We start from the raw sequence: 110,597 nt of genomic DNA on the forward strand, positions 1-110,597 counted from the left end.
GCGCGATTTCCATCAGCGGACCGGCAAGAATATTGGCGACGATCAGGTCGAACGGTCCGCGCTGGGTGAAGATCGGATGTTCGAAGCCCGGAGCCGTTACGGTTTCGACCAGTTCCGACGTATCGTTGAGCTTGGCGTTACCCGCCGCGACTTCGACCGCCACCGGATCGATGTCGGTGGCCAGCACCGGGATATGGGCAAGCTTGGCTAGCGCGATAGCGAGGACGGCACTGCCGGTGCCAAGATCGAGCGCATTTTTTGGATGCTCGGCCTCCACCACGCTTTCCAGCATTTCGAGACAGCCGGCGGTGGTGCCGTGATGGCCGGTGCCGAAGGCAAGGCCCGCCTCGATCTCGATGGCGATATCGCCTTGGCGGCGCTGGTCGCGGTCATGCGCGCCATGCACGAAGAAGCGACCGGCGCGCACCGGCTTCAACCCTTCGAGCGAGCGCGTCACCCAATCGATATCGGGCAGCACTTCGCGCTGGATCGGCGTGGCGATGGAAAGTTCGGCGAGGATGGCCCGCATCCGTGCCTCGACCGTCTCCACGCTCTCATCGAAGGCATAGAGCGAGATTTCGTGGATATCGCGATCCTCGTCGATTTCCGTGATCGCCAGCGGCAGGCCCTCTTCCTCGAAGGCTGGTTCGAGTGCGGCGAAGGCTCGCTCCGCCACGGTTTTTCCGGCGGTGAAGTGGAGTCTGGTCTGCGTCATCGGGGTGGCGCGCTTTCCTAGCCTTCCGCAGCCAGGCGTTTGAGCTTGGCGAGGGCGTTTTTCGGATCTTCGCCATAGGCGATGGTGCCGGCAAAGTCACCCTTGGCGTTGAGCAGCAGCACGGAGGCCGTATGGTCCATGGTGTAGTCGCCGTCGCTCGTTTCGACTTTCTTCGAGAAGATGCCGAAGGCCTTGGCCATGGCGTGGACCTTTTCGGGGTCGCCGGAAATGCCGACGATGCGGTCGGAGAAGTTTGAGACGTAGGCGTTCATCACCTCGGGCGTATCGCGCTCCGGATCGATGGAAACGAAATAGGCGTGCAGGTTCTTACCTTCGTCGCCGAGCGTCTTCAGCCAGCCCGAAAGTTCGAAAAGCGTGGTCGGGCACACTTCCGGGCAATGGGTGAAGCCGAAGAACACGACGCTGGGGTGGCCGTGAAACGCCGCCTCGGTGATGGGCTCGCCGCGCTGGTCGGTCAGGGTGAAGGCAGCGCCATATGCCTCGCCGCCATAGTGGCCGCGATACCAGTCGAAGGAGAGCCAGCCTATGCCGGCCAGCATCAGGACCAGAATGCCGATCAGGATCGAGCGCATCATGTGAAAATTTCCGTCTTTTTTCGAGCCTGCCCTTGGAGCGGGAAGCGCGACCATACCGCCTTGCCGCAGGTCGGGCAAAGCGCCGCAATGCCGCAATGTCGTAATCATCACGCCAAGCGAGGCCTAATGCGTAAGGCGGCGGCTTGCAATGCGGGGCGGACTTTCCCACCTGAGGCTGACGAATTTGTGATCTGGAGGCATCCTTGCTGAAAAAGACCGGAAAGAGATGGATCGGCGGCCTTGTCGCGGCGTGCGTGCTGGCTGCGGCCGGCACCGCCAGGGCCGAGCAGGTCGGCAAGGTCGGCGTCGACTGGCTGGGCAACGATATCGTCGTCGAGGCGATCAAGGACCCCAAGGTCGAGGGCGTGACTTGCCATGTCTCCTATTTCGACCGCGGCATCGTCGACCGGCTGCAAAAGGGAAACTGGTTCGAGGACCCGTCCGATTCTGCGATTTCGTGCCACCAGACAGGCCCCATCGTCATCGGCGATATCGATATGAGCAAGGGTGGCGAAGAAGTCTTCAAACAGGGCATCACGCTGATCTGGAAGAAGCAGGTGGTGAACCGCATCTATGACAAGGCGAGCGATACGCTGATTTATCTGTCGCATTCGCGCCAGGTACAGGACGGCTCCGCCAAGATGGCGCTGACTTCCGTGCCGCTCTACGGCCAGAGCGTGGTGTGGAGCAAGGGCCAGCCGAAATAGCACCGGCTTGCGGTGGTGCGCGTGAAACACTTTGCTTTGAGCATCGGAATAATCCGAAAACCGGATTCCACTTTTCGGTCCGATGCTCTAAAGCCGCTCCATGGACCGACCTGAACACCTCCTAGTCAAGGATTCCGAGCCGCGCGCGCACCCGACTGCGGAACTGAAGGGGTGCCGGCTCGGGCGCTTCGTCTCCATCGGTGAGCGCGTTATCCTGCGCGAAGTGAGCGTCGGCGACTTTTCCTATTTCGAGCGCCATGCCGAGGCGATCTATACGAGTATCGGCAAGTTCTGCTCCATCGCCGCCAACAGCCGCATCAATGCGCTGGAGCATCCGATGGAGCGGCTGACCACGCACAAGGTCAGCTACCGGCCCAACGAGTATTTCCGCTTCCTCGGCGTCGATTCCGCTTTTCGCGAGCGGCGGCAGGCCAAGCAGGTCGCCATCGGCCATGATGTGTGGATCGGCCATGGCGCGGTGATAATGCCGGGCATAACCATCGGCAACGGCGCCATCGTCGGCGCCAACGCGGTGGTGACGCGGGATGTGCCTGCCTACACGATCGTCGCGGGGGTGCCGGCAAAGAAGCTGCGCCGCCGGTTCCCCGAAACCGTGGCGGCACGGATCGGCGCCTTGGCGTGGTGGGACTGGCCGGCGGAAAAGCTGGCGAAAGCCATCCCCGACATGCAGACGCTGCCGATCGAGGCGTTCCTCGACCGTTGGGAAGCCGCCGCGTAACGCGCCTTTTGGCCCGCACCGGTAACCATTTCGCTTAACGGTAAAGATTAGCGTTAACAAATGGAAAACGGGGTGTATTGGCGAATATAAGCAATCCTTAGTTGCAATTCATTTCTCCAGATGTCCTAATGGTTGTGGAGGTACACCAAAGGAAGTCGAGGGAAACACTGTCAGCAACAAGGAGAGAAGTCATGAATAAGTTCGCATTTGTAGTCGCTGTTGCAGCCGTTTCTTTCTATTCTGTAGGCGCCCAGGCCGGTGGATTTGGCGGCAAGACCAAGATCATCGGAGGCAATAGCGGCGTTTCCAGCGGGCTGATCAATATCTCGCCGTCGATCGGGCTCGGCAATGTTACCGCGCTGAACAATATCCTCAGCGGGAATGCGATCCTGAGCGGCAATGTCGTTTCGGGCATCCTCAGCGGCAACAGGACCAATGTCGGGAACGGCATCCTCGGCACGGTCGGCCTTAGCGGGATCGGCAGCGCGCTGGTCGGCAATCGGACCAGCTACAAGCTGCACAGCCGGCGCCACCGCTAAAGGTCAAGGTGTGGGCATTCGGTTGCCCACATCAACGGGCAGGAGGGTTTTTCGCCCTCCTGCCTAAATTTTTGCGCGCAGGCCTATGAAAGCGTCGACCGTGCTTTGACGTTCGTCGATCACGGTCTTGAACGTCTTCGAATAGTCCAGCCTCAGAACGATCGCGGTGAATGGGTTGACGTCGCAGGTCAACTCCGCATAGAGGCCCCGCTTTCGCTCCACGTTTTCGAACAGCAGGTTCTCCTTGGCTTCCTTGAAGACGCCCGCCGCCAGGGCCAGGTTCTCGCGAATTTGCGCGCCGATTTCCAACTGGCCGCGCCGGAGCCAGGAGGCGAGCGGGTCGTCGCTGTCAATCGTCTCGTAGCGGCCGAAATAGGTGCCTCGCAACTCCAGCCCATGCCGCAGCTTCTTGGTGAAGCCGGCTTGCCATGTCGGGCGCAGCCGGCTGTAGATGCCGTCGGCGCCGCGCAGTAATTCGCCCCCCGCCGAAAAGCCGAAGGTCGAGCCGTCTTCAGCGGAAAAGGTCAGTTCGCCGCGCAACGCATAAGTCGATAGCGATAGCGCCACCGGCGGGGAGCCCAGCTCTTCGACCGAGACGACAAGGGCGTCGCCGGAAGCCCCGATGGAAAGCCGGCCGAGGCTCCGCGTGAGCCGTATGCCGAGTCGGGCGCGGTTGAGGTCGGGGTCGAGCTTTGCCGGTAGCAGCCAATCGTCTTCGAAGCGAGTAGAGCCAATCTTTTCGAAGCTGTCGGCGGCTTCGATGACGAGCGTCGTGGCATTGCCGAGATCGACGCCGATCTGGCCCGTCGCCTCGACGATGTGCTTCAGCGTGTTCGTTCCCAGGACCAGAGGCCCGATCGCCAAATCGTCGCCTTCGTCGAAAACGCGATAGGAGAGGGAGCCGCGCAGTTCGAGGCCGGGGCGCAACTGGCGGAACGCCTGCACCGATAGCGCCAGCGCGCGGTCGTCCTCGATGGAAACCGTGTCGTGGCGCGTTGCCTGGAATTCCGCGCCGAGCGTCACATTGGCTGCGTTGCCGCCCCATTGCCGCTCCAGGGAACCGCGCATCAGCGTGTACCAGTCGGCAATGGCGAGGTCGCTGTCCAGCGCGTTGCTGGTCCAATGGCGCTCGACGCTGGATGTCGCGTGAAAGCCGTCTTCGGACCCGGCATGTGCGGCGGCGGCCCAGCACAGGGCGATCAGCCCGGCTACGATCCGATGCGTATTTCTTCGTGCCGGTCTCGGGGTCATCTTTCACGCCACGGGCTGGGAAGCATGGCCAGAACCTCCGCAGGTCAAGCCCCTTCCGCCTGCGGGGTGTCGAGACGGAAGGGGCCGGGGTACACCGCCGTGAAGCGGAAGGAACAGGCTTCTTGCCTGCATGGCTACCATCTCATCAATCGCATAAAGTGTAATGGTAATATAATAAACTTTTAAGTTGTATGAAGTTGTGGCGGTGGCTTGGACCGCTTGCCGTAACGGAACCCGATGGGCCGCCGAATGTTTTGTTCTGCGCCAGGAGAGGTCGGATCATGCTCGAACAGAAGTTCACGAAAATTGCCAACAAGGTTGCCCATATCACGGGCCTGCCGCTGACCTTTGCCGTCTGTGTGTCGGTGGTTGTCGTCTGGGCGGTCAGCGGTCCCGTGTTCCATTTTTCCGACACCTGGCAACTGATCATCAACACCGGCACGACCATCGTGACCTTCCTGATGGTGTTCCTGATCCAGAATACGCAGAACCGCGACGGTGCGGCCATCCAGGCCAAGCTTGACGAACTGGTTCGCGTCAGCACCGGCCACAATCATTTCATCGGCATCGAGCACCTGACCGAGAGCGAGGTCGAGGAGATCCGTACCAAATGCGAGCAGGCCGCGACGCGCCACGACAAGGAACTTGCCAAAATTGCCGCCACGAAAGCCATTGCGCGCAAGCGCGTGTCGAAAAAGAAGACTGCTTGAAGACCGCCTCCGATTGGCTAGCCCTGCACCGGCCGCAAGGGTTGACCGTCAGCGCCTTGCTTGCGCATGGTGCCGCAGCATGGAGAGACGATATTGACCGACTGGCTGGATATTCTGAAGCAGCAAACTGCGACCGGCGACCAGATGAGCCGCGCCGTGGCCGAGATGCTGGCCGATCCCGCCATCACCGAAGATCAGGTCAGGACGCTGTTTGCGGCCGTTGAGCAGCAGGCCGATTTCGTCGAGAAATTGACGATGGCCCTGGAAAAGTTCGGGCATGATTTTCCCGTCATCCAGGCGGCCGAGCGGCTGGAGGAGCGTTATGGCGACCTCGCGGCCAGCGTCGCCGAAAAGCTGAAGACGCTGCGGGGATAGGTCCGCGCCGCCGGTATTATCTCAACTGACGCTCGAACCGCCGGTCAGGGATAAACCACATGGTGGCGACCATCACATAGATCGTGAGGCCGAGCCACTGGCTTATCGGGGTAAGCAGGATGCCTATAATGTAAAGGAGCAGCGAGAGCTTGCCCTTGCTGTCGCGCCCAAGCCCCTTGACGAAGGCGGAATCGGCGTCGTGCAGACGTCGCAATTCGGCGGCGAGGATCCAGTAGGCGAAGCGGCCGCAAGGGGTGGGGAAAGATTTTTTGAGGACGCGCTGTGGGTAAAAGGGGAGCTATACGCCCTGGCCGTTCTTGGCGATGCGGGTGGACGAGCGCGAGCGCCCCGGCACCACGACGATCTGCTTGATCTTGCCCTGCTTGAAAGCCTTCAGGAAGCGGTCGTAGTCGGCGAAAGCGACACAGCCATGCGATTGGCCAGGGCGTCCGCGTAGCAGGTAGCTATGGGCAAGAATGCCGTCGCGCCCGTATTTGTTCTTGCCGTCGACCGGCAGCATCCGGATGGCTTCCACCCCGTGGAATCGGGACTCCCGCATCACCAGCCGGTAGGTGTTGGGCGGGGTCGGGCCATTCATCTTCTGGTTGGCATAGCGAGGATTGTCTGCCATGTGGCCGACGCCCGAATGCGCCTCCAGTACTTGCCCGTTGGGAAGCGTCACGGTCTGGGCGGAAATGTCGTACACGGCCACGCCGTTGCCGGCACTTGGCGAGCCGGATGAGGAGAACAGGTTCTTGAACGCCTGGCCGATGCTCGGAGCGTCGTCGTCCGGCGGTGCATAAGCCAATGTCTGCTGCCGTTCGCTTCCGCTTCGCCCAGGCTTTTGCACGTCAGGCTTGGGCGCCCGGCGCTCCGCCGTCTGGGTCCGGCGCGGCTGAGCCGCTTCCAGCGTAGGGCGGCTATCGGGTAGAGGCACGCGTTCCGGCGCGATTTCGAATAGCTCGACCTCGGCGGTTTCGACCGGCGCGGTGGCTTCCAGGGCCGCCAGCAAAGGCATGGCCGGGCCGGTCGGCATGGCGGCCTGGGGCGCATAGGCGAGCCGGATTTCAGCCGCCCCGGAAAGCGCCAGGGCCAGACGTGACGACCGTTCGACTTCCGCCACCTGAGGCCCAAACCGCGCCGTGTCCGGACCGGAAGGATCGGCGAGCGAAACATTCCTTGCCGCCGGGTAGAAGCGGTCGTTGAGGGAAGCACGTCGCTTCAGGTCAAGCTCGGCTAGTTGAGCTTTTGCATGGGCCAGCACTGCCGCAAGCTGGTCATGGCTGAGCGAGGCGTGCGTGCGGTCGAGACGTTGCTGTGCGGCGGCATCGAAAAGTGAGATCGTTTTCAAGGTAGCATCGACGGCTTTTGCCGAGCGCGGCGCCTTCGCCTGTTGAACGATATACGGCTCGCGCTGCCGGCATTCGGGCATGCAGCCGGGCTGTGATGGCGCGGCGTAAAGGGTTGCGGCCAGTGCGAGCCGCGCCGGCGTTGCGGCATTGCGCGAGTAGCCGGGGGACGAGGTCAGCGAGGTCGCGATCAGGACGAGGCCCGCAATGCCGGCCAGCGACAGCAAGGCCACGCCGAGGCCCGCGCCCGAGATCGCGACGCAGCGGACAACCATGCCGGGTCCGGTCAACGACCTGGACGAGGCAGCGTCATTCTCGCTACGGATTTCACTACGCACAAACGCCATACCAGCAACTCTTCTTCAACCGGAAAACACAGATCGCGTGAGCGCGCAGGAAGACGTTCCTCGCAAGCGCATATCTGTTACCGATTGATGCAAAGGATGGACAAGGATGGTTAACCAATCCCTTGCCTATCGCGAATTTTAGGGTTCGCACCCGCTTTTTTTGAACGTTCCCTCTCGCAAACAAGAAGCCGACAAAGCCCATCCCAGACTTTCAACTGCCGGTTCTGGCTCGAAAAGTCAAGGAAACAGGGATGTCCGGCCTATATGGGAGGCAAGACGGACAGTGCGGGTGTCGGGAAAGGCCGGTGCAAAACCGGCCTGAGGCCGCTCAGGCCGGCGCGACGAAACCGTCCAGAACCTTCTTCTGGCCGGCCTTGTCGAAGTCGATCGTCAGTTTGTTGCCTTCGACGGCGGCGACGTTACCGTTGCCGAATTTCTGGTGGAAGACGCGGTCGCCGACGCTGAAGGCGGACGGCGTGTCGGCAACCGACTTGGCCACCAGTTCGCCGTCGATGGTGCGGCCCTTGACGGAGCCACGGCCCGCGCCATAGCCCGAATCCGTCTCGCCATAGCCGATGCGCTCGACCTGATGGCCGGAACGCGTGCCCCAGTTGCGGCTCGTCGCCTCGGTGCGGTTGGCTTGCGCGCGCTGCCAGCCGGGCGTCGCGTAGGTGTTGGAAAAGGCACCGGATTTTTCTGCGCCGCCTTCGCCGAGCTTGTCAAAGCGCGAGGCGCCGTAGGGATTTTGCCGGCCGCGCTCGCCAAAACCGCCGCGTCCGCCCGCGAAGGACGAGCCGCCATAGGGGTTGCCGTAGCCGCCGTAGGAATTGCCCGCCTCCTGCACTTCGACATGGGCTTCGGGCAGTTCGTCGAGGAAGCGCGAGGGAATGGTCGATTGCCATAGGCCGTGGATGCGGCGGTTGGAAACGAACCACAGATGCAGGTTCTTCTTGGCGCGAGTCAGGCCGACATAGGCGAGGCGGCGTTCCTCCTCCAGCCCGGAGCGGCCGCCTTCGTCCAGCGCGCGCTGATGCGGGAACAGGCCTTCTTCCCAGCCGGGCAGGAAGACGGTTTCGAATTCGAGGCCCTTGGCCGAATGCAGCGTCATGATGGAAACGGCGTCGAGGCTCTCGTTCTGCTCGGCGTCCATGACCAGGGCTACGTGTTCGAGGAAGGAGCGCAGCGATTCATACTCCTCCATGCCCCGGATCAACTCCTTCAGGTTTTCCAGCCGACCGGGCGCTTCCACTGAACGGTCGTTCTTCCACATATCGGTGTAGCCGCTTTCCTCGAGGATCGTCTCGGCCAGTTCATTGTGCGGCGTGGTGTCGAGCGCGCCCTGCCAACGGGCGAAATTCGCGGTGATTTCGCGAAGTGCCGCGCGCGGCTTCGGCTTCAACTCGTCGGATTCGGCCAGCTTGCCCGCCGCTTCCAGCATGGGCACGCGCAGCGCGCGGGCGGTGTCGTGAATCTGGCGGATGGCGGCTTCGCCAAGCCCGCGCTTGGGCACGTTGACGATGCGCTCGAAGGCGAGGTCGTCGGCTCCTTGCGCGACAACCCGCAGATAGGCCATCGCGTCGCGGATTTCCTGCCGCTCATAAAAGCGCGGACCGCCGATGACGCGGTAGTTCAGGCCGATCTCGATGAAGCGGTCCTCGAAGGAGCGCATCTGGAACGAAGCGCGCACCAGGATCGCCATGTCGTTGAGCTTGTGCTTGCCGCGCTGGTAGGCCTCGATCGTCTCGCCGATGGCGCGTGCTTCCTCGTCGGAATCCCAGGCGGCGTGGACATTGACCTTGGCGTCTTCCGGGTCGGGCCGGTCGGTAAACAGCGTCTTGCCCAGCCGTCCCTCATTATGGGCGATGAGGTGGGAGGCGGCACCCAATATATGCGCGGTCGAGCGATAGTTGCGCTCCAGCCGGATGACGGTCGCGCCGGGAAAATCCTTGTCGAAGCGCAGGATGTTATCGACCTCCGCCCCGCGCCAGCCATAGATCGACTGGTCGTCGTCGCCGACGCAGCAGATATTGACTCTGGTTTCGCTCACGGGCTGTTCCGCGCCAGTAGGCGCGGGCCCTCCGCGGGGGCCTCGCATAAGCTCGGGCGACCCGTCGGTCGCTCGGCCTTCGGCCGTATGCTCGTTAACCTCGCCCGAGGACGGATCTGGTACGCGAGCCATCGTATTTGTGCCCGGGCCCGTTTCACCCGATTGCTTAGGCCGCTGCGCCAGGAGCCGCAGCCACATATATTGCGCGGTGTTTGTATCCTGGTACTCGTCGACGAGGATGTATTTGAAGCGGCGATGGTATTCGGCCAGCACGTCGTGATGGGCGCGGAAAATGCGGATCGGGTGGCACAGCAGATCGCCGAAATCGCAGGCGTTCAACGTCAGGAGCCTGTCCTGATAGGCCTTGTAGAGTTCGCGGCCCTTGCCGTTGGCGAAGCCGCGGGCGTCGCCTTCGGGAATGTCGGCGGAACCGAGGCCCCTGTTCTTCCAGCCATCGATCATCTGCGCGAACTGTTTTGGCGGCCAGCGCTTGTCGTCGATGCCGTCGGCCTGGATCAACTGCTTGATCAGCCGCACCACGTCGTCGGTGTCGAGGATGGTGAAATCGGAGCGCAGGCCGGCTAGTTCGGCGTGTCTGCGAAGCAGCTTGACGCCAATCGAATGGAAGGTGCCAAGCCACGGCATGCCCTCGACCGCTTCGCCGACGAGCAGGCCGATGCGGTTCTTCATCTCGCGCGCCGCCTTGTTGGTGAAGGTGACGGCAAGTATCTGGCTTGGCCATGCTTTTCCGGTCGCAAGGATATGGGCGATGCGGGTGGTCAAGACGCGCGTCTTGCCGGTGCCGGCGCCGGCAAGCACCAGAACCGGGCCTTCGGTGGTTTCCACCGCCAGCCGCTGTTCGGGGTTCAGCCCTTTCAGGTAATCGGGCGCGGCATTGTGGCTCTGCCGTGCGGCCATCGCACGCGCGGCAATACCCGACGGGGCCGGGGGCCGCGCATCGGGTTCGTCGAAAAAGGGCATATCGTCTGCAACGCTAGACATCTTGCTGGAATGTAGTGATTCGCAACGGAAAGGCCAGAAGCGTCTCCGTTTTGTTCCGGTTTGAAGGCTTTTGCGCGGCGCATGGCGAGGGTTTCGCTTGTTTTTTTTGACAGAACGGTTTCGCGCCACAGATCAATTGGCGGATACCGGCCTGGCGGTGTCCAGTCGGCATCTGAGGGATCATCATCTTGGCTATTCTCATCACCACGATCATCCTCGCCCTTATCGGCCTGTTCCTGGGCATAGGCGGCGCGTGGCTCGCGGCCCTTGGCGGCAGTTGGTATTACCTGCTTGTCGGGCTGGGTTTCCTCGTCACCGCACGGCTGCTCTATCGGCGCAGGAGCGGCGCCTTGTGGCTTTACGCGGCAATCGTGCTTGGAACGCTGATCTGGGCGGTGTGGGAAATCGGCTTCGACTGGTGGTCGCTTGCGCCGCGCGGCGGCGTGGTGGTGTTGGTGGCGCTGTGGCTTTTGACGCCATGGGTGCGCAGGAAGCTGGCCGGACCGGATGGCCGCGCCGTGCTGATCTTTTCGATCCTGGCGGCGCTTGGCGTCGCTATTTACTCCATGTCTATCGATGCGCGCGACATGGCTGGAAGCCTGCCGAACGAGCCGATCACGCCGACCGCCAATCTCGGCGGCGATGCGCCGGCGGGCGAATGGCCCTATTATGGTCGCACGCAGTTCGGCCAGCGCTATTCGCCGCTCGACAAGATCACCACCGCCAATGTCGCCGACCTCAAGCCTGCCTGGACCTACCGGACCGGTGATATTCGCGGTCCCGACGATGTGACCGAGACGACCTATCAGGTAACGCCGCTGAAAATCGGCGACACGCTCTACATCTGCACGCCGCATAACTTCGCCATCGCCATTGATGCCGCGACCGGCAAGGAAAAATGGCGCTTCGATCCGAAGATCGGGCCGGAAAGCCAGCGCCAGCACCAGACCTGCCGGGGCGTATCCTATTATCATGATGCCAAGGTCGCGGCCGGCCAATCCTGTGCCGAGCGCGTCTATCTGCCGACGTCGGATGCACGCCTGATCGCGCTGGATGCCGCGAACGGTCAGGTCTGCCCGGCCTTCGGCAAGCAAGGCACCGTCGATCTCGATGCCGGAATGCCCTATCCGAAGGCCGGCTATTATTATTCCACTTCGGCGCCGCTGATCGCCGGCGGCAAGATAATCGTCGGCGGGGCGGTCAACGACAATTATTCGACGCAGGAGCCATCCGGCGTCATTCGCGCCTTCGATGCCGATACCGGCCAGCTCGTGTGGAACTGGGATTCCGGCAATCCCGAACAGACCGCGCCGCTGGCCGCGGGCCAGACCTATACCGCCAACTCGCCCAATATGTGGTCGACGGCGAGCGCTGACGAAAAGCTGGGCCTCGTCTACGTGCCGCTCGGCAACCAGACGCCGGACCAGCTTGGCATGAACCGCAGCGCGAACGTCGAAAAATACTCGTCATCCATCACAGCGCTCGACCTGAATACCGGCAAGGTGCGCTGGGTGCGCCAGACCGTGCATCACGACCTCTGGGACATGGACGTGCCGGCGCAGCCGTCGCTGATCGACATCACCACGGCCAATGGCGTGGTGCCGGCGCTGGTCGGACCGACCAAGCAGGGCGACATCTATGTGCTGAACCGCGAAACCGGCGAGCCGATCGTTCCGGTGACGGAAGTTCCAGCGCCGGGCGGTGCGATCGATGGCGACCGTACCGCGCCGACGCAGCCTAGCTCCGGCTTGAGCTTCAATCCGCCGCCGCTGACCGGGGCCGACATGTGGGGCATTTCCATGTTCGATCAGTTGGCCTGCCGGATCGAGTTCAAGCGGCTTCGCTATGAGGGGCGCTATACGCCGCCTTCGGTGCAGGGCTCGCTGATCTATCCCGGCAATTTCGGTACGTTCAACTGGGGCGGCGTCGCGGTCGATCCGGTGCGGCAGGTCATGTTCGGCATGCCGACCTATCTGGCGTTCAAGTCGCAGCTTATTCCCCGCGACCAGGTGCCGCCGCCGGATAATGGGCGCGGCAGCGAGCAGGGTCTGAACCGCAATGAGGGCGCGCCCTATGCCGTGGTCATGGGGCCGTTCCTGTCGCCGCTCGGCATTCCCTGCCAGTCGCCGCCATGGGGCTATGTGGCGGGAGTGGACCTGCGCACAGGCCAGATCGCCTACAAGCACCGCAACGGCACCGTTTACGACATGACGCCGCTGCCGCTGCCGTTCAAGGTGGGCGTACCGGGCATTGGCGGGCCGATGATCACGGCGGGTGGGGTCGCATTCCTGGGGGCTGCGGTGGACGATTATCTGCGCGCCTACGATCTGACCACCGGCAAACAACTCTGGCGGGCGCGCTTGCCGGCCGGCGGGCAATCCACGCCCATGACCTACACGGTAGCCGACGGCCGCCAGTTCGTCGTCATCGTCGCCGGCGGGCACGGCTCGATCGGCACCAAGGCCGGGGATTATGTGATGGCGTATGCGTTGGGGCAGTAGCGAGTAGCGAATAGCGAATAGTTTTTTCAACTACTCGCTATTCGCTATTTCGCTATTCGCTCCCCTCACAACCCCAGATGGCTTTTCAGGCCCGGCACATCGGCAAGCACCTGGTTGACGGTGTTGGGGCCTGCCACGACCTTGGCCTGCTGGACCAGCGTGGTGCCGGCCTGCTGGATTTCCTCGAGGGAAAGCCCCGATGCCTGCAATGCCGAAAGACCGTTGACGAGGGCGCCGGTCTTTTCGCCGAGCACGCCGCCCAGCGCCGACGTAATCGAACTGAGCAACCCGCCGCCAGAGGCAGCGCCTGCGGCCATCACGTCGTATTTCTGCGCCAGTTCCAGCGAACCCGGCAGCTTGTCGAACAGGGTTTCGGCGCTGGTGCCCTGCGCCTCGTGTTCCAGCACCGAGAGGATGGTGCCTACGACTTTTTCCGTGGTCAGCGGATCGATATTGACCTTGTTGGCGATGGTGTTGACGATGTCCTGCACGTCCATGGCTTCGTTCCTCTCACGCCCCAAGCCAAGGTATCAGCGAATATATCCCTCTTGCAATTATCTCTTATGCCGTGCCGCAATATCGGGACTCGCCCATCAAATGGGCCGACTGCCATTCTTTGGCCTTGTCCGTTGTAACTGATGCGGTAAACCTGTTGCGATTGGTACGCGCGACGGTGATCGCGCGCCTACCTATTGGCAATTGCGCGGCGCAAAGGACCTGGCATGGAAGACAATTTCGAGAAATACGCGGTTGCCGTCATCATTACCTTCGGCGCACTCATCGTCGCGGGCCTGATGGCAGCCGCAATCGGTTTTCATGACCGCGACGCGTTCCTGTTCGCGCTCGGCGCGACGACGATTGCCTGGATTGCCGGCCATGCCATGATCTTCGACATGCCGCGCGTCTATGCGGCGCTCATCGGTTTTGCGACGCTGATGGCCATCGCCTCGACGCTCGCCCTGGTTTTTTGAACCGGCTTTCAGGAAAGGGGCGCGGCGTGGCCGCGTCTCATGCGCGCCTGCCTGATGATGGCGCGCCAGCGAATCATGGTGAAGGGGATCGGCTCGTTGCTGTTGGCGATGTGAAATATCTCGTTGTTGAGGTTTTTCAGCGAGCGCCAGAAGTCATAGTCGGTGATGGCGGGATCGGCGGCCAGCCTTGCCGCTTCAACCTTGATATCGGTGCTCATGCCTGTCCCTTATACGGTGTCGCCCCACCGCTCGTTGCCATGGGGACGAATCTCCGACGGTCCGCTGATTCGATCAACGCATAAGGTCTGCTCGTTCGCGTTTAACAGTTGGTAAGGTTAACGCGCGCTCAGGCGGTCTTGCGGCGGATGCCGATGGAGCGGCCGGCGCGTTCCGGTATCGGCAGGCCGGCATGGGCCGCGCGCATCGCCTCGACCTTGGCCAGTACGTCTTCGGGGAAGGGCGCGACTTTTGGGCCTTCCATGTCGACATGCAGCGACAGCGTCTCGGACGTGGCGGCAAGCCAGCCGTCCACATGGCGGATTTCCTGGTAGGCGCGCAGCCGCTTGGCGTCATGGTCGATGAGTTGGAAACTGACGACGACCTTGTGGTCGAGATGCAGTTCCTGCACGTAGCAGACATGCACTTCCGCCGTGTAGATCGTCAGCCGCCGCTCTTTCACATAGTCCAGCCCCATGCCCATGGCGTCGAGCGCCTGGTCGGCGCAGCGGTCGAACAGCACGTTGTAATAGGCCATGTTGAGATGGCCATTATAGTCGATCCAGTCTTTCTCGATGTCCATCGGGCGGGATACGAACAGGGCGGGCACGGGCATCAAAAAAGGTTCCTTCTGGCAATTCGCTGGACACAATAGAGCGCGAGAGACTACCTCTCTATGGTGAAAATCAGGGGCGCACCGGCCCATTCGCGGAGGAAAGCATGGCGCTGAGCGACCTGTCGAGCGTGGAACGCAACGAGGAAGGCATTTCGGCGGTGCTCGGCATCCTCAAGCAGCGCTTCGGCGAGCGGTTCCAGACCGGTCAGGCGATCCGCGCCCAGCATGCCCACACCACCACCTATATCCCGACGCAAGCGCCCGACGGGGTGGCGTTTCCGGAAACGACGCAGGAGGTGCAGGAGATCGTGCGGGCTTGTGCCGCGCACCGTGTTCCGGTCATCGCCTTCGGCGTTGGTTCTTCGCTGGAGGGCCACACCAATGCGCCGGGCGGCGGCATCTCGCTCGACATGGCGCGGATGAACCGCGTGCTTGCCGTCCACGCGCAGGATCTCGACTGCACCGTCGAGCCCGGCGTGACGCGTGAGGACCTCAACCAATATCTGCGCGATACCGGGCTGTTCTTCCCGATCGATCCCGGTGCGAATGCCTCTCTCGGCGGCATGGCGGCGACGCGGGCGTCGGGCACCAACGCCGTGCGCTACGGCACGATGCGTGAGAACGTCTTGTCGCTGACGGCAGTGATGGCGGACGGCGAGGCGGTGACGACGGGAAAACGCGCCCGGAAAAGTGCGGCCGGCTACGATCTGACGCGGCTTCTCGTCGGTTCGGAAGGCACGCTCGGCATCATCACGGAACTGACGCTCAGGCTGCACGGCATCCCGCAGGCGATTTCCGGTGGCGTATGCCCGTTTCCGAGCCTCGATGCGGCGTGCAACGCCGTCATCGCGACCATCCAGATGGGCATTCCGGTGGCGCGGATCGAATTGGTCAATGCGCTGCAGATGCGGGCGATGAAGAATTATTCCCATCTCGATTATCCCGAAAGCCCGTGCCTGTTCGTGGAATTTCATGGCAGCGATGCGGGGGTCGCCGAACAGGCCGAACTGTTTGGCGAGATTGCGGAAGACAGTGGCGGCGGGCCGTTCCTGTGGACACGTGTGGCCGAGGAGCGCAACCTTCTGTGGAAGGCGCGGCACGATGCCTATTGGGCCTCGATGACGTTGCGGCCGGGCTCGAAGGGCCTATCGACCGATGTCTGCGTGCCGATCTCGCGACTGGCGGAATGCGTGGCCGAGACGGAAGCGGACATCGCCGAAATGGGGCTGATCGCACCGATCGTCGGCCATGCCGGCGACGGCAATTTCCATACGCTGGTGCTGATGGACGCGGACGATCCGGCCGAGATCGCGCTGGTCGAGAAATTCGTGGCGCGGCTCAATCTGCGCGCCATTGCGATGGACGGCACCTGCACCGGCGAACACGGCATCGGGCAGGGTAAGGCGGGCTTCATGCGCGCCGAGCATGGCCATGGTGTTGACGTCATGCGCACCATCAAGCAGGCGCTCGACCCGCTGAATATCCTCAATCCAGGCAAGGTTTTGCCGGCGTAAGTTTTTGGCGAGTCAGGCCGCCGAAGTGAGAGAAGTCAGCACCCACCCGCCCCAGCCGATAAGAAACAGGCCGGCGGCCTTGCCGATCCAGTGGCCGGCGGGGGCCAGCTTTTCGACCAGCACGAACAGGGCGATGCCGGCGATCCACGCGAAATTCATCACTCCTCCGACGAACAGCAGCAGCATCAACATCCAACAGCAGCCGAGGCAGAATGCGCCGTGGCGCAACCCCATCGACAGCGCGCCGCGATTGCCGGCGCGCCACTGCGTCATGACGAAATCCAGCGGCGAGCGGCAGCGGCGCAGGCATGCCTGTTTCAGCGGGGTCCACTGATAGAGCCCGGCGGCGACCAGGATAGCACCGCCAAGCACGGTACTGGTCGTCTGCATCAGCGGTGACAGCAAATTGGTCCTGTCGAGCGCATATTGAAGGCCTACGGCGCCGATGCTGAAGCCAAGCCAGACCACGAGATAGCCGAGCGCGAACAGGATGGTCAGGCCGATGGCGGGGCCGCTGCGCTTTTGCGCGATGGAATCGTAGAACAGCAGCATCGGGACGGCGCTCGGCAGCATCATCACCGCCATCATCGCCGACCACATGATGAGCATCAGGAGGAAGCGCCCGGCGGTCCAGTCCGGTGCGGCCATCGGCATCGCCATGCCGGCCATTTCCGGCATGGGCATTTCAACGCCTACCAGAAGATAAAGCCACGAGATCAGCATCACGCCGAGCAGAAGCGCCACGACGATTGCCCGGTCATGCCGGTGCAGGCTGGCGAGTAGACTCATGCTTGCGGGCCGTCAGGCCGCCACGCCTTGCGGCGTCTGCACGACATGGGCCAGCGAGCTATGCGTTGCCGTCGTCTGGAATTTGATAGCGCCAAGGCTGCGAATGTTGGAGGAGGCGACCTCCGCGCCCTTGTGCTCAAAGCCTTCGGGCATGACTACCTGGATACGGTGAGGCGCGCCGGTCACCGGGTTCTTGATTGGTTCGACGTCGGTTTCCAGCACACCGGGAACGACGAGGCGCGCCATGCGCCCCTTCTGGTCGAACTGGAATTCGAATGGCGCGACGATTGCGTCGTGATGAGTGGTGACGATGAGGCTGAAGATGTGGAAAAGCGTTCCTTCGTCGGAATGCTCGCCGGACAGGATCGCGCCCAATGCCTCGATCTGCTCAGGGCTTGCGCGCTGGTCGAGGATCGGCTGCGCCTGCCCATTGCCCTCGTGCAGAGCGCCGGGGAAATGAACGGTCACGGCAAAGCACAATCCGTCCAGCTTGGTCTCGTTATAGTGGCCTTTGGTGATATGCATCGCCACGAGGCCTTCGCAGTGGCCATTGGTCGGCCTTGCGTTGAAGTCGCAAGGGCAACCGAAAGCGCAATTACAGTTCTTGATCCACTCGCCTTCCAGTCTCCAGTTCTCGGATGCCATTTTCAGCCTCCCTGGGGGGTTCTCCGGGATAACCGCAAACAATACTCCTATTCCATCTGCCGGTGGAGTCAGCCAAACGAGGTAGCCCCAACGTGCTGGCGGCCAATTTGCCTCTTTATCGACATGGCGATGCGGGTAGAGTGCGCCAGAATCGAAATGCCGGAATTCAAATCGACAGATTGACTGGAGTTGATGCTCGCTCGCCTGTTCGTGATTGTCGGAGGTCTGTTCGTGCTGGCGCTTTGTGCGGCGCTGGTGGGGCCATATTTTGTCGACTGGACCAGCTACCGGGCCGATTTCGAGCGTGAGGCGAGCGCGATTCTTGGTCGCAAGGTTATCGTGCGGGGCGACGCGACCGCCAGGTTGCTGCCGTTTCCCTCGGTGACGTTCTCCGATGTGTCGGTTGCCGGCGGGCCGGATGGGCAGCCCGCTATGACGGTCGATACGTTTTCCATGGATGCCGAACTCGCGCCGTTCCTGCGCGGGGAGGTGCTGATCTTCGACATGCGGCTGGTGCGGCCGAGCGCCACCATCGACATTGCCGCCGATGGCACTGTCGACTGGGCGATGCGGCCATCGTCGCCGTTCGACCTGAACCAGATCTCGATCGAGAAGCTGACGGTTACGGACGGGCAGATCGCGTTGCGCCACGAAGCGGGCGGGCGCAGCCATTTGCTTTCGCAGGTCGACGCGACCATTTCGGCCAAATCGCTGGCCGGGCCGTGGCGTATGGACGGAACGCTCAAGCTGGACGGTTTGCGCGCCAGGCTAACGGCCTCGACCGGCAGGGTTGAGGCGGCAGGGCAGATGCGGCTGCGCCTCAAGCTCGACCCAGACGCCTATCCCCTGGTGATCGAGAGCGACGGCAATGTCGGCATGAACCACGGCGCCGTTGTCTATGCCGGGCAGTTCAGGATTGCAGGGGACGACCGCAACGAGGCGCAGTTGCGGGGTTCGAACGGCGAGGCGGTGAAGGTCCGCGCCGACAAGGCCGCGCAGAAGGCGGAGCCGGGCTATCGGCTGAACGGCAAATTCTCGCTCGACCACCAGAAGCTTGGCATCGATGAGTTCCGGTTTGAAACGGGTCCGCTGGACAATCCCTATTCCGCCGATGGAACCGCCTCCATCGACCTTGGCCTCAAGCCACGCTTTTCCGTCGAGGCGAGCGGCGCGCAGGTGCAGTTCGACGAGGCGGTTGGCGGTGAGGTCGGCACGGGGCTGACGCTGGCGCAGCGGATAGACGCGCTGGAGCGCACGCTGCTGGCTCTGCCGAAGCCGACCATTCCGGGCACCGTCGAGGTGAAACTGCCAGCCGTGGTTGCGGGCGACACCACCATTCGCGACGTGCATCTTTCGGCAGAACCGGCCCCATCCGGCTGGACCGTGAAATCGCTGTCGGCGACGCTGCCCGGCCGCACGACGCTGGAAGCCAGCGGGCTGCTTGGCCTCACCGACAAATTCGGCTTTACCGGTTCGCTGCTTTTGGCGGTGGCGCAGCCGTCGGGCTTCGCCGCCTGGTTGTCCAGGGATGTCGACGAGGCGATCCGGCGGCTACCGGCAGCCGGCTTCAAGGCGAATGTCGACGTGACCGATGAGCGCCAGACGTTCAGCGATCTGGAAATCGTCCTCGGCAAAGCCAGGTTTTCCGGCCGGATCGATTCGAACCGCCCGGTTGACGCCCGGCCTTCGGTGCGGATGAAGCTGGATGGCGGCGAACTCGACGTGGACGGTCTTGCTGCCTTCGCCTCGCTGTTCGTCAGCGACAAAGGTTCCAACCGCTTTTCCGACCGCGACCTCGATTTCCAGATCAAGGCCGGGCCGGTAACGGTTGGCGGATTGACCGCCGATACGCTCGACACGGCACTTCGCCTGCGCGACGGGCTGCTGGAGGTGGACAGGTTTGCGGTGGGCGGACTGGAGGGTGCCTCGATCAGCGCCACCGGCCGCATCAAGGATTTTCCCGCAAACCCGACCGGCAACCTTGACGCTTCCGTGGTCGCCGTCGATTTGCGGCCGCTGGTCGATGCCGCGGTGCAGCGCTATCCCGGCAATGCGTGGCTCAAAGGGCTGGCCGACCGGATTGCCGCCTATCCCGAGCTTTTGCAGGATGCGCGGATCGATCTGGTGGCGAGTGCGGCGCATAACGGCAACGGCACGACCGGCGTGGCGCTGAGCGCGCAAGGAAAGGCCGGTGGGACCGGGTTTTCAGCCTCCCTGTCGGGGCAGGGCACGCTGGAGAATATCCCCACAGCTCCGCTGGCCTTGACGTTCAGTGCCAGGAATAGCGACGCCACGGCGCTTCTGGCGCTCTACGGCCTGCCGGTGCTGCCGTTGGGCATGGTCGGCGAGGCGAGCACGGACATTTCGGCCAAGGGCTCGCTGGCCGGCGGCATGGCAACCATTTTCAGCCTGTCCGGGCTGGATTTCAAGGCCGGGTTCGACGGCACCATTGCCGACACGCAACAGGGGGCGGCAATCAAGGGCAAGGTCGACCTCGATGCTGCCGATGCGGAACCGTGGCTGATGACGACCGGCATGGGCCTGCCCGGCATGGGAACGGGCATGGCGGCGAATTTCACCGCCGATGCGGATTATGCCAGCGGGCTGCTGGTGTTGAGCGGGCTTTCCGGCGCGGTCAACGAGGCCGCGGTTTCCGGCGACGTCAATGTGGACGTGAAGGACGGGCTGCCGCATCTTGCCGGCTCCCTGGCGCTCGACGAACTCGATCTCGACCCGATGGCCGCGACGCTGTTCGGCGATGAGGCATTCGTCGGTGCGGACGGAAACTGGCCGTCGGCCCCCTTCAGCGAGAAGTCGGTGACCCCTTTCAGCGCCGATCTCGATCTCACGACCGCCACGCTATCAGTCGGGCCTTTTGCCACCGCCTATGACGCGTCGCTGGCGCTGAAGGTGGACCGGGGCGGAATTCGCGTCTCGGGCCTGAACGCCAAGCTGTATGGCGGGGCGCTGTCGGGCGCATTCGACCTCAAGAATAATGACGGGACCGGACTGCTTTCGGGCCAGTTGAAACTTGCCGATGCGGATCTTGCGTTAGCGTTGGCAGGCAACGCCTTGAGCGGCCGGGCCGACTTTTCGACGGAGTTTTCGGCCGGGGGCAAATCGGTCGACGGGATGATTGCGGCGCTGTCCGGTTCCGGCTCGGCCTCGCTGAAAGGATTGACGGTTGCGGGCGTCAATCCGGACGCGTTTGCGCCGCTGATCGCCAGGGCGGATGCGGTTGGCCGCGACATCGATGCGGCCAAGACGGCGCAGTTCGCACCGCAGATCGCAGCCGACGGAGTATTCGCGGCGCAGGATACGCAGGCCGCCTTCACCATCGCCAACGGCGTGCTTCGCGCTCCCCCCGTCAATCTCGAAAACCCGGCTGCGACGCTTTCGGTCGATCTTTCCGCAGACCTTGGCGCTGCGACGATTTCGGGCAGGGGAAGCGTGACCTACAAGCCCGGCGACGAGGCGCTGGTGGGTTCGGAGCCGGCGATGAATTTCACGCTCGAAGGCCCGCTCGGCGCGGCGCAGCGCGTGTTCGACAGCGAGCCGCTTGGGCAGTTCCTGACCCAGCGTGCGCTGGAAAAGGAACAGCGGCGGGTCGAGGCGATGCAGGCGGAGCTTCTGGAAAAGCAGCGGCTGCGGCGGGAGGTTCGCTACTATGCCTCGCTACAGGTGGCGCGCGACAAGGCGGCCGAGGAGCGCAGGTTGCTGGAGGAACTGCGGGTGAAGGCCGAAACCGAGGCGCGCGCCAAGGCCGCCGCCGACTATCAAGCGAAGATCGAGGCTGAAGCCAAGGCGAAACTGGCGGCTGAAGCCAAGGCGAAGGCCGACGAGGAAGCGCGCCTTGCCGTTGAGGCAAAGGCCAAGGCTGACGAAGAGCGGCGCAAGGCGGATCAGGCCGCGAAAGCTGCGGCACAGGATCAGGCCGCGAAAGCCGCCGCGCAGGCACTGGCGGCCCGCAAGGCCGCAGAAGCGGAAGCCCAGATCGAGCGCGCGCCACTTCCGCCGGCCAACGACAATTGGTCAGCCGATCAGCCTGCGCCGAAAGCCAAGCCGGAGCCGTTTTCCATCGAAAACCTGCTGAAATCGCTGAGCGGCGGTTGATTTTGTGCTTCGAAAAGTGAATCAAAATGGCGCTCTAACATTTTGATAAAGCTTCAGAATAGCCCGAGAGCCGATGCCGCCTTCCGGTCCGGTTCTAAGGCCTATGGACCTGATTGACCGAAGCTGCCTGCTTGGCCCAGGCCAGTACATAAAGCCGGAGCGCTGACGAAAGGTTGGCCCCGTCCGGGCGTGTTTCGTCGATGGCGGCCACAAGCGCGGCCAATGTCATGCTCCGGAAAGCGGCAATCGCGACGAGATCGTCATAGAACGGTTTTTCGAGCGAATAGCTGGTGCGGTGGCCGCGAATGGTCACCGACCGCTTCAGAACGAGGCTCATTGTTCGTCCGTATCGCGCGAGAGGCGGTGGCCGTCGATGAATTTTTCGGCCTGTTCGGCGGCCTTGCGGTCGCTATCGCGCTGAGCCCTGGAGCGGCCATGCAGGGCGCGGTTCTGTTCGGCCTGGCGCTCCTTGTCCGTGCGCACCTTGTGCTTGCGCGCCATGCGGAGATTGACGATCTCAGCCATCGGCGCGGCAGCCTGCTTACTTCTTGCGGAAAGCGTCGAGCGAAACCACATCGGCGCCCTTGGCCGGGGGCGCGTCCTTTTCGGCTTTCTTGTCGGTCTTCTTCTTCGCTTCCTTGGCCTCGGCCTTCTTTTCCGAGACGATGGCGATGGCTGGCGCGCCGGCGTCGAGTTCTTCCGCTGCGGGCTGCTCGTCGGTCTTTACGTCGAACTCAAGCTCGAAATTGACCGACGGATCGTAAAAACCGCGAACGGCCGAGAAGGGGATTTCCAGCTTCTCCGGCACGTCCGAGAAGGAGAGGCCGATTTCAAAACCGGTGTCCGACACTTTCAGATCCCAATACTGGAACTGGACGACAATGGTCATCTGCTCGGGATAGCGTTCGCGCAGGCGGCTGGAAACGCGCACGCCGGGCGCGCCGGTCAGGAAGGTGATGAAAAAGTGGTGGTTGCCGGGAAGGCCGGTGCGTGCGACTTCGGCCAGAACCTTGCGCATGACACCGCGCAATGCCTCCTGGGCCAGTATGTCGTAGCGGATGTGGTCGTCGGCCATGTGGCGGTGCGGTCCCTTGAATCGTCTTGCTAGCTGTAATCAAGCTTGCGGGCGACGTAAACCGGATATAGCTCGCCCTGCCGTCTCGGGGAGGGGCTTGGAACGATTTATTGTTCGATCAGGCGTCTGCCAGGGCCGGTTGGCCGGCTACGCGATGTGTTTTGCCGAAGGCGCGCAGAAAAGTGCGCACCGCGTTGGTGGCCGCAATGAGCACCTGGCTGTCGGTCGGCGTGAGACCGAGCATCATGCTCATATGCAGGTCGGCATTGATGAGGGCAAGAAACTGGCGTGCGGCGACGTCGGGGTCGTCGATGTCGAGGTGTCCCGCATGCGCAAGGCGGGCAAAGCGGGCCGCAAGCGCCGACGCGGTCTTGCCCGGCCCTTCCTCGCGCCATGGGGCGAAAAGCTCGGGGTAGCGGTCGCTTTCCGCCTGGATCAGCTTGCGCAGGAATTTTCCCTCGCGGTTGCAGATGCAGTTGCGGTTGAGCCGCGTGGCAAAGGCAATCAGTTCTGCCTCGATATCGTCGGGCTGGTCGGGGAAGGTCGAAAGCGTGGCGAACACACCGGCATTGGAGCGTTCGGTCAGATCGCGAACCACGGCGACGAACAGCTTTTCCTTGTCGCGGTGATGGTTATAGACGGTCTGCCGCGATACGCCGGCTTCGGTCGCGATCAGGTCGATATTGGCCCCGGCATAGCCCTCGCGGCAGAACACGTTGCCGGCGGCCTCGATGATCGAGATGCGCTTGGCCTCGTGGCCGCGTGGCGGGAGCATGTCAGCAGCGTTTTGCGGTCTCATGGAAAACTATATACGCCCGATTGACAATTTGGACAAGTATGTCTAGTTTTTTGGATAGAAAAAATGGAATTTCGAGTCCCTCGCGCTGTCGAGACGGCGAGGATCGAAACGTCCTTGGGTTGACCGTGGCATGGCTGCGGAAACCAGATCTGAAAGAACCATCGTCATGACACCGAAATTCCTCCGCATCGCGGTCGTGCTCGGCCTTTTGTCGGCTATTGGCCCGTTTGCCATCGACATGTATCTGCCGGCGCTGCCTTCCATCGGTGCCGATCTGCAGGCCAGCAGCGCTGCCGTGCAGATGAGCCTGCTGATCTTCTTCCTGTCCATGGGCCTCGGCCAGATCGTGGTCGGGCCGATCTCGGACATGGTCGGGCGCAAGACACCGCTTTATGCCGGCCTGGTGCTGTTCATTGCGGGCAGCATCGGCGCCGCGCTCGCGCCCTCGATCGGATGGCTGGTCGCCTTTCGCTTTGTGCAGGGTCTGGGTGCATGCGCCGGCATGGCCGTTCCGCGCGCCGTGGTGCGCGACCTGCACACCGGCCCCGAAGCCGCAAAGCTGATGTCGCTCTTGATGCTGGTGTTTTCCATTTCGCCGATCTTGGCGCCGCTTACCGGCAGCTTCATTATCGAAGCCTTCGGCTGGCGGGGCGTATTCTGGGCAGTGACGATCGCGGCAATTATCGCGACGGTGCTGCTGGCGACGTCGCTGGCGGAGACGCGTCCGGCAGAGGCCCGTGTCGGCAGTTCGTTCAGGACTGCGCTGTCGGCCTATCGCTTCCTGCTTGGCGACCGTAATTTCCTCGGCCTGACCGCCATCGGCGGCTTCGCCATCTCCAGTTTCTTCGTCTATCTCGCGAGTTCGTCGTTCATCCTGATCGATCACTACGGCCTGACGCCGCAAATTTATAGCGTGTTCTTCTCGATCAACGCGGTGTCGTTCTTCGCCATGTCGCAACTGACGGGAATGCTGTCGGAGCGGTTCGGCCTGCGCCGTGTCGTGCGCGTCGCCGTTACCGGCTTCGCCACGACCATGGTGGTGCTGTTTGCGGTCATGGCCGGAGTGGACAGCCTGGCGGTGCTGGCGGCGCTGCTGTTCGTCGGCTACGGCTTTGTCGGCCTCGTCATCCCGACTACCTCGGTGCTGGCGATGGACGATCACGGCGAGATCGCCGGCACAGCCTCGGCGCTGATGGGCACGCTGCAATTTGCCATCGGCGCGGTCGCCATGGCGGTCAGCGGCCTGTTCTTCGACGGGACGCCGGTGCCAATGGTTGCCGGCATCGCGCTGTGCGCGGTCATTTCGTTCGGGCTGGCGCAGGCTACGCTGGGGCGCGTGCGCGATGCGGCGGAAGTGCCGGCCGAATAAGCGGAGGTGGGGTCGAGGCTGTGGGGTACCGCGGCCTCGGACTGTTCAACGGGCAAGCCCGAGCGTTTCGAGTAGGAATCGGACCCGTTCCGGGATCGAGACGGGGGGCAATTCGATGAGCGTGTAGCCGAGCGCCGTATAGGTGCGGGCCATAATTTCGTATGTCCGCACGGCAATTAGCCAGCTTTGTTGTCGCTCTTCGTCGGGGCCGAATATCTCCTTCCAGGTTGGCGCGATGAAAACACGTTTGTTGTAGCGCAGCCGCCATACCTGCTCTTCCATCCACGACGGGACGTCCAGCCCTTCGAGATGTAGATAGCCGATCGTGTCCGGCGGCCCGCGATCGAAAAACACAGTGCCTGTTTCCCTCTCCGCTTGACGATAGGAACCGAGTTCCCACCCGAACATGCGTTCGGCGAACCGTTCCGGGTCGAGCCATGGCAAGGCCCGCCCGTCGCCTTGCGGTTCCTCGCGAATGACGCCGCGCCCGGCCTCTTGCGTCGTGGCAAAGCCTTTTTCGCGCAGGGCCTCGATCAGCGTCGTCTTGCCGGAGCCGGGGCCGCCGGTGAGGACGAAGAAGCGATCCGAATCGGCTGGCATCGTTGAAGTTCCCGGGCTGAAGTTCCTGGATTTGACCGAGCGTAAGGGGTGCCGCGCGGGCAGGCGAAGCCGACGCGTGTCGGCTGCGTGCAAGCGCTGCATTCTGGTAGGGAAAAAAGGGGAGAGAAGTGGAGGTTTCTGTTGCCAGGTACCTCCGAACCCCGCCTAGAAGTGCGAACCGCTAGGACTTAATTTGAAGCTATCGCACAGCTTACGCTGCGAGACGTGCTTCCGCATAGTTGTCATTTGCAACTACAGGTTTAGCCCGATAACGGTGGTACCATGCCGGGCAAAAGTACGATCTTTACACCTTCGTCGATCCTATTTCGCCCCCAGCAAGAACCGCTCCCAAGGAGCAAGCGGCTTTTGGTGGAGGCGCCGGGTACCGCCCCCGGGTCCGAACGGCTTATTACATCGCCCATTTATCACCATAGTCGGTCAAGCCGACAGGACGAATATAGGGGGCAATCGTGGAAAATGAAAGGCCGCCGGCGCGCTTAATCCGATCCCCAAAATTGCGCCGAGGCTTGACTCGGAGATTGCGTCAAATCAAGCTTTGCAATGGTGAGGCGAATCTTTCAGCGCAAGGGTTGCGATGGCGCGCCGCAGGCCTCATCGTTTGTGCCATGGCGCCGACGAGGGAAACTTTTATGGCTGACTATCTTGCAGACGTGAAGAAATACGACGCGGGCGCCGATGCCGCCGTGGTCGACAAGATCGTGAAGCATCTGGGCATCGCGCTTCGCAATCGCGATTCCTCGATGGTCGCCGCCAGCGACCAGAAGGAACTCGACCGCGTGCGCGACAGCTGGGGCATCAAGAAGCTCGGCGTCGAAGCTTCCGCAGCCGAAGCCGCAATCGCCAAGGCAGCCAAGGCGATGGCCGGCGACAATTCGAAAGGCCGCGTGACCTTCTACTATCTGGTCGCCAAGGAACTGGGCAAGCTCGGCTCGCTCTGAGCGGTGGGAAAACCGTGAGGCCGGGCTGCAAACCGGCGATCGGCTGCGCTCCGGTGCTCACGTACTTTATGTACGCTCCGCTCCGGTGCTCGCCGAGCGCTGTTTTCGCCTCGGCCTGACGGTTTTCAAAAAGCCTCTGGGCGCGAAAGCTTGCATCGCCCACAATTTTAGGCGGCGTTCGCCGGCACCGGCGTGGTTCGGGTGCGGCTTGTCCTATATGAATGGCTGAACTTTCCGAATCGAATCGAAGCCGATGCGCCAATATCTCGACCTCTTGCAGCATGTGCTTGACAACGGCACTGATCGTGGCGACCGTACCGGCACAGGCACGCGCTCGGTGTTCGGCTACCAGATGCGATTCGACCTGCGTCAGGGCTTTCCCGTCACCACGACCAAGAAACTGCATCTGAAGTCGATCATCCACGAATTGCTGTGGTTTCTGGCCGGCGACACCAACATCAAATATCTCAACGATCACGGCGTCAGCATCTGGGACGAATGGGCCGACGAGAATGGCGATCTTGGTCCGGTCTATGGCAAGCAATGGCGCTCATGGCCAACCATTGGGCCCGACGCCCGTGGCGGCACCATCGACCAAATCGCGAATCTTCTGAACGAGATAGAGAAGAATCCTAATTCGCGCCGGCTGATCGTTTCGGCCTGGAATCCGGCCGAAGTCGAGGCGATGGCGCTGCCGCCATGCCATTGCCTGTTCCAGTTCTACGTTTCGCAGGGGCGGCTGTCGTGCCAGCTCTACCAGCGCTCGGCCGACATTTTCCTCGGGGTGCCCTTCAACGTCGCGTCTTATGCGCTGCTGACGATGATGGTGGCGCAGGTGACGGGCTACGAGCCCGGCGATTTCATCCATACGCTGGGCGACGCGCATCTCTACGCCAATCATTTCGAGCAAGCGCGCGAGCAGCTTTCGCGCACGCCAAAGTCGTTGCCGACGCTGTGGATGAACCCGGATGTGAAGGACCTTTTTGCCTTCCGCTTCGAGGATTTCCGGCTGGAAAATTACGTCGCTGACGCCAGCATCAAAGCCCCCATCGCGGTTTAGGGTCTACCCATTCCGATTGCATCGGAATGGGCTCTAAAATGCGTGTTTGCCTTAGTCGATCCCCACCATCACGTCCGACGCCTTGATGACCGCGTAAGCCTGCTTGCCGGCCTCGAGCTTGAGTTCGGACACAGCCTCGTTGGTGATCGAGGCGGTGACCGCCGCGCCACCGCCAATGTCGATCTGGACATGCGAGGTGGTCGCGCCCTTGATGATCTCGATGATCTTTCCTTTGAGCGTGTTGCGCGCGCTGATCTTCATGCTGTGTCTCCCTGGGTGGATTCCGCTTCGCTATGTTCAGAGGGGTTCATCGTATGACGCCTTTATGTCCATAGACAACGCTTTCGTACGAAAAGGACTTTCCTTGTTATATTCATCTGGATATATCGATTGGTGAATTCGGGATCGACAATCGAGAATGCAGGGAGAATTCGATGCCGGCGAGCAAGAGTTTCGGATTGAAGGTTTTGGCAGCTGTAGGCGGGCTGGCCACGGTCATGTTGATGACGGCGCCCGCCGCGCAGGCTGACGACAAGCTGGTGGTATTCGCGGCCTCCAGCATGAAGGGCGCGCTTGACAAGGTGAACGAGGCCTGCGCCGCCGATGTCGGCGAGACGGCGACGATTTCCTACGCGGCAAGTTCGGCGCTGGCCAAGCAGATCGAAAGCGGCGCGCCGGCCGACGTGTTCATTTCGGCCGATCTCGACTGGATGAAATATCTTTCCGACAAGAAGCTGACCAAGGCGGACACCGAAGTGAAGCTGCTCGGCAACGAGATCGTGCTGGTTGCGCCGAAGGATTCCACTGCCGAAGCCAAGATCGACAAGAATTTTGATTTGTCCGGCCTGCTCGCCGGCGGCAAGCTTGCCATGGGCGACGTCAAGGCGGTGCCGGTCGGCAAATACGGCAAGGCAGCACTCGAAAAGCTGGGCATATGGGGCTCGGTCGAGGGCAGCGTGGCGCAGGCCGAAAACGTGCGCGCGGCGCTGAAGCTCGTCGCGACCGGCGAAGCGCCGCTGGGCATCGTCTACCAGACCGATGCGGCGGTGGAGCCGGACGTGAAGATCGTCGGCACCTTCCCGGAGGATTCGCATCCGCCGATCGTCTATCCGATCGCGCAGACGGTGGACTCCACGGACAAGGATGCGCCGGCGTTCCTGAAGTGCCTGCAGTCTGCTAAGGCTGGCGAACTCTTCAAGGCGCAGGGCTTTACGGTTCTGACGCCGACCAACTGATCGGGCGACTGCGCGACGCATGAACTGGCTCACGGACCTTACGCCCGACGAATGGAACGCGGTCCGGCTGTCGATCAAGGTGTCGGTGGTGGCGATGGTCTTCAGCCTGCCGCCGGGCATCGCCATCGCCTTCGTGCTTGCCCGCAAGAATTTTTGGGGCAAGACGCTGGTTAACGGGCTGGTGCATCTGCCGCTGATCCTCCCGCCGGTGGTAACGGGTTATCTGCTGCTGCTGGCGTTCGGCCGGCGTGGGCCGGCCGGCGCGTTCCTGGCCGAGCATTTTGGCATTGTCTTTTCATTCCGCTGGACGGGGGCAGCACTTGCCTGCGGGGTGATGGGCTTTCCGCTGATGGTGCGGGCGATCCGCCTGTCCATCGAGGCGGTCGACGGCAAGCTTGAGGCGGCGGCCGGCACGCTTGGCGCGCATCCGCTGTGGGTGTTCACGACGATCACGCTGCCGCTGATCCTGCCCGGCATGATCGCAGGCGCGATCCTGTCCTTCGCCAAGGCGATGGGCGAGTTCGGCGCGACCATCACCTTCGTTTCCAACATTCCGGGCGAAACGCAGACGCTGCCCTCGGCCATCTACACCTTTACGCAGATGCCGGGCGGCGACGAGGGCGCGCTGCGGCTGACGATCATCAGCATCATCATTTCCATGGGCGCGCTGGTCGTGTCTGAGGCGCTGGCGCGGCGCGTCGGCCGGCGGATGGACATAGAATGACGGTTCTGGTCGATATCGAGCACCGGCTTGGGGACCATCGGCTGGGCGAATTCGGGCTGGATGCGCGCTTTGCCAGTTCGGGGCGGCTGACGGCGCTGTTCGGGCCGTCGGGATCGGGAAAATCGTCGCTGATCAGCGTGATCGCCGGGCTGACGCGACCGCGCAGGGGCCGGGTCGAGGTCGAAGGCCGCGTCCTGGTGGATACGAAGGCCGGCATCTTCGTGCCAAAACACAAGCGGCGCATCGGCATGGTTTTCCAGGATGCGCTGCTGTTCCCGCATATGAGCGTGGCGCATAATCTGCGTTTCGGGCGCTGGTTCACGCCGCCGGCGGAACGCTACGCCGACTTCGATTCGGTGGTGAACCTGCTTGGCATAGACACGCTTCTGGAACGGCGGCCCGGAAAATTGTCCGGCGGCGAAAAGCAGCGCGTGGCGATCGGCCGGGCGCTGCTGGCCAGCCCGAAACTGCTGTTGATGGACGAGCCGCTGGCCTCGCTGGACGATGCGCGCAAGGCCGAAATCCTGCCCTATATCGAGCGGCTGCGCGACGAGACCAAAATCCCCATCGTCTATGTCAGCCATTCGGTTGCCGAGGTGGCGCGGTTGGCCAGCGATGTGGTGGTGCTGGCAAACGGCAAGGTTGTTGCCTCCGGCCCGACCGGCGAAATCATGCAGCGGCTGGACCTGCTGCCGGCGGAAGAGCGCGGCGAAGGCGGCGCGGTGCTCGAAACGACGGTGCTGCGCCACGACGAAGTTTTCGGCATGACGGTGCTGGCCTCCAGGGCCGGCGAGATTCGCGTGTCGCATCTTGAACTTCCGGTCGGTGCAGCGGTGCGGCTGCGCATCCGCGCCCGCGATGTGATGATCGCGACCGTGGAGCCGAAGGGGTTGAGCGCGCTCAACGTGCTGGCGGGCAAGATTGCGGCGATCGAAGCGGGCGAGGGGGCTGCGGTCGAGGTGCGGATCGATTGCAACGGCGTCGTCGTGATGGCGCGCATCACGCGGCAGTCGCGGCAGGTGCTGGAACTGGAGGTCGGCCTCGCCGTTTTCGCGGTGGTCAAGACGGTGAGTTTCGACACGGCAAACACCGCCATCGGCCCACGTGTCGAGGTGGACGGCTGACAGGGTCGTCATTTGGCGCTATGTCGTTTTGGAATAGCGCTGCTATGTGTTGCTGGCCGTGATTGCGGAAAGTGGAAAAAAGATGCCGTCGCTGAGCTTGCGGATAAATCTCGACCCGGACGGCCGCATCGGGCCGGGCAAGATCGAACTGCTGGAGCAGATCGCCGCCTTCGGCTCGATCTCGGCCGCCGCGCGCGGCATGGAAATGTCCTACAAGCACGCCTGGGATCTGGTCGAGGACATGAACCGCGTGTTCGGCAAGCCGCTGGTGGCGGCGCAGACCGGTGGCCGCAAGGGCGGTGGCGCGCAACTGACGGCGGTCGGCCTCGCCGTAGTCAGCCGCTTCCGCGCTATCGAACGCGCGGCAACTGCGGCGGCAGCGGCGCATATGGACGCGCTGCAAGCGGAGATCGACGCGGGGTGAGGGAGTGCGTCCTTCGAGGCTCGCTGCGCTCGCACCTCAGGATGAGGACGGTTGGTGCTGCCGTTACGTTCCTTGTTATGGGGTTGCGGTGGGCGTGTGAGACTTATGGGGGTGCGAGGTGTCCGTATGGGGCGATTTCAACCCGCCCGTCTTTGCTTTGCTTTCGCATTCCTTTCTAACAATGGGAACGTTGAGCGCCGACATCCCTCATCCTGAGGTGCGAGCGTAGCGAGCCTCGAAGGACGCACAGTTCCGCCTTCCGCAACAGATGTATCCACGTCGCGCGGCAAATTTCCAACGGATTTGCTGTTTTTAGTCCGAGCCATGGATTCCCGACACTCTCCAGTCGCTTCGCTCCTTCACGAGGCCGGGAATGACGGATGGGTGGAGGGGCGCCAAATCTTCGACGCTGGTGATTTTGCGCTGAAGCCAAGAGAAATCCGTCATTCCCGACCTCGTGAGCGAGGAACGAGCGGAGAGTGTCGGGAATCCATGGCTCGAGGGTGACGAAACCGCGAGGGTGACGAAAGCCGGGCGGTCTGGAGCAAGGCAGCCGCTACTCCTCCGGCTCGCCGGCCTTTCGCAGCAGATACGTATCCATGATCCAGCCCTTTTTCCGGCGGGCGGCTTCGCGGGTTTTCACGATTTCCTCGCCGACATCGCCAACGTGGCCATGCACCAAAATCTCGTCCGGCGTGCCGAGATAGGCGCCCCAGTAGATAAAAAGATCCTTGTCGGTCAGCGTCTGGAACGCGCATTTGCCGTCGAGCATGACGACGACGCTGCCGGCATTTTGCGGCATGCCTTCCTCGGTCAAGCGGCGGCCGGTGGTGACGAGGATCGGATCGCCGATGCGGTTCAGCGCTATTTTGTGGCTGGCGGCGAGCGACTGGATGGCGGTGATGCCGGGCACTACTTCCAATTCGAAGGCGACATTGCCGCGCAGGCGGACACGCTCCAGAATGCGCAGCGCGCTGTCGTAGAGCGAGGGATCGCCCCATATCAGGAAAGCGCCGCAGCCGTTTTCTGGAAGTTCGTCGCGGATCAGGTTTTCATAGATGCCGGCGATGGCATCGTGCCAGTCGTCGACCGTCGCCCGGTAGGACGTCGATGGTTCGTCGCGCACCGGAACGTCGAACTCGACGCGGCGCGAATTCGGATTGGTGACGAAGCGGTCGCAGATATCGCGGCGCAGGCCGGCAAGGTCGTTCTTCTTCGCGCCCTTGTCGGGAATGAACAGCACATCGGCGCGGTTCAGGCCGTTGATTGCCTGGATCGTCATGTGTTCGGGATTGCCGGCCCCGATGCCGATGACGAGAAGCGTGCGCATGGCCGGTTTCCTGCCTGACCCGACAGGCGGTGTCCAGAGCGCTGTTGAACACAAGCGCCGGCAGGGCCAAGAGCCTTGAACGCCGCCTTGAAACCAGTACGGTCGCGCCGGGCATGTGCCCAGGATGATCAGCGCGCGAAAAGAGGCGGCAAGAGATGGATATCGCGATCTATGTCGCCATCGCCGAAAACGGCGTGATCGGGCGTGACGGCGGGCTGCCTTGGCGGCTTTCCAGCGACCTGAAGCGCTTCAAGGCCGATACGATGGGCAAACCCATCGTCATGGGTCGCAAGACGTGGGAGAGCTTTCCCAAAAAGCCGCTGCCGGGGCGGCAGAACATCGTCATCACCCGCGACAGTTCCTATTCAGCTGAAGGTGCCGCTATCGTGCATTCGCTGGCGGAGGCGTTGACGCTGGCCAAACGCCGTGAGGACGAAATGGCCGGTGCGGAAGAAATCTGCGTTATCGGCGGCAGCGAAATTTTTGCGCTGACGCTGCCTTTGGCGGATCGGCTGCACGTCACCCATGTTCTGGCTTCGATCGATGGTGATGTGTATTTTCCGCCCATCGACCCGGTCAATTGGCGATTGGTGAGCGAGCGGGAGATTCCGGCCGGCGAAAAAGACAGCTTTGCCACGCGCTATGCCGTTTACGAGCGCCGGCAAGCGGGAAACTGACGCAAAGACAAAGGGTCGCGGCCTGTCCCGAGGGTTATCTTGCATCAAAAGCCGAATGCGGGCAGGCAATGCGTTGAAAGCACGCAATGGCGTGCCTATAGAGGGATGACAAGGATTTGCGCCGGCCCCGGCGCATGAGGGAATCCCAACGAGAGGACATTCATGCCCTGGAACGACAAGAGCGGTGGCGGCGGCCCATGGGGCAGCGGCAATAATGGCGGGCCATGGGGGCAGGGACCAAAGGGACCGACTGGCCCGCAAGGGTCGCCTCCTGACCTGGAAGATATCATCCGGCGCGGGCAGGATCGGCTCAAGGGCATGATACCCGGCGGCGGTGGCGGCTTCAGCCCCGCGATGTTCGGGCTGGTCGCCCTCATCCTGGTGGCGCTGTGGGGTTTCAAGGCGATCTATACCGTGCAACCGGACGAAGTTGCCGTTGAATTGCGCTTTGGCGTGCCGAAGGCCGAACTCTCCCAGCCCGGCCTGCACTTCCATTGGTGGCCGATGGACAGGGTCGAAACCGCCAAGATTTCCGAGCAATTGGTCAATATCGGCGGCGGCACCGGCACCGGCAGCAGCGCCGGCAATTCCGGCCTGATGCTTTCCGGCGACCAGAACATCGTCAACGTGCAGTTCTCGGTGGCCTATCAGGTTTCCGATCCGAAGAAGTATCTGTTCGACGTTTCCGATCCTGACGGCATGCTGCGCCAGGTAGCCGAGAGCGCGATGCGCGAAGTGGTCGGCAGGCGTCCGGCACAGGACATTTTCCGCGACGACCGCGAAGGGATCGCGACCGGCGTGCGCGAGATCATCCAGAGGACGCTGGACGGCTACAAGGCCGGCCTGGACATCAATGCCGTGTCCATCGAGGACGCAGCGCCGCCGCGCGAAGTGGCGGATGCTTTCGACGAGGTTCAGCGCGCCGAGCAGGACGAGGACAAGTTCGTCGAGCAGGCCAACCAGTACTCCAACAAGCAGCTGGGTGCCGCGCGCGGCCAGGCAGCGCAAGTGCGCGAAGAAGCCGCCGCCTACAAGAACCGTGTCATGCAGGAAGCCGACGGCGAGGCCCAGCGCTTCATTTCCGTCTATGACGAATATGCCAAGGCCCCCGAAGTCACCCGCCAGCGTCTTTACTATGAGACCATGGAGAAGGTGCTGAAGGATTCCAGCAAGGTGCTTCTGGAGCAGAGCGGCGGGCAGGGGGTCGTTCCCTATCTGCCGTTACCCGCGCTTCAACCTGGCAAAACTCCGGCGCCTGCCGTCACGGAAGGAGCCCAGTAATGGCCAATCGTCTTCCCATCATCGCCGTTATCGGCGCGGTCATTCTGTTCCTGCTCTATTCGTCGATCTTCGTGGTCAATCAGCGCCAGCAGGCCATCGTCATGCGCTTCGGCGAGATCGTCCAGGTGGAATCGAAGCCCGGCATCTATTTCAAGGCGCCGTTCCCCTTCTTTGACGCCGACAATGTGCAACTGATCGAGAACCGCGTGCTGCGCTTCGATCTGGACAACATTCGCGTTCAGGTTTCAGGCGGCAAGTTCTATGAGGTCGATGCGTTCATCGCCTACCGGATTTCGGACCCTCGCATTTTCCGCTCCGCCGTTTCGGGTAGCGTCGAACTGGCCGAACAGCGGCTGCGCACGCGCCTCGACGCGGCCCTGCGCCGCGTCTATGGTTTGCGCGACTTCGAGGCGGCGCTTTCGGAAGAGCGCGCCATCATGATGCGCGAAGTGGAAGACCAATTGCGACCGGATGCCGCTTCGCTTGGCCTCGAGATCGTGGACGTGCGCATCCGCCGTACCGACCTGACGCAGGAAGTTTCGCAGCAGACCTACGACCGCATGAAGGCGGAACGTCTGGCCGAGGCCGAACGGCTTCGCGCGCGCGGTAACGAAGCGGCGCAGCGCATCCGCGCCCGCACGGACCGTGAGGTGGTGGAGATTGTCGCCGAAGCCCAGAAGGAATCGGAAATCCTTCGCGGTGAAGGCGATGCGCAGCGAAGCGCGACGTTCGCGTCGGCTTATCTGCGCGATCCGGAGTTCTTCAACTTCTATCGCTCGATGAACGCCTACAAGGAGGCGCTTGACGGCACCGGCACCTCGATGGTGCTGTCGCCCAATTCCGAGTTCTTCCGCTATTTCCGCGATCCGGACGGCAAGGCGGGTGCGCTCGGCGCGGCAGCGCCTCAGGCTGCTCCGGCGTCGCCGCCGGCAGCACCGTCCAGCACCGTCCAGTAAGGCGCGGTGCAGGATTTCTTGGCCGCCATCGGTCTGGTGCTCGTCGTCGAGGGCCTGATCTATGGCGGCTTTCCCGGCCTGGCCAAGAGGCTTGCCGGCGAAGTGCTTTCCATGCCGGAAAATGTGCTCCGGCTGGCCGGCCTTGCGGCGATCGCCATCGGTGTCGGGGTCGTGTGGATGGTGCGCGGCGGGTAAAGCCTTCGCCGCGCTCACAGGCCCGCCTTGCCGGATAGAATCAGCCGGCCTGCCTAAGTGCCTGTTTCAGAATCGGTTCTTGCCGATGCCCGCTCAGTCCGTCTTGCGGTTCAGGAACGCATTTGCCGCATAAAGGCTGACGGCGGCGGCGTTCGAGACGTTAAGCGAACGAATCGGGCCGGGCATGTCGAGCCGGGCAAGCGTCGTCACCGTCTCGCGCGTCTTTTGGCGCAGGCCCTTGCCTTCCGCGCCCAGAACGAGCGCGATCTTTTCGCCCGACAGGCTGGTTTCCAGTTCCGCCGGCCCTTCCGAATCGAGGCCGACGGTGCGGAAGCCGGCCTCGTGCAGCTGGTCGAGCGCTTCGGCCAAGTTCTTCACCTCGATCTGGTCGATATGCTCGAGCGCGCCGGATGCCGACTTTGCCAGTACGCCGGATTCGTGCGGGCTGTGGCGCGCTGTGGTAATCAGCGCGCCGGCGCCAAAGGCGACAGCGGAGCGCAGGATCGCGCCGACATTATGCGGATCGGTCACCTGGTCGAGCACCAGCACCAGCCTTGTCTCGCCAAGCGCGTCGAGACGCTTGGGCTTCAGCGGTTGGGCCTCGATCAGCACGCCCTGATGGACGGCGTCCGAACCGGTCAGCCTGTCGATATCACGCGGCTCGACCAGTTCCGTCTTGAAGGGCAGGGCGGCGAGGTCGGCGATTTCCAGCCGCTCCTGCGCGTTGCGTGTCACCAGCATCCGCCTTATGCGACGGCGCGGGTTGTCGAGGGCCGCGCGCACCGTATGCAGGCCGTAGAGCCGGACCAGCCCATCGGGTGCGATTTCGCCCGGCGGCACCGGCTGGCGCTGCCGGAAGGCGGGCGTGCCACCAGCCTTTTCGTCGCGATAGGCGCGGCGCAGATTGGCGTAATGGGTGTCCTTGGGGGTGCCGGATCGGCTGTCGTTGCTCATGGCTGTCTCTATAGCGGCGTCCGCGCCGGATGGATACGGCCATCGGGTCAGGCTCATCCAAGAAAATCGCTTGCGTTGCCCGGTTGTGGCGGTTGACAGTCTTGGTGCGTCCCGCCATAAGGCGCTGCGCGGAGCGGCTGCCTGCAGTCGCGTCGGGCTGACGCCTCGCAGCAAGGCTCCGGTAGACAGTACGGAGGAGTGCCCGAGTGGTTAAAGGGGACGGACTGTAAATCCGTTAGCTCAGCTTACGTTGGTTCGAATCCAACCTCCTCCACCACTGTCGCACCAGGGCCTGCGCATGGCCCGAAAGGCGGTTTCGCCTTTCGGTATTGGGCCATGCGCCGACCGAGCCGGATCGCGGGTATAGCTCAGTGGTAGAGCAGCAGCCTTCCAAGCTGAATATGCGGGTTCGATTCCCGCTACCCGCTCCAGCCCCACTCAAAAAAGCGCGCTTTTTACAGAAACATTTGATCTCTACCGACGTTTTGTGCCGCGAGCGTGTTCGTCATGCCGGTTCCTGCTTGATGATAGCGATCCACCCTGTGGGCGGTTCAGAGTGACGGCAGGACATGGCGAATGTGATCGGCGAACGCCTTTACTGTGGGCGATTGCCGGGGTTCGGAAAAGGCAATCACGACGCCAAGACGCGGCAATTGGGGGAGGGGCGTGCTGAGAATAAAGAGATCGGCTGGGACGGCCTCCTTGGTCATCACGCTTACCGCCAGGCCGGACCGGGCAAGCGCGATCAGGCCGGCAAGACTGTTGCTCGCATAGGCAATCTTGTATCTCATCCTGGCGCGGGCCATGGCATCGCAGGCGGCCTTGTGATCCATGGCGTTCGATGCCGGCAGGGCCAGCGGCACGATGTTTCCGAAATCGTGAAGCTCAAGCGTCGGCTTGCTGCCCACCCATACGAGCGGCTCCGTTCGTACGATCTCTTCCGGGTCGTTCAGGTCCATCGTGGAAACAAGCGCAATGTCGACCTGGCGCGAGCGCAAAAGTGTTCGCAATTCAACTGTCGGTGCTGAAACGACCTTGATTTCCACTGCGGGAAACTGGGTCCCAAAACCTTTCAAAAGCGTCGAGAAGAAGCCCATCAGATATTCTTCCGGACTGCCGAAAATGATGGAGCCGTGCAGGCCCTTGTCCGAGAACGCCGAAATGGCTTCGTCATGCGCTTTCAGGATGCGATCGGCATAGGCCAGGAAACGGGCTCCGTTTCCGGTAAGCCGGACGCCGCTGCCGCTCCGATGTAGCAGGCTTTGGCCGAGGGTTTCCTCCAACCGCTGGATCTGCATGGTCACCGCGGATTGGGTTCGTCCAACCCGCGCTGCGGTCGCGCTGAGAGATCCCGACTGTGCAGCATGGACGAATGTCACGAGCAGGCGAAGGTCAAGCGGAGTTCGCATATCAATTCCGTTTATATCTGAATCGAATATTATCAATTTTACTGGAGTGGTGCCAGCCGCTAGTTGTCGTCCAAAGGTCATGGAGGCGATCGATGTCAAAAAACGATGAACCCGCGTTTTGGGCTTCGGCAAAGAAGCATTTGATCCGCTATGGCGGTGCCTTCGACCCGATCATCGTCGAGCGGGCGGCGGGTTCGTTCGTCTATGACGCGGAAGACAATGCCATTCTCGATTTCACGTCCGGGCAGATGAGCGCGCTTCTCGGGCACTCCCATCCCAGGATCGTTTCGGCGGTCCAGAGCCAGGTCGGAAAGGTCGCGCATCTCTTCAGCGGCATGCTGTCTCGTCCGGTGGTCGAACTCGCCGAGCGCCTTGCGGCGCTGGCGCCAGGCCTCGAAAGGGTGTTGTTGCTGTCGACCGGCGCGGAATCGAACGAAGCCGCCATCCGCATGGCCAAGCTGGTCACGGGCAAGCACGAAATCGTCGCCTTTTCCAAAAGCTGGCATGGCATGACCGGGGCCGCAGCCTCGGCGACCTATAGCGCCGGCCGCAAGGGATATGGACCGGCCACGGTCGGCTCGTTCGCCATTCCGGCGCCGAACAGTTTCCGTCCCCGGTTCAGCAATGCCGACGGCTCGCTGGACTGGCGCACGGAACTGGACGATGCCTTCGACCTGGTTGACAACCAGTCGACCGGAAGCCTCGCGGCGTTCATTGCAGAGCCGATCCTGTCGAGCGGCGGCATGCTGGAGCTTCCGGAGGGTTACCTCGCGGCGCTCAAGCAGAAATGCCACGAACGCGGCATGCTGCTCATCCTCGACGAAGCGCAAACCGGCGTCGGCCGTACCGGCGATATGTTCGCCTTTCAAAAGGACGGTGTCGTGCCGGACATCCTGACTTTGTCCAAGACCATCGGCGCGGGACTTCCGCTGTCGGCCGTCATGACCACACCCGAAATCGAAGAAGCAGCGTTCGAGCGCGGTTTCCTGTTCTACACGACGCATGTTTCCGATCCATTGCCGGCGGCGGTGGGCCTGGCGGTGCTTGATGTCGTGGCGGAAGAGGGCCTTGTCGAGCGGGCGCGGTATCTGGGCGAAAAGCTGTCCGACGGGCTTTTGCGGCTCAAGCAGCGCTATGAATGCGTGGGCGACGTGCGTGGGCGCGGGCTTTTCCTTGGTGTCGAGATCGTCAAGGACAGGCACAGCAACAGTTCCGACCACGAACTCGGGGCTGGAATTGCCACAGAGGCGTTGAAGCGCGGCCTGAACATGAACATCGTCAAGCTTCCCGGGATGGGCGGCGTGTTCAGGATTGCCCCGCCGCTGACCATTTCCGAGGAAGAGATCGATCTCGGCTTGAAGATTATTTCGGATTCAATCGAATCCGAACTGGCTTCCGCCAGGGGGTAAGCGCGGCCGTTCAGAGACCTGAACCAACCTTGCCGTGACCGGAACGCGACGAGCCTGTTGCGCGTCGCGTATCCGGCCGTGCCGCCCGATGTCGGATATGGCCTTACCCGCTCCAGACACCGGCCTATTCCATTTGCATGGCGGTGTTCCCATATAGGCCACAGCATGAACGGGGTCGGTGAGGAGCCGGATGACGCAGCATCCGGCCAAAAGGGCTTGTGTTTTTTGGCCTTTATCGCTAATCGCCCCCGATCAAAACCGCATCCTGCTTTCTTCGTCCAAGGAATGAGAAATGGCCAAGAGCAAATTCGAGCGTAACAAGCCACATGTGAACATTGGCACGATTGGTCACGTTGACCACGGCAAGACGTCGCTGACGGCAGCGATCACGAAGTATTTTGGCGACTTCAAGGCGTACGACCAGATCGACAACGCGCCGGAAGAGAAGGCCCGTGGCATCACGATCTCGACGTCGCACGTCGAGTACGAGACGCCTAACCGTCACTATGCCCACGTCGATTGCCCCGGCCACGCCGACTATGTGAAGAACATGATCACGGGTGCGGCGCAGATGGACGGCGCGATCCTGGTCGTTTCGGCCGCCGACGGCCCGATGCCGCAGACGCGCGAGCACATCCTGCTTGCCCGCCAGGTTGGTGTTCCGGCGCTGGTGGTGTTCTTGAACAAGGTCGACCTGGTCGACGATGCGGAATTGCTGGAGCTGGTCGAGCTTGAGGTTCGCGAGCTTCTGTCGAAGTACGAGTTCCCCGGCGACGACACGCCGATCATCAAGGGTTCGGCGGTTGTCGCGCTCAATGACGGCGACAAGGCACTCGGCGAAGACGCGGTTCGCGCGCTGATGGCAGCGGTCGACGAGTACATCCCGACGCCTGAGCGTCCGATCGACAAGCCGTTCCTGCTGCCGATCGAGGACGTGTTCTCGATCTCGGGTCGCGGCACGGTGGTGACGGGTCGCGTCGAGCGCGGCATCGTCAAGGTTGGCGAGGAAGTCGAGATCGTCGGCATCCGCGACACCTCGAAGACGACGGTGACCGGCGTTGAAATGTTCCGCAAGCTGCTCGACCAGGGCCAGGCCGGCGACAACATCGGCGCGCTGATCCGCGGCGTCGACCGTGAAGGCGTTGAGCGCGGCCAGGTTCTGGCCAAGCCGGGTTCGGTGAAGCCGCACAAGAAGTTCGTGGCGGAAGCCTACATCCTGACCAAGGAAGAGGGTGGGCGTCATACGCCGTTCTTCACCAACTACCGTCCGCAGTTCTATTTCCGCACGACGGACGTGACCGGTATCGTGTCGCTGCCGGAAGGCACCGAGATGGTGATGCCGGGCGACAACATCACGGTCGACGTCGAACTGATCGTGCCGATCGCCATGGAAGAGAAGCTGCGCTTCGCTATCCGTGAAGGCGGCCGTACAGTTGGTGCCGGCATTGTTGCTTCCATCAAGGAATAAGCCGGCAGCTTCTGTCAGCATGACTTCGAAAGGGGCGGCCTTCGGGCTGCCCCTTTTTCGTTAGGCTGCTATTCTTTGAGCGCTTCACGGCTAGATGGAATCATTCTGCCGGGCCGGTTCGAGCCAAATCCTTCGGTCTTCGTCTCGACCGCACCCCAGTGCGGCCATCGACAAAGCCCTCGACCTTGTCTCGAACCATCGCCGGCAGAATGTTTCCATCTAACCACGAAACGCTCAGACGTCGAGGAGAGCGGCATGACGATCCTGCGCTGGCGCGAAGAAATAGGGCCGGGCATCCAGCATATCTTTTTGCGCCCGCTGGGCGGTGGCCTTGTCGCGGACGGGTTTGCCATCGGCTCCGATCCGTTCGCCGCCCGTTTTCGCATCGGGATCGACCGGGCATGGCAGGCGAGGCGCGTCGAGGTGACACTGGCCGGCGGCGAGACGCTGCTTCTGGAAAGCGACGGCCGGGGGCGCTGGAGTGTCGGCGGCCGGCCGGCGCCCGAACTCGACGGCGCGCTGGAGCCGGATATTTCGATCACGCCATTCACCAACACGTTTCCGGTCAGGCGGCTGGGGCTCGCCCGGGGCGAGAGCGCGGAAATCCGCACCGCCTATGTCGATGTGCCGAGCCTTGCCATATCTGCCGATCCGCAGCGCTATACCTGCCTGGAAGAAGGACGGCTTTATCGCTACGAATCGCTGGATAGCGATTTCCGCCGCGAAGTGTCGTTTTGGCCAGACGGCTTTGTTGCGACCTATCCCGGGCTTTTTCGCCGGCTTGCATAGCTACAGGGCCAAATCACGGGTGGATGGGCTCATCGCGTCTTTACAGATGGCGCGGAAGCTTTTAGGAAGCGCCTGCCATGCGCATGACGCGTGGCGGTTACGGGCATAGCTCAGTTGGTAGAGCGGCGGTCTCCAAAACCGCAGGTCGTAGGTTCGAACCCTGCTGCCCGTGCCATTTCACCGGACGGTGAAATGGTTGATTGCAGATAGTTTCAGGCCGATGCGTTGAAAATCGGCCGGTGCCTTGCCATATTGGGTCGAACAAGGCATAACAGCAGCATAGCCGGGACGGGACGACTGGATGGTTCCGATGCGGTGTTTGGGCATTAAGCCGACGCTTTCCACTTGCGTGGATGGTGAATCGGTTTTATGTAGACGATAACGGACACGCGACGCGTGGAGCTGAGAGATCGGCTTTACGCGTCCGATTTGCATGGCGGCATGGTTGCATCGGTTGGTGCGAACGGGGCGTCAAGCGGCGGAACCAGCAGGCGAAACGGCTTTTCGCGCTATCCGGTGTGGGCAAATTGGAACGGCATATCCCGGCCAGCGGGATCATCCAGGAGATTCGGTCAACGAATCTTGAAGACAGAGCGGCATATGGCGTCGAAGACCAATAATCCTTTCGTATTTCTCCAGCAGGTTCGTGCGGAAACCGCCAAGGTGACTTGGCCGTCGCGGCGCGAAACCGTGATCTCGACGGTGATGGTTCTGGCCTTCGCCGTCCTTGCCATGGCGTTTTTCTTTAGCGCCGACCTGATCATGGGCTTCGCTGTCGGGAAGATCCTTGGCATTGGGCAATAAGTCCGGCGATTACGGAGACATCTTGAAATGACCGCGCGCTGGTACATCGTCCACGCCTATTCGAACTTTGAAAAAAAGGTCGCTGAGGACATTTTGAAGAAGGCCGAGCAGAAGGGCCTGAGCGCGCGCGTCGAGCATGTCGTCGTGCCGACCGAGAAGGTGGTCGAGATTCGCCGCGGCAAGAAGGTCGATGCCGAGCGCAAATTCTTCCCCGGCTATGTTCTGATGAAGGCGGATCTGAACGATGCGATCATCAGCATGGTCAAGAATATCCCGCGCGTGACGGGTTTTCTCGGCGAGGACAAGCATACGTCCAAGCCGATGCATATCACCGACAAGGAAGCCGATCGCATCCTGCACCAGGTGCAGGAGGGCGTCGAGCGGCCGAAGCCGTCGGTTACCTTCGAGATCGGCGAGGCGATCCGCGTTTCGGATGGTCCGTTCGCTTCGTTCAACGGCTTCGTCCAGGAAGTGGACGAAGAGCGTGCGCGGCTCAAGGTGGAAGTTTCGATCTTCGGGCGCGCCGTGCCGGTCGATCTGGAATTCGGACAGGTCGAAAAGGGCTGATCCGAAATCCTTCGCCGCAAGGCGAGGGGGTGCGCAGACGATCGCGCAACCGGGCATGGAGCCGCAAACCACCAGGTTTCGTCGGTTCGGTGCCCAATAAAGCGGGTGGGAGGCGAGTGTGGCTTTAGCCGGCCATGCGAACCGCACCACCGGACTGCAACCGCCGGCATTCCCGATCAACGGGCCGGCATGACAGAAAGCAGGAAGAGAGATGGCTAAGAAAATTGCAGGCCAGCTCAAGCTGCAGGTTTCCGCGGGATCGGCGACGCCGTCGCCCCCGATCGGACCGGCACTTGGTCAGCGTGGCATCAACATCATGGAGTTCTGCAAGGCGTTCAACGCGCAGACCCAAGAACTGGAAAAGGGTTCGCCCATTCCGGTCGTCATTACCTACTATCAGGACAAGTCGTTCACCTTCGTCATGAAGACGCCGCCGGTGGCCTTTTTTCTGAAGAAGGCAGCCAATCTGAAGTCGGGCTCGAAGGAGCCGGGCAAGGTCAGCGTCGGCACGATTTCTCGCGACAAGGTGCGCGAGATCGCGACTGCCAAGCTGAAGGATTTGAACGCAAACGACGTCGAGTCGGCCATGCGCATGGTCGAGGGCTCCGCCCGTTCGATGGGCCTGGAAGTGGTGGGCTGAGATCATGGCAAAGATTGCAAAGCGTGTAGCCAAGACCCGCGAAGGCGTCGATCCCAACAAGGCCTATGCCCTGGGTGATGCCCTGAAGCTGCTCAAGGATCGTTCGACGGTCAAGTTCGACGAGACGATCGAAGTGGCGATGAACCTCGGCGTCGATCCGCGCCATGCCGACCAGATGGTTCGCGGCGTGGTCAATTTGCCGAACGGCACCGGCCGTACCGTGCGCGTCGCGGTTTTCGCCCGTGGCGACAAGGCTGATGAAGCCCGTGCGGCCGGCGCGGACATCGTCGGTGCGGAAGAGCTGGTGGAAATCGTCCAGAAAGGCACGATCGATTTCGATCGCTGCATCGCCACGCCGGACATGATGCCGCTCGTCGGTCGTCTGGGCAAGGTGCTCGGGCCCCGCGGCATGATGCCGAACCCCAAGGTCGGCACGGTGACCACCGATGTCACCGCCGCTGTTGCGGCGTCCAAGGGTGGCGCTGTCGAGTTCCGCGTTGAAAAGGCCGGCATCATCCATGCCGGCGTCGGCAAGCTGTCGTTCGACGTCAAGGCGCTGGAAGAAAACATCCGCGCCTTCACCGATGCGGTGACGAAGGCGAAGCCGACCGGCGCCAAGGGCATCTACGTCAAGAAGGTGTCCGTCACCTCGACGATGGGTCCCGGCCTGAAGCTGGACGTGGCGAGCCTCGCCGAGTCCTGAGACGATTGTTCGGATCGACGCACAAGGCGCTGATCCGATGAAAGAATTCCAGGCCCCGCTGTTTGGGGTCTGGAACGTCGGAAGTCGAAAGACTTTCGGCATCCTGTCCGAGATTGTGGGCGGTCCGAACCATCTGGACCTTAATTCATGCGGGCCTGCATGAGACGGGTGAAGACCGGACAAAGGAGCTTTTGGCTCCGATGAAAGGTTCGAACCGTGTTTGCCTTTTGTCTGCGCACCGTTCTTCGGGGCGGTGTGGCGAAAGGGGGCAGGATCCTCGAGCGTCGTTCGGGAGATCTGGACTTTCTGGATAGCCCGACCGGCAAAAGGTAACCCGACGCCTGTCCTTTTACGAGGACGGGGGTCAACTGGAGATAGGCAGTGGACAGAGCGGAAAAACGCGAACTCGTCACGAGCCTGAACGACGCTTTCAAAGGCGCTGGTTCAGTCGTCGTGGCCCACTACGCCGGTATCACCGTCGCGCAAATGAACGACCTTCGGTCGAAAATGCGCGCTGCCGGTGGCACCGTCAAAGTCGCGAAGAACCGGCTAGCCAAGATCGCTCTTCAGGGCACGGAATCCGACAGCATCATCGATCTGTTCACAGGACAGACGCTGATTGCCTATTCGGAAGATCCGGTTACGGCGCCGAAGATCGCGTCCGATTTCGCCAAGACGAATGACAAGCTTGTCATTCTCGGTGGCGCGATGGGCTCGACCTCGCTCAACGCCGACGGTGTGAAGGCTCTTGCCGCACTCCCGTCGCTCGACGAGTTGCGCGCAAGGCTGGTTGGCATGATCGCCACGCCGGCAACCCGGATCGCCCAGGTCGTCAATGCGCCAGCGGCTTCGGTCGCGCGCGTCATCGGCGCCTATGCCCGGAAGAACGAGGCGGCATGAGGCCGTTCCTCACCATCATAAACACACGTTCGAACCTTACGAAGGAATACAAACATGGCTGATCTCGCAAAGATCGTAGACGAACTGTCGGCGCTGACCGTCCTTGAGGCGGCTGAGTTGTCGAAGCTTCTGGAAGAAAAGTGGGGCGTTTCCGCCGCTGCTCCGGTGGCTGTTGCTGCTGCCGGTGGTGCCGCTGCCGCCGCTCCGGCTGAAGAACAGACCGAATTCGACGTCATGCTCGTCGAAGCCGGCGCACAGAAGATCAACGTCATCAAGGAAGTCCGCGCCATCACCGGTCTTGGCCTCAAGGAAGCCAAGGATCTGGTCGAAGCGGCTCCTAAGGCGGTCAAGGAAGGCGTCAACAAGGCTGACGGCGACAAGATCAAGGCTCAGCTGGAAGCTGCCGGCGCCAAGGTCGAACTGAAGTAATCAGTGGTGTTGGTGGGCGGCTTTTTGCCGCCCACCGTCCCCACAGCGGGGATGTTTGTCGGAAACCTCTTTCCCGAGGGCCGCTCGCGGCTTTCCGGAAACGGGTTTTCTCCCGTTCTGGACAGGCTGCGGCGCAAGCGGCAGCGAGGCAAGGCAACCGCGGCGAGGTTGCCCCGAGAAGGTAGCTAAGGAGCGACGATGGCCCAGACACAGACTTTCAATGGCCGCAGACGCGTCAGGAAATTCTTCGGAAAAATTCCGGAAGTGGCGGAAATGCCGAACCTCATCGAGGTTCAGAAGGCGTCCTACGACCAGTTCCTGATGGTGGACGAGCCAGAAGGCGGGCGTGGCGACGAGGGCTTGCAGGCCGTATTCAAGTCGGTCTTCCCGATTCAGGATTTCTCTGGCTCTTCCATGCTGGAGTTCGTGAAATACGAGTTCGAGGCTCCCAAGTTCGACGTTGACGAATGCCGTCAGCGCGACCTGACCTATGCAGCACCCCTCAAGGTGACGCTGCGCCTGATCGTGTTCGATATCGACGAGGATACCGGCGCGAAGTCCATCAAGGACATCAAGGAGCAGGACGTCTACATGGGCGACATGCCGCTCATGACCTTGAACGGCACGTTCATCGTCAACGGCACCGAGCGCGTCATCGTTTCGCAGATGCATCGTTCGCCGGGCGTCTTCTTCGACCACGACAAGGGCAAGTCGCATTCGTCAGGCAAGCTTCTGTTTGCCGCGCGCGTCATTCCCTATCGCGGTTCGTGGCTCGACATCGAGTTCGATTCCAAGGACGTCGTGCATGCCCGCATCGACCGCCGCCGCAAGATTCCGGCGACGTCGCTGCTGATGGCGCTCGGCATGGATTCGGAAGAAATCCTGTCCACCTTCTACACCAAGATCACCTACAAGCGCGCCAAGGACCATTGGCGCATTCCGTTCAACGTCGAGCGTTTCCGCGGCCTCAAGGCTGTCGGCGACCTGGTCGATGCCGATACGGGCGAAGTTGTGGTCGAGGCCGGCAAGAAGATCACCGCGCGTCAGGCCAAGCAGCTTGGCGAAAAGGGTCTCAAGGCGATCAAGGCGACCGACGAGGATCTGATCGGCAACTATCTGGCCGAGGATATCGTCAACTACGGAACCGGCGAGATTTTCCTCGAGGCCGGCGACGAGATCGACGAGAAGACGCTGAAGGTGCTGCTGGAGACCGGCGAGAAGGAAATCCAGATCCTCGACATCGACCATGTCAATGTCGGCGCCTACATCCGCAACACGCTTGCCGTCGACAAGAACGAGAGCCGTCAGGACGCGCTGTTCGATATCTACCGCGTCATGCGCCCCGGCGAGCCGCCGACCATGGACACCGCCGAGGCGATGTTCAACTCGCTGTTCTTCGATAGCGAGCGCTACGATTTGTCGGCCGTCGGCCGCGTCAAGATGAACATGCGTCTCGAACTCGACGCCGAGGACACCGTGCGCGTGCTGCGCAAGGAAGACATCCTTGCCGTGGTCAAGACGCTGGTCGAATTGCGCGACGGCAAGGGCGAGATCGACGACATCGACAATCTCGGCAACCGCCGGGTGCGTTCTGTCGGCGAACTGATGGAAAACCAGTACCGCGTCGGCCTGCTTCGCATGGAGCGCGCGATCAAGGAACGTATGTCCTCGATCGAAATCGACACGGTCATGCCGCAGGACCTGATCAACGCCAAGCCGGCGGCCGCCGCCGTGCGCGAGTTCTTCGGTTCCTCGCAGCTGTCGCAGTTCATGGACCAGACCAACCCGCTGTCGGAAATCACCCACAAGCGTCGTCTTTCGGCACTTGGACCCGGTGGCCTGACCCGTGAGCGCGCCGGCTTCGAGGTGCGCGACGTGCACCCGACGCATTACGGCCGCATCTGCCCGATCGAGACGCCTGAAGGCCCGAATATCGGCCTGATCAACTCGCTTGCGACCTTTGCCCGCGTCAACAAGTACGGCTTCATCGAAAGCCCGTATCGCAAGATCGTCGACGGCAAGCTGACCAACGATGTGGTTTATCTCTCCGCTATGGAGGAAGCAAAACACCACGTCGCGCAGGCCAACGCCGAACTCGATAAGGACGGTCATTTCGTCGACGAATTCGTCATTTGCCGCAGCGCCGGAGAAGTGATGATGGCGCCGCGCGAAAACGTCGACTTGATGGACGTTTCGCCGAAACAGATGGTGTCGGTTGCGGCAGCGCTGATCCCGTTCCTGGAAAACGACGACGCCAACCGCGCTCTCATGGGCTCGAACATGCAGCGTCAGGCCGTGCCGCTGGTACGCGCCGAAGCGCCGTTTGTCGGGACCGGCATGGAGCCGATCGTCGCCCGTGACTCCGGTGCTGCCATCGGCGCCCGCCGCGGCGGTATCGTCGACCAGGTGGACGCGACGCGTATCGTTATCCGCGCGACGGAAGACCTCGATCCCGGCAAGTCCGGCGTCGATATCTACCGGCTGATGAAGTTCCAGCGCTCCAACCAGTCGACCTGCATCAACCAGCGTCCGCTGGTTCGCATGGGCGACCTCGTCAACAAGGGCGACATCATCGCCGACGGTCCTTCGACCGAGCTTGGCGATCTGGCGCTCGGCCGCAACGTGCTCGTCGCGTTCATGCCGTGGAACGGCTACAACTACGAGGACTCCATCCTTCTGTCCGAGAAGATCGTGTCGGATGACGTCTTCACCTCGATCCACATCGAGGAGTTCGAGGTCATGGCGCGCGATACCAAGCTTGGGCCGGAGGAAATCACGCGCGATATTCCGAACGTCTCGGAAGAAGCGCTGAAGAACCTCGACGAGGCCGGCATCGTCTATATCGGCGCGGAAGTGCAGCCGGGCGACATCCTGGTCGGCAAGATCACGCCGAAGGGCGAAAGCCCGATGACGCCGGAGGAGAAGCTCCTGCGCGCCATCTTTGGCGAAAAGGCTTCCGATGTGCGTGACACCTCCATGCGCATGCCGCCCGGGACCTACGGCACCATCGTCGAGGTGCGCGTCTTCAATCGCCACGGTGTGGAGAAGGACGAGCGCGCCATGGCGATCGAGCGCGAGGAGATCGAACGTCTCGCCAAGGACCGCGACGACGAGCAGGCCATCCTCGACCGTAACGTCTATGCGCGCCTTTCCGACGTGTTGATCGGCAAGGAAGCGATTGCCGGGCCGAAGGGCTTCAAGAAGGGATCGACGCTCGCCAAGGATACGCTGGACGACTATCCGCGTTCGCAGTGGTGGCAGTTTGCGGTGGAGGATGAAAAGCTCCAGAGCGAACTCGAGGCTTTGCGTGGCCAGTACGACGATTCCAAGAAGGCGCTCGAGCAGCGCTTCATGGACAAGGTCGAGAAGGTCCAGCGTGGCGACGAGATGCCCCCCGGGGTCATGAAGATGGTCAAGGTCTTCGTGGCAGTGAAGCGCAAGATGCAGCCCGGCGACAAGATGGCCGGACGGCATGGCAACAAGGGTGTCGTGTCGCGGATCCTGCCTGTCGAGGACATGCCGTTCCTTGAGGACGGCACGCATGCCGATATCGTGCTCAATCCGTTGGGCGTGCCGTCGCGCATGAATGTCGGCCAGATCCTGGAGACGCATCTGGGCTGGGCATGTTCGGGCATGGGCAAGAAGATCGGTGATCTGATCGACGCGTATAAAACGGCGGGCGATATCAAGCCGCTGCGTAATACGCTCGAGAGCTTCATGCCGGATAACGACCGCAACGAGCCGGTCCGCGAGTACGACGACGAGTCCATCGTTCGCCTTGGCGAGCAGATGCGGCGCGGCGTTTCCATCGCGACCCCGGTGTTCGACGGTGCCCACGAAGCCGACATCAACATCATGCTGGAACAGGCCGGTCTTCATACCAGCGGCCAGTCGCAGCTCTACGACGGACGCACAGGCGAGCCGTTCGACCGCAAGGTGACGATGGGCTACATCTATATGCTCAAGCTTCACCATCTCGTGGACGACAAGATCCACGCGCGTTCGATCGGTCCGTACTCGCTCGTTACCCAGCAGCCGCTGGGTGGCAAGGCGCAGTTCGGTGGCCAGCGCTTCGGCGAGATGGAGGTCTGGGCGCTCGAAGCCTATGGCGCCGCCTACACGCTGCAGGAAATGCTGACCGTGAAGTCGGACGACGTGGCGGGCCGTACCAAGGTCTACGAGGCGATCGTCAGAGGCGACGATACGTTCGAGGCAGGCATTCCGGAGAGCTTCAACGTTCTCGTCAAGGAAATGCGCTCTCTCGGCCTCAATGTGGAGCTTGAGAACACCAAGCTCGACGACAACCCGGTTCGGCTGCCCGACGCGGCCGAATAAGGAACCAAGGCGCATCGCGGGAGAGGCTTCCGCGATGCGCCGGACTGTTTTGCGGCTGCCGGAAGGCAGTTGATTTCCGTGATGCCAGGGCCACATGCGGCGGTGCTGGACCGGGTCACGAAATGGGCAATCTGGCCCGCTATTGTTCGAAAAAGGGGTTCTCCCAACCCCTAAAAGGAGAACGGCATGAACCAAGAGGTCATGAATCTCTTCAATCCCCAGGCGCCTGCGCAGGTGTTCGATTCCATTCGGATTTCGCTGGCCAGCCCTGAGAAGATTCTTTCCTGGTCCTTCGGCGAGATCAAGAAGCCGGAGACGATCAATTATCGTACCTTCAAGCCGGAACGCGACGGTCTTTTCTGCGCGCGCATCTTCGGGCCGATCAAGGACTATGAGTGCCTGTGCGGCAAGTACAAGCGCATGAAGTACAAGGGCGTCATCTGCGAGAAGTGCGGCGTCGAAGTCACTCTGTCGCGCGTCCGGCGCGAGCGCATGGGCCATATCGAACTGGCCGCGCCCGTCGCCCACATCTGGTTCCTGAAGTCGCTGCCTTCGCGCATCGGCACGCTGCTCGATATGACGCTCAAGGATATCGAGCGCGTTCTCTATTTCGAGAACTACATCGTCACCGAGCCTGGCCTGACGGCGCTGAAGGAAAACCAGCTTCTTTCCGAAGAAGAGTACATGATCGCCGTCGACGAGTATGGCGAGGATAGTTTTACCGCCATGATCGGCGCGGAAGCCATTCATGACCTTCTGGCCGGCATGGACCTGGAGCGGATCGCTGGCGACCTGCGTTCGGAACTGGCGACCACCACGTCGGAACTGAAGCAGAAGAAGTTCCTCAAGCGGCTCAAGGTCGTCGAAAACTTCATGGAATCCGGCAATCGCCCGGAATGGATGATCATGAAGGTCGTGCCGGTCATTCCGCCGGACCTGCGTCCGCTGGTTCCGCTGGACGGCGGCCGTTTCGCGACGTCCGACCTGAACGATCTCTATCGCCGCGTCATCAACCGCAATAACCGCCTGAAGCGCCTGATCGAGCTTCGCGCGCCCGGCATCATCGTGCGCAATGAAAAGCGCATGCTGCAGGAAGCCGTCGATGCGTTGTTCGACAATGGCCGTCGCGGCCGCGTCATCACCGGCGCCAACAAGCGTCCGCTGAAGTCGCTGTCCGACATGCTCAAGGGCAAGCAGGGCCGGTTCCGCCAGAACCTGCTCGGCAAGCGCGTCGACTATTCCGGCCGTTCGGTCATCGTGACCGGCCCGGAGCTGAAGCTGCATCAGTGCGGCCTGCCGAAGAAGATGGCGCTCGAACTGTTCAAGCCGTTCATCTACGCCCGTCTCGACGCCAAGGGTTACTCCTCGACCGTCAAGCAGGCCAAGAAGCTGGTCGAAAAAGAGCGTCCGGAAGTTTGGGATATCCTCGACGAGGTCATCCGCGAGCATCCGGTGCTGCTGAACCGCGCGCCGACGCTGCACCGCCTCGGCATCCAGGCATTCGAGCCCATCCTGATCGAAGGCAAGGCGATCCAGCTTCACCCGCTGGTCTGCACGGCCTTCAACGCCGACTTCGACGGCGACCAGATGGCGGTCCACGTGCCGCTGTCGCTGGAAGCGCAGCTTGAAGCCCGCGTGCTGATGATGTCGACCAACAACATCCTGCATCCCGCTTCCGGCGCGCCGATCATCGTGCCTTCGCAGGACATGGTGCTGGGTCTGTACTATCTGTCGATCGTCAACCAGAACGAGCCGGGCGAGGGCATGGCGTTTGCCGATATGGGCGAACTCCAGCACGCGCTCGAAACCAAGGCGGTGACGCTGCACTCCAAGATCAAGGGCCGTTTCCGCTCGGTGGACGCCGAAGGCAACGTCACGTCGAAGATCCACGAGACGACACCCGGCCGCATGATCATCGGCGAATTGCTGCCGAAGAACGTCAACGTGCCTTACGACACGGCCAACCAGGAGATGACCAAGAAGAACATCTCCAAGATGATCGACACCGTCTACCGCCATTGCGGTCAGAAGGAGACGGTCATTTTCTGCGACCGCATCATGGCGCTCGGTTTCGCCCATGCCTGCCGCGCCGGCATTTCGTTCGGCAAGGACGACATGGTGATCCCGGACACCAAGGTGAAGCTGGTTACCGATACGGAGACGCTCGCCAAGGAATACGAGCAGCAGTACAATGACGGCCTGATCACCCAGGGCGAGAAGTACAACAAGGTCGTCGACGCCTGGGCCAAGTGCTCGGAAAAGGTCGCCGACGAAATGATGGCCGGCATCAAGGCGGTCAAGTTCGAGGATAACGGCCGTCAAAGGCAGATGAACTCGATCTACATGATGTCGCACTCCGGTGCGCGTGGCTCGCCCACGCAGATGCGCCAGCTTGCCGGCATGCGCGGCCTGATGGCCAAGCCGTCGGGCGAGATCATCGAGACGCCGATCATTTCGAACTTCAAGGAAGGCCTGACCGTGCTCGAGTACTTCAACTCGACCCACGGTGCCCGCAAGGGTCTGGCCGACACCGCCTTGAAGACGGCGAACTCGGGCTATCTGACGCGTCGTCTTGTCGACGTGGCGCAGGACTGCATCGTCAATTCGGTCGACTGCGGCACCGACAAGGGCCTCACCATGCAGCCGATCGTCGATGCTGGCCAGGTGGTCGCTTCGGTCGGCCAGCGGGTTCTGGGCCGCACGTCGCTCGACGACATCAACCATCCGGTGTCGGGCGAGCTTCTGGTCAAGGCCGGAACGCTGATGGACGAGCGCGACGTGGAGAAGATCGAGACGGCGGGCGTGCAGTCGGTGCGCATCCGCTCGGCGCTGACCTGCGAGGTCAGGATCGGCGTTTGCGCGGTCTGCTACGGACGCGACCTTGCCCGCGGCACCCCGGTCAACCAGGGTGAAGCGGTCGGCGTCATCGCGGCGCAGTCGATCGGCGAGCCGGGAACGCAGCTCACCATGCGTACCTTCCACATGGGCGGCACGGCGCAGGTCGTGGACAGCTCGTTCCTGGAAGCCTCCTATGAGGGCAAGGTCGAGATTCGCAACCGCAACGTGGTGCGTAACTCGGACGGCCAGCAGATGGTCATGGGCCGCAACATGGCGGTTCTGATCTTCGACGAGGCTGGCAAGGAACGCGCCTCGCACCGCCTGACCTATGGTTCGCGCATCTTCGTGGACGATGGCGACAAGGTGAAGCGCGGCCAGCGTCTGGCCGAGTGGGACCCGTACACACGCCCGATCCTCACCGAAATCGAGGGCTTGGTGCAGTTCGAGGATCTGGTCGACGGCATTTCCGTGCAGGAAACGGCCGACGAATCCACCGGCATCACCAAGCGCGAGGTTATCGACTGGCGTTCGACGCCACGCGGTGCGGACCTCAAGCCGGCGATGATCGTACTGGACTCCAAGGGCAAGGTCGGCAAGCTGTCGAAGGGCGGCGACGCGCGCTTCCTGCTCTCGGTCGAGGCCATTCTCTCGGTCGAGCCGGGCGCGATGGTGCGGCCGGGCGACGTTCTGGCCCGTATCCCGATGGAAAGCGCCAAGACCAAGGACATCACCGGCGGTCTGCCGCGTGTTGCCGAATTGTTCGAGGCTCGCCGTCCGAAGGATCACGCCATCATCGCCGAGATCGACGGCACGATCCGCTTCGGGCGCGACTACAAGAACAAGCGCCGCATCATCATCGAGCCGCATGACTCGACGATGGAGCCTGTCGAGTACCTGATCCCGAAGGGCAAGCCGTTCCATCTCCAGGACGGCGACGTCATCGAGAAGGGCGACTACATCCTCGACGGCAACCCCGCGCCGCACGACATTCTGGCCATCAAGGGCGTGGAGGCGCTTGCGTCTTACCTCGTCAATGAAATCCAGGAAGTCTATCGTCTGCAGGGCGTGCAGATCAACGACAAGCACATCGAGGTGATCGTGCGCCAGATGCTGCAGAAGGTGGAAATCACCGTGCAGGGCGACTCGACCTACATCCCGGGCGACCATGTCGACGTGATCGAACTGGACGAGATCAACGATCGCCTGCTCGAGGAGGGCAAGAAGCCCGCCGAAGGCATGCCTGTGCTGCTCGGCATCACCAAGGCTTCGCTGCAGACGCCGTCCTTCATCTCGGCCGCCTCCTTCCAGGAGACGACAAGGGTGCTGACGGAAGCAGCAGTTGCCGGCAAGACCGACATGCTGCAGGGTCTGAAGGAAAACGTCATCGTCGGTCGGCTTATCCCGGCCGGTACGGGCGGCCAGATGAGCGCTATCCGTCGCATCGCCACGTCGCGCGACGAACTCATCATCGACGAGCGCCGCAAGGCGTCGGGCGTTGAAACCGCCGAGCCGATGCTGACCGAAATGATTACCGCCGCGCAGTAAGCGGCGGAATCACCTGAAAAGAAAAAGCCGCCGGGGCGACCCCGCGGCTTTTTTGTTTCTGTCGACACGAGCGTTGCTTGGGTCAGTCGTGAAAAGCTTCGACCACTTCGCGCTTACCCAGCATGAAAGCGTCGGCGACATGCCGGAGCGGCGCGAGGTCCACGTCGGATGTGCCGCCCCGGACGATCTCGGCAAAGCGCTTGTAGAGCGTCGGGTATTCGGCTTCGGGTTCTTCGTGGACTGTGCGCCCATCGACTGCAAGCGTCGAACCGCCGCCCGACAGGACCATTGAGCCTGCATCGGTTTCGGCCAGGATATCCCAGCGTTGCGGGCCGGTCTGACGCCAGTCGAAATCGGCGCCCAGTGCAAACCCGCCGGCCGACCGGAAGGCGATCCTGGCCGCAATCGGGGCATCGCGGTTTTCGGGGAATTCCAGTGTGGCGGCGGTAACGAACATCGCCGGAAAGATATAGGTGGCGATGGAAAGCGCGTTGATGCCGGGATCGAATACGCCAAGGCCGCCGGCCTGCCATATCCATTCCTGGTTCGGGTGCCAGCGCCGCACGTCCTCCTTCCAGTTGATCGTCGCGGATCGTATGCGGGTGGAGGCGAGGAAGGCGCGGGCGGCTTCCACCGCCGGCGCATAGCGGGAATGCCAGCTGGCAAAAAGCGAGACGCCGTTTTCCCCTGCGAGTGCCTTGAGGTCCTCGACCTCGCTGACCGTGGCGCCGGGCGGCTTCTCAAGGAAGACATGCTTTCTCGCGGCAAGCGCTGTGCGCGCCGCGTCATAGCGGAATTGCGGCGGCATGCAGAGCGAAACGGCTTCCAGGTCCGGCACTTCGGCCAGCATCGCCTCGATGGCGGGAAAGTTGGGAATGCCGTCGACCTTGCCCTGCCGGCTGGCGGCAGCAACGAGGCGGAAATCCGGGTTGGCCGCCAGTGCTGGCAAATGCTGGTCGCGCACGATCTTGCCGACGCCGACGACGCCTATGCGTATGGGGTGCATTGGCGTCATCCGCGGCTTTCCTCCAGTTCTATGTCCAGATTTCCGCCGGCGAGGAAAGCTTCCATGATCGGTTCGAAGGGTGCTGGATCAAGGTCCTTTTCGCGCAGCCAGTCATCGCAGTAATAGGTGTTGGCGTAACGCTCGCCGGAATCGCAGATCAAGGTAATCAGCGAGCCTTCCTCGCCGGCTTTTGCCATGCGCGCGGCATGGAAGCACATGGCGGCGAAGTTTGTCCCGGTCGAGCCGCCGACCTGCCGGCCGATGCGCCTTGACAGGACGCGCATGGCGGCGATGGACAGGGCGTCGGGAACCCGCAGCATGTGATCTATGACGCCCGGCACGAAGGACGGCTCGACGCGGGGGCGGCCTATGCCCTCGATTCGCGAGGGTTTTTCGCACAGGCATGCCGAATCGCGCGTCGAAAAGCCTTCGAAAAAGGCGGAATGCTCGACATCGGCCACGGATAGCCGCGTGGCGTGGCGCTTGTAGCGGATGTAGCGGCCGATCGTGGCGGTGGTGCCGCCGGTGCCGGCGCTCATCACCACCCAACTGGGTATCGGATGACGCTCCTCGCGCATCTGGTCGAAGATCGATTCGGCGATGTTGTTGTTGCCGCGCCAGTCGGTTGCGCGCTCGGCATAGGTGAACTGGTCCATGAAGTGGCCGCCCAGTCGCTCGGCCAATTCCGCCGATTCCGCATAGATGCGGCGACCGTCGTCGATGAAGTGGCAATTGCCGCCATAGTGCTCGATGGCTGCGATCTTTTCAGCCGAGGTGGTGCGCGGCATTACCGCGTAAAAGGGCACGCCGATCATGCGTGCGAAATAGGCCTCCGAAACGGCGGTCGAGCCGGACGAGGCTTCGATGACCGGCGCGCCTTGCCTTATGTGGCCGTTGCACAGCGCATAGAGAAAGAGCGAGCGCGCCAGCCGGTGCTTCAGGCTGCCTGTCGGATGGGTGGACTCATCCTTGAGGTACAGGTCTATGCCCGGCAAAGCGGGGATATCGAGCTTCCACAAATGGGTGTCGGCCGAACGCCGCTGATCGGCCTCGATCGCCGCGACCGCGCCATCCACCCAATCGCGGGATGCCGGCTTACCCGGCTTTCTTTCCGACATTGCTTATTCTCCCCCTTTTCACAAAGGCTCGTCGAAGGTCACGATCGACACATCGCCCTCGAGCGCGCCCTGCCAGGCCGACAAATGCGGCTCTTCGTCCGGCTCGCCTTCCATATCGCCGATCTGGTCGAGTTCGACCTCGGCGTACCCTTCGGCAGCCAGCGATTCGAGCGCCCTGCGCACAGCCGAATCGTCGTCTGGCGCGACCAGCATGATGTGCACGCCTTCGGCCTTGCCGCCCTTGCGCCTGCGGACGCGCCCTGTAATCAGGATGACCGACCGTTCGGTTTCGTTGTCGTTGACCGGTTCACTCACGAGATTCGCTCTCTACTGCCTGGCTTTGGGGCTTTTCGCATGAAGCGGGCGCTGGAGACAGATAAAAAGCGGTCACATTCTTTCACTTGGCTCCAAATGAGCGAAAGATAATTTCCGACGCTCGGCCTGGACCCGCCGCTGCGTTGCGCCGACGCAATAATTAATGCTTCGGGCTTGACGATATGCGGTGTTGCGGGTAGAAGCCGCCCAGTCAGAACCGATGTGAGGCCTGCTCTTCCGAAGCGACACGCTTTGGAGTTCGCCTCAAACAGGGTTCACTTTACGAGCGAAAAGATATTTCCGGCTTGCATGAAGCGGTTTCCGCTTCCTCTGCCACTTGTTCGGGCAAGACCATGTTTCATGGTTTGTGCCCCGAATTTGCGTATGGAAGCCGGTCTTTGAGCACCCCTGACTGGGTTCGAGACACGGAATTGAGAGACAAGAGGGTTTAATGCCTACCGTCAACCAGCTGATCCGCAAGCCGCGCCAGGCGCCGGCCGTGCGCAACAAGGTCCCGGCCATGCAGCAGAACCCGCAGAAGCGGGGCGTCTGCACGCGCGTTTATACGACGACGCCGAAGAAGCCGAACTCGGCGCTGCGCAAGGTCGCCAAGATTCGCCTGACCAATGGCTTCGAAGTGATTGGCTATATCCCGGGTGAGGGGCACAACCTTCAGGAGCACTCGGTGGTCATGATCCGTGGCGGTCGCGTCAAGGATCTTCCCGGTGTGCGCTACCACATCATTCGCGGCGTTCTCGATACGCAGGGCGTGAAGAACCGCAAGCAGCGTCGTTCGAAATACGGCGCCAAGCGTCCTAAGTGAGGCTGAGAAAAAATGTCCCGTCGCCACAGTGCAGAAAAGCGTGAGATCAACCCGGACCCCAAGTTCGGCGATCTGATCGTTACCAAGTTCATGAACGCCGTCATGTATGACGGCAAGAAGTCGATCGCCGAGACCATCGTCTACGGCGCGCTCGATCAGGTTCAGGAAAAGACCAAGCAGGAGCCGGTTACGGTGTTCCATCAGGCGCTCGACAATGTCGCGCCGCATGTGGAAGTGCGCTCGCGCCGTGTTGGTGGTGCGACCTACCAGGTTCCGGTCGACGTGCGCCCCGAGCGCCGTCAGGCGCTTGCCATCCGCTGGTTGATCACGGCAGCGCGCAAGCGCAACGAGACCACGATGGTCGACCGTCTTTCCGGCGAGTTGATGGACGCGGCCAACAACCGTGGCACTGCTGTCAAGAAGCGTGAAGACACCCACAAGATGGCGGAAGCCAACCGCGCTTTCGCGCATTATCGCTGGTAAAAGCGCGAACAAAGACGAGAGAGCTATTCCAATGGCCCGCGAATTTCACATCCACGAATACCGTAACTTCGGCATCATGGCGCATATCGACGCCGGTAAGACGACGACGACCGAGCGGATTCTTTATTATACGGGCAAGAACCACAAGATGGGCGAGACGCACGATGGCGCCTCGACCATGGACTGGATGGAGCAGGAGCAGGAACGCGGCATCACGATTACGTCGGCTGCCACGACCACTTCCTGGAAGGGCCGCAACGGCAAGCAGTACCGCTACAACATCATCGACACGCCCGGCCACGTCGACTTCACCATTGAAGTCGAGCGCTCGCTGCGCGTCCTCGATGGCGCCATTGCGCTGCTGGACTCGAATGCCGGCGTCGAGCCGCAGACGGAGACCGTGTGGCGCCAGGCTGAGAAGTATCACGTCCCGCGCATGATCTTCTGCAACAAGATGGACAAGATCGGCGCCGATTTCTATCGCTGCCTCGACATGATCAAGTCGCGTCTGGGTGCTATCCCGGTTGCCGTTCAGCTGCCGATCGGCGCGGAAAACGAGTTCAAGGGTGTCATCGACCTCATCGAGATGAAGGCGCTGGTCTGGCACGAGGAACATCTCGGTGCCGACTGGGACGTCATGGATATCCCGGCGGACATGCAGGCGCGCGCTGAAGAATATCGCGAGAAGATGATCGAAGCCGCTGTTGAAATGGACGAGACGGCGCTTGAGAATTATCTCGAGGGCAAGATGCCTGGCAACGACGAGATTCGCGAACTGATCCGCAGGGGCACCGTTGCCGTGAAGTTCCATCCGGTTCTTTGCGGTACCGCGTTCAAGAACAAGGGCGTGCAGCCGCTTCTCGACGCCGTGATCGATTTCCTGCCTGCGCCGGACGAAGTTCCCGCGATCAAGGGCGTCGATCCGAAGACGGACGCGGAAGTCACGCGCGAATCGAGCGATGAAGAGCCGCTTTCCATGCTGGCGTTCAAGATCATGAACGATCCATTTGTCGGTTCGCTGACGTTTGCGCGCATTTATTCCGGCAAGGTAGTCAAGGGCGCGTCGCTCGACAACACCGTCAAGGGCAAGAAAGAGCGCATCGGTCGCATGCTGCAGATGCATGCGAACTCGCGCGCCGACATCGAAGAGGCTTTTGCCGGCGATATCGTTGCTCTGGCCGGCCTGAAGGACACCACGACGGGCGACACGCTGTGCGACCCGCTGCATCCGGTCATTCTTGAGCGTATGGAATTCCCCGATCCGGTCATCCAGATCGCGATCGAGCCGAAGACCAAGAACGACCAGGAGAAGATGGGCCTTGCGCTGCATCGTCTCGCGGCAGAAGACCCGTCCTTCCGCGTCAAGACGGACGAAGAGTCGGGCCAGACCATCATCGCCGGCATGGGTGAGCTTCACCTCGACATTCTGGTCGACCGCATGCGTCGCGAATTCAAGGTCGAGGCGAATATCGGTGCGCCGCAGGTGGCTTATCGCGAAACCATTACCCGCACGCACGAACAGGATTACACCCATAAGAAGCAGACCGGCGGTACGGGCCAGTTCGCCCGCGTCAAGATTGTGTTCGAGCCGGATCCGGAGAGCACCGAGTTCCAGTTCTCGTCCAAGATCGTCGGTGGCGCGGTGCCGAAGGAATACATCCCCGGCGTCGAAAAGGGTATCAACAGCGTCATGACGTCCGGCCCGTTTGCCGGCTTCCCGATGATCGGCGTCAAGGCGACGCTTATCGACGGTGCGTTCCACGACGTCGACTCCTCGGTCCTGGCCTTCGAAATCGCCGGCCGCGCCTGCTTCCGTGAAGCAGCGCCCAAGCTTGGCGTGCAGTTGCTGGAGCCGGTCATGAAGGTCGAAGTGGTGACGCCTGAGGATTACGTCGGCAACGTCATCGGCGATCTGAACGGACGCCGCGGCCAGATCCAGGGCCAGGAAGCCCGCGGTGTCGCCGTCGTCATCAACGCGATGGTGCCGCTGGCCAACATGTTCAAGTATGTGGACACGCTGCGTTCGATGTCGCAGGGCCGCGCCCAGTACACGATGCAGTTCGACCACTACGAGCCGGTTCCGACTGCGGTCGCTCAGGAAGTCCAGAAAAAATACGCGTAGTTCCAAGGAACTGCACCAGTTACTTAATTCAATGCCTTCATCGGCTGCTAGGAATGGAGACCTCACATGGCCAAGAGCAAATTCGAGCGTAACAAGCCACATGTGAACATTGGCACGATTGGTCACGTTGACCACGGCAAGACGTCGCTGACGGCAGCGATCACGAAGTATTTTGGCGACTTCAAGGCGTACGACCAGATCGACAACGCGCCGGAAGAGAAGGCCCGTGGCATCACGATCTCGACGTCGCACGTCGAGTACGAGACGCCTAACCGTCACTACGCCCACGTCGATTGCCCCGGCCACGCCGACTATGTGAAGAACATGATCACGGGTGCGGCGCAGATGGACGGCGCGATCCTGGTCGTTTCAGCCGCCGACGGCCCGATGCCGCAGACGCGCGAGCACATCCTGCTGGCCCGCCAGGTTGGCGTTCCGGCGCTGGTGGTGTTCCTGAACAAGGTCGACCTGGTCGACGATGCGGAATTGCTGGAGCTGGTCGAGCTTGAGGTTCGCGAGCTTCTGTCGAAGTACGAGTTCCCCGGCGACGACACGCCGATCATCAAGGGTTCGGCGGTTGTCGCGCTCAATGACGGCGACAAGGCACTCGGCGAAGACGCGGTTCGCGCGCTGATGGCAGCGGTCGACGAGTACATCCCGACGCCTGAGCGTCCGATCGACAAGCCGTTCCTGCTGCCGATCGAAGACGTGTTCTCGATCTCGGGTCGCGGCACGGTGGTGACGGGTCGCGTCGAGCGCGGCATCGTCAAGGTTGGCGAGGAAGTCGAGATCGTCGGCATCCGCGACACCTCGAAGACGACGGTTACCGGCGTTGAAATGTTCCGCAAGCTGCTCGACCAGGGCCAGGCCGGCGACAACATCGGCGCGCTGATCCGCGGCGTCGACCGTGAAGGCGTTGAGCGCGGCCAGGTTCTGGCCAAGCCGGGTTCGGTGAAGCCGCACAAGAAGTTCGTGGCGGAAGCCTACATCCTGACCAAGGAAGAGGGTGGGCGTCATACGCCGTTCTTCACCAACTACCGTCCGCAGTTCTATTTCCGCACGACGGACGTGACCGGCATCGTGTCGCTGCCGGAAGGCACCGAGATGGTGATGCCGGGCGACAACATCACGGTCGATGTGGAACTGATCGTGCCGATCGCCATGGAAGAGAAGCTGCGCTTCGCTATCCGTGAAGGCGGCCGTACGGTTGGTGCAGGCATCGTCGCCAGCATCAAAGAATAAGCAGCAGACTTAATCGATCTCTGTCGCGGGCGCGGAAAGTCGTCCGCGCCGCGCCAGAACAAGGAATGACTAAATGAACGGACAGAATATCCGCATCCGCCTCAAGGCGTTTGACCACCGGGTGCTCGACGCTTCGACCCGCGAAATCGTGTCGACCGCGAAGCGCACCGGCGCGAACGTCCGCGGCCCTATTCCGCTTCCGACGCGGATCGAGAAGTTCACGGTCAACCGGTCGCCGCATGTCGACAAGAAGAGCCGCGAACAGTTCGAGATGCGCACCCACAAGCGTCTGCTCGACATCGTCGATCCGACCCCGCAGACGGTCGATGCTTTGATGAAGCTCGATCTTGCCGCCGGCGTCGACGTCGAAATCAAGCTCTGACGACAAGAGCTGACGAGGGGCGATAGCCCCGAGGACAAGCCGAAAAGTCAGGGAAACCTGACAAGAACATGAGCCGAAGGGGCCAGCCCCGATGGCTCCTCTGAAGGAAGATGAACCGATGCGTTCAGGTGTGATTGCAAAGAAGGTGGGAATGACCCGCATCTATAACGATGCCGGCGAGCATGTCCCCGTTACCGTTCTCCTGATGGAGAATTGCCAGGTCGTTGCGCAGCGCACGCAGGAGAAGAATGGCTACACCGCCGTTCAGCTCGGCGTTGGCCTTGCCAAGGTGAAGAATACGTCGAAGGCGATGCGTGGCCATTTCGCCACGGCTTCGGTCGAGCCGAAGGCGAAGGTCGCGGAGTTCCGCGTTTCCGCCGACAACATGATCGATGTCGGCGCCGAGATCACCGTCGAGCATTTCGTTCCCGGCCAGAAGGTCGATGTGACGGGCACGACGGTCGGCAAGGGTTTCCAGGGCGTCATGAAGCGCCACAACATGGGCGGCGGTCGTGCTTCCCATGGTAACTCGGTGTCTCACCGCTCGCACGGTTCGACCGGCCAGCGTCAGGATCCGGGCAAGGTGTTCAAGGGCAAGCACATGGCCGGCCACATGGGCGACACCCGCGTGACCACGCAGAACGTCGAAGTGGTTTCGACCGATGCGGACCGTGGCCTGATCCTGATCCGTGGTGCTGTCCCCGGTTCGAAGGGCGCCTGGATCCTGGTTCGCGACGCCATGAAGGTGGCGCTGCCGGCGAATGCGCCGAAGCCCGCCGCGATCCGCGCCGGAGCGGCCAAGAATGAAGCCCCGGCCGCAGAAGGTCCGGTCAATGGGGGAGCGGAATAATGGACATCAAGATCACAACGCTTGCCGGCAAGGATGCCGGCAAGGTGGAACTCTCCGAAGGCATCTTCGGCCTTGACCCGCGTGAGGACATTCTGCAGCGCGTCGTGCGCTGGCAGTTGGCCAAGCGCCAGCAGGGTACCCATAAGGCAAAGACCCGTGCCGAAGTTTCGCGCACCGGCGCCAAGATGTACAAGCAGAAGGGTACGGGCCGCGCCCGTCACCATTCGGCGCGCGCTCCGCAGTTCCGCGGCGGTGGCAAGGCCCATGGCCCGGTTGTCCGCAGCCATGAGCACGACCTGCCGAAGAAGGTGCGCGCACTTGGGCTGAAGCATGCGCTTTCGGCCAAGGCCAAGGCATCGAACCTGATCATCATCGACGAGCTGAAGCTGGGCGAGGCCAAGACCAAGGCGCTGATCGCGAATTTCGTGACGCTGGGTCTGACCAACGCTCTGGTGATCGGCGGTGCCGAGCTTGACCAGAACTTCAAGCTGGCGGCGACGAACATTCCGAACATCGACGTGCTGCCGATCCAGGGCATCAACGTTTACGACATTATGCGCCGCGGTACGCTGGTCCTTTCGAAGGCCGCCGTCGAGGCTCTCGAGGAGCGCTTCAAATGACCGACCTTCGTCATTACGACGTGATCGTTTCGCCCGCGATCACTGAAAAGTCGACCATGGCTTCCGAACAGAACCAGGTCGTCTTCAACGTCGCCAAGAAGGCGTCGAAGCCTGAGATCAAGGCCGCTGTCGAGGCGCTGTTCGGCGTCAAGGTGACGGCTGTGAACACCCTTATCCGCAAGGGTAAGATCAAGCGCTTCCGCGGCACTATCGGCCGGCAGGGCGACGTCAAGAAGGCGATTGTGACACTGGTCGATGGCCAGTCGATCGACGTCGCGACGGGTCTGTAGAGCAAGGCCGCGAGGATAAGATAATGGCATTAAAGCATTTCAACCCGATAACGCCGAGCACCCGACAGCTGGTCATCGTTGACCGCTCGGGCCTCTACAAGGGCAAGCCCGTCAAGGGGTTGACCGAAGGCCTGACCAAGTCGGGCGGCCGCAATAATTACGGCCGCATCACGGCTCGCTTCATCGGCGGCGGTCACAAGCGTTCGTACCGCATCGTCGATTTCAAGCGCCGCAAGTTCGACGTGGTCGGCACGGTCGAGCGCCTTGAATACGATCCGAACCGGTCGGCCTTCATCGCGTTGATCAAGTATGACGACGGCGAACTGTCCTACATCATCGCCCCGCAGCGTCTGGCTCCGGGCGACAAGATCATCGCCGGCGAGTCCGTCGACGTGAAGCCGGGCAATGCGATGCCGCTTTCGGCGATGCCTGTGGGCACGATCGTCCACAACATCGAGTTGAAGCCGGGCAAGGGCGCCCAGGTTGCGCGCTCGGCCGGCACCTACGGCCAGCTGGTCGGTCGCGATCAGGGCATGGCGATCCTGCGGCTCTCCTCGGGCGAGCAGCGCGTCGTGCACGGTTCCTGCCTCGCCACGGTCGGCGCGGTTTCGAACCCCGACCACGGCAACATCAATGACGGTAAGGCCGGACGTACGGTGTGGCGCGGCAAGCGCCCGCACAATCGCGGCGTGACCATGAACCCTGTCGATCACCCGCATGGCGGCGGCGAAGGCCGCACCTCCGGTGGCCGTCACCCGGTTTCTCCGTGGGGTAAACCGACCAAGGGCAAGAAGACGCGGTCCAATAAGGCGACCGACAAGTTCATCCTGCGCTCGCGTCATCAGCGCAAGAGCTAAGAAGAGGTAACGCCAAGTGACTCGTTCTATTTGGAAAGGCCCCTTCATCGACGGCTACCTTCTCAAGAAGGTGGACAAGGTTCGTGAAGGCGGTCGCAATGAGGTGATCAAGATGTGGAGCCGCCGCTCCACCATCCTGCCGCAGTTCGTCGGCGTCACCTTCGGTGTCTATAACGGCCAGAAGCACGTTCCCGTTTCGGTGAACGAGGACATGGTCGGCCACAAGTTTGGTGAGTTCGCTCCGACGCGGACCTATTACGGTCACGGCGCGGATAAGAAAGCGAAGAGGAAATAATCATGGGCAAGGCCAAAGCTCCGCGCAGGCTTGCTGACAACGAAGCGCGCGCCGTATTGCGCACGATCCGTATCAGCCCGCAGAAGCTCAACCTCGTTGCCGCGCTCATCCGCGGCAAGAAGGTTGCGGCGGCGCTCAACGATCTTGAATTTTCGGCCAAGCGGATTTCCGGCACGGTCAAGAAGACGCTGGAATCGGCGATCGCCAACGCGGAAAACAATCACGACCTCGATGTCGACGCGCTGATCGTGGCGGAAGCCTATGTCGGCAAGTCGATCGTCATGAAGCGTTTTCATGCCCGTGGCCGCGGCCGCGCCAGCCGCGTCGAGAAGCCGTTCTCGCACCTCACGATCGTCGTTCGTGAAGTCGAAGAAAAAGGGGAGGCCGCATAATGGGTCAGAAAATCAATCCGATCGGTCTGCGCCTCGGCATCAACCGGACCTGGGATTCGCGCTGGTACGCGAACACCGGCGAATACGGCAAGCTGCTGCACGAAGACATCAAGATCCGCGCTTACCTTGAGAAGGAACTCAAGCAGGCTGCGATCTCCAAGATCGTGATCGAGCGCCCGCACAAGAAGTGCCGCGTCACTATCCATGCGGCGCGTCCCGGCCTGATCATCGGCAAGAAGGGCGCTGACATCGAGAAGCTTCGCAAGAAGCTGATGGAGATGACGAAGTCCGAGACGCACCTCAACATCGTTGAAGTGCGCAAGCCGGAAATCGACGCCGTACTTGTCGCGCAGTCCATCGCGCAGCAGCTCGAGCGCCGTATCGCGTTCCGTCGCGCCATGAAGCGGGCCGTTCAGTCGGCCATGCGCCTGGGCGCCGAAGGCATCCGCATCAATTGCGCGGGCCGTCTCGGCGGTGCCGAAATCGCTCGCATGGAGTGGTATCGCGAAGGTCGCGTGCCGCTGCATACGCTGCGCGCCGATGTCGACTACGGCACGGCCGAGGCGAGCACGGCCTACGGTATTTGCGGCGTCAAGGTCTGGGTGTTCAAGGGCGAAATCCTCGAGCATGATCCGATGGCTTCGGAGCGTCGTGCAACGGAAGGCGATCATGGCCATGGTGGCGGTGGTGGCGATCGTGAACGCGGTCGTCGTCGCGAGAACGCCTGAGCGCACGTTGAGAATTTGGAGTAAGTAAGATGCTGCAGCCAAAGCGCACAAAGTTCCGCAAGCAGTTCAAGGGCCGTATCCACGGCGCCGCCAAGGGTGGCACCAACCTGGATTTCGGTGGTTTCGGACTGAAGGCGCTGGAGCCGAACCGCGTTACCGCGCGTGAGATCGAGGCGGCCCGCCGCGCGATCACCCGTGAGATGAAGCGCGCCGGTCGTGTGTGGATCCGTATTTTCCCGGATCTGCCGGTGACGGGCAAGCCGACCGAAGTCCGTATGGGCAAGGGCAAGGGCGCGGTCGATTATTGGGCGGCGCGCGTCAAGCCGGGTCGCGTGATGTTCGAGATCGACGGTGTGTCGGAAGAAGTGGCGCGAGAGGCGCTGCGTCTCGGCGCTGCCAAGCTCTCCGTCAGGACGCGCTTCGTTCAGCGCATTGCGGAATAAGGATTAGGACGATGAAAGCCGACGACATCCGCGCCAAGACGCAGGATCAACTTACAGACGACCTGGGCAGCCTGAAGAAGGAGCAGTTCAACCTGCGCTTCCAGAAGGCCACTGGCCAGCTTGAAAAGACCGCGCGCGTCAAGGAAGTCCGCAGGGACATCGCGCGCATCAAGACCATCGCGGCGGAAAAATCCGCTGCCAAGAAGGCTTAAGGACGAAGAACATGCCAAAGCGCATTCTGCAGGGCACCGTCGTCAGCGACAAGAACGAGAAGACGGTCGTCGTCAAAGTCGAACGGCGCTTCACGCATCCCGTTATGAAGAAGGTCGTTCGTATGTCGAAGCGCTACAAGGCGCATGACGAGAACAACGCACACAAGGTCGGCGACCAGGTGTTTATCCAGGAATCGGCTCCGATTTCCAAGGACAAGCGCTGGGTCGTGGTCGAATCCGACCAGGCCTGAGTAAAGACGAATTTTGGACAGACCGGGGGAGGGCGAGATCGCCCGTCCCGTTAGAAGAGAAGAAGGCGGCCAGTCATGATTCAGATGCAAACAAACCTCGACGTCGCGGATAATTCCGGCGCGCGTCGTGTCATGTGCATCAAGGTGCTGGGCGGCTCGAAGCGGAAATACGCTTCCGTGGGCGACATCATCGTGGTGTCGATCAAGGAAGCCATTCCGCGCGGGCGCGTCAAGAAGGGCGATGTGATGAAGGCGGTCGTGGTTCGCACGGCCAAGGACATCCGCCGTCCGGACGGCAGCGTGATCCGTTTCGACAAGAACGCAGCCGTTCTCGTCGACAACAAGAAAGAGCCGATCGGCACGCGTATCTTCGGGCCGGTTCCGCGCGAGCTTCGCGCCAAGAACCACATGAAGATCATCTCGCTCGCGCCTGAAGTGCTGTAAGGAAACCGACCAATGCAAAAGATCCGTAAAGGCGACAAGGTCGTCGTCCTGGCCGGCAAGGACAAGGGCCGTACCGGCGAAGTCCTTTCGGTGCAGCCGAAGGAAGACACCGCGCTGGTGCGTGGCGTCAACATGATCCGCCGCCACCAGAAACAGTCCCAGTCCCAAGAGGGCGGGATCATCACCAAAGAGGCGGCGATCCAGCTGTCGAACCTAGCGATCGCCGACCCCAAGGACGGCAAGCCGACCCGCGTCGGTTTCAAGTTCGAGAAGGACGGCAAGAAGGTGCGTGTTGCCAAGCGCTCGGGAGAAGTCATCAATGGCTAAGGCTCAATCCAAGCAAGCCACGGCGAAGAACACGCCGCGTCTGAAACAGGTCTATAACGAGACCATCCGCAAGGCGTTGCAGGAGCAGTTCAACTACGACAACGAGATGCAGGTTCCTCGCATCGACAAGATCGTGTTGAACATGGGCGTCGGCGAAGCGACTGCAGACTCCAAGAAGCCTGCGATTGCGGCTGAAGACCTTGGCATGATCGCCGGTCAGAAGGCCATCGTAACCCATGCCCGCAACTCCATCGCCGGCTTCAAGGTTCGCGAGAACATGCCGATCGGCGCCAAGGTTACGCTGCGCAAGGAGCGTATGTACGAGTTCCTGGACCGCCTCGTGAACATTGCGCTGCCGCGCGTTCGCGACTTTCGTGGCCTGAACCCGAAGAGCTTCGATGGACGTGGCAACTATGCCATGGGCATCAAGGAACACATTGTGTTCCCGGAGATCAACTACGACAAGGTCGATCAAGTCTGGGGCATGGACGTCATCGTGTGTACGACGGCGAAGACGGACGACGAAGCCAGAGCGCTGCTCAAGGCTTTCAACTTCCCCTTCCGCCAGTAACGGCAGCGAGCAAAGGAACAATCTGAAATGGCAAAGACCAGCTCAGTCGAGAAGAACAACCACCGCCGCAAGCTCGTGGATCAGTACGCCGCACGGCGTGCCGCCCTCAAGGCGATCATCATGGACCAGTCCAAGCCGATGGAAGAGCGCTTTCGCGCCCAGCTGAAGCTTTCGGCCATGCCGCGCAATTCGGCCAAGATCCGTATCCGCAACCGTTGCGAAGTGACCGGGCGTCCGCGCTCGTATTATCGCAAGCTCAAAGTTTCGCGTATCGCGCTGCGTGATCTCGGCAATAGCGGCCAGATCCCGGGCCTGGTCAAGTCGAGCTGGTAAGGAGGACATAAGATGTCATTGAGCGATCCTCTCGGCGATATGCTGACCCGCATCCGCAACGCCTACGGCCGTAAGAAGTCGACGGTGTCGACGCCGGCCTCGCGCCTGCGCGCCCGCGTTCTCGACGTGCTGAAGTCGGAAGGCTATATCCGCGACTACAGCCAGACCGACTTCGATAACGGCAAGTCGGAGATCAACATCGAGCTGAAATATTTCGACGGAGTGCCGGTCGTGCGTGAAATCGCCCGCGTCTCCAAGCCTGGCCGTCGCGTTTATGTCTCGGCCAAGTCGATCCCGCATGTGGCCAACGGCCTCGGTATCGCCATTCTTTCGACGCCGAAGGGCGTTATGGCCGATCACGAAGCCCGCGAACAGAATGTCGGCGGCGAGATTCTCTGCCAGATATTCTGACCCGGCGCATGGTCGCGGAAGGCGTCAAGCCGCTTTCCGCATGTCCATGTTCAGCCAAGACTTGAAACACGAAGAGTGACGAGGACAAACAATGTCTCGTATTGGTAAGAAACCCGTTTCGGTGCCGCAAGGCGTGACTGCGTCGGTCGATGGCCAGACCATCACGGCAAAGGGGCCGAAGGGCGAACTGCGGTTCGTCGTCAACGACGAGGTCCTGGTCAAGATGGAAGACGGCGAGATTGCCGTCCAGCCGCGTGACCAGACAAAGACTGCGCGCTCCAAATGGGGGATGTCGCGGACGCAGATCGTCAATATCCTGATGGGCGTGAAGGATGGCTTCGAAAAGAAGCTCGAGATCACCGGTGTCGGCTACCGCGCTGCCATGCAGGGCAGGGATTTGCAGCTTTCGCTTGGCTTCAGCCATGAGGTTGTGTACCAGACGCCCGAAGGAATCACGATTGTTGTCGGCAAGCCGACGGAAATTACGATTTCGGGCATCGACAAGCAGCAGGTTGGCCAGGTTGCCGCCGAGATCCGCGAGTATCGCGAGCCGGAGCCCTACAAGGGCAAGGGCGTTCGCTATGCCGGCGAGAAGATCGTGCGCAAGGAAGGCAAGAAGAAGTAATTCAAGGCAATATGGGAGTAGGGCAGTAGGGCAAAGGATGGCGCTACCGCCATATTCCCCTACGACCTTGAGAGTTTAACGCCACGGGAGTTTGTCGCGGGAGTTTTGTCTACCGCACACGGCAAACCCCGGATTATGAAGGCAGGACCAAATCATGGCATCCAAGGAATCCATCCAGCGCCGCGCTTCGCGCGTTCGTCGTCAGATCAAGAAGGTCGCGAACGGCCGTCCGCGCCTGTCCGTGCACCGCACGTCCAAGAATATCTATGTCCAGATCATCGACGATGCCAATGGCAACACACTTGCCGCGGCCTCGACGCTGGAGAAGGATTTCAAGGCCGGCAAGACCACCGGCGCCGATACCGCTGCCGCTGCCGCCATCGGCAAGCTGATTGCAGAGCGCGCTGGCAAGGCCGGCGTCAAGGAAGTCGTGTTCGATCGCGGCGCCTACATCTATCATGGCCGCGTCAAGGCGCTTGCCGAAGCCGCCCGCGAAGGTGGCCTGAGCTTCTAAGACGATTCACGGCCCGAATGTCGGCAGAAATTAATTTGCTGACTTTTGGGCCCGGTTCGTTCAGAAGGCTTTTGATTTCGCCGCCGGCGACCTCCATGAGAGGCGCCGGCACTTTAGCAACCCGTGCTTCCGGAAAAGAATAAGGAACTAGGATATGGCACAGGAACGTAGGGATGGCGGCCGCGGCCGCGATCGCGAAGAGCGCGACGATGGTATCGTCGACAAGCTCGTACACATCAACCGCGTCGCCAAGGTCGTCAAGGGCGGCCGGCGTTTCGGCTTTGCAGCCCTCGTCGTCGTCGGCGACCAGAAGGGCCGCGTCGGCTTTGGTCACGGCAAGGCGCGCGAAGTGCCGGAAGCGATCCGCAAGGCAACCGAATCGGCCAAGCGCGACATGATTTTCGTGCCGCTGCGCTCGGGCCGCACGCTGCACCACGACGTCGAAGGCCGCCATGGCGCCGGACGCGTCCTGTTGCGCTCGGCCAAGGTCGGTACCGGCATCATCGCCGGCGGCCCGATGCGCGCTGTTTTCGAGACGCTCGGCGTGCATGACGTGGTCGCCAAGTCGATGGGTTCGTCGAACCCGTACAACATGATTCGCGCCACGTTCGACGCGCTGAAGAGCCAGATGCATCCGAAGGATGTGGCTTCCGCTCGAGGCATCAAGTATTCGACGCTTCAGGCTCGCCGCGGCGCTGCCGTTGCGGCCGAAGAATAGTCGGCGCTGAGGGACCAGGAACATGGCCAAGCAAGCAGTAAAGACCATAACCGTTGAGCAGATCGGTTCGCCGATTCGCCGCCCGAAAGAGCAGCGCGCGACGCTGATCGGCCTCGGCCTCAACAAGATGCACAAGCAGCGTACGCTGGAAGACACCCCTTCCGTGCGCGGCATGATCGCAGCCGTTCAGCACCTCGTCCGCGTCGTGGACGAGGCTTGAGCCGGCGCGCAGGAGAACGACGATGAAACTCAACGATCTGCGTGACAAAGACGGCGCGACGCATGCCAAGAAGCGCGTCGGCCGGGGCATCGGTTCCGGCACGGGCAAGACCGGCGGACGCGGTGTCAAGGGCCAGAGCTCGCGCTCGGGCGTTGCCATCAACGGCTTCGAGGGCGGCCAGATGCCGCTTTATCGGCGCCTGCCGAAGCGCGGCTTCAAGAACATCTTCGCCAAGAGCTATGCGACGGTGTCGCTCGAGCGCATCCAGATCGCGCTCGACGCCAAGAAGCTGGACGCCAAGGAGACCATCACCGCCGAGGCGCTGGTCAAGGCTGGCGTGATTCGCCGCGTCAAGGACGGCGTGCGGGTGCTTTCGGACGGCGATCTCAAGGCCAAGCTTTCCTTCGACGTGGCCGGTGCCTCCAAGGCGGCGATCGAGAAGATCGAAAAGGCTGGCGGAACGGTCAAGCTGCCGGAAAAGGCATCTGCCGAGTAGCGATCCTGGCGGCCGCGTCGATGCGGCCGCTTGCATCTTTGGCACTCGAAGCCTATCTCGTGGCTTCGGTGATATGCGCCGCCTGATCTGCGGGTCATTGGGCGTGACCAAGCGGAGAAATCGGGCATGGCTTCGGCTGCAGAACAACTAGCCTCCAATCTGAATTTTTCGGCCTTTTCCAAGGCCACGGATTTGAAGAAGCGCATCTGGTTTACGCTGGGTGCGCTCTTCGTCTATCGGCTGGGCACCTATATCCCGCTGCCGGGCATCAATCCGGAAGCATTCGCGCAGGCATTCTCGTCGCAGTCGAAGGGCGTGCTGGGCATGTTCAACATGTTCGCCGGCGGCGCTGTCGAGCGCATGGCGATCTTTGCCCTTGGCGTCATGCCCTACATTTCCGCTTCCATCATCATGCAGCTCATGACGTCGGTCATCCCGTCGCTCGAAGCCTTGAAGAAGGAAGGCGAGCAGGGCCGCAAGATCATCAACCAGTACACGCGCTATGGCACGGTGCTTTTGGCGCTCGTGCAGTCCTACGGCATCGCGGTGGGGCTATCGAGCGGCGCTAACATCGTGACCAATCCCGGGCCGTTCTTCGAGATTTCGGCGGTCATCAGCCTGACCGGCGGCACCATGTTCCTGATGTGGCTCGGCGAGCAGATCACCGCGCGCGGCATCGGCAACGGCGTGTCGCTCATCATCTTTGCCGGCATCGTCGCCGGCATGCCGCGGGCCATCGGCGGAACGCTGGAACTGAGCCGCACCGGCGCGCTTTCCACCGGGCTGATCCTTGCGATCATGGTGCTTGCCATCGTCGTCGTCGCGCTGATCGTCTTCTTCGAGCGCGCCCAGCGCCGCCTGCTGATCCAGTATCCGAAGCGGCAGGTCGGCAACCGTATGTTCCAGGGCGATACCTCGCATCTGCCGCTGAAACTGAACACGTCGGGCGTCATTCCGCCGATCTTCGCGTCGTCGCTGCTGTTGCTGCCGGCCACGCTGGCGGGCTTCTCCAACAGCGCCAATATGCCGACATGGGCGCAGACGATCCTGGCGACGCTTGCCCACGGCCAGCCGCTCTACATGATCTTCTATGGCGGCATGGTTGCGTTTTTCGCGTTCTTCTACACGGCCATCGTCTTCAATCCGAAGGAAACGGCCGATCAGCTCAAGAAGCATTCCGGCTTCATTCCGGGCTATCGCCCCGGCGAGCGGACCGCGGAATATATCGACTATGTGCTGACCCGCGTCACCGCTGTCGGCGCCGTCTATCTTGTCGCAGTCTGCCTGCTGCCGGAATATCTGATTGCGGCCACCGGCATCCCCTTCTACCTTGGCGGGACTTCGCTTCTGATCGTCGTTAGTGTTACGCTCGACACGGTGGCGCAGATCCAGGGCCACCTGGTGGCTCACCAGTATGAGGGCTTGATCAAGAAGTCCAAGCTACGCGGGGGAAAGAAGGGCAGATGAGGCTGATATTGCTTGGACCGCCGGGAGCGGGCAAGGGAACGCAGGCACATAGACTGGTCGAGAAGCACGGTATTCCGCAGCTATCGACGGGCGACATGCTGCGCGCCGCGGTCAAGGCAGGCACCGAGGTCGGCAAACGCGCCAAGGCGATCATGGATGCAGGCGGCCTCGTTTCGGATGAGATCGTCAACCAGATCGTTTCCGACCGCATCGTCGAGCCAGATGCTGGGCGCGGCTTCATCCTCGACGGATTTCCACGCACGGTTCCACAGGCTGAGGCGCTGACGCGCATCCTGGCCCAGAAGGGCCTGGAACTCGACGCCGTGATCGAACTCAAGGTCGACGAGAACGCCTTGGTCAAGCGTATGGAAAAGCGCGTCGCCGACACGCTCGCAGCAGGCGGGCAGGTGAGGGCGGACGACAATCCCGAATCGTTCAAGACGCGCTTGAACGAATATCGGGAGAAGACCGCGCCGCTCTCGAAATACTATGCCGGCACCGGCGAGTTGCACACGATTGACGGGATGGCCGATATGGATGCCGTTACCGCCGAAATCGAGAAACTGGTCGCCTCCACCGCAAATGCCTGATGAAAGGTTGACACCGTGCCGCTTGCGGAGTATGGCGGCGCGTCTCCCTTCAGCATGAGGCTCGTTCGTTCTTTTTGAACGATGGCTGCGTTTTGAACACGGAAACTCCCGCAAGGGCCGGCCTCCACCGGACGCGGGCAACTTTGTATGCCGGTCTAGCCTTGTTTTTGAAGGTGGGTCGGCCCAAATGGAGAAGGAAAGAACATGGCTCGTATAGCCGGCGTTAACATTCCGACCAACAAGCGCGTGGTCATCTCGCTTCAATACATTCACGGCATCGGCAAGAAGTTTGCCCAGGAAATCGTCGACAAGGTCGGCATTCCGGCGGACCGCCGCGTGAACCAGCTGACCGACGCGGAAGTGCTGCAGATTCGTGAAGCCATCGACCGCGACTACCAGGTCGAAGGCGACCTGCGCCGCGAAGTTTCGATGAACATCAAGCGCCTCATGGATCTTGGCTGCTACCGCGGTCTGCGCCATCGCCGCTCGCTGCCGGTTCGCGGCCAGCGCACGCATACCAATGCGCGCACCCGCAAGGGCCCGGCTAAGGCAATCCAGGGCAAGAAAAAGTAATTGAGCGAGTAGGGAATAGCGAATAGCGAATAGGATTTTCCCTATTCGCTACACACTATTCGCCATTCGCTTTGTAGGTGGAGCCGCTGGCATTACGGCGGTGTAGAGATCAACTGAAAGGACTATCATGGCCAAGGAAGCCGGTCGCGTTCGCCGTCGCGAACGTAAGAATATTTCCACGGGCGTTGCCCACGTCAATTCGACCTTCAACAACACGATGATCACCGTCACCGATGCGCAGGGCAATACCATTGCCTGGTCGTCGGCCGGCGCTCAGGGCTTCAAGGGCTCGCGCAAGTCGACCCCGTTCGCCGCCCAGATGGCTGCTGAAGACGTTGCCAAGAAGGCACAGGAACACGGCATGCGCATGCTCGAAGTCGAGGTCTGCGGACCCGGTTCGGGCCGTGAATCGGCGCTTCGCGCTTTGCAGGCCGCTGGCTTCACCATCACGTCGATCCGCGACGTTACGCCGATCCCGCACAATGGTTGCCGCCCGCGCAAGAAGCGCCGCGTCTAACCGATTGCAAGAATTGCCAGATGAGCGCCATGGGGCGCTCATCTGTGGTTTCCAGGTCGCCCGTCACGATTGGATGGTGACAGGCTAACGAGGGAAGAAAAAATGATCCAGAAAAATTGGCAGGAACTGATCAAGCCAAACAAGATCGAGTTCTCGTCGAAGAAGAAGACGCTGACCACGCTGGTCGCCGAGCCGCTTGAGCGGGGCTTTGGCCTGACGCTCGGCAACGCGCTGCGTCGCGTGCTCTTGTCTTCGCTGCGCGGTGCTGCCGTTACCGCCGTGCAGATCGACGGTGTACTGCATGAATTCTCGTCCATCGCCGGTGTGCGCGAGGACGTGACCGACATCGTGCTCAACATCAAGGAAATCGCCATCAAGATGGAAGGGGACGGCCCCAAGCGCATGGTCGTGCGCAAGCAGGGTCCGGGCGCTGTCCTGGCCGGCGACATCCAGACGGTTGGCGACGTCGAAATCCTCAATCCCGAGCATGTCATCTGCACGCTGGACGAGGGCGCTGAAATCCGCATGGAATTCACCGTCGACACCGGCAAGGGCTATGTGCCGGCAGACCGTAACCGCGCCGAAGACGCGCCGATCGGCCTTATCCCGGTCGACTCGCTCTATTCGCCGGTTCGCAAGGTGTCCTACAAGGTCGAGAACACCCGCGAGGGCCAGGTTCTCGACTATGACAAGCTGACCATGACGATCGACACCAACGGTTCGATCTCCGGTGAAGACGCGGTGGCTTTCGCCGCCCGCATTCTGCAGGACCAGCTTGGCCTGTTCGTCAATTTCGACGAGCCGCAGAAGGCCGTGGCCGAAGAGCAGGTTACCGAGCTTGCCTTCAATCCGGCGCTGCTCAAGAAGGTCGACGAACTGGAGCTTTCGGTACGTTCGGCCAACTGCCTGAAGAACGACAACATCGTCTATATCGGCGACCTGATCCAGAAGACCGAAGCCGAGATGCTGCGCACCCCGAACTTCGGCCGCAAGTCGCTGAACGAGATCAAGGAAGTTCTGGCTGCGATGGGCCTGCACCTCGGCATGGAAGTGCCGGACTGGCCGCCGGAAAACATCGAAGACCTCGCCAAGCGCTACGAAGACCAATATTGAGCATGATTCCAAGGGTCTGCGGCGTCAGCCGCCAGGCCCGACGGTCATGCGGAAAATCATCAGAGGCCGTGGCCTCTTGAACAGCTAAAGAAGGAAAAGAGCCATGCGCCACGGTTTCAAAGGCCGCCGTTTCTCCCGCAGTATCAGCCACCGCAAGTCGATGTTCGCGAACCTTGCCGTGTCGCTGATCGAGCACGAGCAGATCGTAACCACCCTGCCGAAGGCGAAGGATTTGCGTCCGATCGTCGAGAAGCTCGTTACGCTGGGCAAGCGCGGCGACCTGCATGCCCGCCGTCAGGTGATCGCGCAGATCGGCAATGAAGGCGTCGTCAAGCGCCTGTTCGACACCATTGCCCCGCGCTATGCCACCCGCAACGGCGGCTATCTGCGGATCATGAAGGCGGGCTTCCGCAAGGGCGACAATGCCGCCATGGCGGTGATCGAGTTCGTCGACCGCGACGCGTCGGCCAAGGGTGCCGTCGACCGCGCCCGCGTCGAGGCGGAAGGCAACGAGGAAGCGGCTGCATAAGCTTCTCCTTTCTTGAAACAGATCAAGGGGCCTTCGTGGCCCCTTTTTTGTTGCGCGACGACTGCGTAGATAGGGATGAAGCAGGAGATCGATCCATGCGCGCCCGCGTCCTTTATCTGGTTGCGTTCATGGCAAGCCTGTTGATGGCGGCGTCGGCCGTTTCAGCTCAAACGACAGGGAGGCAGGCCATGCTGCTTGAGGCCGCTCGTACGAATGATATTGCCCAACTCCGGGCCGCCATCGATGGCGGGGCGGATCTGGAAGCCCGCGATGGGCAGGGCCGTACCGCGCTGCTGCTGGCGACACACGCCGGTGCCGTCGATCTGGCCGGGTTGCTGATCAAAGCAGGAGCCGACGTTAACGCGAAGGATGAGATCCGGGACACGCCCTTTCTCTATGCCGGGGCCGAGGGGCGCGACACTATCCTCAAGTTGATCCTTGCCACCGGCAAGGCCAATCTCGGCGATACGAACCGCTATGGCGGCACGGCGCTGATACCGGCTGCCCATCACGGCCATCCGTCCACGGTTTGCATTCTTCTGGCGAGCGATATCGACATTGACCACGTCAACGATCTTGGCTGGACGGCGCTATTGGAGGCCGTGATCCTGGGCGATGGCGGGCCGGTGCATCAGGAGATCGTCGGATTGCTGGTGGATGCGGGTGCCAAGGACATTGCCGACAGGCAAGGCAAGACGGCGCTGGATCATGCGCGCGCCATGGGCTTTGCCGAAATGGCCGGGCGGATCGAGACCGGCCGCCGGAATTGACGCTTCTCCGGGGCGCGCCCGAATAGGAAAGCAGCCCGTCGATCGTCATGGACGCGCAATGCTACCGTCATGCGCAGGTCATGCGCGTCCAACAAAACTGTCGCGGGCTATCCGAGACATTTTGAAGGAACTGACCTTATGACCCATTTTTCGCGCTACTCGCTGATGGCGAGCGTTGCCGCCGCAACCCTGCTTGCCGCCGGTGCCGGCTATTCGCAGGACGCTTCTGCGCTCGACGCTTACCTGACGCGCTCCGCGCAGGGAGACCTGAGCGAGCCGGGCGGCGCGCGGCGCATGACCGGCGACGCCACCGCTTCCTTGCAGAGCTACATCAATGACGGCGAAGTAAAGAATGTCATCCTGCTGATCGGTGACGGCATGGGCGATTCCGAGATCACCATCGCTCGCAACTATGCCGAGGGTGCGGGCGGCTTCTTCAAGGGCATCGACGCGCTGCCGATCACCGGCCAGTACACGCACTATGCCCTCGACAAGAAAACCGGCAAGCCGGACTACGTGACCGATTCCGCCGCCTCCGGTACCGCGTGGAGCAGTGGCGTGAAGACCTATAACGGTGCCATCGGCGTCGACATTCACGAAAAGCCGCACCCGACGCTGATCGAACTGGCAAAGGCCGCGGGCATCGGTACGGGCGACGTCTCGACCTCTGAGATACAGGATGCCACGCCGGCAGTTCTGTTTGCCCATGTCACAGGCCGCAAATGCTACGGCCCGGAAGCGACCAGCGAGAAATGCGCGTCGAACGCATTGGAAAACGGCGGTGCCGGCTCGATTTCGGAACAACTGTTGAATACGCGCGCCGATGTCGTGCTGGGCGGTGGTTCAAAATCCTTCGGGGAAGTGGCCAAGGCCGGCGACTGGAAGGACAAGACCCTGCTCGATCAGGCCAAGGAGCGCGGTTTCGTGCTCGTCGCCAATCTGGATGAGTTGAATGCCGTAACCGCCGCCAATCAGGACGCGCCGTTGCTGGGCCTGTTTACCGAGGGCAATATGCCGGTGCGGTGGAAGGGGCCGAAAGCCAGCCATCATGCCAACATCGATCAAGCGCCGGTTACCTGCGCGCCGAACGCCGAGCGCACTGCTTCGATCCCGACGCTTGCCGCGATGACCAGCAAGGCCATCGACCTGCTCAAGGGCAACGAAAAGGGCTTCTTCCTTCAGGTCGAGGGCGCTTCCATCGACAAGCAGGACCACGATGCCAACCCCTGCGGCCAGATCGGCGAGACGGTCGATCTCGACGAAGCCGTGCAGGTTGCGCTGGAATTCGCCAAGGCCGACGGCAAGACGCTAGTTATCGTGACCGCAGATCACGCGCACTCCAGCCAGATCATCCCCAACGACACAAAGGCTCCCGGCCTGTCGCAGGCGCTGACCACGAAGGACGGCGCGGTGATGTCGGTGAGCTACGGCAATTCGGAAGGCGATTCGCAGGAACATACCGGCGCGCAGCTGCGGGTTGCCGCTTTCGGTCCCCATGCCGCTAATTTTGCCGGCCTGACCGATCAGACGGACATGTTCTTCACGATCCGCGATGCGCTGAAGCTGGCCAACTGAGCAACGCGCCTCGGGCGCATCGGCGGGCCTTTTCCCGATCGCCGGTCGTCTGTTCGGGCATTCAGCCACTGAAAGAGCCTCCGGCCGTAAGGCTGGGGGCTTTTTAGCTTTATGGCCTTTCATTTTGCACAATCGTAACGACAATGGCGCGCGAATGGTTCGGAGGATTCGTGAATGCACTTTAAGCGGCTATCGCTATTTGCGCTCTGCGCTTTGCTGGGCTTTGCTTCGGCGCCGACGACAAGGCCGGCCCACGCGGACGACAAGGGTCCGGGGCTTGCCGACGTGCTGACCGATCTGCTGCATGGCGTCGAAGGCGAGAACCCGACTGCCGGGCCGGACCGGCGAGTGCCGTTCGGCCGCGATGAAATCCAGTTGTCCTTCGCGCCGCTGGTCAAACAGACCGCGCCGGCCGTGGTCAACGTTTACGCTTCGCAGACGGCCAAGGTCGTCTCGCCGTTCGCGGGAGATCCGTTTTTCGAGCAATTCTTCGGGCGCTCGCAGCCGCGCGCGCAGTCCTCGCTCGGTTCGGGCGTGCTGGTTGATCCGTCGGGCATCGTCGTCACCAATTTCCACGTCATCAAGGATGCGGACGAGGTGAAGGTCGCGACCGCCGATGGGCGTGAATTCAACAGCAAGGTGCTGCTGAAGGACGAAACCCTGGATCTGGCCGTGCTCAAGATCGACAGCGACAAGCCGTTCCCGGTCATCGCCATCGGCGATTCCGACGTGCTGGAGGTTGGCGACCTGGTGCTCGCCATCGGCAACCCGTTCGGCGTCGGCCAGACAACCACCAGCGGCATCGTCTCGGCCTTGGCGCGCAGCCATATCGGGGTGTCGGATTCCGGCTTTTTCATCCAGACCGACGCGGCGATCAATCCTGGTAATTCCGGCGGCGCGCTTATCAACATGGCCGGCCAGCTGGTCGGCATCAACACAGCCATCTATTCGCGCAGCGGCGGTTCCATCGGCATCGGGTTCGCCATCCCTTCGAACATGGTGCGCGCCTTCGCCGACGCGGCGGAGGCCGGGCGCGACTTCTTCGAACGGCCCTATCTGGGCGCGCAATTCGAGCCGGTGACGCCGCAGATCGCCGAATCTCTGGGCATGGAGGCGCCGGCGGGCGCGCTGGTTTCGTCGGTCACGGATGGCGGGCCAGCCGCCAAGGCCGGCCTCAAGCCGGGCGATGTCGTCTTGAAAATGAACGGGACGGCGCTGGAGAGCGTCGATGCGCTCGGATACAGGCTGGCCACGCAGTCGATCGGCGCAAAGGCTGCGTTCGACGTGCTGAGCAAGGGCCAGCAGGAAACGCTCGAGGTCGTTCTTGAACGCGCGCCAGAGGGCGCCAATTCGGTTGCCGTCACGCTTCAGGGCCGCAGCCCGTTTTCCGGTGCTCAGGTATCGGAATTGTCGCCCCGGCTTGCGCAGCGCCTGGGGATGCGTACCGACCTCAGGGGCGTTGCGGTGGTCAGCGTCAGTGCCGGTTCGCCCGCCGCCGATTTCGGCTTCCGGGTCGGCGATATCGTGCGGGAGGTGAACGGCGCCACCATCAACAGCGCCAAGACATTGGAGCAGGCTGCGTCGCAGAGCACGCGCTGGTGGCGCTTTACCGTCGAGCGCGGTGGGCGGACATTGCGGCAGGTCTTGCGGTATTGACGAGAATTCATGGCCGATCTGTTTAATGCTGATAAACCGGAAATGGGGCCAGCCGGCCGGCCCCTGGCCGACCGTCTGCGCCCGAAAGACCTCGACGAAGTCGTAGGCCAGGAGCATCTGACGGGACCGGACGGAGCGCTTACGCGCATGATTGCGTCGGGTTCGCTCGGCTCGATGATCTTCTGGGGGCCGCCGGGCACCGGCAAGACCACCGTGGCGCGCCTGCTTGCGGGCGAAACAAGCCTGGCCTTCGAGCAGATTTCGGCGGTTTTTTCCGGCGTCGCCGATCTCAAGAAAGTTTTCGAGGCAGCGCGCCTGCGCCGCGCCAACGGACGCCAGACGCTGCTTTTCGTCGACGAAATCCACCGCTTCAACCGCGCCCAGCAGGACGGTTTCCTGCCCGTCATGGAAGACGGCACCGTGGTCCTGGTCGGCGCGACGACGGAAAATCCGTCCTTCGAGCTGAACGCGGCGCTGCTATCGCGCGCGCGCGTACTGGTGTTCCATTCGCTGGGCGAAGACAGCATCGCCAAGCTTCTGGTTCGGGCCGAGGAGACGGAGGGGCGTCCGCTGCCGCTCGATGACGAGGCGAGGGCGGTGTTGCTGCGCATGGCCGACGGTGACGGCCGCGCCTCGCTGACGCTGGCAGAGGAAGTGTGGCGGGCGGCGAAGCCGGGCGAGGTGTTCGATGCCGAGGGTTTGCAACGCATTGTCCAGCGCCGCGCGCCGATCTACGACAAGGGCCAGGACGGCCACTACAATCTGATTTCGGCGCTGCATAAATCGGTGCGGGGTTCCGATCCCGACGCGGCGCTCTATTATCTCGCCCGTATGTTCGACGCTGGCGAAGATCCGCTTTATCTCGGACGGCGGCTGGTGCGGATGGCGGTCGAGGATATCGGCCTTGCCGACCCGCAGGCGCTGGTGATCGCCAACGCCGCCAAGGACGCCTACGATTACCTTGGCTCGCCGGAGGGCGAACTGGCCTTCGCGCAGGCTTGCGTCTATCTGGCGACCGCGCCGAAATCCAACGCTGTCTATAAGGCGTTCAAGGCCGCCACCCGCGCCGCCAAGGAATATGGCTCACTGTTGCCGCCCAAGCATATCCTCAACGCGCCGACCAAGCTGATGAAGGAAGAGGACTACGGCTCCGGCTATCGCTACGACCACGACGAGCCGGAGGCCTTTTCCGGCCAGGATTATTTTCCCGAGAAGATGGGCCGGCGCAATTTCTACGATCCGCCGGAGCGCGGCTTCGAGCGCGATATCCGCAAGCGGCTCGATTATTGGGCAAAGCTTCGCAAGGAGCGGGAACGGTAGTTTCTACGGAGGCACCCCGCGCGAAAAATTTATCGCATGACCCCAAGGAATCTCCGATAGCTTTCGTCATACAGGCAAATGATGGCGATGATGCTTGACGAAAGCGAAGCCTCCGACAGCGAATTGGTCGGGCGCGCGAAGGGCGGAGACAGGGAAGCTTTCGGCACGCTGGTCGAGAGGCACTATGGTTTTGTCTATCGCGCGGCCTATCGCTGGTGCGGGAAGAAGGCCGATGCCGAAGACATCGCGCAGGACGTCTGTGCCAGGCTTGGCAAGGCCGTGCGGGATTATCGCGGCGGCGGTGCGTTCACGACGTGGCTCTATGCGGTGACGCTGAACGCGGCGCGCGATCATGCGCGCAAGAATGCCCGAGAGATGGCCAAGACCTCCGCTTACGGCGTGCAGGCGCTGATTTCCGGGGAGGGGCCGGAAGAGCATGACGACCCTGCGGAAGCCTTGTGGGCGGCGGTGCGCCAGCTTCCCGACAAGCAGCGCGATGCGGTGACGCTGGTTTATGGCGAAGGCGTTTCGCATGCGGTCGCGGCAGAGGCGATGGCGATCTCTGAGACAACGGTTTCCTGGCACATCCATGAAGCGAAGAAACGGCTGAAGGTGCTGATGCGGCAGGCCGGGGAAGTGTGACCATGGTCGACGACAATGAATTGAACGGCTTGCGCGCCAGCGCAGTTCCCGCCCCGGCAGGGAAGGCCAAGGCGCGTGCGCTTCGGGCGGCAATGGCCGCTTATGACGACAATTTTTCTGCGCCACCCAAAGGATCGCCTGCCGGGCCGCGTCTCATCCAGCGAGCACAAAAGCTCTGGAGAGAGACAATGCAGAAGAAACTGATCGCCGCGCCTGCCATCGCAGGGCTCCTGGCCTTGCCCATTGCAGGCTACGCTACCTTTTACCTGATGGACGGATCGCCCTTCAATTTCGGCGGCAAGGAAGTCGTCACCGAACCGCTCGCCGACAAGCCCGCTGCGGTTGCACCGGTAAAGCAGGCGGTTGCGGAAACCGAAGCGAGCCACGATTTGCCGGCTGTCCAGGCCCAAGCCAATACGGAGGCCAAGGCTTCTGCTGACACGCTGCGGCAGGACGAGCCGGCACAGGCCGTACAGCCCGCGCCGATGGCCAACGAAGGCGTGGCGGGTTTGGTACGCAACCGTGGCGTTGTCGGCCAAACGCTGATGGCCCAGCCGTCCTTTGCGCCCATGCCCGCACCGGCGGATGTGCAGATGCCACAAGTGGAAAACCGCGATCGCATCGAGGATTTCAAGACCAACCCGGTGCGCTCGGCGCTTGAAAACCCGGTATCGACCTTCTCGATCGACGTCGATACGGCGTCTTATTCCTTCGTGCGCCGCTCGCTCAAGGAAGGGCTGCTGCCGCAGGCCGACACGGTGCGCGTCGAGGAAATGATCAATTATTTCCCTTATGACTGGAAGGGGCCGGACAGTGCGGCGACGCCGTTCAATTCGACGGTCAGCGTCATGCCGACGCCATGGAACCAGCACAGCAAGCTGCTGCATGTCGCCATCAAGGGCTACGATGTGCTGCCGGCAACGCAGCCGAAGGCAAATCTGGTCTTTTTGATCGATGTGTCCGGATCGATGAATGCGCCCGACAAGCTGCCGCTGCTGCAATCGGCCTTCCGGCTGCTGGTCAACAGGCTGAAGGCGGACGATACCGTATCGATCGTCACCTATGCCGGCGATGCGGGCGTCGTTCTGGAGCCGACCAGGGCTTCGGACAAGGACAAGATTTTACGCGCCATCGACACGCTGAAGCCGGGCGGCTCGACCGCCGGCGAGGCGGGTATTCGCGAGGCCTATCGGCTCGCTGAAAAATCCTTCGTCAAGGATGGCGTCAACCGGGTGATGCTGGCGACCGACGGCGATTTCAATGTCGGCCAGAGCGACGATGACGATCTGAAGCGACTGATCGAGCAGGAGCGCAAGAGCGGCGTTTTCCTGTCGGTGTTCGGCTTCGGACGCGGCAACCTCAACGACAAGATGATGCAGACCATCGCCCAGAACGGCAACGGCACCGCCGCCTATATCGACACGCTGGCCGAGGCCGAGAAGGTGCTGGTGCAGGATGCTTCCTCGACGCTGTTCACCATCGCCAAGGACGTGAAGATCCAGGTCGAGTTCAACCCGCAAAAAGTGTCGGAGTATCGGCTGATCGGCTATGAGACGCGCGCGCTCAACCGCGAGGATTTCAACAATGACCGCGTCGATGCCGGCGAAATCGGCTCCGGTCATTCGGTGACGGCGATCTACGAAATCACGCCGAAGGGCAGCGGCGGCGAGCAGATCGACAGTTTGCGCTACGGCCAGGCGGCGGTCGCCAATGCGGATGAATATGCCTTCGTCAAAATCCGCTACAAGCTGGCGAACGGGGATTTTTCCAAGCTGATCACGACGCCGGTGACGCCGGCCAACGAGGTGAAATCCTTCGATGAGGCGAGCGCCGACCAGCGTTTCTCGGTTGCGGTCGCTGCCTTCGGCCAAAAACTGCGCGACGAGGATGCGACGGCGAAGTTCGGTTACGACAGGATCATGGAGATCGCCTCTGCCGCCCGGGGGGCCGATCCGTTCGGCTACAGGTCCGAATTCCTTTCTCTCGTGCGCCTTGCCTCGGCGCTTGGAGAACCCCGGTAGAAAACGAGATGGACCGGCAAGGATCTTACCTTGCCGGCTTTTTCAACGGATCGATAAAAAGCGACGGGCCGAGGGTACGGCTTCTCAACGCTTCCGATTCTATCTGGGCCTGTGCAAGCGTTTGAGGGAGCCAAATTGAACATCTACGGTTCGTTGCCTGAAATTGTCGACAAGGTGGCTCCCCTGGCAGGTGGCAGGAGCCACGCTTTGGCGAGTGATGCGAAGCCGAGCGAGGCCAAGCGCCATGCTGGCGATGTCGAGGCAGCCAGGAGCACCGCGCTGTCGGCGTTAAAGAATGACCGTTTCGGCACGATGCTGGCGCAAATCTTCGACCCGGGCACCTCGGGCGCTCTGGTGACCATGCAGCCCGACGCCACCAGCACCGACTTCAAATCGGTTCTATCGAGCTACGCCGAAAACGGCGAATAGGGTTCAGGCGCGCTCGCGCCGCCGCGCCCGACGCCCTTCCGCCGTTTCCACCGTATTTGCCTGTGCCGCCTTGTTGCGCAGCGGTCCGATGCGCTCGACGATCGTTTCGACGGTCGGGCGGCTTTGCCTTGTATGCGTGTCGAGGGCCTTGCGCATGGCGGCCAGATGCTCGAACGACGTGCCGCAGCAGCCGCCGATGATTTTCGCGCCGCTATCCACCGCCAGCCGCACATAATCGGACATCAGTTCCGGCGTTCCGGAATAGAAGATTTCCGATCCCCGGAATTCGGGGATGCCGCAATTGCCCTTGACGATCACGGTCGCTTCCGGCTTCGCCTCGGTCATGTCGAGCAGCGAGGCGAGAATGTCCGACGCGCCGACGCCGCAATTGGCCCCGACGCCGATGGGTGCCGCGAGACCGTCAACGACGCCATGGATGTCCTTGGGCAGCAGACCCATCATGGTGCGCCCGGCAGTATCGAACGAGCCGGTATAGGTGTAGGGCAGGCCGACGCGAATGGCGGCTTCGGCTGCCGCGCGGATTTCGTCGGGAGCCGACATGGTCTCGATCCAGGCGACTTCCGCACCACCTTCCTTCAGGCCCTCGATCTGCTCGGCGAAGGCTTCCACGGCCTCGTCATAGGTCATCGCGCCGAGCGGCACGAGCAGTTCGCCCGTCGGGCCGACGGAACCCGCGACAATGACCTTGCGGCCGGCCTTGTCGGCAACGGCGCGCGCGATTTCGGCGGCGCGCTTGTTCAGCGCATGGACGCGGCCTTGCGCGTTGTGAAGCTTCAGCCGGTGCCGGGTGCCGCCGAAGGAATTGGTGAGGATGATGTCCGCGCCGGCATCGACAAACCCCTGATGCAGGCTGGTGATGGTGTCTGGCGCGCTTTCGTTGAGCAGTTCGGGCGCTTCGCCGGCCTGCAGCCCCATGGCGAACAGGTTGGTGCCGGTGGCGCCGTCAGCCAGAAGCACGCCCTTCTCAGCCAGTAGTGCGTCGATCGGGTTGGTCATGACGGATATCCCTTTGGGATAATGATATAAGGAAGTCTTTATATCTCGTCAATATCCAGCCTTGGCGCTGGCCGATGTTTTCATTCGTCAAAACGGGTGTCGGCAAGCCCGAGGGCGAAGGCAGCCGCTTCATGGGCATTGATGTCGGCGGCGCGGATCAGATTGTCGAAATGACGGGTCAGGGTCTGGATCGGGGCCGTGGCGTTCAAGACGAGATACATGTCGCCGACATATATGGCGGCGCGGTACGGGCCGAAGATCGTATAGGGGATCGAGTAGCGCTGCCTTCCATCATATAGAAACAGGCGGAAGGTCGGGTAGAGTTCGTCCAGCAGGGTCGCCATATGGCGAAGCTGCTCGCGGCGATCAGCCTCCGGGAAGCCGCTCCAGACGCCCAGGCCACGCGCGAAGATTTCCAGCGTGTGGCGCGGCATGCAGACTTCCATGTCGGTTTCTGGCCGCCGGTTATAGTCGATGCGGTACTGCGTTTCGCCGATCTGCGCCTCGCGGTTGCGGTTGGCGATGCCGGATTCGTAGTCGACCAGCGCCTCGGTGCGCAGCAGGTCCGGGATGCCGGCGGGCACGTAGCGGATTTTGGTGCCAAGCGCCTCCGCGTGCCAGCGGGCCAGCAGGGTCCGGTTGAAGCTGCCTGAAGCCTCCTCGATCTCCAGGCTTTCGCGGATTTCACCGGTGACGCCCTCGTCGTGGCTGAGGCCGAGCAGCCAATCAAGCGAGACCTTGAATTCGGCCGCGATGTTGAGCAGCGTTTCGGCGCGCGGCAGGCGGGTGGAGGCGCCGGACAGAAGTTGCGACAGTGCCGAGCGGTCGATGCCGGCTGCTGCCGCAAATGCCGATTGGTTCAGGTCCGAGCGCGTCAGCAGCATTTTCAGCCGCGTGCGGAACAGGGTCGACAGGTCGCGCTTGTCCATTTTCAGGCCTCATGAAGTGAGGATAAATTTGCGCCCGCTGGGGCGGATGGGCCTTCGGGCCATAAATGAATCTCAACAGATGTTCACTATGCATAACATTTGCGGCCTAAGATGCGCAATGTCACCATTATGTGCGCATTATCGCATTGTTACCGCCGAACCATCCTGACACAATGCTGTCAGGAAGTCGGACCGTTTCCGGCGTTGGGGCAGTTGATACGATGAGAAATATCGGCGAGAGCCGCAGAAGGACACGGGCTATCGAATGGCCGACGGTGCTTCTTGCGATATTCTGCTATGGCATGTGGCTGGTGGCCGGCCTGCTGATATGGCCTGAATGGCCACTGCTTTCGCTTGTCATCCTGACGGTGATGGTGGCCTTGCAATCGTCGCTCGTTCACGAAGTGCTGCATGGCCATCCGACCCGCAATGCGCTGGTCAATGAGGCATTCGTGTTCCTGCCGATCGGACTGGTCTGGCCGTTCCGCCGGTTCAAGACCCTGCATCTGCGCCACCATTGCGACGAGCGCCTGACCGACCCGCTCGACGACCCTGAAAGCTATTATCAGGCGCTGTGGCATCACGACGGAATGCCTGCGGCGATGAAGCTCCTGCTGAAGATCAACAACACCATGGCGGGGCGTTTCGTGCTGGGGCCATGGCTTGCGGTCATCGGCTTCGTCATCGACGATTGCCGGCAGATGCTGGCGGGCGACAAAGCTATCCGCAAGGCATGGCTGCTGCATGGGATCGGCCTCGCCATTGTGCTGCCGGTCGTGACAATAGTCTTTCAGATGCCGCTATGGCTCTACATTCTGGTGCCCGTCTGGCTCGGCAACTCGCTGATCGCCATCCGCACCTTTGCCGAGCATCAGTGGTCGGAACGACCGGAAGGGCGGACGATCATTGTCGAGCGCTCGCCTCTTTCTCTGCTGTTTCTCAACAACAATTTGCACTTCGTGCACCACAACAGCCCGACCGTGCCATGGTACGGTTTGCCGAAACTGTTTCGCGACCGCCGTGAGTATTGGCTCAAGGCCAATAACGGGTATGTCTATCCGAATTATATGGCGCTGGTGAAAGCCTACGCGTTCCGCGCGAAGGAGCCGGTGGTGCATCCTGCGCTGCGCCGTTCGCCGGAGCCGGGCAGGGCGTTCCAGCCGCGCATGCGCGAGGCCCACCAACTGAACGGACTAGGCACCGCGCCCATACCCGCGGAGCCGCCGAAAGAATGATTTTGCGGGTTTCCTGCCAGTAAGGGGCGCCCGGACCTTGTCATTTCAATCGAAAAGCGGTGACGTCGCGGCATGAGCGAATTTCTTGCAGCTTTGCCGATGTATGACTGGCCCGAAGTTGTGGGCGAAACCGACGCGCAATGGGTTCGGTTGCGTGATGGATTGCGGCGCGGAGGCATCGACGCGCCGGAAAAGCTTGTTCGCCGCAATGCCGATATGTCGCCGGTCCCGGGCGGCATACGCGATGCATCCGGCGCGCCGCTCGCGCCCGACCCGGCAACGCTGCCACCGGATGAACTCGACTTCCATGCCCTGTGGACGCATCCTGCCCTGCTGTTCACGCAAACCTGCTGGGGTCCGCTGGGGCAGGGGCTGGAACGGCATGTGCGGGTAATCGGGCAGCCGGATTACTCGGCATTTGCGGGTGGGCAAGGCGCGCTCTATTCGAGCGCGGTGGTGATGCGGCGCGACGAACCGTCCCTCGCGGGCGTGTCGCCTCCGTCCGATGGCGAAGCTGTGCTGCCGCTCTCCCTTTTGAGGGGTCGTCGCCTTGCCTTCAATAGCACCGACTCCATGTCGGGTATTCTTGCACTGACGCGCGATCTGGAAGCGATGGGCGAAACGCTCGACATTTTTGCGGAGCGGATCGAAAGCGGCGGGCACCGGGCGTCTATCGTCGCGGTCGCCGAAGGCCGGGCAGATGTCGCGACCATCGATTGCCGAAGCCTGGCGCTGGCGCAACGCTTCGATCCGGCCGCACGGCATGTCCAGATCGTGGGCTGGACGGCGCGGTGCAAGGGCCTGCCGTTTATCACCGCACGCACGACACCGGTTGAGACCATCGGCAGTTTGCGCAAAGCGCTATCCGCTGCCGGCATGCTTGCTGACTGAGGTCTGGCGGCCATTCCAAGTACCGTCGTCCTCGGGCTTGTCCCAAGGATCTAACCGTGTCGGCGATTGTGATCGACCCTGACTTCAGCGGCGAGCGCAGATCCTCGGGACAAGCCCGAGGACGACGGAGACGGGATAGCCGGCCTCTCCCTAACCGCGCATCTTTTCGCCCGCTGGATCGAAGGGCGGCTCGACATTGATGCGGGCGGGGCGGCGTTGTCCCAAAATCTCGATCTCGAACAAGCCCGCGCTCTCGTTTGCAGACAGAGCGGCGGGCACGTAGCCCTGCGCCATCGACTTCTCAACGTAATGCGCATAGCCGCCGGACGTCACCCAGCCGACGACGCGCCAATCGCCGTCGACGATGCCGCGTACGGCCGATGCGCCTTCCGCTGCCGTCGAGCCGCGCACTTCCTTGCCGGTGGCATCGAAGCGCGGTGCGCCATAGCCGTGTGGCTTTTCTACCGTGCCGTAGTCGGTCGAGACTTTTGCCCAGATCGGCTCGTCGCCCATCACGTCGGCGTCAAGCGCATCAACGATGAAGGAAACGCGGCGCAGCTTCGGTCCTTCGGCCTGCTCTTTTGCCGCCACCTCGCGGCCGATAAAATCGTTCTTCTCCATCTTGGTGAAGCGATCCATCGCGCCTTCGAACGGCCCGTAGATCGGGCGAAGCTCGCGGAACCAGGTCGGGAAGTTCTTTTCCAGCCGCATCGAGAGCAGGGCGCGCATGCCGAAATCGACCAGACCGAATTCCTCGCCCGCCTCCTTGATTGCCTTGTAGACGAGCCTCTGATAGGCGGGCGCCATCCAGATTTCATAGCCGAGATCGCCGCTATAGGTGATGCGGTTGACGATTGCCGGCGCGCCGCCGACCGCCATTTCGCGGAAGTCCATGAAGCGGAAGTTCTTGGTCGAAACATCGACATCGACCAGCTTTTGCAGCAGCGCCTGCGATTTCGGGCCGGCGATGGAAAGGCCGACCAGCGTCTGGTCGAAGCGGTGAAGCCGCACCGAGCCGTCCTTCGGCAACTGCTTTTCGAACCAGCGCATGTGGTATTTCGCGGCGGCCGACGAGCCCCAGATCATGAAGCGGTCTTCATCTGCCTTGGCGATGGTGAAATCGCCGATCAGCTTGCCGAATTCGTTGAGCATCGGCGTCAGCACCAGCCGGCCTTTTTTCGGCATGCGGTTGGTCATCAAACGATTCAGGAAATCCTCCGAACCCGCTCCAGTGACTTCATATTTGGCGAAGTTGGCGATCTCGGTGACGCCGACGCTTTTGCGCGTGGCGCGGACTTCTTCACCGATCGGGCCGAAATCGTTGGAGCGGCGGAAGGAAACGACATCCTTCGGTTCGGTGCCCTTCGGCGCGAACCAGAGCGGGGTTTCCAGGCCCCACGAATCGCCCATGACGGCGTTGTTGGCGAGCATGGTGTCGTAGAGCGGCGTCGTCTGCGCCGGCCTTGCGGCGGGCAGTTCTTCGTTGGGGAAGCGGATCGAGAAGCGGCGTGAATAGTTTTCGCGCACCTTGGCGTTGGTATAGCGCAGGCTGGCCCATTCGCCCCAGCGCGCCACGTCCATGCCCCAGACGTCGAAGCCGGGGTCGCCGTTGACCATCCAGTTGGATAGCGCCAGCCCGACGCCGCCGCCCTGGCTGAAGCCGGCCATGACGCCGCAGGCTACCCAAAAATTGGTCAGACCCTGCACCGGCCCGACCAGCGGGTTGCCGTCCGGCGCGAAGGTGAAGGGGCCGTTGATAACCTGCTTGATGCCGGCATTGGCGATGCCGGGGAAATGCTTGAAGCCGAGTTCCAGCGACGGCGCGATGCGGTCGAGGTCGGGGGCTAGCAGCTCGTGGCCGAAATCCCACGGCGTGTTGACCGGCGACCACGGCTTGCAGGCCTTTTCATAGGTGCCGAGCAGGATGCCGTTGCGCTCCTGCCGGGTGTAGAGCTCGCCCTTGAAATCGAGCACGCCGACCATTTCACGGCCGGTCTCCTTGTTGAAGGCTTCGACCTCGGGCATCGGCTCGGTCAGCAGGTACATGTGCTCCATGGCCAGGACCGGCAGTTCTACGCCGACCATGCGGCCGATCTCGCGCGCCCACAGGCCGCCGCAATTGACGACATGCTCGGCCTTCACCGTGCCCTGTTCGGTGATGACGTTCCAGGTGCCGTCCGGTTCCTGCGTCAGTTCCTTGACCGGATTGCGCAGCACGATTTCCGCACCCAGCTTCTTCGCCGCCTTGGAATAGGCGATGGTGGTGCCGGACGGATCGAGATGGCCTTCGACCGGGTCCCACATGGCGCCGACGAAGTGCTTTTCGTCCATCAGCGGGAACATCGCCTTGGCTTCGGAAGGCGTGATAAGTTCGGTATCCATGCCGAGATAGCGGCCCTTGGCGTGGGCCAGCCGCAGAAAATCCATGCGCTCGGGCGTATCGGCCAGCATCACGCCGCCGGTCAGGTGCAGCGAGCAGGACTGGCCGGAAACCTCCTCCAGTTCCTTGTAGAGCTGCACCGTATAGGCCTGCAGCTTGGCGACGTTGGGGTCGCCGTTCAGGGTGTGGAAGCCGCCGGCCGCGTGCCAGGACGAGCCGGAAGTGAGTTCCGAACGCTCGATCAGCATGATGTCGGTCCAGCCCGCCTTGGCCAGATGGTAGAGAACCGAACAGCCGACGACACCGCCGCCGATAACAACCGCTTTAACGTGAGATTTCATCGTGTTGGGGCTTTCGATCTAGAAAGTGAATCAAGTTGGGATTGACCTTCTGGTTTGGGACCAGAGGGTCGGAAGTCAAAAATCCGTCGGAGCGCCGCCTTCGGCCTTGCGCTTTTCGACGAAGGCGTCGAGTTCTTCGCGGATGGCCGGGTCCATGGCTGGCTGCTCGTACATGGAAAGCCGCTCCTTCCAGACGCGGTTGGCGCGATCGACGGCGGTGGGCGAGCCGGCTTCCGCCCAGCTTTCGAAATTGCGCCAGTCGGAGATGATCGGCGAATAGAAGGCGTTCTTGTAGCGGTCCTGCGTGTGCTGGGTGCCGAAGAAATGCCCGCCCGGGCCGACATCGCGGATGGCGTCGATGGCCAGCGCCTCTTCCGACAGATCGAGCGGCGTCAAGAATTCGGCCACCATCTGCAACAGGTCGATGTCGAGGATGGTCTTTTCATAGGAGCAGCGCAGTCCGCCTTCGAGCCAGCCGGCGCCGTGCATGAGCATGTTGCCGCCGCCCTGCATGGCGCCCCACAGCGAAAACACGCTTTCATAGGCGGCCTGCGCGTCGACCGAATTGGCGGCGCAGACATTGGAGGTGCGGTAGGGGATCTGGTAGCGCCGCGCTAGCTGGCCGCCGACAAGCTGCGCCTTCATGTATTCGGGCGTGCCGAACGCCGGCGCGCCCGATTTCATGTCGACGTTCGAGGTAAAGCCGCCATAACCGACCGGTGCGCCCGCCTTCACCATCTGGGCGAAGGAGATGCCGGCCAGTGCCTCGGCGTTCTGCTGGACCAATGCGCCGGCCACCGTCACGGGAGCCATGGCGCCCGACAGGGTAAAGGGGGTGACGACCACCACCTGGCCCATGCTCGACATCTGGATGATGCCCTCCATCATCGGAACATCGAGCCTGAGCGGCGAGTTGGTGTTGATGATGGTGAATACCGACGGCTCTTCCTGTAATTGCTCGCTGGAAATGCCGCGCGCGATGCGCGCGATCTCGATGCCGTCCACATTGCGTTCCCGCCCGAGCGAATAGATGTGGAACATCTTGTCGGTCAGCACGGCGAGGTCGCGAATGCACTCCAGATGGCGCACGCTGGGATGTATATCGGTCGGCTCGACCGGATAGCCGCCAGTGCCATGCAGGATGTTGTGCATCTGCGCCAGCTTCAGGAAATTGCGGTAATCGGCCTGGTTGCCGGAGCGCCGGCCGCGATCCGTGTCCGAGCTGTTCGGAGCCGATGCCATCATCAGGAACATGACGTTGTCGCCGCCGAAACGCACATTGTGCGCCGGATTGCGGGCATGGATGGTGAATTCGGATGGACAGTGTGAGATCAGTTCGAGGATCAGGTCGCTGTCGAAGCGAACGCGCTCCGAGCCTTGGCGCACATCCGCGCCATGCGCTTTCATGATCCGCCGCGCCTCGTCATGCAGGACGTCGACGCCGATTTCCTTCAGGACGCGCAGCGAGGCGAGGTGGATCGATTCCAACTCGTCCTCGGAAACCAGGTTCGTCGGCTTGAGCGGATTGCGCAGATGGCGAAACGGCGGTTGCTCGAAGGTCGCGGAGCCGGAGGCACGCTTTCCGGCGCGGCCACCACGGCGCGGATGGTCGGGTGCGGTGGTGTCGGCGGCAAGCGGTGCGGTTGTCATGATGATCCTCGGAATGCGGTATTTTAACCGTCATAATGGACCGGGGATCGTGCGGCCATTGCGGAGGCGGCGACCACTAGAGCGAGGGAAACGACATTGGCGTGCGGCGAAGAAGAGGCGGGTTATGCCTCGGCCAGTTCGTCGATCGTGCTTGGCGTCACCATGGCCGTTGCCAGCGCGTGCATCGTCAGCGCCCCGGCCGGCTTGCCGTCGCCGCCGAGTACCTGGGCGGTGCGAACGTCGGCATGGACCATTTCGCGAAGCGCGTCCTCGAGCGTTGCTTCGGCCGCGATCTGCAGGCCTTCGACGGCTTCCGAGCCGGCCAGCGGCGTCATGACGGAGGAGGCGAGCACGACGCGGGCGCGGTTCACTTCCCGGACGAATTTCTCGATATAGGGGTCGGCCGGATGCAGCACGATCTCCTGCCCGGTGCCTTGCTGGATAACTTCGCCGTCCCGCAAAATGGCGATCCGGTCACCGAGCCTGAGCGCCTCGTCCAGATCGTGGGTGATGAAGACGACGGTCTTCTTGATTTCCTTTTGAAGGTCGAGAAGCACGCCTTGCATGTCGGTTCGGATCAACGGGTCGAGTGCGGAAAACGCTTCGTCCATCAACAGGATCGGCGCGTCGTTGGTCAGCGCGCGCGCCAGCCCGACGCGCTGCTGCATGCCGCCGGAAAGCTGGTTGGGGTAGCGGTTCTCGAAACCGGCGAGGCCGACGCGGTTGATCCAGCGCATCGCTTCGTCCACCTGCTGCTTGCGCGGGGCACCGCGTATCTGCAGGCCATAGACGGTGTTGTCCAGGACGGTGCGGTGCGGCAGCAGCGCGAATTTCTGGAATACCATCGCGGTGTTCTTGCGGCGGAATTCGCGCAAATCGTGCTCGTTCATCTTGACCACATCGGTGCCGCCGACCAGCACTTCGCCGGCAGTCGGATCGATGAGGCGGTTGATGTGGCGGATCAGCGTCGACTTGCCGGAGCCCGACAGGCCCATGATGACCTGGATGCAGCCACCCGGCATCTGCAGGTTGATGTCCTTGAGGCCGAGCACATTGCCGTATTTCTCGTTCAGTTCGGCCTTGCTCATGCCCTTTTTGACCAGGTCCACGGCATGCGCGGCGTTCGTGCCGAACACCTTGTAGAGCGAGCGGATCTCGATGCCGGAGGCGGGTGCTGCGCTATCAACCATGAACCACCTCGAGATGCCGTTGGAGACGCTTGCCGTAAGCCTGGCTGACGCGGTCGAAAATGATGGCGATGCCGACGATGGCCAGGCCGTTGAACATGCCAAGCGTGAAATACTGGTTGTTGATGGCCTTCAGCACCGGCTGGCCGAGGCCCTGGACGCCGATCATCGAGGCGATGACGACCATGGCCAGCGCCATCATGATGGTCTGGTTGATGCCGGCCATGATAGTCGGCAGCGCCAGCGGCATCTGCACGCCCTTCAGCTTCTGCCAACTGGACGCGCCGAAGGCGTCGGCAGCTTCCAGCACGTCCTTGTCGACCAGTCTTATGCCGAGATTGGTCAGGCGGATCATCGGCGGGATGGCGTAGATGACGACGGCGATCAGCCCCGGCACCTTGCCGATGCCGAGCAGCATGACGACGGGGATCAGATAGACGAAGCTCGGCATGGTCTGCATGACGTCGAGAATGGGGTTGATCAGGCTTTGCACGCGGTCGGAGCGCGCCATCAGGATGCCGATGGGGATGCCGACGACGATGGCGATGACGGTACAGACGAAGATCATGGAAATGGTCTTCATGGTGTCGTCCCACATGTCGAACAGGCCGATCACGAACAGCGCCAGAAGCGAGCCGATGACGATCTTGATGCTGCGGCTGCCGAGCCAGGCCAGCACCGCCACCAGCGCCAGGATGATGGGCCAGGGCGTATTGGTCATGAACCGTTCGGAGTGGATGAGAAAATACTGGAGCGGATCGAAGAACGATTCGATGGCGTCGCCATAGGCGCGCGTGAACATGCGAAAACCTTCGTCGATGCTCTTCTTCAGCGCTCGCAGAAGATCGTCGTTCAAATGTGGGAAGGTTATGAGCCAGTCCATTGCCTGCCGCCTATCTATCTGCCCAGCCATCCGCACGCGAATGCATGCTCGTCGAACAGCACTTTAGAGCTATCCGGCAACCGCATGCAAACGCGCAGGGTTTGGTGATAGTGCACATTTCGGCTCGTCTTATGAGCCAAACAAGGGAAGCGGCGGGTGGCCCGCCGCTTCGCGAATTCCAAATTGGAAAGCCTTATTCGACGGCCTTCTTGACCTTTTCGGCGACGTCGGCCGGGACCCACGAAGCCCAGATATCCGGGTTGTTCTTCAGGAAGTACTTTGCGCCTTCCTCGCCGGTCGCCTGGTTGTCGGTCATCCAGGAAAGCAGCTTGTTCACCGTCTCATTCGACCAGGAGCGCTTGGCGAAATAATCCATCGCCGGACCGGCACGGTCGGCAAAGGCGGTCGTCACCAGTGTCTGCACGTGGTCCTTGGGCCATTCGTTCTGCTTGGGATCGGCGCAATCGGCGACCGTGTTGCAGCGCTTCCATTCGGCTGCGTCATACGGCACGCCGTATTCGAGCTTGACCATCTCGTATTTGCCGAGGATGGCGGTTGGCGCCCAGTAATAGCCCATCCAGCCTTCCTTGCGCTCGTAAGCCTTGGCGATCGAGCCGTCGAGCCCTGCTGCCGAGCCGGTGTCGACCAGCGTGAAGCCGGCCTTCTCGCCTTCATAGGCCTTGAAAAGCTGGCCGGTCACGACCGTGCCGCCCCAACCCTGCGGGCCGTTATAGACGGCGCCCTTGGAGGCGTCTTCCGGGGCGGGGAACAGTTCGGGATGTTTTAGCGCGTCGGCAATCGTCTTGATGTCGGGATGCGCGTCGGCCAGATATTTGGGAATCCACCAGCCCTGAACCGCGCCGTCGGAAAGCGCTTCGACGGTCGATACCAGCTTCTTGTCGGCGATGCCCTTCTGCACGACGTCCGGTACCAGGTCGACCCAGCCTTCGGGCGCCACGTCGGGCTGGCCCTTCTCGATCATCGAGGTCAGCGTCGGCACGGTGTCGCCAACGACCAACTCGGCATTGCAGCCATAGCCGGCGTTGAGCACGATCTTGTCGATGCTGGCCAGGACTTCGGCCGACTGCCAGTTCATGTTGGAAATCGTCACGTCGCCGCATTCGGCGGCCGTCGCAGCGCCTGCAAAGCCGACAAGAGCGGCGGCCAATGCGGTTGAAGCCAATAGCTTCTTCATAGAGGTTTTCCTCCCAGAGTTCGTTGATCGTTTTCGTTTGGCCCGGACGGACCGTCCAGGGCGCCAAACGTGTGCTTCCAATTGAAATGCAAGAACATTACCAGCCAATAGGGCCGGGCAGTCAAGACGGTGCCTGACAGCGACACAAGCTTGTTTTTTTGCGACCATGTCAACTCTTGCAGCATCAATCTTGCCGCACCGGCACGTGTGAGGTCCTTTACGCCGCCGTGCGGGCTTCGTTTTTGGGGCGCATATCCACGAAACGATCCAATCGCGCGTGGCGCAAGCGGATTCGGCCGGGCGGCACTTCCTTTCATGCCCGCGAGCCGATAGCAGGGCGTTTCTCGAGATTTCTCCAGCGATTGACGACGGTAGGCGTATGGCGCAGGCCAGTTCCAGCGAGCACCTGACGGATTGGGCGGCGATCGCCGGCGTCATCGCGACCGTTTCGGTGTTTGCGATCGCACAGGGCCTTACCTATCCGCTGCTTTCCTTCATCCTGCAGCGCCAGGGCGTTTCGCCGGGGATGATCGGCCTGTCGGCGGCGATGACGCCGATCGGCTTCATCGTTTCGGCGCCCATGGTGCCGATGCTGGCGCGCCGCTTCGGCGCGGGCCGTGTCGCGTTGACCTGCGCGGCCCTGTCGGGGCTGACGCTGCTGCTGATCGGCTGGACCTACAATGTCTACCCATGGTTCCTGCTGCGCTTCATGATCGGGGTGGTGACCAACCCGCTCTATGTGCTCAGCGAGACGTGGGTGATCGCGCTCGCGCCGCCGGCCCGGCGCGGAAGGGTGATGGGCATCTATGCCACGGTCATTTCCATGGGGTTTGCGGCCGGTCCGCTTTGCCTGCTTGCCGTGGGCACGCAAGGCTGGCCGCCTTTCCTCGTCGGCATTTGCGCCTTCATTGCCTGCGGCGCATGCTTGGCGTCCGTGCTTGGGCGGCTCCCCAGGGCGGATATGAGCGGCGACAATGTCTCGGTCTGGCAGTTCATACCGCTTGCTAGGCTGCTGGTGTTCACGGTCGTCATCGCCGCCGGGTTCGAGCAGGCGGTGCTGGCGTTGCTGCCCGTATACGGAGCCTATTACGACATCCCGGCGTTCGATATGTCGGCGCTGCTGACCGTGCTGATCGCCGGCAACATCGCCATGCAGGTGCCGCTCGGTCTTCTGGCGGAACGTTTTTCCGCGCGCCCGGTGCGGTTTGTCTGTATTTGCCTGACCGTGCTTGGCTGCGTCGCGCTGCCCCTGCTGATCCGGACGCCGTTGATCTGGCCTCTCCTGTTCGTCTGGGGTTCCGTTTCCTACGGCGTCTATACGATGTCGATCGTCGAACTGGGCGAGCGCTTCACCGGCAAGACGATGATGGCTGGAAACGCCGCTTTCGCGATGGTCTGGGGTGTGGGCGGCATTATTATGCCGCCGCTGGGCGGGACCGCCATGGGGTCGTTCGGCGCACAGGGCCTGCCGCTGACGCTTGGCATCGTCTGTTTTGTGCTGGCCGGCGCTACCGGCGTCGCGCTCTGGCGCCACAAGGCGGGCAGATGACCGCCGAGGCAGCCCCGGAAGCGAGAATGCCTGTCGGCGCGCTTTTCGGCGTTATCGCCAGCGTTACCGTATTCGGCGTGGCGCAGGGGCTGAGCAATCCGCTGTTCACCTTCCTGATGCAGAAGCAGGGCATTTCCGCCAGCGCCATCGGCCTTTCGGCGGCGATGACGCCGCTGGGCCTGATGTGCTCGTCGTTGTTCGTGCCGGCGCTGGTGCGGCTCCTGGGCGCGCGCGGGTTGGCGGTTGGAAGTGCTGCTTCGGCGGCCTTGCTGTTCCTGTTCGTCGGGCTGACCCAGAACTGGCTGGCCTGGTATCCGGCACGCTTTCTCATCGGGCTTGCCGTCAACCCGCTCTATATCCTGGGTGAAGTATGGCTGATCGCGCTGGCGCCGGCGGCGCGACGGGGTCGCATACTGGGCGTGTTCAACGCCATCACCGGGGCCGGTTATGCCACCGGGCCGCTGTCGCTGGCGCTGCTTGGCACGGACGGGTGGCCGCCGCTGCTTGTCGGCATTTTCGGCTTTCTAGGCTGTGCGTTTATTCTGTTTCTCACCGCAAGCAGGTTGAACAGCTTTGACGACGGTGTCCGCCATGGCGGCATCCTGCACTTCTGGATGGTCGCGCCCACCCTGTTGCTGGCCGTGGTGGTTTCATCCGCGAACCAGCAGAGCATCTACTCGCTTCTGCCGGTGTTCGGCGCGGGCTACCACTTGCCGGAGGCGACGCTGGCGACGCTGATCGGCGTCATGTCGATCGGCAATATCGTGGTGCAGATTCCGCTTGGCCTGATGGCCGAGCGTTTCGGCGGGCGCAAAATGATCGTTGCCTGCGCGCTTACCAACCTTATCGGAGCGCTGCTGTTGCCGTTCATCATCACGACGCCGCTGCAAGGACCGTTGCTGCTAATCATGGGCGGGGTGGGCTACGGCGTCTATACAATGGCGCTGGTCGAGATGGGCAACCGCTTTTCCGGCTCGGCGCTGGTTGCCGGCAACGCCGCCTTCGGCCTCATGTGGGGCGTCGGCGGCATGATCGGGCCGCCGACCGCCGGTTTCGTCATGCAGATGGTGGGGCCTGCCGGGCTTCCGATCCTGATCGCCGTGCTGAGCGCCATCCTGATCGTCTTTTCGACGTTCCGCTCGTTTGTCCGCCGACGCGAATGACCGCTCTAAAGCACGTCGCGATCTTTCAGATTCGCTTGCCGAGCTTTAGGTCTTTGTTTTCTTGCATGTCTTTACCTCGAAACCGGTTCCCACTTTCGGGAGACATGCTTTAAATAATCGTTTCCGGTTTTCGGAAATGATGCGGTAGGGTACGACATGTTGATCATGCGGCTCAACGCACGGCCGAAAAGCCACTACGCATCGACGCCGTCGCCGCGAACGCTTCGCGCCGATCTCCTGCGGTTGTGCGCTCGCATCGGCTATTCGCCGCCCGTGTTCCTCTGACTGATCCTTCACGGCAAGGAATTGCCAATTTGAGTCAAGAGGAGAGGTTAACTCCATGACATATCAGAATTATTCGCTGAAGCAGTTGCAGCAGATCGATGCCGCGCATCATCTCCATCCCTTCACCGACCACAAGGAATTGCGCGAGGCCGGGTCGCGTATCATCACACGCGCCGAGGGGCCGTATATCTACGATTCGGAAGGGGCTGAGCTTCTCGACGGCATGGCCGGGCTGTGGTGCGTGAATGTCGGCTATGGCCGCGAGGAGTTGGCGGACGCCGCCTATGCGCAGATGAAGGAGTTGCCCTACTACAATTCCTTCTTCAAATGCTCGACGCCTTCGCCTGTGCTTCTGGCCAAGAAGCTGGCGGAACTGGCGCCGAAATCCATCAACCATGTATTTTTTGGCTCTTCCGGCTCGGAAGCCAACGACACGGCGCTTCGGCTGGTGCGCCATTTCTGGGCGCTTGAAGGCAAGCCAGAGAAAAACCGCATCATCTCGCGCCACAACGCCTATCACGGCTCGACGGTAGCCGGCACTTCGCTGGGCGGCATGGAGGGCATGCACCAGCAACTTGGCGGGGCGGTGCCGAACATCGTCCATGTGATGATGCCCTACGCCTACGAACTGGCGTTGCCGGGCGAAAGCGATCACGATTTTGGCCTGCGCGCGGCGAAAGCGGTCGAAGACGCCATCCTCGAAGCGGGCGCGGACAAGGTCGCGGCCTTCATCGGCGAGCCGATCATGGGGGCGGGCGGGGTCAAGATCCCGCCGATGAGCTACTGGCCCGAGGTGCAGCGCATCTGCCGCCAATATGATGTGCTGTTGATGCTGGACGAAGTCATCACCGGTTATGGCCGCACCGGCGAATGGTTCGCGGCGCAGTCGTTCGGCATCGAGCCGGACACCATCTCGACGGCCAAGGCGCTGACCTCCGGCTACCAGCCCTTGTCGGCCCTGCTGGTCGGCGACCGGATCGCCGCCACGCTGGTTGAAAAAGGTGGCGAGTTCAACCACGGCTATACTTATTCGGGGCATCCGGTGGCGTGCGCGGTGGCGCTGAAGAACCTGGAAATCATTGAGCGGGAGGGGCTGGTCGAGCGGGTCAGGACGGATACCGGCCCGTATTTCGCCAAAACCTTGCAGGAGCGCATCGGCGGCCATGGACTGGTCGGCCAGGTGCGCTCGTTCGGGCTGATGGGAGCGATCGAGATCGTCAAGGACAAGGCGACCAAGCAGCGGTTTGAGCCAGTCGGTAGTGCTGCCGTCGCCGTGCGCGACCATGCCATCGCGCAAGGCATGATGATGCGCGCGACCGGCGACACGATGATCCTTTCGCCGCCGCTGATCTGGTCCCGCGCCATCATCGACATGGCGTGTGACCGCATCGCCAAGGCGCTCGACCTTGCCGAAGCGGATTTGCGGCGGGGCTGAATTTTGCCCGATCCGGTTGCGGAACTCCCGATCTGGTTGCGGAACTAAAGACGCAGCCATAACTTATTGGTGGCGGGTCTGTGAGTCCCGCCATTTTGAAAGAGCGAATTTCATGAGAAAGTCACGCAGTTCCATCGCGGTGCAGCGCGCCGCGTCGACGGGCAGCGCGTTCATGCTGGCGCCGATGGTCGCCATGATGCGGCTGCCGATCATGGCCGAAGAGGCCAGCCGGCAAACGCCATGGCAAGGCGAGACGGGCCGCGCCGTTTCGGAAAAGGCGCTGGCGACGGTGGACGGCATTTTTGCCGCGCAGATGTCGATGGTCGGTTCGATGGCGGCGTTCTGGCCAGAAGTCATGTCCGGTCGCACGCCCTCTGTGCTGAACGGCGTCGCGGTCGAGCGCTCGATCGAAGCGGCGCTGCGGCCAGCGGGCCGCACGGTAAAGGCCAATTTTCGCAGATTATCTGCCAAGGCATGATCCCGAAAAATGGGCACCGGTTTTCGGGTCAGATCATGCTGAAATAGAGAGCACCTGAACGCAAAAACCGCGTCCCGGAAGGGTACGCGGCTTTGCCAGATACGCATGGCGTTTCGCTACTCGAACATTGCGAAACTTAACTGCTCCGGTACGCAGAACCTGATCCGGAGCGGTGGGCGGTGCTGTATGTCCGCCTTGCCATCCGTTCTACAGGCACATCGTTACCGCGTGGTTATCGAGAGCTTAATCAAACCTAAATTTGTAATCTTTTTCGCCGGATAGGGCATAAAAAGCGAAGATAGATTCGTGCGCTATCCGGCACGTCCGCGCAGGAAGTTGATGATGCCGGAAAAGTCCGCTCCGCCGTGGCCTTGTGCGTTGAACAGCGCATAAAGCTGGGCGGCTTCCGCGCCCATCGGGGTCACCGCGCCCGCGCCCTGGGCTGCCTCCTGGCTCAGCTTCAGATCCTTCAGCATCAGGCTTGCGGCGAAGCCCGGCTTGTAATCGTGGTTGGCGGGCGAGGCGGGAACCGGACCGGGAACCGGACAATAGGTCGTCAGCGACCAGCATTGACCTGACGAGGTCGAGGCGACGTCGAACAGCGCCTGATGCGACAGGCCGAGCTTTTCGGCGAGCACGAAGGCCTCGGCGACGCCGATCATGGAAATGCCGAGGATCATGTTGTTGCAGATTTTTGCCGCCTGGCCGGCGCCATCTTCGCCGCAATGGACGATGCGCCCGGCCATGGCTTGCAGGATCGGCTCGGCCTTGGCGAAGGCGTCCTTCGCGCCGCCGGCCATGAAGGTGAGCGTGCCGGCATTTGCCCCGCCCGTGCCGCCGGAAACCGGGGCGTCGACCGACAGCAGCCCATGTTTTTGGGCGATAGCGTGCGCCTTTCGCGCCGATTCGACGTCGATGGTGGACGAATCGATGAACAGCGCGCCGGGCGTCGCCTTGGGCGCGATGTCGCCATAGACCGACAACACATGCTTTCCGGCCGGCAGCATGGTGATGACCACGTCCACGTCCTTCACCGCAGCCACGGCATTGGCCATCACCGTAATGCCGTGCTCGTGCGCAACCGTCAGATTTTCCGGCATCAGGTCGAAACCGTGTACCTCGTGACCAGCCTTGACGAGGTTGGCGGCCATGGGGTTGCCCATATTGCCAAGGCCGATGAACGCGATGGTGGTCATTTAGTTCTCCCGGAAGTTTTAGCGGCGAAAATTCAGCGGCCGATGAGATGCCGCGCGATGATGACCCGCATGATCTCGTTGGTGCCTTCGAGGATCTGGTGGACGCGCAGGTCGCGCACCAGTTTCTCGACGCCATAATCGTGCAGATAGCCGTAGCCGCCGAAAACCTGGAGCGCCTGGTTGGCGATGTCGAAGCCGGCATCGGTGACGAAGCGTTTTGCCATGGCCGACCATTTCGACGCGTCCGGCGCTTTTCGATCCAGTTTGGATGCGGCCGCGTAGAGGAAGATGCGGGCCGCCTGCAATTCCGTCTCCATGTCGGCCAACTTGAATTGCAGCGCCTGGAACTGGTCGATGGTCTTGCCGAAAGCCTTGCGCTCGCCGGCATAGGCCAGCGCCTTGTCGAGCGCGGATTGCGCGCCGCCTAGCGAACAGGCGGCAATGTTGAGCCGGCCGCCGTCGAGCCCGGCCATGGCGATACCAAACCCTGCGCCCTCATTGGAAAGCAGGTTTTGCGCCGGCACCTTGCAGTCCTCGAAGACGACCTGACGGGTGGACTGCATGTGCCAGCCCATCTTGTGTTCAAGCCCGCCGAAGGAAAGCCCCGGCGCATCCTTGGGCACGACGATGGTGGAGATGCCTTTTGGGCCATCCGCGCCGGTGCGTACCATGACGACATAGAGGTCGCTGTCGCCGGCGCCGGAGATGAATTGCTTGGTGCCGTTCAGCACATAATCGCCGCCGCTTTTTACGGCGCGCGTCTTCAGTGCGGCCGCATCGGAACCGGAGCCGGGCTCGGTCAGGCAATAGCTTGCCAGCCATTCCATCGAGGTCAGCTTCGGCAGGAAATGCTGGCGCTGCTCCTCGCTGCCGAAGCGGTCGATCATCGAGGCGGCCATGTTGTGGATCGAGATGAACGACGAAAAGCCGGGGCAGGCATGCGCCAGTGCCTCGAAAACCAGTACGGCATCCAGCCGCCCCAGCGCCGATCCGCCGACGTCGTCGCTGACATAGATGCCGCCGAGGCCGAGCGGCCCGGTTTCGCGAATCACGTCGGCTGGAAAGTGCCGGTCGCTGTCCCATTGCAGCGCGTTCGGCGCAACACGGTCGGCTGCAAAGGCCCGCGCCATCTCCTGGATTGCGCGCTGGTCTTCGGTGAGTTCGAATTGGCCGGCGGTCGCATCGACTGCAGCGTCCATGGCGTCCTCGCTGATGTTCCTGACTTGTCGCCAGCCTGTCGTTTTTGGTTATGCGCTGAGGCCAATCTAGCCCAATGATGCCGCCGCGCAACCCCGGCACGCCGGGTTTAGGAACGGCGGAGAGCGGAAAAAAGCAATGGCCAAAGCGATCATGCTGCAGGGAACGGGCTCGGATGTCGGCAAGACCGTGCTGGTCGCCGGGCTTTGTCGGGCGGCCAAGAACCGTGGCATGAAGGTGCGGCCGTTCAAGCCGCAGAACATGTCGAACAACGCCGCCGTCGCCGACATTCCGGAGGAACCGGGAATGAGCGGCGAAATCGGGCGCGGGCAGTGGCTGCAGGCGCTTGCCTGCGGGGTGCAGCCGACGGTGCATATGAGTCCGGTGCTGCTGAAGCCGCAGAGCGACATCGGTTCGCAGATCATCGTGCAGGGAAAAGTGTTCGGCGAGGCGAAAGCGCGAGACTATCAGGGCCTGAAAGGGCAGCTGATGGACGCCGTGCTGCATTCGTGGGCGAAGGTGAACGAAGGCGCGGACCTTGTCATTGTCGAAGGGGCGGGGTCGCCAGCCGAGATCAATCTCAGAAGCCGCGACATCGCCAATATGGGGTTTGCGACGCGCGCGAACGTGCCTGTCGTTCTGGTTGGCGACATCGACCGGGGAGGGGTGATCGCCTCGGTTGCCGGCACGCATCTTATTCTGCCGGAGGAAGACCGGCGCATGGTGGCCGGCTATCTCATCAACAAGTTTCGCGGCGACGTTTCGCTGTTCGAAGACGGCATTTCTTCCATCGGAAAATTCACTGGCTGGCGTTGTTTCGGCGTCGTGCCGTGGCTGAAGGCGGCGGCGCGCCTGCCATCCGAAGATTCCGTGGTGCTGGACAGGCTCGCGCCGGGCGAAAAGCGCGCGCTGAAAGTGGCCGTGCCGATGCTTTCGCGCATTGCCAATTTCGACGATCTCGATCCGCTCAAGGCCGAACCGCAGGTGGAGGTGGTGTTCGTGCCGCCCGGCCAGCGCTTGCCTGAAGATGCCGGGCTGGTGATCATTCCCGGCTCGAAATCGACCATCCGCGATCTCCTGTTTTTTCGCGAGAATGGCTGGGATCGTGACCTGGCGAACCATGTAAAGCGGGGCGGGCATGTCGTCGGCATTTGCGGCGGTTTTCAGATGCTGGGCCGCGTGGTGCGCGATCCGCACGGCATCGAGGGCAGCGTGACCGAGGCGCAGGGACTTGGCCTGCTCGATGTGGAAACGGTGATGGAGCCGGAAAAGACGGTGCGAAAGGTAGCCGCGCATTCGGTTCCGTTCGATGTGGCGCTGGACGGTTATGAAATCCACCTTGGCCGCACGACCGGGCCGGATACGCTTCGGCCAGCCACGATCGTCGATGGCGTCGAGGACGGCGCCATATCGGCCGATGGCCGCGTGTTCGGCACCTACCTGCATGGGCTGTTTTCAGCCGATGGCTTTCGTGGAAAATTCCTCGAAAGTTTTGGCGTCAAGGGTGGCGGTATCGATTACCGCGCCGAGGTCGAGCGCGCGCTGGATGAAATCGCAGGGGAACTGGAAACGCATCTCGACTGCGATGCGCTGTTTTCGCTGGCGCGTTGAGCGAGCATCGGACCGAAAGTGGTTGCCGGTTTTCGGGTTGTTCCGATGCTAAAAGTTAAAACCGCGCGGCGTTGGCCAGCAGCACGAACTCCTCGATGCTCAGCGTTTCGGCGCGGCGGGTCGGATCGATGCCGACGCTGTTGAGCAGGGCCTCGCCGCCGAGGCTTTTCACGCTTTGCCGCAGCATCTTTCGGCGCTGGCCGAAGGCCGCTTCGGTCACGCGCGCCAGCCTGTTCACCTCGGCTTGCAAGGGTGTCGCGCGCGGCACCAGATGTACGACCGAGGACGTGACCTTGGGCGGCGGCGTGAAGGCTTGCGCCGGCACATAGAAGCTGATGCTTGCTTCCGAACGCCAACCGGCCAGCACGCCCAGCCTGCCATAGGCGTCGCTGCCGGGCTTCGCCACGATGCGTTCGGCCACCTCGCGCTGGAACATCAGCGTCATGGAGGTGTAGAAGGGCGGCCATTTTTCGGTCGTCAGCCAGCGCACCAGAAGTTCGGTGCCGATGTTGTAGGGCAGATTGGCGACGATCTTGGTCGGCTCGCCGCCCGACAGACTGGCGAAATCGGCTTTCATGGCATCGCCCGAAAGCACTTCCAGCCGGCCCGGATAGTGGGCGGATATTTCCTCAAGCGCTGCAAGGCAGCGTTCGTCGCGCTCGATGGCGACGACGTGGCGTGCGCCGTTCATCAGCAGCGCGCGGGTCAAGCCGCCCGGCCCGGGGCCGACCTCGATGACGGTGCATTGCGACAAGTCGCCGGCGCTGCGCGCGATCTTGCCGGTCAGGTTGAGGTCGAGCAGAAAATTCTGGCCGAGCGCCTTCTTGGCCTGAAGGCCGTGGCGGTCGATGATTTCGCGGAGCGGCGGCAGCCCGTCGATGCTCATGCGGCGGGCTTCGTGTCGGCCAGGAGTCGGGCGAGTTTCAGCGCTGCGATCAGGCTGTCGGGGCGGGCGATGCCCTTGCCGGCAATGTCGAAGGCGGTGCCGTGATCGGGCGAGGTGCGGATGAAGGGCAGGCCGAGCGTTACGTTCACCGCTTCGTCGAAAGCCAGCGCCTTGGCCGGGATAAGCGCCTGGTCGTGATACATACAGATGGCTACGTCATAGCCGGCGCGGGCTCGGGGATGGAACATCGTGTCGGCCGGCAGCGGGCCGAACGCGTCCAGGCCCTCGGCGCGCAACTGTTCGACGGCGGGGCGCACGATGTATTCGTCCTCGCTGCCCATCGCGCCGCCTTCGCCCGCATGCGGGTTGAGGCCCGAAATCGCGATGCGTGGATTTTTCAGCCCGAAGCGGTCTTTAAGATCGAGCGCGGTGATACGGACGGTGGCGAGGATCAGTTCGCGGGTCAGCGCCTTGGGCACATCGGCCAGCGGAATATGGATGGTGACCGGAACGGTGCGCAGATCGGGGCCGGCGAGCATCATCACCGGCATGACTTCGTTGCCGGTGTGCAGCGACGCCAGATGCGCCAGATATTCGGTGTGGCCGGGAAAGCGGAAACCGGCATCGTAGAGCGGCTTCTTGGCGATGGGACAGGTGACGACAGCGGCAGCCCGACCAGCAAAACAATCGGCAACGGCGCGGTCGATGGCCTCGATGATACCCGCCGCATTGGCCCGGTCAGGCTGGCCGGGGGTATCCGTGAAGCTGGCTTCCAGCGCGGCAACGGGCAGGGCACTGCCGAAGACGGAAGCGGCTTGCGCCGGCGTGGTCTGTATAATGTCGCCAGTGGCGCCGATCCGTTGGGCTCGCGCTTTCAAGAGAGCCGGGTCGGCAAGCAGATAGAAGGCGGGTACGGCGTCGGCCTTGCGTCTCGCCCATGCGGCAAGGGCGATTTCCGGTCCGACACCCGCCGGATCACCGACACTGAGGGCCAGCGGGACGTCATGCACGGTCACGGCCGGCCGTCAGCGCTTGACGATGCGGGCTTTCGCCTTCAACTCGCCGAGGTATTTTACGCTGAGCGCATCGGCCTTGTCGTCCGACTTGCCCTCGGCCTGGAAGACCATCTGCGCGACCTTGTCGTCCGATACTTCGCGCGAGGAACAGATGCCGATGAATTCGACGCCCCGCTCTGTTTCACGGACCGTGGTAGCGCCGCCGGTCTTTGTCTTCTTGATCTGGTCGGCCCATTCCGGCGGCAATTGGGGCGCGAGGACACGGCCGAGATCGCGAACGGTGACGTCCATCAGGCCCTTGGCGAACTGGTGCGTGTTCTCGCATCCGTTGAAACGGGCCCGCATCGCCTCGGCCTCACGCTTGCGCTTGCCCATTGTCGATTTCCGCTCGGCGGCGGGGACGACGAAGATAACCTGCTGCAGCATGTATTCGGTCGCGCTGGGCTTGTCGCCGCCTTTTTCCAGCATTCGCCGCACCATCTCCTGCTCGCTGGTGCCGCTGCCGCCCTGTTCGGCGCGGTACCGGGCGCCGAGCGCCTGGTTCCAGGCCATCTGCGCGCGGATGAATTCCTTGAAATGTTGCTTGGTCACCCCGGCCTGCGCCATAACGCCGTCCAGTTGCGAAACCTTCATCTTGTTGGAGGAAGCAAAGCGCGCATAGGCCTCGTTTACCTGGGTGTCGCTGATGCGAATGCCCAACCGTTTCGCCTCGCCAAGCCGCAGGGTTTGCTCGATCATTTCATTGGCCGCATCGCCCTTGCGGCGCTGCAGGCGAAAAAAGGCTTGCCGGTGCTTGATGTCGACGGAGGTGATCGGCACATCGTTGACCACATACGCGATCGTGTTGGCGAAGGCCTGCGGCGTCGTCGCGGTGACGGAAACGGCGGTCATTGCGGCTAAAAGCGCAAATCCGGCCGAAAACAAATATTTCCTCATCGAACGCATTCCGATTTCATCCCGGGCTAAATCTCTGGCGTGAATGCGGCAACCCTGTGCCTGTTTTATGAGGCGAAACAATGTCGGTTGCCGCAACCGTCATTGCGCCATTGCAGCGGACGCAGACCCGAAGTCGCCAATCGTGCGGAACGAGATATTGAACCCGACGGTTTGCGAAGGTTTCGCCGTCTTGCTTGCCAGTGTCTCTGAAAAAGTCATCAGATAGGTGAAGCATTCGTCCGCGTAGGAGAAGCCTGCCCCTTTGCTGGCCATGTAATGGTCTTCGATGTTGTAGGTGCCAGCGCCGAATACGCTCCAGTTCTGATCCAGCTTGAAGGTTCCGCTGAGCGAGGTCTCGTGACGGTCGTTTTCGAAACCGTAAAGCGGCTGTGCCTGAATGAAGGTATAGCTGGTGGCCAGCGAAACCGGAAATCCGCTATAGGCCGCGCGCACTTCGGTGCGGCGCGCTTCGAAGGTCTTTTCGTCGAAACGGCCGCCGACAGAGGCGGAAAAACCGCTGGGGCTGGCTATGCCCGCGAGGCCAACGAAATCCGATGTATCCGTTTCCAGCCCCGAATAGGCGCCGACGTTGGCCAGGTCGGGCGTATCGAAGGAATTGAGCCCGGCAAGCTGGTACGATTGACCAAATACGGCGTGGGTGGACCAGCCATTGTTGTAGCTGCCCGAATAACGCAGGCCGACATTGGCGCGGGTGCCGCCCTCGACGCGGTCGTAGCCGGAGAATTTATCGCGTTCGAACAGCGTCGTCGCATCGAAGACAAAGCTCTGCGCATCTTCGTTGGGAATTCCCAGTCCACCGACATATTGCTCGTTGGGGCGGGCGAAGGTCTGCACCATCGGCTCCAGGATGTGGCTTGAAGTGCCCATCGCAAACAGGATCGGATAGCGCAATTCCAGTCCGGCGGTGGCCATGAACCGGCTGAAGGTCGAGCGCGTGTCGGCTGTCGTGTCGATCAGCGGATTGTTGGCCATCGAGTTGACGGCCGCGATCGAACCTGTCGAAGCGTTGACGTAATTGGCGTCCGCCTGGAAGGCGAGCATCGGCGTGATCACCAGGCCACCATCGGTTATGAAGGTACGTTTCCACTCCGCTTCGGCGGTGATGCGGCCGGAATCGCCTTCGATGCCGCCGAGGCGCTGGACATCGGCGGTGCCAAGGGTAAACGCTCTATCCAGCGAGTCGCGGTGGAGCGCCCTGGCGTTGAGGTTGAAGGACAATTGGCCGCCGGCCAGCGGCGTTTCTGGAATGTAGGCATAGTCGAGCGAGGGAAGAACCCAGGGCTGCGACCTGTTTACCGACGAACTGGAACTGTCGAGAGCCGATTCCTGAACCTGGAAACGCATGGCGCGCAAGTCGAAATAGTTACGGTCGTTCAGGCCGGTCAGATACACTTCCGAACGATGGTAGTAGTCCTTATAGCCATCGATGTCATAGGTGTACGAGAAGTTCTTGTCGGTTTGGGCGAGGATGTCCCAGCCGAAATCCCAACGCGAATTGATGGCGAAATGGCCCTTGGTGCCCATCATGCCGCGGAACTTGGTCGGATCACCGGCCGCGCCGGAATCAACCGTATTGGCGTCGAACGCCTGTGGATCGTTCTGGTGGATACCGGCCATCTTCAGCGAGTATTCGCCGTTGTTGAATCGCTGGCGCCATTCGGCTTCACCCAAAAAGCCCTGCTTGGAATAATAGGTTCCCTTGGCCGTCAAATCGTAGGTGGGGGACAGCGCGAAATAGTAGGGAACGGTAACTCCGACGCCCATCTCGCTCTTGTAGCGGATGCCGGGGATCAGGAAGCCGCTTTTGCGCTTGACCGTCGGATCGGCGATTTCGAACGCCGGCAGATAGGCAATGGGGAAACCGAAGAACTCGAAATTCGACTGCTCGAAACGGATCGTCTTCTTTTCGCCGTTCCAGATTACTTTGCGCGCCTTGATGCGCCACAGCGCGGGTTTGTTCGGTTTGTCCTCGCACGGTTCGCACGCGGTATAGACGCCGTTGTGGAACGTGGTGAGGATGCCGCCCATGCGCTCGGCGCTCTCGGCCGCCATGTAGGTCTTGTCGGGGGTTTCCACGCGCAGCGCGTTGATGAAGCCGTTGCCGAAATCGTCGGTGATGTCGATATGTTCCGAATAAACCTTGGTGCCGTCGCTGTTGACCAGTTGGGCGTTGCCGCTGGCGACCAGCCGCTTGGACTTGCGGTCATAGGTAACACGCTGGGCAACCAGCCGGTTACCGGCATAGTCGATCTGTACCCCGCCGACAGCGGTGACGGTCTGGGCGTCGTTGTCATAGACCAGAGTGTCGGCTTCCAGCAGCATCTGCGAGCCGGGTTGAACCTCGGGCGCCAGCGCGGTCAGATCCTGGGCGAAGGCCGGAACTGCCGGGAAGGCGCAGGAAAAAAGGCAAGCCAAGGCCGTCGCGCCATAAAGATGCGTCAAACGGGCGGCCTTACGCCTACGCAACACAGCCCTTTCCACTAGCC

115 protein-coding genes, 3 tRNA genes and 1 other RNA gene (2 of these 119 only partly in view) are annotated in these 110,597 nt (G+C 62.0%); 80 read left to right on the top strand and 39 right to left on the bottom strand.

What is annotated here, in order from left to right:
* Nucleotides 1–715, bottom strand: partial view of a 50S ribosomal protein L11 methyltransferase gene (locus ACX3P0_RS00485; protein WP_459085880.1) — the 5' portion only. The gene continues 161 nt to the left of window position 1, outside the view; 715 of the gene's 876 nt are visible here — the first part of the coding sequence; the start codon lies at nucleotides 713–715; its stop codon lies off the left edge, out of view.
* Nucleotides 716–732: 17 nt separating this feature from the next.
* A complete protein-coding gene (locus ACX3P0_RS00490) occupies nucleotides 733–1,311 on the bottom strand; it encodes an SCO family protein (RefSeq protein ID WP_459079518.1) in 579 nt (192 codons plus the stop codon).
* Between the two features lie 203 nt (nucleotides 1,312–1,514).
* Between ACX3P0_RS00490 and ACX3P0_RS00495 the strand changes: the two genes are divergently transcribed.
* The 3 genes from ACX3P0_RS00495 (at nucleotide 1,515) to ACX3P0_RS00505 (ending at nucleotide 3,296) form a co-directional block, all read left to right on the top strand.
* Entirely contained in the window at nucleotides 1,515–2,018 is a 504-nt protein-coding gene (locus ACX3P0_RS00495) for a CreA family protein (protein WP_459085881.1), read from the top strand.
* A gap of 100 nt (nucleotides 2,019–2,118) precedes the next feature.
* On the top strand, nucleotides 2,119–2,757 hold the full coding sequence (locus tag ACX3P0_RS00500; protein WP_459085882.1) for a DapH/DapD/GlmU-related protein: 639 nt from the start codon (nucleotides 2,119–2,121) through the stop codon (nucleotides 2,755–2,757).
* A 191-nt stretch (nucleotides 2,758–2,948) separates the two neighbouring features.
* Nucleotides 2,949–3,296: a hypothetical protein gene (locus ACX3P0_RS00505; RefSeq protein ID WP_459085883.1), complete on the top strand. Its 348-nt coding sequence runs from the start codon at nucleotides 2,949–2,951 to the stop codon at nucleotides 3,294–3,296.
* Nucleotides 3,297–3,359: 63 nt separating this feature from the next.
* Here the strand turns inward: ACX3P0_RS00505 and ACX3P0_RS00510 are convergent, their stop codons facing one another.
* Entirely contained in the window at nucleotides 3,360–4,547 is a 1,188-nt protein-coding gene (locus ACX3P0_RS00510) for a hypothetical protein (RefSeq protein ID WP_459085884.1), read from the bottom strand.
* Nucleotides 4,548–4,828: 281 nt separating this feature from the next.
* On the opposite strand from ACX3P0_RS00510, the gene ACX3P0_RS00515 reads away from it, so the two are divergent.
* Together ACX3P0_RS00515 and ACX3P0_RS00520 are read left to right on the top strand one after the other, a co-directional pair.
* Nucleotides 4,829–5,257: a low affinity iron permease family protein gene (locus tag ACX3P0_RS00515; protein ID WP_459079523.1), complete on the top strand. Its 429-nt coding sequence runs from the start codon at nucleotides 4,829–4,831 to the stop codon at nucleotides 5,255–5,257.
* A 93-nt stretch (nucleotides 5,258–5,350) separates the two neighbouring features.
* Nucleotides 5,351–5,632 (top strand): hypothetical protein, encoded by a 282-nt coding sequence (locus ACX3P0_RS00520; RefSeq protein WP_459079524.1) that lies wholly within the window; start codon nucleotides 5,351–5,353, stop codon nucleotides 5,630–5,632.
* A 16-nt stretch (nucleotides 5,633–5,648) separates the two neighbouring features.
* Here the strand turns inward: ACX3P0_RS00520 and ACX3P0_RS00525 are convergent, their stop codons facing one another.
* The 3 genes from ACX3P0_RS00525 to ACX3P0_RS00535 all read right to left on the bottom strand — a co-directional run bounded on the left by ACX3P0_RS00525 (nucleotide 5,649) and on the right by ACX3P0_RS00535 (nucleotide 10,377).
* Complete coding sequence (locus ACX3P0_RS00525) at nucleotides 5,649–5,846, bottom strand: hypothetical protein (protein WP_459079525.1); 198 nt, start codon at nucleotides 5,844–5,846, stop codon at nucleotides 5,649–5,651.
* A gap of 84 nt (nucleotides 5,847–5,930) precedes the next feature.
* Nucleotides 5,931–7,328: a DUF2778 domain-containing protein gene (locus tag ACX3P0_RS00530; RefSeq protein WP_459085885.1), complete on the bottom strand. Its 1,398-nt coding sequence runs from the start codon at nucleotides 7,326–7,328 to the stop codon at nucleotides 5,931–5,933.
* A gap of 328 nt (nucleotides 7,329–7,656) precedes the next feature.
* A complete protein-coding gene (locus ACX3P0_RS00535; protein ID WP_459085886.1) occupies nucleotides 7,657–10,377 on the bottom strand; it encodes a UvrD-helicase domain-containing protein in 2,721 nt (906 codons plus the stop codon).
* A gap of 188 nt (nucleotides 10,378–10,565) precedes the next feature.
* On the opposite strand from ACX3P0_RS00535, the gene ACX3P0_RS00540 reads away from it, so the two are divergent.
* Nucleotides 10,566–12,878, top strand: coding sequence for a glucose/quinate/shikimate family membrane-bound PQQ-dependent dehydrogenase (locus tag ACX3P0_RS00540; protein ID WP_459085887.1), 2,313 nt, complete (start codon nucleotides 10,566–10,568; stop codon nucleotides 12,876–12,878).
* Nucleotides 12,879–12,943: 65 nt separating this feature from the next.
* Here ACX3P0_RS00540 and ACX3P0_RS00545 read toward each other — a convergent pair whose 3' ends face one another.
* Entirely contained in the window at nucleotides 12,944–13,375 is a 432-nt protein-coding gene (locus tag ACX3P0_RS00545) for a hypothetical protein (RefSeq protein WP_459085888.1), read from the bottom strand.
* 225 nt (nucleotides 13,376–13,600) lie between these two features.
* On the opposite strand from ACX3P0_RS00545, the gene ACX3P0_RS00550 reads away from it, so the two are divergent.
* Nucleotides 13,601–13,849 carry a hypothetical protein gene (locus ACX3P0_RS00550; protein ID WP_459079529.1) on the top strand — a complete coding sequence of 83 codons (249 nt, stop codon included), beginning with the start codon at nucleotides 13,601–13,603 and terminating at the stop codon, nucleotides 13,847–13,849.
* A gap of 8 nt (nucleotides 13,850–13,857) precedes the next feature.
* On the opposite strand, the gene ACX3P0_RS00555 is transcribed toward ACX3P0_RS00550, so the two are convergent.
* Both ACX3P0_RS00555 and ACX3P0_RS00560 read right to left on the bottom strand, forming a co-directional pair.
* Nucleotides 13,858–14,067, bottom strand: a complete 210-nt coding sequence (locus ACX3P0_RS00555) for a hypothetical protein (protein ID WP_459085889.1) — start codon at nucleotides 14,065–14,067, stop codon at nucleotides 13,858–13,860.
* Nucleotides 14,068–14,195: 128 nt separating this feature from the next.
* Entirely contained in the window at nucleotides 14,196–14,681 is a 486-nt protein-coding gene (locus ACX3P0_RS00560; RefSeq protein WP_459085890.1) for a thioesterase family protein, read from the bottom strand.
* 104 nt (nucleotides 14,682–14,785) lie between these two features.
* Between ACX3P0_RS00560 and ACX3P0_RS00565 the strand changes: the two genes are divergently transcribed.
* Nucleotides 14,786–16,195 (top strand): FAD-binding oxidoreductase, encoded by a 1,410-nt coding sequence (locus ACX3P0_RS00565; RefSeq protein ID WP_459079532.1) that lies wholly within the window; start codon nucleotides 14,786–14,788, stop codon nucleotides 16,193–16,195.
* A 12-nt stretch (nucleotides 16,196–16,207) separates the two neighbouring features.
* Here ACX3P0_RS00565 and ACX3P0_RS00570 read toward each other — a convergent pair whose 3' ends face one another.
* Together ACX3P0_RS00570 and ACX3P0_RS00575 are read right to left on the bottom strand one after the other, a co-directional pair.
* Nucleotides 16,208–16,984 carry a DUF2182 domain-containing protein gene (locus tag ACX3P0_RS00570; RefSeq protein WP_459085891.1) on the bottom strand — a complete coding sequence of 259 codons (777 nt, stop codon included), beginning with the start codon at nucleotides 16,982–16,984 and terminating at the stop codon, nucleotides 16,208–16,210.
* Between the two features lie 12 nt (nucleotides 16,985–16,996).
* The gene (locus ACX3P0_RS00575; protein WP_459079534.1) at nucleotides 16,997–17,629 is read right to left on the bottom strand and encodes a DUF1326 domain-containing protein; all 633 of its coding nucleotides are present in this window, start codon (nucleotides 17,627–17,629) and stop codon (nucleotides 16,997–16,999) included.
* Between the two features lie 192 nt (nucleotides 17,630–17,821).
* On the opposite strand from ACX3P0_RS00575, the gene ACX3P0_RS00580 reads away from it, so the two are divergent.
* Nucleotides 17,822–21,742 carry an AsmA family protein gene (locus ACX3P0_RS00580; protein WP_459085892.1) on the top strand — a complete coding sequence of 1,307 codons (3,921 nt, stop codon included), beginning with the start codon at nucleotides 17,822–17,824 and terminating at the stop codon, nucleotides 21,740–21,742.
* A 94-nt stretch (nucleotides 21,743–21,836) separates the two neighbouring features.
* Here ACX3P0_RS00580 and ACX3P0_RS00585 read toward each other — a convergent pair whose 3' ends face one another.
* The 4 genes from ACX3P0_RS00585 to ACX3P0_RS00600 all read right to left on the bottom strand — a co-directional run bounded on the left by ACX3P0_RS00585 (nucleotide 21,837) and on the right by ACX3P0_RS00600 (nucleotide 23,616).
* Nucleotides 21,837–22,079: a ribbon-helix-helix domain-containing protein gene (locus ACX3P0_RS00585; protein WP_459079536.1), complete on the bottom strand. Its 243-nt coding sequence runs from the start codon at nucleotides 22,077–22,079 to the stop codon at nucleotides 21,837–21,839.
* The gene (locus ACX3P0_RS00590) at nucleotides 22,076–22,267 is read right to left on the bottom strand and encodes a DUF4169 family protein (protein ID WP_459085893.1); all 192 of its coding nucleotides are present in this window, start codon (nucleotides 22,265–22,267) and stop codon (nucleotides 22,076–22,078) included. Before ACX3P0_RS00590 ends, ACX3P0_RS00585 begins: the two co-directional genes overlap by 4 nt.
* A gap of 16 nt (nucleotides 22,268–22,283) precedes the next feature.
* Nucleotides 22,284–22,817, bottom strand: coding sequence for an SspB family protein (locus ACX3P0_RS00595; protein ID WP_459079538.1), 534 nt, complete (start codon nucleotides 22,815–22,817; stop codon nucleotides 22,284–22,286).
* 118 nt (nucleotides 22,818–22,935) lie between these two features.
* A complete protein-coding gene (locus ACX3P0_RS00600) occupies nucleotides 22,936–23,616 on the bottom strand; it encodes a TetR/AcrR family transcriptional regulator C-terminal domain-containing protein (RefSeq protein ID WP_459079539.1) in 681 nt (226 codons plus the stop codon).
* Between the two features lie 166 nt (nucleotides 23,617–23,782).
* Here ACX3P0_RS00600 and ACX3P0_RS00605 point away from each other — a divergent pair, with 166 nt between their 5' ends.
* On the top strand, nucleotides 23,783–24,985 hold the full coding sequence (locus ACX3P0_RS00605) for a multidrug effflux MFS transporter (protein ID WP_459085894.1): 1,203 nt from the start codon (nucleotides 23,783–23,785) through the stop codon (nucleotides 24,983–24,985).
* 45 nt (nucleotides 24,986–25,030) lie between these two features.
* Here the strand turns inward: ACX3P0_RS00605 and ACX3P0_RS00610 are convergent, their stop codons facing one another.
* Both ACX3P0_RS00610 and ssrA read right to left on the bottom strand, forming a co-directional pair.
* Nucleotides 25,031–25,585 (bottom strand): AAA family ATPase, encoded by a 555-nt coding sequence (locus ACX3P0_RS00610; RefSeq protein WP_459085895.1) that lies wholly within the window; start codon nucleotides 25,583–25,585, stop codon nucleotides 25,031–25,033.
* Nucleotides 25,586–25,712: 127 nt separating this feature from the next.
* Nucleotides 25,713–26,072, bottom strand: a transfer-messenger RNA (tmRNA) gene (ssrA, locus tag ACX3P0_RS00615).
* 163 nt (nucleotides 26,073–26,235) lie between these two features.
* On the opposite strand from ssrA, the gene ACX3P0_RS00620 reads away from it, so the two are divergent.
* Nucleotides 26,236–26,544 carry a DUF2853 family protein gene (locus tag ACX3P0_RS00620; protein WP_459079542.1) on the top strand — a complete coding sequence of 103 codons (309 nt, stop codon included), beginning with the start codon at nucleotides 26,236–26,238 and terminating at the stop codon, nucleotides 26,542–26,544.
* A gap of 253 nt (nucleotides 26,545–26,797) precedes the next feature.
* Entirely contained in the window at nucleotides 26,798–27,604 is an 807-nt protein-coding gene (locus ACX3P0_RS00625; RefSeq protein ID WP_459085896.1) for a thymidylate synthase, read from the top strand.
* A gap of 51 nt (nucleotides 27,605–27,655) precedes the next feature.
* Here the strand turns inward: ACX3P0_RS00625 and ACX3P0_RS00630 are convergent, their stop codons facing one another.
* Nucleotides 27,656–27,865, bottom strand: coding sequence for a TOBE domain-containing protein (locus ACX3P0_RS00630; RefSeq protein WP_459085897.1), 210 nt, complete (start codon nucleotides 27,863–27,865; stop codon nucleotides 27,656–27,658).
* Between the two features lie 173 nt (nucleotides 27,866–28,038).
* Here ACX3P0_RS00630 and modA point away from each other — a divergent pair, with 173 nt between their 5' ends.
* From modA to ACX3P0_RS00650, 4 genes are all read left to right on the top strand, one after another.
* Nucleotides 28,039–28,839, top strand: a complete 801-nt coding sequence (gene modA / locus ACX3P0_RS00635) for a molybdate ABC transporter substrate-binding protein (protein WP_459085898.1) — start codon at nucleotides 28,039–28,041, stop codon at nucleotides 28,837–28,839.
* Nucleotides 28,840–28,858: 19 nt separating this feature from the next.
* A complete protein-coding gene (modB, locus tag ACX3P0_RS00640; RefSeq protein ID WP_459085899.1) occupies nucleotides 28,859–29,563 on the top strand; it encodes a molybdate ABC transporter permease subunit in 705 nt (234 codons plus the stop codon).
* Nucleotides 29,560–30,687, top strand: a complete 1,128-nt coding sequence (gene modC, locus ACX3P0_RS00645) for a molybdenum ABC transporter ATP-binding protein (RefSeq protein WP_459085900.1) — start codon at nucleotides 29,560–29,562, stop codon at nucleotides 30,685–30,687. The genes modB and modC overlap by 4 nt, the downstream gene beginning before the upstream one ends.
* Nucleotides 30,688–30,769: 82 nt before the next feature.
* Nucleotides 30,770–31,111, top strand: a complete 342-nt coding sequence (locus ACX3P0_RS00650) for a winged helix-turn-helix domain-containing protein (protein ID WP_459079548.1) — start codon at nucleotides 30,770–30,772, stop codon at nucleotides 31,109–31,111.
* A 556-nt stretch (nucleotides 31,112–31,667) separates the two neighbouring features.
* Here the strand turns inward: ACX3P0_RS00650 and cobF are convergent.
* The gene (gene cobF, locus ACX3P0_RS00655) at nucleotides 31,668–32,441 is read right to left on the bottom strand and encodes a precorrin-6A synthase (deacetylating) (RefSeq protein ID WP_459079549.1); all 774 of its coding nucleotides are present in this window, start codon (nucleotides 32,439–32,441) and stop codon (nucleotides 31,668–31,670) included.
* A gap of 155 nt (nucleotides 32,442–32,596) precedes the next feature.
* Here cobF and ACX3P0_RS00660 point away from each other — a divergent pair, with 155 nt between their 5' ends.
* From ACX3P0_RS00660 to ACX3P0_RS00675, 4 genes are all read left to right on the top strand, one after another.
* Complete coding sequence (locus ACX3P0_RS00660; protein ID WP_459085901.1) at nucleotides 32,597–33,118, top strand: dihydrofolate reductase; 522 nt, start codon at nucleotides 32,597–32,599, stop codon at nucleotides 33,116–33,118.
* A 162-nt stretch (nucleotides 33,119–33,280) separates the two neighbouring features.
* Nucleotides 33,281–34,399, top strand: coding sequence for an FtsH protease activity modulator HflK (gene hflK / locus ACX3P0_RS00665; RefSeq protein ID WP_459085902.1), 1,119 nt, complete (start codon nucleotides 33,281–33,283; stop codon nucleotides 34,397–34,399).
* Nucleotides 34,399–35,355, top strand: a complete 957-nt coding sequence (hflC, locus tag ACX3P0_RS00670; RefSeq protein WP_459085903.1) for a protease modulator HflC — start codon at nucleotides 34,399–34,401, stop codon at nucleotides 35,353–35,355. The genes hflK and hflC overlap by 1 nt, the downstream gene beginning before the upstream one ends.
* Nucleotides 35,356–35,361: 6 nt before the next feature.
* Complete coding sequence (locus ACX3P0_RS00675; RefSeq protein WP_459085904.1) at nucleotides 35,362–35,550, top strand: DUF2065 domain-containing protein; 189 nt, start codon at nucleotides 35,362–35,364, stop codon at nucleotides 35,548–35,550.
* Between the two features lie 93 nt (nucleotides 35,551–35,643).
* On the opposite strand, the gene rlmB is transcribed toward ACX3P0_RS00675, so the two are convergent.
* Nucleotides 35,644–36,504 carry a 23S rRNA (guanosine(2251)-2'-O)-methyltransferase RlmB gene (rlmB, locus tag ACX3P0_RS00680; protein WP_459085905.1) on the bottom strand — a complete coding sequence of 287 codons (861 nt, stop codon included), beginning with the start codon at nucleotides 36,502–36,504 and terminating at the stop codon, nucleotides 35,644–35,646.
* Between the two features lie 192 nt (nucleotides 36,505–36,696).
* Here rlmB and ACX3P0_RS00685 point away from each other — a divergent pair.
* Together ACX3P0_RS00685 and ACX3P0_RS00690 are read left to right on the top strand one after the other, a co-directional pair.
* Nucleotides 36,697–36,781 (top strand) — tRNA-Tyr (locus ACX3P0_RS00685).
* Nucleotides 36,782–36,861: 80 nt separating this feature from the next.
* A tRNA-Gly gene (locus ACX3P0_RS00690) sits at nucleotides 36,862–36,935 on the top strand.
* 120 nt (nucleotides 36,936–37,055) lie between these two features.
* Here the strand turns inward: ACX3P0_RS00690 and ACX3P0_RS00695 are convergent.
* On the bottom strand, nucleotides 37,056–37,913 hold the full coding sequence (locus ACX3P0_RS00695; RefSeq protein WP_459085906.1) for a LysR family transcriptional regulator: 858 nt from the start codon (nucleotides 37,911–37,913) through the stop codon (nucleotides 37,056–37,058).
* A gap of 92 nt (nucleotides 37,914–38,005) precedes the next feature.
* Here ACX3P0_RS00695 and ACX3P0_RS00700 point away from each other — a divergent pair, with 92 nt between their 5' ends.
* The 4 genes from ACX3P0_RS00700 to ACX3P0_RS00715 all read left to right on the top strand — a co-directional run bounded on the left by ACX3P0_RS00700 (nucleotide 38,006) and on the right by ACX3P0_RS00715 (nucleotide 41,754).
* Nucleotides 38,006–39,322 (top strand): aspartate aminotransferase family protein, encoded by a 1,317-nt coding sequence (locus ACX3P0_RS00700; RefSeq protein WP_459085907.1) that lies wholly within the window; start codon nucleotides 38,006–38,008, stop codon nucleotides 39,320–39,322.
* 292 nt (nucleotides 39,323–39,614) lie between these two features.
* Complete coding sequence (gene tuf / locus ACX3P0_RS00705) at nucleotides 39,615–40,790, top strand: elongation factor Tu (protein WP_459079556.1); 1,176 nt, start codon at nucleotides 39,615–39,617, stop codon at nucleotides 40,788–40,790.
* Nucleotides 40,791–41,045: 255 nt separating this feature from the next.
* Entirely contained in the window at nucleotides 41,046–41,579 is a 534-nt protein-coding gene (locus tag ACX3P0_RS00710; RefSeq protein WP_459085908.1) for a putative glycolipid-binding domain-containing protein, read from the top strand.
* Between the two features lie 99 nt (nucleotides 41,580–41,678).
* A tRNA-Trp gene (locus tag ACX3P0_RS00715) sits at nucleotides 41,679–41,754 on the top strand.
* 2 nt (nucleotides 41,755–41,756) lie between these two features.
* On the opposite strand, the gene ACX3P0_RS00720 is transcribed toward ACX3P0_RS00715, so the two are convergent.
* On the bottom strand, nucleotides 41,757–41,906 hold the full coding sequence (locus ACX3P0_RS00720) for a hypothetical protein (protein ID WP_459085909.1): 150 nt from the start codon (nucleotides 41,904–41,906) through the stop codon (nucleotides 41,757–41,759).
* Between the two features lie 273 nt (nucleotides 41,907–42,179).
* On the opposite strand from ACX3P0_RS00720, the gene secE reads away from it, so the two are divergent.
* The 8 genes from secE (at nucleotide 42,180) to rpoC (ending at nucleotide 54,340) form a co-directional block, all read left to right on the top strand.
* The gene (gene secE, locus ACX3P0_RS00725; protein ID WP_459085910.1) at nucleotides 42,180–42,383 is read left to right on the top strand and encodes a preprotein translocase subunit SecE; all 204 of its coding nucleotides are present in this window, start codon (nucleotides 42,180–42,182) and stop codon (nucleotides 42,381–42,383) included.
* A gap of 27 nt (nucleotides 42,384–42,410) precedes the next feature.
* On the top strand, nucleotides 42,411–42,950 hold the full coding sequence (nusG, locus tag ACX3P0_RS00730) for a transcription termination/antitermination protein NusG (RefSeq protein WP_459085911.1): 540 nt from the start codon (nucleotides 42,411–42,413) through the stop codon (nucleotides 42,948–42,950).
* A gap of 211 nt (nucleotides 42,951–43,161) precedes the next feature.
* Nucleotides 43,162–43,590 carry a 50S ribosomal protein L11 gene (rplK, locus tag ACX3P0_RS00735; protein WP_459079560.1) on the top strand — a complete coding sequence of 143 codons (429 nt, stop codon included), beginning with the start codon at nucleotides 43,162–43,164 and terminating at the stop codon, nucleotides 43,588–43,590.
* A 4-nt stretch (nucleotides 43,591–43,594) separates the two neighbouring features.
* On the top strand, nucleotides 43,595–44,293 hold the full coding sequence (rplA, locus tag ACX3P0_RS00740) for a 50S ribosomal protein L1 (protein ID WP_459079561.1): 699 nt from the start codon (nucleotides 43,595–43,597) through the stop codon (nucleotides 44,291–44,293).
* A 381-nt stretch (nucleotides 44,294–44,674) separates the two neighbouring features.
* A complete protein-coding gene (gene rplJ, locus ACX3P0_RS00745; protein ID WP_459079562.1) occupies nucleotides 44,675–45,193 on the top strand; it encodes a 50S ribosomal protein L10 in 519 nt (172 codons plus the stop codon).
* A gap of 54 nt (nucleotides 45,194–45,247) precedes the next feature.
* Complete coding sequence (gene rplL, locus ACX3P0_RS00750) at nucleotides 45,248–45,622, top strand: 50S ribosomal protein L7/L12 (protein ID WP_459079563.1); 375 nt, start codon at nucleotides 45,248–45,250, stop codon at nucleotides 45,620–45,622.
* 198 nt (nucleotides 45,623–45,820) lie between these two features.
* Complete coding sequence (rpoB, locus tag ACX3P0_RS00755; RefSeq protein ID WP_459085912.1) at nucleotides 45,821–49,957, top strand: DNA-directed RNA polymerase subunit beta; 4,137 nt, start codon at nucleotides 45,821–45,823, stop codon at nucleotides 49,955–49,957.
* A 186-nt stretch (nucleotides 49,958–50,143) separates the two neighbouring features.
* Entirely contained in the window at nucleotides 50,144–54,340 is a 4,197-nt protein-coding gene (rpoC, locus tag ACX3P0_RS00760) for a DNA-directed RNA polymerase subunit beta' (RefSeq protein WP_459079565.1), read from the top strand.
* Between the two features lie 82 nt (nucleotides 54,341–54,422).
* Here the strand turns inward: rpoC and ACX3P0_RS00765 are convergent, their stop codons facing one another.
* The 3 genes from ACX3P0_RS00765 to ACX3P0_RS00775 are packed head-to-tail and all read right to left on the bottom strand — an operon-like array spanning nucleotide 54,423 to nucleotide 56,779.
* Nucleotides 54,423–55,346: a Gfo/Idh/MocA family protein gene (locus tag ACX3P0_RS00765; RefSeq protein ID WP_459085913.1), complete on the bottom strand. Its 924-nt coding sequence runs from the start codon at nucleotides 55,344–55,346 to the stop codon at nucleotides 54,423–54,425.
* Between the two features lie 5 nt (nucleotides 55,347–55,351).
* Nucleotides 55,352–56,464, bottom strand: coding sequence for a PLP-dependent cysteine synthase family protein (locus ACX3P0_RS00770; protein WP_459085915.1), 1,113 nt, complete (start codon nucleotides 56,462–56,464; stop codon nucleotides 55,352–55,354).
* Nucleotides 56,465–56,482: 18 nt separating this feature from the next.
* Complete coding sequence (locus tag ACX3P0_RS00775; RefSeq protein ID WP_459079567.1) at nucleotides 56,483–56,779, bottom strand: transcriptional regulator; 297 nt, start codon at nucleotides 56,777–56,779, stop codon at nucleotides 56,483–56,485.
* A 451-nt stretch (nucleotides 56,780–57,230) separates the two neighbouring features.
* Here ACX3P0_RS00775 and rpsL point away from each other — a divergent pair, with 451 nt between their 5' ends.
* The 38 genes from rpsL to ACX3P0_RS00965 all read left to right on the top strand — a co-directional run bounded on the left by rpsL (nucleotide 57,231) and on the right by ACX3P0_RS00965 (nucleotide 84,630).
* On the top strand, nucleotides 57,231–57,602 hold the full coding sequence (rpsL, locus tag ACX3P0_RS00780) for a 30S ribosomal protein S12 (protein ID WP_378225821.1): 372 nt from the start codon (nucleotides 57,231–57,233) through the stop codon (nucleotides 57,600–57,602).
* A 12-nt stretch (nucleotides 57,603–57,614) separates the two neighbouring features.
* Complete coding sequence (rpsG, locus tag ACX3P0_RS00785) at nucleotides 57,615–58,085, top strand: 30S ribosomal protein S7 (protein WP_459079568.1); 471 nt, start codon at nucleotides 57,615–57,617, stop codon at nucleotides 58,083–58,085.
* A 31-nt stretch (nucleotides 58,086–58,116) separates the two neighbouring features.
* Nucleotides 58,117–60,207: an elongation factor G gene (gene fusA / locus ACX3P0_RS00790; RefSeq protein ID WP_459079569.1), complete on the top strand. Its 2,091-nt coding sequence runs from the start codon at nucleotides 58,117–58,119 to the stop codon at nucleotides 60,205–60,207.
* Between the two features lie 66 nt (nucleotides 60,208–60,273).
* Nucleotides 60,274–61,449, top strand: coding sequence for an elongation factor Tu (gene tuf / locus ACX3P0_RS00795; RefSeq protein WP_459079556.1), 1,176 nt, complete (start codon nucleotides 60,274–60,276; stop codon nucleotides 61,447–61,449).
* A 73-nt stretch (nucleotides 61,450–61,522) separates the two neighbouring features.
* Nucleotides 61,523–61,831: a 30S ribosomal protein S10 gene (gene rpsJ / locus ACX3P0_RS00800; protein ID WP_006205468.1), complete on the top strand. Its 309-nt coding sequence runs from the start codon at nucleotides 61,523–61,525 to the stop codon at nucleotides 61,829–61,831.
* Nucleotides 61,832–61,949: 118 nt separating this feature from the next.
* The gene (rplC, locus tag ACX3P0_RS00805) at nucleotides 61,950–62,681 is read left to right on the top strand and encodes a 50S ribosomal protein L3 (protein WP_459085917.1); all 732 of its coding nucleotides are present in this window, start codon (nucleotides 61,950–61,952) and stop codon (nucleotides 62,679–62,681) included.
* On the top strand, nucleotides 62,681–63,301 hold the full coding sequence (rplD, locus tag ACX3P0_RS00810) for a 50S ribosomal protein L4 (protein WP_459079571.1): 621 nt from the start codon (nucleotides 62,681–62,683) through the stop codon (nucleotides 63,299–63,301). Before rplC ends, rplD begins: the two co-directional genes overlap by 1 nt.
* A complete protein-coding gene (locus ACX3P0_RS00815) occupies nucleotides 63,298–63,591 on the top strand; it encodes a 50S ribosomal protein L23 (protein ID WP_459079572.1) in 294 nt (97 codons plus the stop codon). The genes rplD and ACX3P0_RS00815 overlap by 4 nt, the downstream gene beginning before the upstream one ends.
* A 23-nt stretch (nucleotides 63,592–63,614) precedes the next feature.
* Entirely contained in the window at nucleotides 63,615–64,448 is an 834-nt protein-coding gene (gene rplB / locus ACX3P0_RS00820; RefSeq protein ID WP_459079573.1) for a 50S ribosomal protein L2, read from the top strand.
* A gap of 16 nt (nucleotides 64,449–64,464) precedes the next feature.
* On the top strand, nucleotides 64,465–64,743 hold the full coding sequence (gene rpsS, locus ACX3P0_RS00825; RefSeq protein ID WP_459079574.1) for a 30S ribosomal protein S19: 279 nt from the start codon (nucleotides 64,465–64,467) through the stop codon (nucleotides 64,741–64,743).
* A 2-nt stretch (nucleotides 64,744–64,745) separates the two neighbouring features.
* Nucleotides 64,746–65,135, top strand: coding sequence for a 50S ribosomal protein L22 (gene rplV, locus ACX3P0_RS00830; RefSeq protein WP_459079575.1), 390 nt, complete (start codon nucleotides 64,746–64,748; stop codon nucleotides 65,133–65,135).
* Nucleotides 65,135–65,863, top strand: coding sequence for a 30S ribosomal protein S3 (rpsC, locus tag ACX3P0_RS00835; protein ID WP_459079576.1), 729 nt, complete (start codon nucleotides 65,135–65,137; stop codon nucleotides 65,861–65,863). The genes rplV and rpsC overlap by 1 nt, the downstream gene beginning before the upstream one ends.
* A gap of 29 nt (nucleotides 65,864–65,892) precedes the next feature.
* Entirely contained in the window at nucleotides 65,893–66,306 is a 414-nt protein-coding gene (gene rplP, locus ACX3P0_RS00840; RefSeq protein ID WP_459079577.1) for a 50S ribosomal protein L16, read from the top strand.
* Nucleotides 66,307–66,317: 11 nt separating this feature from the next.
* Nucleotides 66,318–66,518 carry a 50S ribosomal protein L29 gene (gene rpmC / locus ACX3P0_RS00845; protein WP_459079578.1) on the top strand — a complete coding sequence of 67 codons (201 nt, stop codon included), beginning with the start codon at nucleotides 66,318–66,320 and terminating at the stop codon, nucleotides 66,516–66,518.
* 11 nt (nucleotides 66,519–66,529) lie between these two features.
* Nucleotides 66,530–66,769 carry a 30S ribosomal protein S17 gene (gene rpsQ / locus ACX3P0_RS00850; protein ID WP_378221994.1) on the top strand — a complete coding sequence of 80 codons (240 nt, stop codon included), beginning with the start codon at nucleotides 66,530–66,532 and terminating at the stop codon, nucleotides 66,767–66,769.
* 75 nt (nucleotides 66,770–66,844) lie between these two features.
* Entirely contained in the window at nucleotides 66,845–67,213 is a 369-nt protein-coding gene (rplN, locus tag ACX3P0_RS00855) for a 50S ribosomal protein L14 (protein WP_006205457.1), read from the top strand.
* Nucleotides 67,214–67,225: 12 nt separating this feature from the next.
* Entirely contained in the window at nucleotides 67,226–67,540 is a 315-nt protein-coding gene (gene rplX / locus ACX3P0_RS00860) for a 50S ribosomal protein L24 (protein WP_459079579.1), read from the top strand.
* Entirely contained in the window at nucleotides 67,533–68,111 is a 579-nt protein-coding gene (rplE, locus tag ACX3P0_RS00865; RefSeq protein WP_459079580.1) for a 50S ribosomal protein L5, read from the top strand. Before rplX ends, rplE begins: the two co-directional genes overlap by 8 nt.
* 27 nt (nucleotides 68,112–68,138) lie before the next feature.
* Nucleotides 68,139–68,444: a 30S ribosomal protein S14 gene (gene rpsN, locus ACX3P0_RS00870; RefSeq protein ID WP_459079581.1), complete on the top strand. Its 306-nt coding sequence runs from the start codon at nucleotides 68,139–68,141 to the stop codon at nucleotides 68,442–68,444.
* Between the two features lie 12 nt (nucleotides 68,445–68,456).
* Nucleotides 68,457–68,855, top strand: coding sequence for a 30S ribosomal protein S8 (gene rpsH / locus ACX3P0_RS00875; protein ID WP_459079582.1), 399 nt, complete (start codon nucleotides 68,457–68,459; stop codon nucleotides 68,853–68,855).
* Nucleotides 68,856–68,946: 91 nt separating this feature from the next.
* Nucleotides 68,947–69,480: a 50S ribosomal protein L6 gene (rplF, locus tag ACX3P0_RS00880; RefSeq protein ID WP_459079583.1), complete on the top strand. Its 534-nt coding sequence runs from the start codon at nucleotides 68,947–68,949 to the stop codon at nucleotides 69,478–69,480.
* A gap of 154 nt (nucleotides 69,481–69,634) precedes the next feature.
* Complete coding sequence (rplR, locus tag ACX3P0_RS00885) at nucleotides 69,635–69,994, top strand: 50S ribosomal protein L18 (protein ID WP_459079584.1); 360 nt, start codon at nucleotides 69,635–69,637, stop codon at nucleotides 69,992–69,994.
* Nucleotides 69,995–70,148: 154 nt separating this feature from the next.
* Nucleotides 70,149–70,712, top strand: coding sequence for a 30S ribosomal protein S5 (gene rpsE / locus ACX3P0_RS00890; RefSeq protein ID WP_459079585.1), 564 nt, complete (start codon nucleotides 70,149–70,151; stop codon nucleotides 70,710–70,712).
* Nucleotides 70,713–70,734: 22 nt separating this feature from the next.
* Nucleotides 70,735–70,932: a 50S ribosomal protein L30 gene (rpmD, locus tag ACX3P0_RS00895; protein WP_459079586.1), complete on the top strand. Its 198-nt coding sequence runs from the start codon at nucleotides 70,735–70,737 to the stop codon at nucleotides 70,930–70,932.
* 22 nt (nucleotides 70,933–70,954) lie between these two features.
* Entirely contained in the window at nucleotides 70,955–71,428 is a 474-nt protein-coding gene (gene rplO / locus ACX3P0_RS00900) for a 50S ribosomal protein L15 (RefSeq protein ID WP_459079587.1), read from the top strand.
* Nucleotides 71,429–71,554: 126 nt separating this feature from the next.
* Nucleotides 71,555–72,895 carry a preprotein translocase subunit SecY gene (secY, locus tag ACX3P0_RS00905; protein WP_459079588.1) on the top strand — a complete coding sequence of 447 codons (1,341 nt, stop codon included), beginning with the start codon at nucleotides 71,555–71,557 and terminating at the stop codon, nucleotides 72,893–72,895.
* Entirely contained in the window at nucleotides 72,892–73,485 is a 594-nt protein-coding gene (locus ACX3P0_RS00910) for an adenylate kinase (protein ID WP_459085919.1), read from the top strand. The genes secY and ACX3P0_RS00910 overlap by 4 nt, the downstream gene beginning before the upstream one ends.
* Nucleotides 73,486–73,689: 204 nt before the next feature.
* Entirely contained in the window at nucleotides 73,690–74,058 is a 369-nt protein-coding gene (rpsM, locus tag ACX3P0_RS00915) for a 30S ribosomal protein S13 (RefSeq protein WP_459079590.1), read from the top strand.
* 127 nt (nucleotides 74,059–74,185) lie between these two features.
* The gene (rpsK, locus tag ACX3P0_RS00920) at nucleotides 74,186–74,575 is read left to right on the top strand and encodes a 30S ribosomal protein S11 (protein WP_056108931.1); all 390 of its coding nucleotides are present in this window, start codon (nucleotides 74,186–74,188) and stop codon (nucleotides 74,573–74,575) included.
* Between the two features lie 102 nt (nucleotides 74,576–74,677).
* Nucleotides 74,678–75,688 carry a DNA-directed RNA polymerase subunit alpha gene (locus ACX3P0_RS00925; protein ID WP_459079591.1) on the top strand — a complete coding sequence of 337 codons (1,011 nt, stop codon included), beginning with the start codon at nucleotides 74,678–74,680 and terminating at the stop codon, nucleotides 75,686–75,688.
* 103 nt (nucleotides 75,689–75,791) lie between these two features.
* Entirely contained in the window at nucleotides 75,792–76,217 is a 426-nt protein-coding gene (rplQ, locus tag ACX3P0_RS00930; RefSeq protein ID WP_459079592.1) for a 50S ribosomal protein L17, read from the top strand.
* A 95-nt stretch (nucleotides 76,218–76,312) separates the two neighbouring features.
* Nucleotides 76,313–76,987 (top strand): ankyrin repeat domain-containing protein, encoded by a 675-nt coding sequence (locus tag ACX3P0_RS00935; RefSeq protein WP_459085920.1) that lies wholly within the window; start codon nucleotides 76,313–76,315, stop codon nucleotides 76,985–76,987.
* Between the two features lie 138 nt (nucleotides 76,988–77,125).
* Nucleotides 77,126–78,562 (top strand): alkaline phosphatase, encoded by a 1,437-nt coding sequence (gene phoA, locus ACX3P0_RS00940; RefSeq protein WP_459079594.1) that lies wholly within the window; start codon nucleotides 77,126–77,128, stop codon nucleotides 78,560–78,562.
* Nucleotides 78,563–78,736: 174 nt separating this feature from the next.
* Nucleotides 78,737–80,218: a DegQ family serine endoprotease gene (locus ACX3P0_RS00945; RefSeq protein ID WP_459085922.1), complete on the top strand. Its 1,482-nt coding sequence runs from the start codon at nucleotides 78,737–78,739 to the stop codon at nucleotides 80,216–80,218.
* A 9-nt stretch (nucleotides 80,219–80,227) separates the two neighbouring features.
* On the top strand, nucleotides 80,228–81,538 hold the full coding sequence (locus ACX3P0_RS00950) for a replication-associated recombination protein A (RefSeq protein ID WP_459085923.1): 1,311 nt from the start codon (nucleotides 80,228–80,230) through the stop codon (nucleotides 81,536–81,538).
* An 81-nt stretch (nucleotides 81,539–81,619) separates the two neighbouring features.
* Nucleotides 81,620–82,180 carry an RNA polymerase sigma factor gene (locus tag ACX3P0_RS00955; RefSeq protein WP_459085925.1) on the top strand — a complete coding sequence of 187 codons (561 nt, stop codon included), beginning with the start codon at nucleotides 81,620–81,622 and terminating at the stop codon, nucleotides 82,178–82,180.
* Between the two features lie 2 nt (nucleotides 82,181–82,182).
* A complete protein-coding gene (locus ACX3P0_RS00960; RefSeq protein WP_459085926.1) occupies nucleotides 82,183–84,201 on the top strand; it encodes a vWA domain-containing protein in 2,019 nt (672 codons plus the stop codon).
* A 135-nt stretch (nucleotides 84,202–84,336) separates the two neighbouring features.
* Complete coding sequence (locus tag ACX3P0_RS00965; RefSeq protein ID WP_459079598.1) at nucleotides 84,337–84,630, top strand: hypothetical protein; 294 nt, start codon at nucleotides 84,337–84,339, stop codon at nucleotides 84,628–84,630.
* Nucleotides 84,631–84,633: 3 nt separating this feature from the next.
* On the opposite strand, the gene bmt is transcribed toward ACX3P0_RS00965, so the two are convergent.
* A complete protein-coding gene (gene bmt / locus ACX3P0_RS00970; RefSeq protein ID WP_459079599.1) occupies nucleotides 84,634–85,647 on the bottom strand; it encodes a betaine--homocysteine S-methyltransferase in 1,014 nt (337 codons plus the stop codon).
* 80 nt (nucleotides 85,648–85,727) lie between these two features.
* Nucleotides 85,728–86,576, bottom strand: coding sequence for a helix-turn-helix domain-containing protein (locus ACX3P0_RS00975; RefSeq protein WP_459085928.1), 849 nt, complete (start codon nucleotides 86,574–86,576; stop codon nucleotides 85,728–85,730).
* Nucleotides 86,577–86,797: 221 nt separating this feature from the next.
* Here ACX3P0_RS00975 and ACX3P0_RS00980 point away from each other — a divergent pair, with 221 nt between their 5' ends.
* Nucleotides 86,798–87,811 carry a fatty acid desaturase gene (locus tag ACX3P0_RS00980; protein WP_459085930.1) on the top strand — a complete coding sequence of 338 codons (1,014 nt, stop codon included), beginning with the start codon at nucleotides 86,798–86,800 and terminating at the stop codon, nucleotides 87,809–87,811.
* A 72-nt stretch (nucleotides 87,812–87,883) separates the two neighbouring features.
* A complete protein-coding gene (locus tag ACX3P0_RS00985) occupies nucleotides 87,884–88,702 on the top strand; it encodes a phosphate/phosphite/phosphonate ABC transporter substrate-binding protein (protein ID WP_459085932.1) in 819 nt (272 codons plus the stop codon).
* A 150-nt stretch (nucleotides 88,703–88,852) separates the two neighbouring features.
* Here the strand turns inward: ACX3P0_RS00985 and ACX3P0_RS00990 are convergent, their stop codons facing one another.
* The 5 genes from ACX3P0_RS00990 to ACX3P0_RS01010 all read right to left on the bottom strand — a co-directional run bounded on the left by ACX3P0_RS00990 (nucleotide 88,853) and on the right by ACX3P0_RS01010 (nucleotide 96,338).
* Entirely contained in the window at nucleotides 88,853–91,423 is a 2,571-nt protein-coding gene (locus ACX3P0_RS00990; protein ID WP_459085934.1) for a GcvT family protein, read from the bottom strand.
* Nucleotides 91,424–91,498: 75 nt separating this feature from the next.
* On the bottom strand, nucleotides 91,499–93,073 hold the full coding sequence (locus ACX3P0_RS00995) for a trimethylamine methyltransferase family protein (protein ID WP_459085936.1): 1,575 nt from the start codon (nucleotides 93,071–93,073) through the stop codon (nucleotides 91,499–91,501).
* 122 nt (nucleotides 93,074–93,195) lie between these two features.
* Nucleotides 93,196–94,263 carry a quaternary amine ABC transporter ATP-binding protein gene (locus ACX3P0_RS01000; RefSeq protein ID WP_459085938.1) on the bottom strand — a complete coding sequence of 356 codons (1,068 nt, stop codon included), beginning with the start codon at nucleotides 94,261–94,263 and terminating at the stop codon, nucleotides 93,196–93,198.
* Nucleotides 94,256–95,143 (bottom strand): ABC transporter permease, encoded by an 888-nt coding sequence (locus ACX3P0_RS01005; protein WP_459085940.1) that lies wholly within the window; start codon nucleotides 95,141–95,143, stop codon nucleotides 94,256–94,258. The genes ACX3P0_RS01000 and ACX3P0_RS01005 overlap by 8 nt, the downstream gene beginning before the upstream one ends.
* A 193-nt stretch (nucleotides 95,144–95,336) precedes the next feature.
* Nucleotides 95,337–96,338 (bottom strand): ABC transporter substrate-binding protein, encoded by a 1,002-nt coding sequence (locus ACX3P0_RS01010; RefSeq protein WP_459085941.1) that lies wholly within the window; start codon nucleotides 96,336–96,338, stop codon nucleotides 95,337–95,339.
* A 379-nt stretch (nucleotides 96,339–96,717) separates the two neighbouring features.
* Here ACX3P0_RS01010 and ACX3P0_RS01015 point away from each other — a divergent pair, with 379 nt between their 5' ends.
* The 5 genes from ACX3P0_RS01015 to ACX3P0_RS01035 all read left to right on the top strand — a co-directional run bounded on the left by ACX3P0_RS01015 (nucleotide 96,718) and on the right by ACX3P0_RS01035 (nucleotide 101,248).
* Nucleotides 96,718–97,887: an MFS transporter gene (locus ACX3P0_RS01015; protein ID WP_459085942.1), complete on the top strand. Its 1,170-nt coding sequence runs from the start codon at nucleotides 96,718–96,720 to the stop codon at nucleotides 97,885–97,887.
* Entirely contained in the window at nucleotides 97,884–99,050 is a 1,167-nt protein-coding gene (locus tag ACX3P0_RS01020) for an MFS transporter (RefSeq protein WP_459085943.1), read from the top strand. Before ACX3P0_RS01015 ends, ACX3P0_RS01020 begins: the two co-directional genes overlap by 4 nt.
* Nucleotides 99,051–99,206: 156 nt before the next feature.
* Nucleotides 99,207–99,335, top strand: coding sequence for a hypothetical protein (locus ACX3P0_RS01025; RefSeq protein ID WP_459085945.1), 129 nt, complete (start codon nucleotides 99,207–99,209; stop codon nucleotides 99,333–99,335).
* A gap of 55 nt (nucleotides 99,336–99,390) precedes the next feature.
* On the top strand, nucleotides 99,391–100,770 hold the full coding sequence (locus ACX3P0_RS01030; protein ID WP_459085947.1) for an aspartate aminotransferase family protein: 1,380 nt from the start codon (nucleotides 99,391–99,393) through the stop codon (nucleotides 100,768–100,770).
* Nucleotides 100,771–100,882: 112 nt separating this feature from the next.
* A complete protein-coding gene (locus tag ACX3P0_RS01035; protein WP_459079612.1) occupies nucleotides 100,883–101,248 on the top strand; it encodes a hypothetical protein in 366 nt (121 codons plus the stop codon).
* Between the two features lie 311 nt (nucleotides 101,249–101,559).
* On the opposite strand, the gene mmsB is transcribed toward ACX3P0_RS01035, so the two are convergent.
* A complete protein-coding gene (gene mmsB / locus ACX3P0_RS01040; RefSeq protein WP_459085949.1) occupies nucleotides 101,560–102,444 on the bottom strand; it encodes a 3-hydroxyisobutyrate dehydrogenase in 885 nt (294 codons plus the stop codon).
* 32 nt (nucleotides 102,445–102,476) lie between these two features.
* Complete coding sequence (locus ACX3P0_RS01045) at nucleotides 102,477–103,643, bottom strand: isobutyryl-CoA dehydrogenase (protein ID WP_459085951.1); 1,167 nt, start codon at nucleotides 103,641–103,643, stop codon at nucleotides 102,477–102,479.
* A gap of 136 nt (nucleotides 103,644–103,779) precedes the next feature.
* Here ACX3P0_RS01045 and ACX3P0_RS01050 point away from each other — a divergent pair, with 136 nt between their 5' ends.
* Nucleotides 103,780–105,252 (top strand): cobyric acid synthase, encoded by a 1,473-nt coding sequence (locus tag ACX3P0_RS01050; RefSeq protein WP_459085952.1) that lies wholly within the window; start codon nucleotides 103,780–103,782, stop codon nucleotides 105,250–105,252.
* 55 nt (nucleotides 105,253–105,307) lie between these two features.
* Here the strand turns inward: ACX3P0_RS01050 and rsmA are convergent, their stop codons facing one another.
* The 5 genes from rsmA to lptG form a co-directional block, all read right to left on the bottom strand.
* Complete coding sequence (gene rsmA / locus ACX3P0_RS01055; protein ID WP_459085953.1) at nucleotides 105,308–106,138, bottom strand: 16S rRNA (adenine(1518)-N(6)/adenine(1519)-N(6))-dimethyltransferase RsmA; 831 nt, start codon at nucleotides 106,136–106,138, stop codon at nucleotides 105,308–105,310.
* A complete protein-coding gene (gene pdxA / locus ACX3P0_RS01060; RefSeq protein ID WP_459086839.1) occupies nucleotides 106,135–107,148 on the bottom strand; it encodes a 4-hydroxythreonine-4-phosphate dehydrogenase PdxA in 1,014 nt (337 codons plus the stop codon). The genes rsmA and pdxA overlap by 4 nt, the downstream gene beginning before the upstream one ends.
* Before the next feature lie 15 nt (nucleotides 107,149–107,163).
* A complete protein-coding gene (locus ACX3P0_RS01065; protein WP_459085955.1) occupies nucleotides 107,164–108,099 on the bottom strand; it encodes a SurA N-terminal domain-containing protein in 936 nt (311 codons plus the stop codon).
* A 90-nt stretch (nucleotides 108,100–108,189) separates the two neighbouring features.
* Nucleotides 108,190–110,592 carry an LPS-assembly protein LptD gene (locus ACX3P0_RS01070; protein WP_459085957.1) on the bottom strand — a complete coding sequence of 801 codons (2,403 nt, stop codon included), beginning with the start codon at nucleotides 110,590–110,592 and terminating at the stop codon, nucleotides 108,190–108,192.
* A protein-coding gene (gene lptG / locus ACX3P0_RS01075) for an LPS export ABC transporter permease LptG (protein ID WP_459085959.1) crosses the window boundary here: on the bottom strand, nucleotides 110,592–110,597 show its end. Its footprint extends 1,083 nt past the window's final position; 6 of the gene's 1,089 nt are visible here — the last part of the coding sequence; its start codon lies beyond the right edge, outside the window; the stop codon is at nucleotides 110,592–110,594. The genes ACX3P0_RS01070 and lptG overlap by 1 nt, the downstream gene beginning before the upstream one ends.

It is taken from the genome of Mesorhizobium sp. A556, assembly GCF_054489545.1.

Coding starts and splice junctions, on each gene's coding strand:
- ACX3P0_RS00660 (WP_459085901.1), top strand. CDS start 32,597: ATGGATATCGCGATCTATGTCGCCATCGCCGAAAACGGCGTGATCGGG.
- ACX3P0_RS00910 (WP_459085919.1), top strand. CDS start 72,892: ATGAGGCTGATATTGCTTGGACCGCCGGGAGCGGGCAAGGGAACGCAG.
- cobF (WP_459079549.1), bottom strand. CDS start 32,441: ATGCGCACGCTTCTCGTCATCGGCATCGGGGCCGGCAATCCCGAACAC.
- ACX3P0_RS00570 (WP_459085891.1), bottom strand. CDS start 16,984: ATGAGTCTACTCGCCAGCCTGCACCGGCATGACCGGGCAATCGTCGTG.
- ACX3P0_RS00935 (WP_459085920.1), top strand. CDS start 76,313: ATGCGCGCCCGCGTCCTTTATCTGGTTGCGTTCATGGCAAGCCTGTTG.
- ACX3P0_RS00720 (WP_459085909.1), bottom strand. CDS start 41,906: ATGCCCAAACACCGCATCGGAACCATCCAGTCGTCCCGTCCCGGCTAT.
- ACX3P0_RS00605 (WP_459085894.1), top strand. CDS start 23,783: ATGACACCGAAATTCCTCCGCATCGCGGTCGTGCTCGGCCTTTTGTCG.
- tuf (WP_459079556.1), top strand. CDS start 60,274: ATGGCCAAGAGCAAATTCGAGCGTAACAAGCCACATGTGAACATTGGC.
- ACX3P0_RS00565 (WP_459079532.1), top strand. CDS start 14,786: ATGGCGCTGAGCGACCTGTCGAGCGTGGAACGCAACGAGGAAGGCATT.
- modB (WP_459085899.1), top strand. CDS start 28,859: ATGAACTGGCTCACGGACCTTACGCCCGACGAATGGAACGCGGTCCGG.
- fusA (WP_459079569.1), top strand. CDS start 58,117: ATGGCCCGCGAATTTCACATCCACGAATACCGTAACTTCGGCATCATG.
- modC (WP_459085900.1), top strand. CDS start 29,560: ATGACGGTTCTGGTCGATATCGAGCACCGGCTTGGGGACCATCGGCTG.
- ACX3P0_RS00510 (WP_459085884.1), bottom strand. CDS start 4,547: ATGACCCCGAGACCGGCACGAAGAAATACGCATCGGATCGTAGCCGGG.
- modA (WP_459085898.1), top strand. CDS start 28,039: ATGCCGGCGAGCAAGAGTTTCGGATTGAAGGTTTTGGCAGCTGTAGGC.
- ACX3P0_RS00610 (WP_459085895.1), bottom strand. CDS start 25,585: ATGCCAGCCGATTCGGATCGCTTCTTCGTCCTCACCGGCGGCCCCGGC.
- ACX3P0_RS00620 (WP_459079542.1), top strand. CDS start 26,236: ATGGCTGACTATCTTGCAGACGTGAAGAAATACGACGCGGGCGCCGAT.
- ACX3P0_RS01025 (WP_459085945.1), top strand. CDS start 99,207: ATGTTGATCATGCGGCTCAACGCACGGCCGAAAAGCCACTACGCATCG.
- ACX3P0_RS00575 (WP_459079534.1), bottom strand. CDS start 17,629: ATGGCATCCGAGAACTGGAGACTGGAAGGCGAGTGGATCAAGAACTGT.
- rpsQ (WP_378221994.1), top strand. CDS start 66,530: ATGCCAAAGCGCATTCTGCAGGGCACCGTCGTCAGCGACAAGAACGAG.
- ACX3P0_RS00530 (WP_459085885.1), bottom strand. CDS start 7,328: ATGGCGTTTGTGCGTAGTGAAATCCGTAGCGAGAATGACGCTGCCTCG.
- rpsE (WP_459079585.1), top strand. CDS start 70,149: ATGGCACAGGAACGTAGGGATGGCGGCCGCGGCCGCGATCGCGAAGAG.
- ACX3P0_RS00630 (WP_459085897.1), bottom strand. CDS start 27,865: ATGAAGATCAGCGCGCGCAACACGCTCAAAGGAAAGATCATCGAGATC.
- secY (WP_459079588.1), top strand. CDS start 71,555: ATGGCTTCGGCTGCAGAACAACTAGCCTCCAATCTGAATTTTTCGGCC.
- ACX3P0_RS01010 (WP_459085941.1), bottom strand. CDS start 96,338: ATGAAGAAGCTATTGGCTTCAACCGCATTGGCCGCCGCTCTTGTCGGC.
- rplL (WP_459079563.1), top strand. CDS start 45,248: ATGGCTGATCTCGCAAAGATCGTAGACGAACTGTCGGCGCTGACCGTC.
- ACX3P0_RS00980 (WP_459085930.1), top strand. CDS start 86,798: ATGAGAAATATCGGCGAGAGCCGCAGAAGGACACGGGCTATCGAATGG.
- rpmD (WP_459079586.1), top strand. CDS start 70,735: ATGGCCAAGCAAGCAGTAAAGACCATAACCGTTGAGCAGATCGGTTCG.
- rplK (WP_459079560.1), top strand. CDS start 43,162: ATGGCTAAGAAAATTGCAGGCCAGCTCAAGCTGCAGGTTTCCGCGGGA.
- rlmB (WP_459085905.1), bottom strand. CDS start 36,504: ATGAGCAACGACAGCCGATCCGGCACCCCCAAGGACACCCATTACGCC.
- ACX3P0_RS00500 (WP_459085882.1), top strand. CDS start 2,119: ATGGACCGACCTGAACACCTCCTAGTCAAGGATTCCGAGCCGCGCGCG.
- ACX3P0_RS01050 (WP_459085952.1), top strand. CDS start 103,780: ATGGCCAAAGCGATCATGCTGCAGGGAACGGGCTCGGATGTCGGCAAG.
- ACX3P0_RS00590 (WP_459085893.1), bottom strand. CDS start 22,267: ATGGCTGAGATCGTCAATCTCCGCATGGCGCGCAAGCACAAGGTGCGC.
- ACX3P0_RS00695 (WP_459085906.1), bottom strand. CDS start 37,913: ATGCGAACTCCGCTTGACCTTCGCCTGCTCGTGACATTCGTCCATGCT.
- tuf (WP_459079556.1), top strand. CDS start 39,615: ATGGCCAAGAGCAAATTCGAGCGTAACAAGCCACATGTGAACATTGGC.
- ACX3P0_RS01035 (WP_459079612.1), top strand. CDS start 100,883: ATGAGAAAGTCACGCAGTTCCATCGCGGTGCAGCGCGCCGCGTCGACG.
- ACX3P0_RS00950 (WP_459085923.1), top strand. CDS start 80,228: ATGGCCGATCTGTTTAATGCTGATAAACCGGAAATGGGGCCAGCCGGC.
- nusG (WP_459085911.1), top strand. CDS start 42,411: ATGACCGCGCGCTGGTACATCGTCCACGCCTATTCGAACTTTGAAAAA.
- rpsK (WP_056108931.1), top strand. CDS start 74,186: ATGGCCAAGGAAGCCGGTCGCGTTCGCCGTCGCGAACGTAAGAATATT.
- ACX3P0_RS00560 (WP_459085890.1), bottom strand. CDS start 14,681: ATGCCCGTGCCCGCCCTGTTCGTATCCCGCCCGATGGACATCGAGAAA.
- phoA (WP_459079594.1), top strand. CDS start 77,126: ATGACCCATTTTTCGCGCTACTCGCTGATGGCGAGCGTTGCCGCCGCA.
- rpsM (WP_459079590.1), top strand. CDS start 73,690: ATGGCTCGTATAGCCGGCGTTAACATTCCGACCAACAAGCGCGTGGTC.
- ACX3P0_RS00955 (WP_459085925.1), top strand. CDS start 81,620: ATGGCGATGATGCTTGACGAAAGCGAAGCCTCCGACAGCGAATTGGTC.
- rplB (WP_459079573.1), top strand. CDS start 63,615: ATGGCATTAAAGCATTTCAACCCGATAACGCCGAGCACCCGACAGCTG.
- ACX3P0_RS00585 (WP_459079536.1), bottom strand. CDS start 22,079: ATGAGCCTCGTTCTGAAGCGGTCGGTGACCATTCGCGGCCACCGCACC.
- ACX3P0_RS00515 (WP_459079523.1), top strand. CDS start 4,829: ATGCTCGAACAGAAGTTCACGAAAATTGCCAACAAGGTTGCCCATATC.
- ACX3P0_RS00535 (WP_459085886.1), bottom strand. CDS start 10,377: ATGTCTAGCGTTGCAGACGATATGCCCTTTTTCGACGAACCCGATGCG.
- ACX3P0_RS00985 (WP_459085932.1), top strand. CDS start 87,884: ATGAGCGAATTTCTTGCAGCTTTGCCGATGTATGACTGGCCCGAAGTT.
- hflK (WP_459085902.1), top strand. CDS start 33,281: ATGCCCTGGAACGACAAGAGCGGTGGCGGCGGCCCATGGGGCAGCGGC.
- ACX3P0_RS00505 (WP_459085883.1), top strand. CDS start 2,949: ATGAATAAGTTCGCATTTGTAGTCGCTGTTGCAGCCGTTTCTTTCTAT.
- ACX3P0_RS00595 (WP_459079538.1), bottom strand. CDS start 22,817: ATGGCCGACGACCACATCCGCTACGACATACTGGCCCAGGAGGCATTG.
- rplX (WP_459079579.1), top strand. CDS start 67,226: ATGCAAAAGATCCGTAAAGGCGACAAGGTCGTCGTCCTGGCCGGCAAG.
- ACX3P0_RS00925 (WP_459079591.1), top strand. CDS start 74,678: ATGATCCAGAAAAATTGGCAGGAACTGATCAAGCCAAACAAGATCGAG.
- ACX3P0_RS00975 (WP_459085928.1), bottom strand. CDS start 86,576: ATGGACAAGCGCGACCTGTCGACCCTGTTCCGCACGCGGCTGAAAATG.
- secE (WP_459085910.1), top strand. CDS start 42,180: ATGGCGTCGAAGACCAATAATCCTTTCGTATTTCTCCAGCAGGTTCGT.
- rpsC (WP_459079576.1), top strand. CDS start 65,135: ATGGGTCAGAAAATCAATCCGATCGGTCTGCGCCTCGGCATCAACCGG.
- ACX3P0_RS00995 (WP_459085936.1), bottom strand. CDS start 93,073: ATGACAACCGCACCGCTTGCCGCCGACACCACCGCACCCGACCATCCG.
- ACX3P0_RS00625 (WP_459085896.1), top strand. CDS start 26,798: ATGCGCCAATATCTCGACCTCTTGCAGCATGTGCTTGACAACGGCACT.
- ACX3P0_RS01000 (WP_459085938.1), bottom strand. CDS start 94,263: ATGGTTGATAGCGCAGCACCCGCCTCCGGCATCGAGATCCGCTCGCTC.
- ACX3P0_RS00815 (WP_459079572.1), top strand. CDS start 63,298: ATGACCGACCTTCGTCATTACGACGTGATCGTTTCGCCCGCGATCACT.
- rpsN (WP_459079581.1), top strand. CDS start 68,139: ATGGCAAAGACCAGCTCAGTCGAGAAGAACAACCACCGCCGCAAGCTC.
- mmsB (WP_459085949.1), bottom strand. CDS start 102,444: ATGACCACCATCGCGTTCATCGGCCTTGGCAATATGGGCAACCCCATG.
- rsmA (WP_459085953.1), bottom strand. CDS start 106,138: ATGAGCATCGACGGGCTGCCGCCGCTCCGCGAAATCATCGACCGCCAC.
- rplN (WP_006205457.1), top strand. CDS start 66,845: ATGATTCAGATGCAAACAAACCTCGACGTCGCGGATAATTCCGGCGCG.
- ACX3P0_RS01015 (WP_459085942.1), top strand. CDS start 96,718: ATGGCGCAGGCCAGTTCCAGCGAGCACCTGACGGATTGGGCGGCGATC.
- ACX3P0_RS00700 (WP_459085907.1), top strand. CDS start 38,006: ATGTCAAAAAACGATGAACCCGCGTTTTGGGCTTCGGCAAAGAAGCAT.
- rpoC (WP_459079565.1), top strand. CDS start 50,144: ATGAACCAAGAGGTCATGAATCTCTTCAATCCCCAGGCGCCTGCGCAG.
- rplC (WP_459085917.1), top strand. CDS start 61,950: ATGCGTTCAGGTGTGATTGCAAAGAAGGTGGGAATGACCCGCATCTAT.
- ACX3P0_RS01065 (WP_459085955.1), bottom strand. CDS start 108,099: ATGCGTTCGATGAGGAAATATTTGTTTTCGGCCGGATTTGCGCTTTTA.
- rpsL (WP_378225821.1), top strand. CDS start 57,231: ATGCCTACCGTCAACCAGCTGATCCGCAAGCCGCGCCAGGCGCCGGCC.
- ACX3P0_RS01005 (WP_459085940.1), bottom strand. CDS start 95,143: ATGGACTGGCTCATAACCTTCCCACATTTGAACGACGATCTTCTGCGA.
- rpsH (WP_459079582.1), top strand. CDS start 68,457: ATGTCATTGAGCGATCCTCTCGGCGATATGCTGACCCGCATCCGCAAC.
- rplE (WP_459079580.1), top strand. CDS start 67,533: ATGGCTAAGGCTCAATCCAAGCAAGCCACGGCGAAGAACACGCCGCGT.
- ACX3P0_RS00765 (WP_459085913.1), bottom strand. CDS start 55,346: ATGCACCCCATACGCATAGGCGTCGTCGGCGTCGGCAAGATCGTGCGC.
- rplV (WP_459079575.1), top strand. CDS start 64,746: ATGGGCAAGGCCAAAGCTCCGCGCAGGCTTGCTGACAACGAAGCGCGC.
- ACX3P0_RS00550 (WP_459079529.1), top strand. CDS start 13,601: ATGGAAGACAATTTCGAGAAATACGCGGTTGCCGTCATCATTACCTTC.
- ACX3P0_RS01030 (WP_459085947.1), top strand. CDS start 99,391: ATGACATATCAGAATTATTCGCTGAAGCAGTTGCAGCAGATCGATGCC.
- ACX3P0_RS01045 (WP_459085951.1), bottom strand. CDS start 103,643: ATGGACGCTGCAGTCGATGCGACCGCCGGCCAATTCGAACTCACCGAA.
- ACX3P0_RS00600 (WP_459079539.1), bottom strand. CDS start 23,616: ATGAGACCGCAAAACGCTGCTGACATGCTCCCGCCACGCGGCCACGAG.
- ACX3P0_RS00990 (WP_459085934.1), bottom strand. CDS start 91,423: ATGAAATCTCACGTTAAAGCGGTTGTTATCGGCGGCGGTGTCGTCGGC.
- ACX3P0_RS00555 (WP_459085889.1), bottom strand. CDS start 14,067: ATGAGCACCGATATCAAGGTTGAAGCGGCAAGGCTGGCCGCCGATCCC.
- rpmC (WP_459079578.1), top strand. CDS start 66,318: ATGAAAGCCGACGACATCCGCGCCAAGACGCAGGATCAACTTACAGAC.
- ACX3P0_RS00710 (WP_459085908.1), top strand. CDS start 41,046: ATGACGATCCTGCGCTGGCGCGAAGAAATAGGGCCGGGCATCCAGCAT.
- ACX3P0_RS00650 (WP_459079548.1), top strand. CDS start 30,770: ATGCCGTCGCTGAGCTTGCGGATAAATCTCGACCCGGACGGCCGCATC.
- hflC (WP_459085903.1), top strand. CDS start 34,399: ATGGCCAATCGTCTTCCCATCATCGCCGTTATCGGCGCGGTCATTCTG.
- rpsJ (WP_006205468.1), top strand. CDS start 61,523: ATGAACGGACAGAATATCCGCATCCGCCTCAAGGCGTTTGACCACCGG.
- ACX3P0_RS00580 (WP_459085892.1), top strand. CDS start 17,822: ATGCTCGCTCGCCTGTTCGTGATTGTCGGAGGTCTGTTCGTGCTGGCG.
- rplF (WP_459079583.1), top strand. CDS start 68,947: ATGTCTCGTATTGGTAAGAAACCCGTTTCGGTGCCGCAAGGCGTGACT.
- rpoB (WP_459085912.1), top strand. CDS start 45,821: ATGGCCCAGACACAGACTTTCAATGGCCGCAGACGCGTCAGGAAATTC.
- ACX3P0_RS00960 (WP_459085926.1), top strand. CDS start 82,183: ATGGTCGACGACAATGAATTGAACGGCTTGCGCGCCAGCGCAGTTCCC.
- bmt (WP_459079599.1), bottom strand. CDS start 85,647: ATGACCAACCCGATCGACGCACTACTGGCTGAGAAGGGCGTGCTTCTG.
- ACX3P0_RS00770 (WP_459085915.1), bottom strand. CDS start 56,464: ATGTCGGAAAGAAAGCCGGGTAAGCCGGCATCCCGCGATTGGGTGGAT.
- ACX3P0_RS00490 (WP_459079518.1), bottom strand. CDS start 1,311: ATGATGCGCTCGATCCTGATCGGCATTCTGGTCCTGATGCTGGCCGGC.
- rpsG (WP_459079568.1), top strand. CDS start 57,615: ATGTCCCGTCGCCACAGTGCAGAAAAGCGTGAGATCAACCCGGACCCC.
- rplR (WP_459079584.1), top strand. CDS start 69,635: ATGGCATCCAAGGAATCCATCCAGCGCCGCGCTTCGCGCGTTCGTCGT.
- rplQ (WP_459079592.1), top strand. CDS start 75,792: ATGCGCCACGGTTTCAAAGGCCGCCGTTTCTCCCGCAGTATCAGCCAC.
- rplO (WP_459079587.1), top strand. CDS start 70,955: ATGAAACTCAACGATCTGCGTGACAAAGACGGCGCGACGCATGCCAAG.
- rplP (WP_459079577.1), top strand. CDS start 65,893: ATGCTGCAGCCAAAGCGCACAAAGTTCCGCAAGCAGTTCAAGGGCCGT.
- ACX3P0_RS00545 (WP_459085888.1), bottom strand. CDS start 13,375: ATGGACGTGCAGGACATCGTCAACACCATCGCCAACAAGGTCAATATC.
- ACX3P0_RS00945 (WP_459085922.1), top strand. CDS start 78,737: ATGCACTTTAAGCGGCTATCGCTATTTGCGCTCTGCGCTTTGCTGGGC.
- rplD (WP_459079571.1), top strand. CDS start 62,681: ATGGACATCAAGATCACAACGCTTGCCGGCAAGGATGCCGGCAAGGTG.
- ACX3P0_RS01020 (WP_459085943.1), top strand. CDS start 97,884: ATGACCGCCGAGGCAGCCCCGGAAGCGAGAATGCCTGTCGGCGCGCTT.
- rplA (WP_459079561.1), top strand. CDS start 43,595: ATGGCAAAGATTGCAAAGCGTGTAGCCAAGACCCGCGAAGGCGTCGAT.